Below are 111275 nucleotides of genomic sequence, written 5' to 3'. Positions count from 1 at the left end.
CGGATGCTTTCGGTGTAGTCGATGGCGAACGGAATGTCGTGCCCGCTGTCCGCCCCGAAAGTGTTGAACGTGGGTTCGTGATGGTTCCGGTAGGAGCCGGGGTGGATGGTCATGACCAGGCCGTCCGCCACTGACATCCGAGCCATCTGGTACATCATGTGCGCTTCGAAGTCCTCGCGGTCCGCGGCGCTGGCCTGGCCGGCCCTGGCGCGGTCAAACAGCCTGGCCGCGTCGGCGGCCTCGAGCTTGAGCGTGCGGGGCGTCCGCACGCCATGGTCTGCGGAGACGGCGCCGTGCTCAATGAAGTACTGCCGCCGGTTTTCCAGCGCGGTGAGGTAGCCCGCGTAGCCCGTGCCGCCGTCGCCCGCTGCTGCAATCAGGCGCTCCACGTTACCGGCCCACTCCGGGTGCGCGATGTTCAGGTACTGGTCCGGCCGGAAGGTCGGCAGGACGCGGCCGTGGAAGGTGGGGTCCCCGGCGATGGCCTTGTGGCTGGCCAGGTCATCCAGGGGGTCATCGGTGGTGGCGAGGACCTCGATGTTGAAGTCCTTGAAGAGCTGGCGGGGCCGGAAGCCGGGTTCCTGGAGCCGGGCGCTGATGGCGTCGAAGCTGGCATCCGGTTCGGTTGCGGAGGGCTCGCTGTGCAGGCCGAACACGCTCTGGAACTGGTTGCGCAGCCAGTAGCCGGACGCGGTCCCTTCGAACAGGGGCCAGGCCTTGCAGAACTCGCGCCATACGGTGCGGGAATCCGGGGCGGCGCCGGGGTTGCCGTGGCTGCCGGCCTGGGGCCGCAGGAGGTTCTGGTCCACGCCCGCGGAGTGGATCAGCCGGGTGACGTAGTGGTCCGGACTGACCAGCAGCACCGCAGGGTCCGGAAACGGCGTGTTGTGTTCAATGACCGCGGCATCAACGTGGCCGTGCGGGGAAATGATGGGCAGGTCCTTGACTCGCTGAAAAAGATCCCTGGCAATCCTGCGGGTTCCGGGATCGGCGGGCAGGAGCCTGTCCGGGTTGACGGCAATCGACTGTGACATAAGTCAATGGTCCAGGTCCGTCAGCCATCTTGTCAACCGGTTGCCAAAAGTTGCCATTGGCTGCTGACCCGCATTTATCAGCCCTGCCGCACGACCCGCCCGCTGGAGCCGCGCAGCACCAGCTCCGTCTCCACGCGGAGGGTGCCGGCGTCCCCGCCCTCGCCGACCAGCAGGTCCAGGAGCCGGGTGGTTGCGGCGGTGCCACACTCCCCCAGCGGCGACCGGACAGTGGTCAGCGGCGGCGTGGTGAAATCGGCACCGAAGATGTCATCGAAGCCCACAATGCTGATCCGGTCCGGTACGGCCATGCCGCCGGCCTGCAGTTCCTGCATCAGGCCGATGGCCAGGAGGTCGTTGTAGGTCATAACGGCGGTTGCCCCGCTGGCCAGGACGTCGCGCGCCACCTGCCGGCCGCCGTCGACCGTTGGCCTGCTGGATTCCAGCCGCACAGGAGTGACCCGCGACCATTCGCAGGCCGCCTGGACTCCTTCCCAGCGGCGCGCCGACATCCAGGACTGGGGCGGGCCCGCCACAAACGCCAGTTTGCGGTGGCCGTTGGCGGCCAGCGACCGGACTGCTTCGCTGATGCCCTTGCCGACGTCCGGGATGACGCAGGGCACGCCGTCGACCTCGCGGTTGATGACCACCACGGGCTTATCTGCTGCCAGTGCGCGAATGTCGTTGTCGTCCATGCGCGGGCTGGCCAGGATCAGGCCGTCGGCGGTGGCCATCATGCGCCGCGCGGCGGTGAGCTCGGTGACGCCGGATTCGGCGGACTCGGCCAGCACCAGGGTGTAGTCCCGCAGCGTCGCGGTGGCCTGGGCGCCGCGGATGATGTCGAAGAAGGTGGGGTTGGTGATATCGGCGACGATCAGGCCGATGGTGTTGGTCCGCCCGGTGGGCAGGGCCCGGGCAAACGGATTGACCTGGTAGCGCAGCTCCGCGGCGGCGTCCTCGATGAGTTTCTGCGTCTTGGCACTGACCCTGCCCGGCTTGCTGAGCGCCCGGGACACCGTGGAGGGGTTCACACCGGCCAACTTGGCGATGTCGTAGATGGTGGCATTCGACTTGCCGTCCCGCCCCGGCCTTTTGGCAGCATCAGGGATCGCGGCGGGGTCCTTGGGGTTGGGTTCAGTCACCGCTTCATCCTAACGACGCCCCTCCCAACTGACTCGCAGTTGTTGTCGTTTTGAGGGTCGAAAACGACAACAACTGCGAGTCAGTTGGGAGGGGGGCAGGATCAGCCCGGCAGCCTACAGGTGGACAGCCGGAGCGTCCGGCGCGGCGCCGCTGAACGTCTTCCGGTTGATGTCGATCAGCACCAGTGCGATGGGGGCGATCAGGATCGCCACGCCTGCAGCCCACCAGAAAACAGCTGCGTATCCGCTGGACAGCGCTGCCAGGGGTGCCCCGCCGGCCGTTGCCGTGGCAGCAGCGGCGATGGTGCTGAACAACGCGATTCCGAGGGAGCCGCCGATCTGCTGTGAGGCGTTGACCAGGGCACTTGCCACGCCGGCGTCGTCCTTGTCCACGCCAAAGAGCGCCAGGTTCTGCATGGGAACAAACACCATCCCCAGGCCGATGCCCAGCAGGATCAGCGCCGGCAGCATAACCACGGCGTAATTGCCGTCAGGAGTCACCTGCGTGAGCCACAGCATGGCGGCCGCCATAAACACCGGGCCCACTGCGGTGGGGATGCGGGCGCCAAGGGTGGGCAGGTTTTTGGCCACGATCGCAGCCGTGATGATGAGGACCACCGTCATGGGCAGCGAGGCCAACCCGGCAATAAACGGCGCGAAGCCCAGCACAATCTGGATGTAGAAGTTGATGAACAGGATGCCGCCGATCAGCACGGCACCGGCCAGGAAGGACGCCAGGAAGGCTGCCGCCCGGTTGCGTTCCGTGGCCACCCGCAACGGAAGCAGGGGGTGGGCCACACGCTTTTCGACGGCGATGAACAGCGCTATCAGCACCACGCCGGCCAGGATAAAGCCCCACGCGCCGGGGGTGGCCCAGCCGTGTTCGGCGTTGGTGAAGCCGTAAACCAGGGCGCCAAGGCCCAGGGCCGCAAGGACCACGCCGGGCCAGTCGTACCGGGGAACGCCGCCTGCCTTGCTTTCCGCAACCCGCTCCCAGACACCCAGCAGGGCGACGACGGCGATGGGCACGTTGACGAGGAAACACCAGCGCCACGAAACGTAGTCCGTCAGGAAGCCGCCCAGCAGCACCCCCACCGCGGCGCCCACGCCGCTGATGGAGCCGAACACCGCGAACGCCGTGCCGCGTTCCCGGCCACCCGGGAAGGACACTGTCAGCAGCGCCAGCGCGGCGGGTGCCAGCAAGGCTGCGAACAATCCCTGCAGGGCCCGGGCGCCGATCAGTTCCCACGGCGCCTGGGCCAGGCCGCCCAGCAGCGACGCCACGGCGAACCCCGTGGCCGCCGTCATAAACGCACGCTTGCGGCCCCAGAAATCCGCGATGCGGCCGCCCAGGAGGAGGAACGCGCCCAGCGCCAGGGCGTAGGCGGTGACCACCCACGCCCGGGTGGAGTCGCTGATGCCCATCTCGGCCTGCAGCCGGGGCAGGGCCAGGTTCACGATGGTGCCATCGAGGACCACCATGAACTGGGCGAGCGCCAGGAAAACCAGCGCCCACCATTCGCCTCTGCCGCCCGGGCTTTCCGCACGCTCCGCCGAAACCGCCGGGGTTGCTGTTTGTGTTGCCACCAAAAATCTCCGCTTCTTCAAAAGTAATACTTACATAAGTATAAGTATCTATCCGGCAGGCACCAAACGGGCCATGTTCAGGCTCAGGCGTCGGGTTCGTGGAGGATGGCGGCAAGCCGTTCCAATGCGGGCAGCGCCGCCGCGAGGCGCGCCAGGTCATCCGCGGTCAGCTTGTCGGTGGCCGTGGCGAGGGCACCGGCCCAGGCTCCTTCAAGCAGGGACTTGATCCGGCGCGACTCGGCGGTGGCGTGGAGTGCCACATAACGCTTGTCCGCCGCGTCCCGGGTGCGGGTGACCAGGCCCAGTGCCACCAGTTCCCGCAGTTGCGCGCTGACGTTGCTTAGTTGCCTGCCGAGCCTGGCTGCCACCTCGGCCACCGTGATCCCGGGATGCCGTTCGATGACGCGGATGACGTCCAGCACCCCGCTGGACAGCGGCAGCACACCCGTCCCCTCGTGGCTTTTCCGGCGCACTTCGAAGGAGATGTCCAGGACGGCCACGGCCAGGGGCCGATGGTTAAAGGGGCTGGCCACCGGAGGCAGTGCAGCTTCGCGGCGGGTCTTGGCAGGATCCATTCCCCAAGCATAGGAGAGCCGGGGGCCGGGCCCCGCGGCCTGTCCGGACGCTGCGGCTTATTCGGCGCCCGGGCTGCGGTAGGCAATTTCGCCGGCAGTCCGGAGGGCGTCCAGGGTTTCCTCGACCGTGAGCAGCACAGTTGTCTCAAACGAGGCCAGGGCCCCGCCGCCGCTGATGGCGAGCGCCACCGCGGCCATGGATACGTTGTCCGGCGCCTCCCACAGGTTGTAGCCGTCGTGGGCGCCGAATCCGTACCAGAATCCGTGCAGCTTTCCCCCCACCGATTCGATGTACTGCTGCGCCGCCTTGCGCCTGTCCTCCGGGTGGCTGATCAGCCTGGCCCAGGTTTCCGGCGTGTAGCTGAATTTTGAGAGATAGAGCGGCATTGACCTGTCCTGTCCGTCGCGGCCAAACTGCGGATAACCCCAGAATGGCACTGCGGGGCGCCGGCAGCAATGCCCGCGTGGCAAGCCCGGTGGGCGGAGGCAACGGAATGTCCCGCCGCCGTCGTCCGCTGCTGCTGCCGCTGCTAGGTAACCATCCGCCCCGCCTTCCGTAACGGCCAAGCGCCCCAGCCGACGGCGACATCCCGCAGCCTGGCCGCAGCTTCACCCAGGCGTCCGCCGTCAATGGGTCCAGGCTCACCGCATCCGCTTTCCGAGCCTGAACCATCGGCCGCGGCAAGAACGTACTCAAGCTGGTGTCGCCTGCCTACGGGGTAGCGTTCGGCGTACCCGCCCGCGGCCACGCCGAGAACGAGCATTTCCAGGCGGTCTGCCGTTGATTCCGACGTTTCGTCGCACGCGTCGCATCCGCAGGCCGGAAACGGGAAATCGTGCAGCACCCCGGCGTGGACGATGACGCCGGGAAAGCCCGTAAAGACGAAGGTGAGGGGCGCGGCCCCGGCGTGGTGCGGGGTAAGCCTGACGGCCCGCCGGACATCCGGGTGGGGCAGCAGGAGGTCCCCGGCCAGGGCCGGATCCTCCCGGACATCGATGGCGTAGGTTCTTTCCAGGTGGCTGATCAAAGCATCGGCAATGGCGTGGAGGCCGGCGAACCGGCCCGGATTGCTGACCACTTCATAGGCTTCCTGCGGCGGACCGCCGCCATCCCAACGCCCGCCGTACCGTCTGGCATCCGCACCGGAAAAGTAACGAACGTCCGGCAGGCTGGGACGGATGTAGACGGGGTGCCCCGAAGCCGGTACCGGCAGGGGCCCCGCGGGCCCGCCAAGGTCCTCCTGGGCCCATCCCCGCAGCTTGGCCGCAAACGCCTGTACCATTTCGTCGCCTGCGCCGCAGAGCCCCTCAACCACAGCCCGGACCACGAACCGCGCCTCATGGTTCCCCACCTCGGCGCCACCTGGGCCGACGGTCCACGATGCATCCGGCCGCAGGCCTGCAATGGTGTTACCTGTAAAAACCGCGGCGGCAGCCAGCCTGTCCGAATTGGCCCTGATGGTTGGCCCGTGCGCCTGGAGGAAGCCGGCGAGCGCAGCGGGATCAGCGGCCAGCTCCGCCGGGACGGCGCCCGCAGCTTCGCAGTACCGGGCGAACACGGCATAGCCGCCCACATGCCTGACCTGACCAGATTGCCCGTCCGTGAGCGGTCCGTACCTGGCCTGACCCAAGGACACGCCCGCGGGCAAGACACCTGGCGGTCCTACGAAAAGGTCTTCCACTCCATCACCTTGGATCCTGTGGTGCGGCATGCCTGGTTGGCCGCCGTCAGGCGTACCATTTTTGTTGCTACAACCGGTCGGTGCGGTCCTCACCCCTGTGCCCGGAACCGCGCAAATTGTCCTGGACCTTGCCGAACAGGTCCTTGATGGTGGACTCGGCGTTGGTGATCACGTCCACCTGCAGGTACACCTCATGGTTGGACGGAAGGTCGTACTCGTCCTTCAGGTGCGTCCCGCCGGCGACCCCGTCCAGGGACAGGTAGACCATGGCTTCGGTGCGCGCGATCCCCGCGATCCGGCCGAACACCACAGTGAATTCATTGGGCTGGAAACTGACCGTCTGGCCGATGTGGCTGCGGTCCAGCTCGCCTGCCGGGACGGCCCGCTCTGACTGCGCTCCGGTGTATTCCATGAACAGCTCCTTACGTCGCAGAAGATTGTCTCCGCAGTCTAACGCCCGGCTGTTCCGGCCGATACTGCCGTTGCCGGGCCCCTTTCCGGAACGGGTTCTTGGGCCCGGGCGCCGGGCCTGAAAGACTGGCCGGGCCAGCATTTCCCGGACCCAGGAGACCGCCATGAACCACCCGCGCACCGGCCAGGCCGGGACCGCCCGCCTTACGGACCTGCTGGAAATCGAGGCCCCCGTGGTCCTGGGACCCTTCGGCGGCGTCTCGTCGGTGGCGCTGACGGCAGCCGTGAGCGACGGCGGCGGGCTGGGTTCGTTCGGGCTGTACGGGTTCGATGCGGCTGCCATCGAAAAGACGGCAGCTGCCCTGCGGGCGGCCACCGCCCGGCCCTTTGCCCTGAACCTCTGGGTCCCCACGGGAACCGAGCCGACGGACCTGCCGGTGGCGGATTTCCAGCGCTATGTTGGGATCCTCAAGCCCTACTTTGACCAACTGGACCTGCCGCTGCCGGACATGCCGGACCGGTACCTACCGGACTATGGCGAGCAGGTGGCGGCAACCCTGGCGGCCCGTCCCGCCGTCGTGAGCTTTGTCTTCGGCGTCCCTGCGCCTGAGGTGGTGGAGGCGGCGCACCGGCTGGGCATCAAGGTCCTGGGGACCGCAACCACCGTGGCCGAAGCCGTGGCGCTGGAGGCCGGCGGCGTGGATGCCGTGGTGGCCAGCGGAATGGAGTCCGGCGGCCACCGGGTGTCCTTTTTGGCGCCGGCCGGCGAATCCCTGGTGGGCACGTTTGCGCTGGTGCCTCAGGTGGCGGACGCCATCCACATTCCGGTGATCGCTGCCGGCGGCATCGCGGACCGCCGCGGGGTGGCCGCCGCCTTCGCGCTGGGCGCCGACGGCGTGCAGGTGGGCACCGCGTTCCTGGCCACCGGGGAATCGGCTGCCGTGCCCGCCTACCGGTCATTGCTGCGCAGTCCTGCCGCCGGGACCACTGTCCTGACCCGGGCCATGAGCGGCCGGCTGGCGCGGGGCCTCCCCAACCGGGTCACGGCCGAACTCGAGGATGCGGCCCTCGTGGCCCCCTTCCCCATCCAGAACTGGCTGACCGGGAAATTCCGGCCCCAGGCTGCTGCTGCGGGCAACACGGACCTGATGTCCTTGTGGGCCGGACAGGCCGCCCCGCTGCTGCGCCACGGCACCGCCGCTGAGGTCCTCGCCGAACTGCTTGCCGGCGCACCCTGATCCGGCACGGCCGCCGCCCATCCGGGGCCAACCATGCCTCGAATCACGGGTAGAATCTAGACCGCCATGCGGGACCGGAAAGGAGGAGCTGTGCCAGCACACCCACACACTCCTTTCCACGTGCTCCGATCCTCGGCAGTGGCAACCGGCATCCTCGCGCTCGCAGCAGGGGCCCACCTTGCCGGTGGCGGCGAGCTTCCCGCGCCGGGCATCATGCTGGCGGTTCTGGCCCTGACCGTACTGGCCAGCACCACCGCCACACGCCTGCGCCTGGGCTTTCCCGCCATGGCCGCGCTGCTGGGCGGCGGGCAGGTGGTGCTCCACGGACTGTTCAACGCCTTCAGCGGCACCGTCACCGCGGCGGCAAACGTTGCGCCCGCTGGGCACCACCACGATCCTGCCGCGGAACTCCAGGCCTATGCCGGCCTGGCCCCGCTGGCCGGGCACCTGCACCAGCCCGGCGCCAGCGGTCCCCTGATGCTTGCCGCCCATGCGTTGGCCACCGTAGGCTGCGCGCTCCTGCTGGCCAGGGGCGAGGCTGCCTTGTGGGCCCTCGCCGGCTGGCTCCGGCCGCTGGCCGGCCTGCCCCGGGCCGCCGCCCTCCACACCGTTCCGTCGGTGCCGGCGGAAAGCCGGCCTGCCCGGCCTGCCCGGCAGCCGTGGCGGAACCTCCGGTGGGACAGCCGGCGCGGCCCGCCTACCGCCGTCGTGCATCCCGCCTGACCGGCGAACCGGACAATCCTTTCCGGCGCCGGGTCCCATACACCCTGCACCCCCTTGTTTGGGGTGCGCCAGAAAGGCAATCCCATGACCAGCACCCTCCTTCGCCGCACCCTCACCACCGCAGCTGCCACGGGCGGCGCAGCCGCGCTCCTGCTCTCCGGAGCCGTCGGCGCCTCCGCCCACGTGGGCGTCACCCCGGACAAAACGTCAGCCAACTCGTACGCGCTCCTGACCTTCGCCGTGCCGCATGGCTGCGAGGAGTCGAACACCACCAAGGTTGCCATCACGCTGCCGCAGGAACTCAACGACGCGCAGCCCACCGTCAACCCCAACTGGACCGTCGAAAAGGTCACCGAGCAGCTGGCCGAACCCCGGAAGCTGGCTGACGGCACCGCCATCACCAAGCGGACCAGCCAGATCGTGTACACCGCCAAGACCCCGCTGGAGCACGAACTCCGGGACACCCTGGTCCTGTCCGTGAAACTGCCGGACCTTGCCGGCACCACGCTGAACTTCCCCACCCTGCAGACCTGTGAAACCGGGCAGACTGACTGGTCCGAAATCGCCAAGGAAGGCCAGGACCCGCATTCCCTCGACGCCCCGGCTCCGTCGATCACCATCACTGACGTCGCCGCCGAGGGCCACGGGGACGGTCACGCCGAAACAGCGGCCACCGAGCAGGTGGCGGCAGTAACGGACAGCGGCGCCGACGCACGGAGCTGGGCCGGCCTGGTGGCGGGCGTCGGCGGCCTGGCCCTCGGCGCGGCGGCACTGGTACGCAGCGGCGCCCGGCGCAAGGCCGCAGCTGACGCGAAATAGCCTGCACAACTGACGCCCGGATCATCACGATCCGGGCATCAGTTGCCTTCCGGGCTGGTGGCTTTGTTGACGCGGGCAACCTCTGGCGTAAAGGTGGTGCGATGAGGTCTCAGCGAATTTCCCAGGCGTTTACCATTACGACGGCGGCCGCTGCGGCTGCCCTGCTGCTCACCGCGTGCGGTGGAGGCGATCCGCAGGCGGAACCCACGACGTCGGCGTCCAACTCCGGTTCAGCAACGTCGGCACCGGCCAGCGCATCGGCGTCGCCCACGCCCAGTGCGCCGGCCACCACGGCCCCCGCCACGTCGGCACCGGCTACCACACCGGCTGCCACCGCCCTCTGCAAGGCGTCGGGGCTCGTTGCGGAAACCGACCCTTCCGGTGGCGGTGCTGCCGGCAGCGTTTACATGAAGCTGAACCTCACCAACACCGGCACCGAGCCTTGCCTGCTCAAGGGTTACGCCGGCGTGTCGCTGACCGCCGATGCTGCCGGCGACCCCATCGGCGCCGCTGCCGCCCGGGACGTCACAACACCCGAAACGGAGGTCCTGCTTGCCCCAGGGGAGACCGGGACGGCGGTGCTGCGCTACGTCCAGGCCGGCAATTTCCCCGACTGCGCCCAGGTGCGGGCCGGCGGCTACCGCGTGTACCCGCCGGAGGACACCGCATCGCTTTTCCTGCCGGACCCCACCAACGCCTGCAGCAACGCCGGCATCAACCTGCTGAGCATCGGCGCTTTCCAACCATCGTAGGCCGCGGTCAGCTGTCCTGTCGGTGGGGTGCGGCATGATGGAGGCATGACGCAGGAACAGCCCGTCGCGGGCGCCAAGGATTCCGGTGCAGCGGCACCCATGGGCCAGTTCAGCCGGCCCACCCGCGACTGGTTCCTGGGTGCCTTCAGCGGCCCCACCCCTGCCCAGGCCGGGGCCTGGAACGCCATTTCCTCCGGCTCGCATGCCTTGGTGGTGGCCCCCACCGGCTCCGGAAAGACGCTGGCGGCCTTCCTCTGGGCCCTGGACCGGCTCCTGACCTCCACCCCCGGGCCCGATGCCGCGGATCCCGTCGCAGGCCAGGACACGCTCCCGGGGGTTGGGGCCGGATCCACGGGCAAGGTCACCGGCCAGGCCGCGGGCAAGGGCAGGCGCCCGCGCGCGCCCAAGCGGAAAACCCGGGTCCTCTACATCTCGCCCCTGAAGGCCCTGGGGGTGGACGTGGAACGGAACCTCCGCGCCCCGCTGATCGGCATCACCCAGACCGCCAAGCGCCTTGACCTGCCGGCGCCCTTGATCACCGTGGGTGTCCGGTCCGGGGACACCACCACCGCGGACCGCAGGTCTTTGCTGACCACTCCGCCCGATATCCTCATCACCACCCCGGAATCCCTGTTCCTGATGCTGACCTCGAAGGCCCGCGAGACCCTGGCGGAGGTGGACACCATCATCATCGATGAGGTCCATGCCGTGGCCGGGACCAAGCGCGGCGCCCACCTCGCCGTCTCGCTCGAACGGCTGGACGCCCTGCTGCCCAAGCCCGCCCAGCGGATCGGGCTCTCAGCCACCGTGGAGCCCAAGGAGCTGGTGGCCCAGTTTCTGGCCGGTTCGGCGCCGGTGGAGATCGTTGCCCCGCCGGCGTCCAAGACCTGGGACCTCACCGTTTCAGTGCCTGTGGAGGACATGTCGGACCTGCAGGGCGCGGCCGGCGCGTTCGACTCCGGCCCGGCCTCAGGGCTCCAGCCCCAGGCTTCCATCTGGCCGCATGTTGAGGAAAAGATCGTGGACCTGGTGCTGGCCAACCAGTCCACCATCGTCTTCGCCAATTCCCGGCGGCTTTCGGAGCGGCTCACGGCCCGGTTGAACGAAATCTACGCGGAGCGCCAGCTGGTTGCGGTGGGCGGCGGCTGGGACGGAACCCCGGCCGCGGAGGGGGACGGCGCACCTGGACCTGACCGCCGTCCGGGCGGGCCGGCGTCGGGCCTTCCCGCCTCAACCCCCGCCCAGATGATGGCGCAGGCCGGCAGTTCCGCCGGCGCGGACCCGGTGCTGGCGCGGGCGCACCACGGATCCGTGTCCAAGGACCAGCGCGCCCTGATCGAGGACGACCTCAAATCGGGACGGCTGCGGTGCGTGGTGGCCACGTCCTCGCTGGAACTGGGCATCGACATGGGCGCCGTAGATTTGGTGGTCCAGGTGGAATCGCCGCCGTCGGTGGCCAGCGGGCTGCAGCGCGTGGGCCGCGCCGGGCACCAGGTGGGCGAAGTCTCCCAGGGTGTCCTGTTCCCGAAACACCGTGCGGACCTGGTGCACACCGCCATCACCGTGGAACGGATGCTGGACGGCAAAATCGAGCGCCTGTACGTGCCGGCCAACCCGCTGGACATCCTGGCCCAGCAGACCGTCGCCGCCGCGGCCCTGGGCAGCATCGATGTGGAGGAGTGGTTTGCCACGGTCCGGCGCTCCGCCCCGTTCGCGTCGCTCCCCCGCTCGGCGTTCGAAGCCACTCTGGACCTGCTGGCCGGCCGGTACCCGTCGGACGAGTTCGCAGAGCTGCGCCCCCGGATCATCTGGGACCGCAACGCGGGGACCATCGAAGGCCGCCCCGGAGCGCAGCGCCTCGCCGTCACCTCCGGCGGCACCATCCCGGACCGCGGCCTGTTCGGCGTGTACATCATCGGCACCGAAACGGAAGGCTCTGCGTCCCCGGCTGCGGACGGAAAGCCCTCCCCCGCGCCCAAGGGCGGCCGGCGGGTGGGCGAACTGGACGAGGAAATGGTCTACGAATCCCGGGTGGGCGATGTGTTCGCGCTCGGCGCCACCAGCTGGAAGATCGAGGACATCACCCACGACCGCGTCCTGGTCTCGCCCGCGTTTGGCCAGCCCGGAAAGCTGCCGTTCTGGAAGGGCGACTCGCTGGGACGGCCAGTGGACCTGGGCCGGGCCCTGGGGGCGTTCGTCCGCGAACTGGCAGCGTCCGATTCCGGTCCCGCCCTGGAACGGTGCAAAGCCAGCGGTTTGGACGACTTCGCCGCCAACAACCTGATCCAGTACATCCGGGAACAAAAACAGGCCACCGAAGTGGTCCCCAGCGACACCACGCTGGTGGTGGAACGGTTCCACGACGAGCTGGGCGACTGGCGGGTGATCCTGCACAGCCCGTTCGGGATGCCGGTGCACGCCCCTTGGGCCCTGGCCGTGGGGCAACGGCTGCACCAGCGGTATGGGCTGGACGGCTCGGCGATGGCCGCTGACGACGGCATTGTGCTCCGGGTTCCCATGATGGAAGACGAACCACCGGGGGCGGAGCTGTTCCTGTTCGATCCGGAGGAACTGGAACAGATTGTCACCGCCGAAGTGGGCGGCAGCGCCCTGTTCGCCTCGCGGTTCCGTGAATGCGCGGCCCGCGCCCTGCTGCTCCCCCGCCAGACCCCCGGGAAACGCCAGCCGCTGTGGCAGCAGCGGCAGCGGTCAGCGCAGCTGCTGGACGTTGCCCGGAAGTACCCTACATTCCCCATCGTGCTGGAGACGGTGCGTGAATGCCTGCAGGATGTCTACGACCTTCCCGCGTTGAAAGACATTGCAGCGTCCGTGGAACGCCGCGAGCTGCGGGTGGTGGAAACCACCACCAGCCAGCCCTCACCGTTCGCCAAGTCCCTCCTGTTCGGCTATGTGGCCCAGTTCCTGTACGAGGGCGACTCACCGCTGGCCGAGCGCCGGGCCGCGGCGCTGGCCCTGGACTCCACACTCCTGAACGAGCTGCTGGGCCGGGTGGAACTGCGCGAACTCCTGGACCCCAAGGTCATCGAGTCCACCGAACGGGAACTGCAGCGGCTGCTGCCGGACCGCCGGGCCCGCGGCCTGGAAGGGACAGCGGACCTGCTCCGGCTGCTGGGACCGCTGACGCCGGACGAGGCCGCGGCGCGCCTCCAGGGCGAACCCGATCCCGAGCAGGACGCCGCCAGTGTGGCATCCGCCGCCGGCCACCTCCAGGCCCTGCAGCGGGCCAACCGCGCCATCAAAGTCAACATCGGCGGGGGGGAGCGGTTTGCCGCGGTGGAGGACGCCGCCAGGCTCCGGGACGCCATCGGGGTGCCGCTGCCCATGGGTGTGCCGCTGGCGTTCATTGAACCCGTGGCCGATCCGCTGGGCGACCTGGTATCCCGGTACGCCCGGACGCACGGGCCGTTCACGTCCGCGGAGGCCGCTGCCCGGCTGGGCCTGGGCGTGGCGGTGGTGGGCACGGCGCTGAAGCGGCTCGCCGCCGATGGCCGTGTGGTGGAGGGTGAGTTCCGCCCGCACGCCGGCGGCGACGCGGCGCAGTCGCCAACTCCCAACGGCAGCGGGCCGGACGAGGCCCTGCTGCCGGCCGGTCCGGACGACGATGACACCGATCCCGCGGACGTCGCAGAGCTGGACGACGATGGGAACGTGGCCGAGGACGCCGATCCGGAGGCGCAGGCTGCCAGGGCGGATGCCGCGGCGCGCGCCCAGGCTGCCGGCCCGGCCGGGGTGGCGGCTCCGCAGCCGGCAACCAGCGAATGGTGTGACGCCGAGGTCCTCCGCAAGCTGCGGCGCCGCTCGCTGGCAGCCCTGCGCGCCGAAGTCGAACCCGTGGACGCCTCCGCCTACGGGCGTTTCCTGCCGGCCTGGCAGCACGTCCGGGTCCCGGGCGGGGGCCGCGGGCAGCCGTCGCTCCGAGGGCTGGACGGCATCATCACCGCCGTGGACCAGCTCTCCGGCGTCCCCATCCCGGCCTCCGCCTGGGAGCCGCTCATCCTGGCCAGCCGGGTGTCCGACTACCGGCCGGCCATGCTCGACGAACTTATGGCCGCCGGTGAAGTCCTGTGGTCCGGTGCCGGCTCGCTCCCCGGCAACGACGGCTGGATCAGCCTGCACCTGGCCGATTCCGCGGAACTGACCCTGAATCCCGCCGTCGACTACGAACCCGGCGACGCCCAGCTGCGGCTCCTGGACCACCTGCGCACCAACGGCGGCGGGTACTTCTTCCGGCAGCTGACGGACATCGCCGGCGGCATGGACGCAGTCCTGGGCGACCAGGATGTGGTGTCCGCCCTGTGGGACCTTGTTTGGGCCGGCCGGATCACGGGCGATACCTTCGCGCCGGTGCGGTCGCTGATCGCGGGCGGCCACACCGCCCACCGGCAAGTGGCTCGGACCCCAAGGGCCCGGGCGCCCCGGCTGAGCAGGCTGGGCCGTTCCGGCAGCGGCCTGATCGGGGCGGCCGGTGGCGGCCGGTACGGCACCTCCGGCGCCGTCGCCACGCCGCCCATGGCTGCCGGGCGCTGGTCCGCGCTGCCCGCTCCCGAACTGGACGCCACCATCCACGCGCGGGCCACCGCGGAGCTTCTGCTGGACCGATACGGCGTGGTGACCCGCGGCTCGGTGATGGCCGAACAGATCCTGGGCGGCTTCGGGCTGATGTATAAGGTACTGGCCCGGCTGGAAGAGGCCGGCCGCTGCCGACGCGGGTATTTCATCGAACACCTCGGCGCGGCCCAGTTCGCCGTGCCGGCCACGGTGGACCGGTTGCGGTCCTTCTCCGAGGACTCCCAGCTGGCCAAACCCGAGCCCGTGGCCCTGGCGCTGGCCGCAACGGACCCCGCCAACCCCTACGGGGCGGCGCTGTCCTGGCCCGGCGTGAACGACGACGCCGGCACCGGTCACCGGCCGGGGCGGAAAGCCGGGGCCCTGGTGGTGCTGGTGGACGGCGCGCTGGTCCTTTATGTCGAGCGGGGTGGCAAGACCCTACTGGTTTTCAGCGCCGATGAAACCGTCCTGGCCGCGGCGGGAGCCGCCCTGGTGGGGGTGGTGACCCGGGGCGCGGTGGACAAACTCATCATGGAGAAGGTCAACGGGCATGGAATCCTGGACACACCCGTCGCTGCCGCGCTCAGTGCCGCTGGCGCCTATTCCACACCGAAGGGGTTGAGGATCCGTGCCTGAGGGTGATTCGGTGTTCCGGGCCACCGCGCAGCTGCATGCCGCCCTGGCAGGCCAGGTCCTCACGGCCTCCGACTTCCGCGTGCCGCGTTTTGCCACGCTCAACGTCACGGGCTGGACGGTCAGCGAGGTAGTGCCGCGCGGAAAACACCTGCTGATCCGGGTGGTCAGCCCGGAGGGGCGGGGACTGACCATCCACTCGCACCTGAAGATGGAAGGCAGTTGGCAGGTCTATCCTCCGGGCGGCCGCTGGCGGAAACCCGGCTTCACGGCCCGCTGCGTCCTGCGGACCGCCTCGGCTGATGCCGTGGGGTTCTCCCTGGGGGTGCTGGATGTGGTCAAAACCGAGGACGAGGACTCGGTGGTGGGGCACCTGGGCCCGGACCTGCTGGGGCCAGGGTGGGATCCGGACGAAGCCGAACGCCGCATCCTCAGCGCGCCGGATGTCCCCATCGGTGTTGCCCTTCTGGACCAGCGGAACCTGGCAGGCATCGGCAACATCTACCGCTGCGAAACTCTGTTCCTGGCCGGCGTGCATCCCACGGTCCGCGCCGGCGACGTGCCTGCCTTGGTCTCCCTGCGGGAAATGATGGCCAGCGCCAAAATCCTGCTGGAGGCCAACCTGGGCCCCGGCCGGCGCGTCACCATCCTCAACGCACGCGGCGTCCCGGTGGGCCGCGCCGCAGGCCGGCCCGGCTACTGGGTGTACCGGCGTGAGCACCAGCCCTGCCTCAAGTGCCGCACCCCCATCGAACACGCTGTCCTGGGCAAACTCAACGGCGACGAGGAACGGGACATCTACTTCTGCCCCAAGTGCCAGCCTGCGCCCGTTGCCGGCCCCGACCCGGGACCGGCAATACCCTGACCCTGGTTCACCCGTGCGCCTGGTGTGCCGTCGCCGGTGTGCCGGATCCGGGTTCGGCCGGGGGCAGCGCGCCGGGTGACGCTGCGGTATGCCCGGCAAGGGTCACACTCGCGGGTGTCTTTTCGGGAACGGTGAAGAACGGCATCATGAGTTGCACCAGCGGGCCGATGGCCAGCGCGTACACGGCAGTGCCCACACCTGCCGCGCCGCCCAGAAGCCAACCGGCGGCCAGGACCACCACTTCGATGAGGGTCCGGGACACACGCACGGACCACCCGGTCCGCCGGGCGAGGCCCGTCATCAGCCCGTCGCGGGCGCCGGGTCCGAAGCGGGCCCCGATGTAGCAGGCCGAGGCCACGGCATTCAGGAGAACCGCCCCGGCAAGCACCGCGGTCTGACCGCCGAGGTGGGAGAACTGCGGAACAAGGGCCAACCCGAGATCAGCGAAGACACCCACCAGGATGGCGTTGCACAGCGTACCAAAACCGGGCCACTGCTTGAGCGGGATCCACAGCAGCAGCACGGCAAAACTGACAATGATCACCACGGCTCCCAGGCTGAGCCCGGTCCTGGCGGCCAGGCCCTGATGCAGCACATCCCACGGCGCAGTGCCCAGGGCTGAGCGGATAAACAGGGCCAGAGAGAAGCCGTACATGGCCAGGCCGATAAAGAGTTGAAGGAGTCTGCGAATCATCATTGACCCATCCTCGCCTGGCACTGGCCTTGTATTCCATAGCCAGTCTGCGATACTGGCCTGATGCCAGGAGCCATGAATCCCGCCGCCCTTGCCCGGTTGATGGGCCCCTGGCAGAGCGCCGCCGGCCCCGCCTACCGCGAACTGGCGGACGTTGTCCGGCTGCTGGTCCTTGATGGCCGCCTGCCCCTGGACACACCCCTGCCCAGCGAACGCTCGCTGTCGGAGACCCTGGGCATGTCCCGCACCACCGTCACCGCCGCCTACGCCCTGCTGCGGGAGCAGGGGTTCCTCAGCAGCGGACAGGGCGCCAAGGGCCGCACCCGGCTGCCCCGGTCTGCCGCCGGGGTGGCAGCACCGGGCATGTCCGCCCCGGACGGTCTCCTGGACCTGGCCTACGCGTCGCTGCCGGCGAGCGGCGAAGTGGTACACAGGGCTTTTTCGGCCGCCTTAAACGACCTGCCCGCGCTGCTGCCCGGCTTCGGCTACGAGGTCCTGGGCCTGCCCGTCCTGCGCGAAGCAGTGGCAGCCCGGTACACCGCGGCCGGGGTACCCACCACAGCGGACCAGATCCTGATTACTTCCGGAGCGCAGCACGCGCTGAACATCATCCTCCGGGCTGAAGCCGGACCCCGGCATGGCAGGCCTGCCAAAGTCCTGGTGGAGCACCCCAGCTATCCGAACGCGCTGGACGCCATTGCCGGGTCGGGTGCGCGGGCGCTGCCCGTCGCCGTGGGCGGACCCGGCCAGCCGCATTGGGACCTGGACGCCGTGGAGGCAACGCTGCAGCAGCACCGTCCCGCCGTCGCCTACCTGGTGCCCGACTTCCACAACCCCACCGGCAAACTGATGCCGGATCCGCAGCGGCGCCGCCTGGTGCGGGCCGCTGCCGCCGCCGGAACCGTCCTGGTCATCGATGAAACGCTGCGCGATTTGAACCTCAACGGCCTGGACTCGCAGCATGTGGCAGCGTTCGGCTCCTGCGTATCCGTCGGTTCGCTCAGCAAGTCGCACTGGGCCGGCCTCCGGACAGGGTGGATCCGTGCCGGCAGGGAGCAGATCCGGCGGTACGCCGCCCAACGGACCACCCTGGACCTGGGCGGTCCCCTGACCGAGCAACTGGCCGCGGCGCATCTGATGGCGCATTTCGAGGAGCCACTGCCGGCCCGGCTGGCAGCACTCCGGGATCAGCGGGGCACGCTTCAGGAGCTGCTGGCGGAGCACCTGCCCACCTGGCAGGCTGCGGCGCCCGACGGCGGACTGACCCTTTGGTGCCGGCTGCCGGCACCCATCAGCACGGCTTTGACCGTCATTGCACCCGGGTTCGGCGTCCGCCTGGCCGCCGGACCACGCTTCGGAGTTGGCGGGGCCTTCGAACACTACGTCCGGATCCCTTACACACTTGACCCCGGAAGCCTCGAAACCGCTGTCCGGGCGCTGCGGTCAGCCCAGAACCGGTTGGAGGCTGCCCCGCAGCTGCGGCGGGCCCTGCCGGAGCCGCCCCGGGTGGCCATCGCCTAGTCCGGAGCGGCCAAGAGCGGACCTAGTGCCAGCCCGCAGCCACGTCTTTTCAGGCGCAAACCGTCGCCAGGAACTTGCCCCAAACCGCCGCGGTGGCCCCGGTGTCCGCGCTCCCGCTGAAGTCATGCACCGTCATGCCCACCGGGGCACCCCAGGCGTTGCGGCCGAAGAACCGGTACAACGCGTCGGACGTCCGCAGGCCCAGGAAATGCTTATTGGCAAAGTCCACCTCCGCAGAAAGCCGGCCGACGCCGTCGAGCTCCACGTCCACGCGCCCACCCGGTCCGGCGGCGTCCACTCCGAGCGCCGAGCGCAGCCGCTCAAAGCCGTCCGGGGTGATGGACTCCGCCGGGCCCTGGATGTCCGTGAACACCACGGCCCTGCCGTCGAAGTGCTGCAGGTACTGGCCCAGGGTGTGGAGGTAGAACTCCGTATGGCGGCTGGCGCCGTCATACTGCTCATCCCAGTTGTCGGCGAAGATGCCGCTGTGGACGTAGTGCAGGCTGGCGCGGCCGCCCGCCAGCGGCGCCAGGACGTGTTCCAGCTGGTTGAACCAGCCATCCGGCCCGTCCATGCGGGACACCAGTCGGGTGGGATGCTCCTCAACCGTTTTTACCGCCGGCCACTGCTCTGTGGGGAACATCCAAGCAGACGTCCCTGCGGTCACGGCTTCCCAGACCCGCTCCGGCGTGCCGGGAAGTTCAGTATCCTGGATAATTTCAAAGCTGCGGTCATCAGTCATTGTTCGGCTCCTTGCCTGGGTTTTCAGTTGTCTTGAGTGCCGGATGGAGGGCCACCACCAGCCGGTGCCGGCGCCCCCGCGGCGAGGTCCCGCCGTCGTGGTATTTGTCCACCAGCGCGGTGACCGCCACCCCGAGGTCCGCCGCGAAGGCGGCACGGTCGGCGGCGGACCGGAAGGTGATCTCGCCGTCGATCGCGAAGGTTGGCAGGGCCTGGCGGGCGGCGGCGGCGCCGGCGATCAGCTTGCCGGTCTCCTCAACCATCCGCCCGGCGAGCGCCAGGAGCCAGAACGCCGAGAAGTGGTCGGTGAAACGCCGCGGATCCGGGGCCACGGCGGCCAGCGCCTGGGGCGAGATCAGGTATGAGGCGGCCGTGGCCTGGAATACCCGCTCGGTCACATTGCCCTTGCGCCGCTCCGCCACGAGCTCCACCAGCCCGTGCCGCTCCAGGGCCTTGAGGTGGTAGTTGACCTTCTGCCGGGGCAGCCCCACCTTGCCGGCCAGCTGCGTGGCGGAGCCCGGCTCGGCCAGCTCATGGAGGATCCGCGTCCGGATGGGGTCCAGGGATACTTCGGCGGTTGCCGGGTCCTCGATCACTGCTATGTCCAACATGGTTCCAGCATGCCTTCCGACAACTTTTATTGTCAAGAACTTTTTTCTGTTCGGTAACGGCCTGGCCCACCGGTAGAATGGACAGGTGATGCAATCCCCCCTCCCCGTGCGCGATGGCGTCAACGCGACCCGCCTGCGCCTCCCGGACGGGGGCCCGTGGGAGACCGCCATGGACTACATGATGCACCGGTGGGGCCACATCGACCCGCAGGGCATCGAGGACAGGTTCGACGCCGGCGAGATCGTCGGCGAGGGCGGCGTTCCGCTGGACCGGACCACTCCGCTTCGGGACCACACCTTCATCTGGTACTACCGGACGCTCCCGCCGGAGACCCGGATTCCTGTGGAGCTGGACATCCTGCACCAGGACGGGCACCTGCTGGTGGTGGACAAGCCGCATTTCCTCCCCACCACTCCCGGCGGCACCTACATCCAGGAGTCGGCGCTGGTGCGCCTGCGGAACCAGCTGGACGTGCCGGACCTGATCCCCATGCACCGGCTGGACCGGATGACGGCCGGGGTGCTGCTCTTTTCCACCAACCCGGACACCCGCGGCAAGTACCAGGTCCTCTTCGAAAAGCGGCAGGTGCAGAAGGACTACGAGTGTGTGTCCGCGGCCCAGCCGGCGCCGGGCCATCCCGACGTCGGCTTTCCCGTGGTGGTCCGCAACCGGATGACCAAGTCCCGCAGCTACCTCCTGGCCGAGGTTGTTGACGGCGAACCGAACGCGGAAACCCGCATCGAAAAGCTGGAAACGTTCGACGGCGGCACCCCCGGAAGTGCGCCGCTGGCCAGATACCGGCTCGAGCCGCACACCGGAAAGACCCACCAGCTCCGGGTCCACATGGCCTCGCTGGGACTGGGCATCGTGAACGACTCCTTCTACCCTGACCTGCTGGACAAGGCACCGGATGACTACTCCCGGCCCCTGCAGCTCCTGGCCCGGGGCATCCGGTTCGTGGATCCCATCACCGCCAAAGCAGTGGAATACCGCAGCGGCCGCGAACTCAGCGAGGCAGTCCGCCAAAGTGCGGTACCTTGTGGCAATGGACTTCGGCAGCGCTGACAGCTGGGGGGCGGCGATCTACTTCTGGATCATCCCCGCGGTGCTTGGCGACGCCATCTTCCCTCCCATCCCTTCCGAGATGGTGGTGATCACCGCCGGTGCCCTCTCGGCTGACGGCCGCGCCAACTTCTTCCTGATTACCGCCCTGTCCGCCCTGGCATCCTGGGTGGGCGACATGGTGGTGTTCCAGCTGTTCCGCCGGCGGCTCAGCCACATCCTGGACCGCTGGAAGTGGGGCCGGAAGGTCCACCGCGGCATCCACCAGGGCCTGGCGAAAGCCGGCCGGTCCTCCACCTACGGCACCATCATCGGCGCCAGGTTCCTCCCTGGCGGCAGGCTGGCCACGTGCGCGGCGGCAGGCATCGCCAACGTGTCGCTGCGGGGCTTCAGCCTGTGCGCAGGCCTGGGCGCCATCGTGTGGGCGTTCTGGCTGGTGGGCCTGGGCTATTTCACGGGTTCGGCCACGCGCCTGCCGTTCTGGGCAAGTTCGCTGATCGGGGTCGCGCTGGGCCTGGTGATCGGCGCCGTCGTCGGCATCATTGTGACCCGGCGGCGCGGCGACCGCTCCCCCGTGGAGGAAACCGGCCCCTTGGCCTGATCCGGGCGGCGCGTCAGACGGGCGCCCAGCGGCCGCGGTTGCGCCGGAGCACCAGCAGCGCACCGGTCAGCGCCACGCGTTCGACGGCGTCGCGCATCATGGCGGCCGACTGCAGCGCCTGCTGGTTCTCGCCGCTGTATTCGGTGGGCTCCACCAGGAACCGCAGGTGCAGCTGCGGAACGCCTCCGGCCAATTGCAGCTGGTGCGATTCCACGTGGTGGCGGGTGCCCAGCGCCTCCACGGCGGCGTCCATCACGGACTCCGGCGGGTTCCCTGGCCGGAGCCCGGTGATCTTGAGGCGGGTCTGGAAGGAAGGCATGCCCCAACCCTATCCAACCCCCGTTGCGCTATCACCTACGGTCCCTATCCGACCCGGATGGGGACCATAGGTGATAGCGCAACGGGAGGGGAGGGGTGGGGGGTTAGCGTTAGCCCGTGTTGCGCAGGCCCGCTGCAACACCGTTGACGGTGATGAGCATGGCCCGCTGGAGGCGTTCGTCGATTTCCGCGCCGCTGATGGTGCCGGCTTCGGCCCGGACTCGGCGCAGCAGTTCCACCTGCAGGTAGCTGATGGGGTCCAGGTACTGGTCCCGGATCTCGAGGGAGCGCTTGAGCGTTGGCTGGGCGTCCAGGAGCAGGTGCTCGCCGGTGAGGATCTGGATCTCGGCCACCGTGAGCTCGTATTCCTCCCGGATGGTGCGGAAGATGTGGTGCAGCTCTTCCGGAACCAGGGTGGCCACGTAGTAGCCGGCGATGTCCAGGTCCGTCTTGGCCAGGGTCATCTCCACGTTCGACAGCACTGAACGGAAGAAGTGCCAGTGCTCCATCATTTCCACCAGGTGCCCGGCATTTCCTGCCTCCCGGGCAGCTTTGAGGCCGGAGCCCACCCCGAACCAGCCGGGCACAATCTGCCTGGACTGCGTCCAGCCGAACACCCACGGGATGGCGCGGAGGCCACCCAGGCCGGCGCCGGAGTCGGGCCGCTTGGACGGGCGGGAGCCGATGTTCAGGGAACCCAGCTGCTCCACGGGGGTGGAGGCCATGAAGTAGGCGGGCAGGTCCGGGTGGTCCACAAGCTTCCGGTACCGCTCGAACGCTGCGTCGGAGACGGTTTCCATCACCTGGCCGTAGCGTTCGCGTTGCCCGGCGGACGTCCGGGGATCCCGGTGCAGGGCCGAACCCTGGAGCACCGCGGCGAGGGACAGTTCCAGGTTTTCCCGGGCCAGCTCGGGCAGGGAGTATTTGTCCGCGATGACCTCACCCTGTTCGGTGAACTTGATTTCGCCTTCCAGGACGCCGTTGGGCTGGGCCAGGATGGCATCATAGGTGGGCCCGCCGCCGCGGCCCACTGATCCGCCGCGGCCGTGGAACAGGCGGACCCGCACCCCGTGCTTGGCGGCAATGTCGCGCAGCTTCCGCTGGGTCTTGTGGATCTCCCACTGGCTGGTCATGACGCCGGATTCCTTGTTGGAGTCCGAGTAGCCCAGCATGACTTCCTGCACGTCGCCGCGCAGCCGCACCAGGTCGCGGTAGGAGGGGACGGAGAGCAGCTGGTCGATGATCTCGGCGGAGGCCCGCAGTTCCTCAACGGTCTCCAGCAGCGGCGCGAAGCCGATCTTGGCGTACGGATTCTCCCCGAAAAGGTTCACCAGGCCGGCTTCCCGGGCCAGGACTGCGGCGGCCAGGACATCGTCAGCGCCCCGGGTCATGGAGATGATGTAGGTCTCGATGACGTCGGGCCCGTAGGTCTTCAGCGCGCGACGGACCTCGCGGAAGACGTCGTAGGTCCCGTCGGCGGCGCCGTCGAGCTTGATCGGGTGACCCGACAGCGGCCGGCGGGACGCCAGCTCGGAGCCGAGCACCTCGAACCGCTCTTCGCGGCTCAGTTCGGCGTACCGGACCCCGGGCCCGCCCAGCCGGTCCATCAGCTGGCCCACGGCGTCGTGGTGGTGGTCTGCGTGTTCGCGGATGTCCAGGGTGGCCAGGTGCAGGCCGAAGGAGGCAATGGCGCGGCGGACGCGGGCCAGGGCACCGTCAGCGGCAAGGGTGGCCGAGTGGTTCCGGAGCGAGAGTTCCAGCAGGTCAAGGTCCGCCAGGAGCTCGTCGGTACCGCTGTAGTCCCGGCCGTGTTCGTGGTTCGACCCGGCCGCAACCCGCTTGCCGGTGTTTATCAGCTTGGCTTTGATGCAGGTCAGCTTGAGCCGGTAAGGCTCCTGGGCGTTCAGTTCCAGGACCCGCTTGTCCAGGCCGGGCAGCTTCGCGAGGTCCGCGTCGATGGAATCCAGGAGTTCCTTGTCCGCCCCGGCCAGCGCCGTGGAGTTGGAAAGGATGGAGATCAGCTCGTCGATCATGCCGATGCTGATCCGGACCGCATGCTGGTTCTGGATCTGGAGGATTTCCCGGGTCACCCCGGCGGTGACGTTGGGGTTGCCGTCCCGGTCACCGCCAATCCAGGAGCCGAAGCGGATGGGGGCGTCCTTGGCGGCAAGGCTGACGCCGTGCTCGCCCAGCAGCTCCGAGAATTCGGTCAGCATTTCGGGCATGGCGTCCGTCAGGATGCTGCCCAGGTAATAGATGGCGTTGCGGGCTTCGTCCACGGGGGTGGGCCGGACCTGGCGGAGCTCATCGGTCTGCCACATCTGGTCGATCACCTCTGCCAGTTGGCGGTCCTGCCGCCGGCGTGCCGTGGTGCCCTCGGTGGTGTGCTCGGCCAGCACGTCCGACAGCTTGCGGATCTTGTCCAGGACCGAGCGCCGGGACGCTTCGGTGGGGTGGGCGGTGAAGATGGGGCGGACATCCAGCCCGTTCACCACGTCCTGCAGTACCTCCGGACCGGCCTGGCCGGCGATGTCATTGACGGCCTTGGCGAGCCAGCCGTCCTTTTCCGCCCGAGTCCGGAGGCCGCGGACGCGGTGGACCTGCTCGGCGGCGTTGGCCAGGTGGAAGTAGAACGCGAAGGCGCGCACCAGGTCGGTGGCCTGCTCAATGGGCAGCGAGCCCAGGAGTTCGCGGACCTGGGCCACCACGTCATGGGCGCTCCACGGGCCGGTGGCGTCGGCTCCGCCGCGGGCCGCTTCCTTGGATTCCTTGGTCAGCAGGCGGACCTGCTCCACGAGGTCGAGGAGCTCGGGGCCGTGCTGGCGGACCAGCGATTCGCCCAGGAGAGTGGACACCCGGCGGACGTCTGCCCTGAGTTCGGAGGCAAGATCGGATTCGGGATGTGCTGCAGTGTGAGCCATGGAAGCGTATCTTTCGAGGGTTCGGACTTGGCTCGTACACTGCGCTGGATACTGTGAGCCACGTTACTGCCTATAGATGCTACCCGCAGCGCGGCGGGACGTGGCAATCCGTCTCAGATAGTGTCGCTTCCAATAGGACCCCGCAGCCCGGGATGCCGGGTTCCCGGCGGGATGAAAACCCCGCCTGCCACCGTTGTACCGTGGCAGGCACCATCGGAAGGAACCATGGCCACCACCCCCGCCGCCAAACTGGAACGCTGGCAGCGTTTCCGCGCCAACCGCGACACAGCCCTCGCGGCCCCGCACGGCTGGCTCACCCTGACATCCTTCCAGTGGCTGGCGGACTCCCCCGCCGCCGTCGACCTGGCCCCGGGATTGTGGTCAGCGGACGGCACGACGGCGGAACTCACCGCGGTGCCCGCCGACGGGCTGTCGCTGGTGGATTCCGGTGAACCGGTGGCGGGGACCATCAGGGCAACGCTCGACGACGAGGAATCCCTCCTGTGGGTAAGGTCCGGGGGCGCTGACGGGGACCAGGTGGTGGTGGAGCTGGCGAAACGGGCAGGGAAGTACGCCATCCGCACCAGGGACGCGGCCTCCCCGGTTTTCACCGGCTTCCGCGGCGTTCCCACCTACGCCTACAACCCGGCCTGGGAAATCACCGCGACCTACCACCCCTACCCCGAGCCGGTGGATGTGCCGATCGCCACCGCCAACCCGCTGGTGGACGGGGTGCACCGGACTGCCGGCGAGGTGGTGTTCCGGGTTCCGGGCAGCGGCCACGAGTTCCGGCTGCAGGCTGAAGAGGAACAGCTTGGGGCGCTCACCCTGACGTTCCACGACGGCACCAACGGCGACACCACGGACGACTGGCGGAAACTGTCCGCACCCCGGCCACGGCCCGGGGCTGATGGCACAGCCACCGTGGTCCTGGACTTCAACCGGGCCATCAACTACCCCAGCGCCTTCAGCCCGTACGGCACCTGCCCCATGCCCGTCCGCAACAACAGCCTCGACGTCCGGGTGGAGGCCGGCGAGAAACTGCCGTTCCCGCCCGACACGGCACCAGCCGCAGCCGAACCGGAAGGCCAGGGCCGGGAAGCCTAAGGCCAGCGCCTCAGGCGATGGCGGACATCCCCGTCACCGCGCGGCCCACAATCAGGGTATTGATCTCGAAGGAGCCCTCGTAGGTGTAGATGGCTTCGGCGTCGGAAAAGATCCGGGCCATGCGGTAGTCCGTGACGATGCCGTTCCCGCCGAGGATGGACCGGCCCATCGCCACGGTTTCGCGCATCCGGGCACTGAGGTAGGACTTAGCCAGGGCCACCCGCGCCATGTCCGCGGCGCCGTCGTCCTGCAGCCGGGCCAGCCCTGCCATCATGGCCATGCTGGCCACGGCGTTGCCCAGCATGGTGACCAGCTGCTGCTGGATCAGCTGGAACTGTGCCAGCGGCCGGCCGAACTGGTGTCGGTCCACCGCGTATTGCCGGGCCTCGTCGAAGGCCGCCAGCTGCTGGCCCACGGCCTGCCAGGCCACCATGATGCGTGACCCGCGCAGCAGTTCCTTGGTGTCCTCGAAGGAGTTGATGCCGGCAAACCGGTCAGCTTCCGCCACCTGGACGTCCCGGAACACGATGTCGGCGTTCTGCACGGTGCGGAGGGCGATTTTGTTCTCGATCCGGGTGCGGCTGACACCCGGCAGGGTGGCGTCCACAATAAAGCCACGCACGGCCCCGTCGGCTTCATCCCGCGCCCACACCAGCATGTAGTCGCAGAACGTTCCGTTGCCGATCCAGCGCTTGGCGCCGTTGAGCACCCACGTGTCGCCGCCGCCGGCCGCTCCCTCCAGGGTTCCCGCCCCTGTCCCGGGCTGCGCCGGGACCCGCCGGGCCCGGGTTTCCATGCCACCGGCCACATCCGAACCGTGCTGTGGTTCGGTCAGGGCGAAGGCCCCGGTGATGCGCAGTTCCGACGCGGCCGCCAGGAAACGTTCCTTCTGTTCCGCCGAGCCGAAGGAGTACAGGGATTCCACAAAGAGGTCGTGGTGGACCAGGAAAAACGTGGCGATGGACGTGTCCACGCGGGTCATCTCGGCGATGACCAACCCGGCGAAGAGGTGGCTGTAGCCCCGCTGGGCAGGCGTGCTGAGCTCCAGTACTGCGAGTTTGGGCAGGATATGCGCCGGGAATTCCGCCTTGTTCCACCAGTCCCCCGCGTAGGGGGCGATTTCCGCGGCCAGGAAATCCCGAAGTTCGGCCAGCTTGGCCTGCTCGGGCCGGCTGAGCTGTGATTCGTAGCCGAAAAAGTCTGCCGTGGGCAGTTCGGGGGCCGGGCCGGTCACTTCGGTGCCATCCGGATGGCGCCGTCCAGGCGGATGGTTTCGCCGTTGAGCATGGCGTTGTCCACAATATGGGCCACCAGCTTGGCGTACTCATCCGGTTTACCCAGCCGGGAAGGGTGCGGAACCTGCGCCCCGAGGGAATCCTGCGCCTCCTGCGGCAACCCTGCCATCATGGGTGTTTCGAAGATGCCGGGGGCAATGGTGACCACACGGACCAGCGAGCGTGCCAGCTCCCGGGCCAGCGGCAGCGTCATGGCCGCCACAGCACCCTTCGAGGCGGCGTAGGCGGGCTGGCCGATCTGGCCGTCGAACGCGGCCACCGAAGCAGTGTTGATGATAACGCCACGCTCCGGCCCACCCAGCGGAGTTTCCGCCGGTTCGGTTTCCACCATGGCCGCGGCGGCCAGGCGGAGCACGTTGAATGTGCCGATCAGGTTGACCTGGATGACGCGGTTGAAGTCCGCCAGCGGGAGGACCCCCGTTCGCCCCAGCACCTTTCCGGGGGTGGCGATCCCGGCACAGTTGACCACGATCCGGAGCGGGCCCAGTCCCACGGCGGTGTCGACGGCGGCCTGCACCTGGGCCGCGTCCGTCACGTCAGCGGGGACAAAGACTGCGGACTGGCCTTCGGCGGTACCGGCAAGTTCCGCAGCAAACGCGGCCCCCGCGGAGGAGGGAAGGTCCACCAGCACCACGGAGGCGCCTGCCCGGAAGAGCTGGCGGGCGGTGGCGGCCCCCAGCCCGGAAGCGCCCCCGGTAATCAGGGCAACAGAGCCGTTGACGTCCATACATCCTCCTTGATGCGTGCTGCGGACCGCGGAAGGACAGCGGTTCATCAGTTAGTGAATGTTAACTGAAATTGCCGCCGCGTGCACCACCCGCACCGGTGCCGGTCTGCCCGCGGCGCCAAGCCCACGCCTAAGCTGGAGTCCATGACCACAGCGGACGATGCCTTGCCGGACTGGAACCAGCGCGCCACGCATGCGGCCCGTTCCGTCACCGCGCTGTTCGGCCGGCGGCTGCTGCACCTTCCGGGCACGCACCTCGCCGCGGTCAGCTGGTCCGGCCTGCCCGATTCAAGGGATACGGACGGAGCTGCGGCCCAGGACGGCGGGCCCGGCCAGGGCGCAGGATCCGGCTCCGGCGCCCTGTGGCGTGGCTTGTCCGGCCCCGCGCGCCGCCTCCGCGGCAGCCTGCTGGACCCCTGGCACTACTGGTGGCAGGCCCACTACCTTGACTGCCTGGTGGACGCCGGCCGCCAGGAGTTGGCGGACGGCGCCACCCCTGCGGCCCGCTTCAACGGCCCGGACCACGCCAGCGCCGGAAAGCTCGCCTCCCGGCTGCTCCGCGGCATCCGGCTCCGCAACACTTTTACGTTCGTCAACAACTACTACGACGACATGGCCTGGCTGGCCCTGGCCACCCTCAGGCTGGCCCGGCTGGCAGAAGACACCGGCAAGCCGGGGCGGCGACGTTACGCCGGGGTGCGGAAGTCCCTGTCCCGGCAGTTTGATGCCGCCTGCAGCGACGACCTGGGCGGCGGCGTCTTCTGGAGCAAGCAGCGGGACTTCAAAAACACCCCTGCCACGGCCCCCGTGGCACTCTTCTACGCCCGGACCGGCCAGCCCGCCAAAGCCCAGGCGCTGGTGGACTGGCTGGACGGCACCCTTTTCGACGCCGGCCAGAGCCTGTACCTGGACGGCGCCCGCCGGGGTGCGGACGGTGCGGTGCAGGTGGAGCGGAACATCTACACCTACAACCAGGGCCCCATCCTCGGTGCCTTGCTGGAATTGGGCGGCACCGCGAACCTGGCCCGCGCGGCCGCCCTGATAGCCGCCGTGGACCGGGTGCTGACCCGCACTCCGGCCGCACCCAGCGGGCCGGACGCGAACCACGGGACGAAAGTGCTGCGGTGCGACGGAGCGGGCGACGCCGGGCTCTTCACCGGAATCCTGTGCCGCTACCTGGCCCTCGCAGCCACGGACGGCAGGCTGCCCGGGGAAGCCCGGACCACCTCAGCCCGGCTCGTCACCGACACTGCGGCCGCGTTCTGGGCCGGCCGCAGCGCGGTGCCGGGCCACAGCACAGCAGGCCACAGCACAGCAGGCCACGACGCGGCCGGGCACCCGGGCGCCAGCGTCTTCTCCCAACATGCCGCGCAACCGGCAGCCGGGACGTATCCCCCGGGCACCGCCGTCGAACTTTCCACGCAACTGCAGGCCTGGATGGTCCTGGCGGCAGCGGCGGACGTGGCTGCGGGGAGCTGAGCCGGCGGCCGCGGCTGCGCGCAACACTCCGGCAAATACGTGTGAGCCTCATCACTTTAACCGTTTTCGCGACTGTTGGTTAGGATTGGCTGGCCTAAAGTTCCTCAGGTGGGCATCCCCGGCCCATAGGCAGCTCCCCCGCCTTACCCCAGAAAGCAGTTCCGCCATGAAGATCCGCACCCGCGCGCTGGCCGGCATCGCACTTGCCGCCACCGCAGCCCTCGGCCTGTCCGCCTGCGGCGGCAGTTCCGCCCCCACCACGTCCGGCTCCTCGGCCGCCGGCCAGCCGGTCTCCGGCGAAATCACGGTCTACAACGCCCAGCACGAGAGCCTGACCCAGGAATGGGTGGATGCCTTCACCGCCGAAACCGGCGTCAAGGTCACCCTGCGGCAGGGCTCGGACACCGAGCTGTCCAACCAGATCGTCCAGGAAGGCCAGGCCTCACCGGCGGACGTTTTCCTCACCGAAAACTCCCCGGCCATGGCGCAGGTGGAGAACGCAGGCCTCTTCGCCGACGTGGACAAAGCCACCCAGGAGCAGGTCCCCGAAGAATTCCGGCCCTCCACCGGCAAGTGGACCGGCATTGCCGCGCGCTCCACCGTGCTGGTTTATGACCAGAACAAGCTGTCCGCGGACCAGCTGCCCAAGTCCATGCTGGACCTGGCCAAGCCGGAGTGGAAGGGCAAGTGGGCAGCGTCGCCCACCGGCGCTGACTTCCAGGCCATCGTCTCAGCCCTCCTTGAGCTCAAGGGCGAGGACGCCACCAAGGAGTGGCTGGCCGGTATGAAGGAAAACTTCACCGCGTACAAGGGCAACAGCACAGCCATGAAAGCCGTCAATGCCGGCGAAGTGGACGCTGCCTTGATCTACCACTACTACTACTACGGCGACCAGGCCAAGACCGGCGAAAACTCCAAAAACGTCACGCCGTACTACTTCAAGAACCAGGACCCGGGCGCGTTTGTCTCCGTTTCGGGCGGCGGCGTGTTGAAGACCGCGAAGAACGCCGCAGCGGCACAGGCGTTCCTGAAGTTCGTCACCGGGGCAAAGGGCCAGGAAGTCCTCAAGGACGGCACCTCCTTCGAGTACGCCATCGCCTCCGACATCCCGGCCAACGAGAAGCTGGTCCCCCTCACGGACCTGCAGGCACCCACCGTTGATCCGGCCAAGCTCAACTCCGAAAAGGTCACCGAACTGATGACCGGGGCCGGACTCCTCTAATTTCCGTGACACCCGGACTTTCGGCCTCCCCCAAGGGACGCACGACGGCGGCGGGCCGGGGCAGCAGCCCCCGCCCGCCTTTCGGCGTTTCCGCGGTGTCCGTGCTGGCGGTCCTGATTGCGCTTTTCTCCCTGGTGCCGCTGGGGTACGTGCTTTACATGAGCGTGGCAACCGGGTGGGACACCGCCGTCGGGCTCATCTTCAGGCCCCGCGTGGCCGAGCTGCTGCTGAACACCGTCCTGCTGACCGTGATCACCGTTCCGCTCTGCCTGGTGCTGGGGGTGGCGGGCGCCTGGCTGGTGGAGCGCACGGCGCTGCGCGGGCGCAGGACGTGGGCGGTGCTCCTGGCAGCGCCGCTGGCCATCCCGGCGTTTGTCAACAGCTACGCGTGGGTGTCTGCCGTCCCGTCCCTGGCCGGCCTGGGCTCGGGCGTCCTGATCGCCACGCTCTCCTACTTTCCGCTGGTGTACATCCCGGCCGCTGCGGCGCTGAGCCGCCTGGACCCGGCGATCGAACAGTCGGCGGCGTCCCTGGGGCTGGGCGCCTGGCGCACCTTCTTCCGGGTGGTGCTGCCCCAGCTGCGGATCGCCCTCACTGGCGGCGGGCTGCTGGTTGCCCTGCACCTGCTGGCTGAATACGGCGCGTTCGCCATGATCCGGTTCGACACGTTCACCACCGCCATCATGGTCCAGTTCCAGTCCACCTTCAACGGTGCCGCCGGCAACATGCTGGCCAGCGTCCTGGTGTTCTTTTGCCTGCTCCTGCTGCTCGCGGAGGTCCGGACCCGGGGATCAGCCCGCTACGCGCGGATTGGTCCCGGTGCCCAGGCGCGGGCCCTGCGCCTGCCGCTGCGCGGGTACCAGCTGCCGGCCCAGCTTTTCCTGCTGGCGCTGACGGTGCTGGCGTTCGGCCTGCCGCTGTTCCTGGTGCTGCGCTGGGTGGCGGCCGGCGGCCCGGCCGTCTGGGCCGCCGCGGAATTTGTTCCGGCCCTTGCTGCCACGCTGGGCTACGGCCTGGCCGGCGCCGCGGCCACGATTGTGGTGGCCTTCCCCATGGCCTATCTCGCGGTGCGGCGCCCGGGCTGGTTCAGCAAGACCCTGGAGCTTTCCAACTACATCACCAGTTCCTTGCCCGGCATTGTGGTGGGGCTGGCCTTCGTCACCGTCAGCATCCGGCTGGTGCCGGGCGTGTACCAAAGCGCCGGGGTGCTGGTGGCGGCTTACGTCCTGCTGTTCTTGCCCCGCGCGCTGGTTAACCTCCGCGCCGGACTGGCCCAGGCCCCCAAGGAACTGGATGAGGCGGCGCAGGCCCTGGGAAAGCCGCCGCTGACGGCCTTTGTCCAGGTCACGCTGCGGCTGATGGCCCCTGCCGCCGCCGGTGGAGCCGCACTGGTGTTCCTGGCCATCACCAACGAGCTCACGGCAACCCTCCTGCTCTCGCCCAACGGCACGCGGACGCTCGCCACCGAATTCTGGAGCAAAAGCAGCGAAATCGATTACGCCGGCGCCGCCCCCTACGCGCTGCTGATGATCCTGCTCTCCGCCCCGATGACCTACCTGCTCTTCCAGCAGTCCAAGAAAGTAGCCGGACAGTGACAGAACAAGCCCCCTCCCGGTTGCCGGAACCGCGGATCGCATCGTCCGTCGCATCCAGCACCAACAGCCACCTGGTGGTGGCGGACGTGACCAAAAACTTCGGGTTCCAGGCGGTCCTGAAGGGCGTCAACCTATCGGTGGCCCGGGGCGGCACCACCGCGATTGTGGGACCCTCAGGATCTGGCAAGACCACTTTGCTGCGGTTGATCGCCGGCTTCGAACACCCCGCCACCGGCAGCATCACGCTGGCCGGCAGCCAGGTTGCCGGCGACGGGGTCTGGATTCCCGCGCACAAACGGCACGTGGGCTACGTGGCACAGGACGGTGCGCTCTTCCCGCACCTCAGCGTGGGCCGGAACGTGGCGTTCGGCCTTGACCCGGCCCGCCTGCAGGGCGGCCGGACCGCGGTGGCCGGAAGGGTCAGCGACCTCCTGGAGATGGTTTCCCTGGACCCGGCCATGGCCAAACGGCGCCCGCACCAGCTTTCCGGCGGCCAGCAGCAGCGAGTTGCCCTGGCCCGGGCGCTGGCCCGAGAACCCAGCCTGATGCTCCTGGACGAACCGTTCTCCGCGCTGGACGCGGGCCTCCGGGTGGCCACCCGCCGGGCCGTGGCCAAGGTGCTGGGCGACGCCGGCGTCACCACCATCCTGGTCACCCACGACCAGGCCGAGGCCCTGTCCTTCGCCGACCAGGTGGCGGTGATGCGCGGCGGGAAACTGGCGCAGATCGGGAACCCGTTTGTGGTCTATACCCGGCCCGCAGACCGGGCCACCGCCGAGTTCCTGGGCGACGCCGTGATCCTCGACGCCTGGCTGGAAGGCTCCCTGGCCACCTGCTCGCTCGGCGGGATCCCCGTCCGCAGGCCGCCGGCCCAGGGCCGGGTGCAGCTGATGCTGCGGCCGGAACAGATCCGCATCGCCGAGGACGGTCCCATCCGCGGCGTTGTGGTGGATACCGACTACTTCGGCCCAGAAACCACCGTCCGGCTGAAACTGGCCGTCCCGCCGGAGCTCGCAGGCACGTCCGACCACCGGTATCCCGGCGGCGGCGAAGTCATCACCATCCGGCACTGGAACGCGTCCATAGCCCGGCCCGGCATGGAACTGTGCCTGCGCGTTGTGGGCGAGGGCGTCGCGTTTCCGGCCGACACGTAAGCGACCGGGCGCCGTTCAGGCGTCGCCGGGGCGCTTCTTCTGCGGGTACGGCGCTTCGCTCCGGGCCAGCATCTCCACAAAACCAGCGATCTTCCGCTCGCGGGTGGCGGCCAGTTTAACGCTGTTGGTGCGGTTGATCAGGGCAAACCGGTTGGACCTGGTGAGGACGTCAAACATGGCCTGGGCGGCGGGAACGGCGGCGATCGCAGCGGCCAGGTCAGCCGGAACTTCCGCGGTTGCCTGCCCGGCATAGGCAGCGGCCCAGCGGCCGTCCGCTTTGGCGGCGTCGACGGCGGCCCTGCCTGCGCCCGTCATTTTGCCTTCCTCCTCCAGCCGGGCCACGTAGGTGACGTTCCGGGCGGACCAGACGCTGCGGCGGCCGCGGGGTGTCATCCGCTGGAACGAACTTTCGGCGTCACGCTTCCTGGCCTGGCCGTCAATCCAGCCGAAACACAGGGCTTCATCCAACGCCGCGGCGTAGTTGATCCCAGTCACCGTCCCGCCCTTTTTGTGCAGGACCAGCCACACCCCGGGACTGTCAGCGTGGTTCGCCTCGAGCCAGGACCGCCAGGCGGCAGCGTCGGGCACCAGCAGTTCCTCGAGTTCGATCGCCATGGCACCATTCTGCCGTGCAGACCATCGCTGCGACACCATCAACGCCACCCGCCGCAGCCACGTCCCGCCCGTGACAGGATGGCTTGGGGGCACCGGGAGCTTTGCCGCCCGGTCTCCGGCCCACCGCCCAGCCGGGCACGGCGTCCCGTCACCATCCGCCAGCACCCCAAGGATCCGCCATGCTCCGCGTCCGGCCCTTTCAGCACACCGCCAGGCTCCTGGAGTGGCAACGGTTGCTCGTTGCCCTGGGCATGGTCCCCGCCACGGGTAACGGCCGCACGTTCGACGCAGGATCCGGCAGGATCTCGCTGCAGCCTGCCCACCCTGCCCTCCCCGGCCTGGCCGGGCGGGCTGAGCTCGGCTTCGAGGTGCGCGTCCTGGCCGAGTTTGCCCGCCGCACCAACCTCGACGCCCAGGGCGACGGCCGGATCCCGGCAGTAATGTCCGGCGACGGCGCCAGCTGCGGCATCAGCGCCCCGGACGGCTTTTCCTTCCTGGCGGCGACCGCCAACCCTGCCGTACCCACAGTGGGCGCGGATCCGGCTCTGGCCGTTGTGGGACTCTGGTTCACGGAAGACCCATCCGCAGCGGCCCGGACCCTGGGCTGGATCGGTGCCCGGCCCAGGACCGGTCATGCCGCCGCCGACGCCTCTGCGTTCACGGCCAAAAACGGCGGCGTCATCCTGGTCAGGCCGGGACACGGCCCGGCCCGCTCCGGCCTTGGTTTTGAGTACGACGGCGACCTGGCCGCCCTGTGCGGGCGGCTCCAGGCCGCCGGCTTCGCCGCTGCCCTGGCCGGCCAGGGACCGGACGGACCGGGCAGCCTCCTGCGGGTTCCACACCCGGACGCCGGGCAGGACCCCGGGAAGGGCACCGTGCCTGGCGCCGGTGGGAACGCCGCGCCCGGGACGGATGCTACAGCCGGACAAGGGGCCGGCGAAAGTACGGCGGGCGGCGCCGTCGACGGAACCGCCACCCCTGCCCCCGGAGAGCTGTGGATCACCCGGCGCCCTCCCATGGGGTAGAACTTAACCATGAACGTGCGCACACCTGACCCGAATCCCGGCTGGCTTTCCGAAGAAGACCTTTTTGAGGCCCGCGGGCGGCTGCCCATGGTGTACGTCGAGGCGGTGCCCGTTCGGCTGGACCCGCTGGGCTTCGTCAACGAGGTGGGGACCCTCCTGCAGGCGGACGAGGACGGCACCATGGTCCGGTCGCTTGTATCGGGCCGCGTCATCTACCGCGAAACAATCCGCGCCGCCCTGCTCCGGCACATGGAAAAGGACCTCGGTCCGCTGGCCTTCCCGCAGCTGCCCATCAGCCCGGTGCCCTTCACCGTGGCCGAATACTTCCCCGCACCGTCGCAGACGGGGTTCACCGACGAACGCCAACACGCGGTGTCCCTGGCGTACGTCATCCCGGTCACGGGAGAGTGCGAACCGAGGCAGGACGCCCTGGAACTGACCTGGATGACCCCGGACGAGGTCCTCAGCCCCGGCGTGCAGCTGGAGTTCGTCGGCGGCCGCGGCGGGCTCATCCGGCAGGCCCTGGCCTTCGCCGGCGTGGGCTACTGACACCCGCACCCCACCCGCCGGGTCCCCGATTTCCGGTGCCCGCCTTTGTAGACTGTTGGGCGGACCGCACAAGAATTTAAGGACTTCCATGACCGAAACACCAGCCGCACGGCGCCACAGCGAACAGCAGGCTGGATCTCTGGGCAGCGGACACCACATCCTGCTGCCGGACGGCCGGGGGACCGCAGAAATCCATCAGATCGAGGTGGAGCGCGACGATTTCGGCGCGCCCGCCCTGGTCCTCGCCAGCCTTTCCGGCGGCGGCACCCTGCGCATCGCCGTGGGCACCACCGTCACCGTGGTGGACCAGCAGGCCGACGCCGTCACCCGCCTTCCCGAGGCGGCCGGACAACCAGCTGAAGCACGGCAGCACCAGCCCGCCGGAACTGCTGCGCCCGCCGCAGCGGCGCCCGCCGTCGTGGTTCCCCCGCTGCCGCCCGTACCACCGGCCATCAAGGGACCCAGCGACGAGGAACTCGCCCTGATCCCCACCGCCGCCGGTACCCCGGAGTCCGTTGTGGAAGCCGCGGCGGAGGCGCACCCGGATGCCATCGGCGTGATGCTGCTGGCGGACCGGCTGGCCAAGGGCGTGAACTTCAAGTCGGGCAGCTGCCTGAAGGACCTCAGCGACCTCGCCCAGGAACTGTTTGTGGCCCTGAAGGACGCCGAGAACGCGCTCCTCGTCGCGGACCTCATCACGGTCCTGCCTTTTGACGGCAACCCCGGCCGCTGGACGTCCGTGGAAGCGGCCCTCGCCCTGGCCAGCTACATCTGCCGGCAGGATGGCCAGGACCGCCGGGCCGCCGTCTACGAGCAGCTGATCCGGACTCCCGAGAACCAGGAAACCGACCCGTTCAAGGCCCGGATGGCGGCCAAGGTGCGGCAGCGTTCGCTCAATGAGCCCAACCTGTACGACAAGGAAATTTTCCGGGCCATCGACAATTCCAACCACGACGCCGAACGGGAATGGCGGCTGCTGCGGCTCGAATCACTGCTGTTCCTGCGCGCGCACGGCGGTTCGGAAACCATCGGCGGCAGCGAACTTAAGCGGCGCATCAGCAACGAACTTGAGGCCGTCCGCGCCTGAGGATCCACCCGGCCGGCGCGGGACAGCGCCGGCCGGCAACTGCCCCCTACCCGGGACGGGGCGGGAGTTGTACATTCGGGGCATGACCAACAATCTGAGCGTAGTGATCAACGCCGACGCGCCGCAGGTCTGGACCATGCTGCGCGAACCCGCCAAAGTTGCCCAGTGGCACGGCTGGCAGGCCGAGGACCTGGACGCCGAAATCAAAGAGATCTACTTCTCCGACGACGTGCAGGAAGCACCGGACCACACCAGCCTCACTGTTCACGGCGGGGACGTCTTTGAGCTCCACCCCGTGCCCACGGGGACCCGGGTCAGCGTGACCCGCGCCGCGCTGGACCACAACTCCGAATGGGCTGCCTGGGATGAGGACATCACCCAGGGCTGGCTCACGTTCCTCGAGCAGCTCCGGTTTGTGCTGGAGCGCCACCCCCGCGGCTCCCGCCACACACTGTTCCTGAACCTCCCGGGCGGTCCGGGCTCCGCCATCGAAAAGCTGGGCCTGGCCGACGTCCCGGCGCCGGGCGGGGACTACCGGCTCACGCTGGGAACCGGCGAGGAGATCTCCGGGAAGGTCTGGTACCGGTCCAACCACCAGGTGGGGCTCACGGTCCATGACTACGCCGACCACGGCGAGGGCCTCCTGGTGGTCACGGACCAGCCGGTCATCGAGGACATCCGGCCCGACGGCGGGTCCCTGGTGATTGCCTCAACGTACGGGCTGGGCGCCCACCGGCTGGAGTCGATCCGTACGGGGTGGGACAACTGGCGCGCTGAGAACTACCCCACATCGGAACCGGCCAGCTGACGGAGCGGCGGGGAATGCTGGCACACTGGTACGGTGCCAGCCAACCCCGCCCCTGCCCCGTCCCAGCAAGCCGCCACTGACGGTACGGCCGGGCAGCCTGCCGTCCAGGCCGAGTTCGGCTTCCGGGTGGGTACCCGGCTGTCGGACTCCTGCAGTCCTTCCGGCGCCCAGGTCTCGGAAAACGGCGGTGAATTCCTGGGCCGCACCGGCAGCATCTCCACCCCGCACGGTGAGATCCGCACGCCGGCGTTCATCGCCGTCGGAACCAAGGCGACGGTCAAAGCTGTCCTGCCCGAATCCATGGCGGACCTTGGGGCGCAGGCGCTCCTGGCCAACGCCTACCACCTCTACCTGCAACCGGGCGCTGACATCCTTGACGAAGCAGGCGGCCTCGGCGCGTTTATGAACTGGCCCGGCCCCACGTTCACCGATTCCGGCGGGTTCCAGGTCATGAGCCTGGGCTCTGGCTTCAAGAAGGTCATCGACATGAAGTCCGTTGATTCCTCCGGACCTGACGACGCCGTGGCGCCCGGCAAGGAACGCCTCGCCCATATCGACGACGACGGCGTCTGGTTCAAGAGCCACCTCAACGGCGACCGGCACCGGTTCTCCCCGGAAATCTCCATGCAGGTCCAGCACCGGATCGGGGCGGACATCATGTTCGCCTTCGACGAGCTCACCACCCTGCAGAACTCCCGTGGCTACCAGGTGGAGTCGCTGGAACGCACCCGGCTGTGGGCGCTGCGCTGCATCGAGGAGCACTTCCGGCTCACCTCCACCCGCGTCGGGAAACCGTACCAGGCGCTGTTCGGCGTCATCCAGGGCGCGCAGTACGAGGACCTCCGCCGCCAGGCCTGCCGCGACCTGGGCGCCATGCCCTTTGACGGGTTCGGCATCGGCGGGGCGCTGGAGAAGGAGAACCTGGGCACGATTGTCCGCTGGTGCAATGAGGAGCTGCCGGAGGACAAACCACGGCACCTGCTGGGGATCTCCGAGCCGGACGACATCTTCACGGCCATCGAGAACGGCGCGGACACCTTTGACTGCGTCTCGCCCACCCGGGTGGCCCGCAACTCCGCCTTCTACACACCGCAGGGCCGGTTCAACCTCTCCGGCGCAAAATACAAACGCGACTTCGGCCCGCTGCAGGACGGCTGCGACTGCTACACCTGCGTCAACTACTCCCGCGCGTACATCCACCACCTGTTCAAGGCCAAGGAAATGATCTCCGCAACCCTGATCTCCATCCACAACGAGCGCTTTGTGGTGAAGATGGTGGACGACGCCAGGCTGGCCATCGAGGCCGGCACCTTCTTCGACTTCAAAGACGAGACGCTGGGGCAGTACTACTCCTGAGCCCGACGCCGTCTTAATCGCCGGAACGGTGTGGGGACGCCGAACCGGGACAGCGTCCCCGCACCGTTCCAGCGTCCCGGTTGTTTTCCACATAACGACGGCGGAACCTGGCCCACGCGCGGAGCCCATCCGAAGCTGGGTGGATGACACAGCTCCCGCCGCTCCCCGCAGCAGGCAACCTTTGGCGGACCGGCCAGCTGCGGGCCGCGGGACTGAACTCCCGGGCCGTACGCCAGCTCGTCAGCAGCGGCGGACTGGTCCGGCTGCGGTACGGCTGCTACATCCGGGGCGCTCTATGGGAAAAGCAGTCCGCTTCGCTTCGCAGTGTGCAGCTGATCCATGCCCATGCTTACGGGACGTTGACGACGTCGACTGGCGGCTTCGTGTACAGCCACACCTCGGCTGCAAGGCTCCATGGCCTTTTCCTTTGGAATGTTGACGACCTGATCCACCTGCTGTTCCGGGTGCGGCCGTCCTGTGAGCGCCTCGGCAAGGACATCCGTGGCCACACCCGGCCGTATTCGGACGCAGAGGTCATGACCCGGGCCACGCTCCGCGTTACCACCCTTGAGCGCACAACGGTGGACTGCGCCTTGATGCTCAGCTACCGCCAGTCGCTGATCATTATGGACAACGCGCTGCGGCTCGGCGCGGATACCTCCCTCATGCAGGCAGCGGCGGACGGGCTGGCAGGGCAGCGCGGGATACGCAACCTCCGGGCGGCTTTGGCCAACGCAGATGCCAGCGCCGAGTCGGCCGGGGAAACGCTGACCCGCGAACTCATCACCCGCCTGCAGCTCCCCAAACCCGAGGCCCAGGTGGAGGTCCGGAGCCGCGCGGGCTGGCACCGGCTCGATTTCGCCTGGAAGGACAAGAAAGTGGCCCTCGAATTCGACGGAAAGGTCAAGTACTTCGACTACAAGCCCACTGCCGAAGTCCTGTTCCAGGAGCGGCGCCGCGAAAAGGCGCTCACCGAGGACGGCTGGTTCTTTGTCCGGGTGGAATGGAAGGACCTGTTCCGGGAGCAGGAGTTCAAACAACGCGTGCTCACAGCCCTAAGACGCTAGTCCTGTTTCCGTGCCCGGTCGGCCTCCCGGCGTCGAAATCGCTGGAACGGTGTGGGGACGCTGACCCGGAACAGCGTCCCCGCACCGTTCCAGCGTTTCGAGTGACATGGGCCTAGGCCGGGTAGCTGGGCTCACGTTTCTTGATCCAGCCGATCACCACGGCGGTGACCGGCACAAACAGGAATTCCACCAGGGTCTTGTAGACAAACCCCACCACCACGTAATTCACAAACATGCCGAAGTCCGTGATGCCGATGACCGAGGCCGCGATGCTGCAGAAGATCAGGGTGTCCACGAACTCGCCGGCGCCGGAGGAGCCCATCAGCCGGGCCCACAGCGACTTCTCGCCGGAGCGGGCCTTCATCCGGACCAGGATCCATGAGTTGATGGTCTGCCCGGCCAGGAACGCCAGCAGCGAGGCCAGCACGATCTGCGGGACGGGTCCCAGCGCGCCTTCCAGCGCAGCCTGCTTGGACGCGCCGAAGTCGTCGTCGAATCCCGGCAGCGCGATGATCACCCAGTAGCTCAACGATGCGAAGACGGACAGCGCGAAAGTGGTGAGGATGGCTTTGCGGGCCACTTTGAAGCCGTAGACCTCGCTGATCACGTCGCCCAGGATGTAGGCCAGCGGAAAAAGGAAAAAGCCGGCGTCGGTGATGATGGGGCCGAATGCCACGCCCTTGGACGCGCCAATGTTGGACAGGATCAGGATGACCGCCATGGCTGCGAGCAGGATCCCGAAGTACGGCGAGCCGATCGAAGCGAACCTGGCCGCCTCGCCTGGGGCTGCGCCGCGCGCGTGGGTGGGGAGGGCGTCAGGGCCCGGGGCAGAAGGCATGGGAGGTCCGTTCAAAGTGGTTCGCTCGGTCGCGGATGCTTCGCGGGCCGGCTGTATTAGCACTGTCGCCCAATTCTCCCATTGGCCGCGCCCGGCTGCCGCCCGTTGTAACGGTGAACACACACTGCCGGAGTGCCCTGTTCAGAAACACAAGGAAAACGGACGACGCCGGATGGCAGGATGGTGCCATGACTTCCGTTTCCGCTGACGCAACACAGCCCGCTGCCCCCGCAGTTGTCCTGACCATCGCAGGGTCCGAAGCCACCGGCGGCGCCGGCGCGCAGGCGGACCTGAAGACCTTCCAGGAACTGGGCGTCTTCGGCATCGCCAACCTGACCTGCATTGTCTCCTTCGATCCGACGGACAACTGGAACCACCGCTTTGTGCCCGTGGACCAGCAGGTGATTGCTGACCAACTGGAGGCGACGACGGCGGCGTACGGCCCGGCGTCGGGCGCGCCGTCTGTGCTGGACAGCGTGAAGATCGGCATGCTGGGCAGCCCGGCCACCATCGCCACGGTTGCCGGCGCCTTGAAGGCCAACGCTTTCCGCCAAGTGGTGCTGGACCCGGTGCTGATCTGCAAGGGCCAGGAGCCGGGACACGCGCTTGACACCGACCAGGCGCTGAAGGCCCATATCCTGCCGCTGGCCACGTTTGTGACGCCCAACCATTTCGAGGCGGAGTCGCTGTCCGGCCTGGTGATCACCGACGTCGAGTCCCTCAAGGCCGCCGCCATCCGCATCCACGAAATCAGCGGCGCAGCAGTCCTGGCCAAGGGCGGAGTGCGCCTGGCCGGTGCGGACGCCGTGGATGTCTTCTACGACGGGTCCACCCTCGAAGTGCTCAGCGCCCCCAAAGTCGGTGAGGTGGCGGTGTCCGGCGCCGGCTGCTCCCTGGCCGCAGCTGTCACCGCTGAACTCGCCAAGGGTGCCTCGCCCCTGGCAGCGGCTCGGACGGCCAAAGCCTTCGTCACGGCCGGCATCAAAAACCGGGTTGCCTCCGGAGCGCCGTTCGACGCGCTCTGGCAGGGCGGCGCCCGCTAGCCAGGCCGCACCGGCTGGAAACTCCAACGCCCCCGCACATCGGTGCGGGGGCGTTGGTATCTCCTCGACCAGGGAATGCGGGCCCTAGCGGCGCGGGATGTTCCTAAGGTTGCTCCGGGCCATGTTCACCGCTTCCCCGGCGCCGCGGTTCAGGACCACCTTGGACATGGCGGTGGCGAAGCCCAGCACCTGCGAGCCGGAGATCTTTGGCGGGATGGACAGCGCGTTCGGATCGGTGATGAGCTCCACCAACGCCGGGCCTGGGTGGGCAAAGGCTTCGCGGTAGGCGGACTCGATCCGGGCCGGGTCCGTGACCCGTTCGGAGTGGAACCCCAGGGCCCGGGCAACCTCTGCGTAGTTCGCATCGGGGACGTCCACACCGAAGTCCGGCAGCCCGTCCACCAGCATCTCCAGCTTGACCATGCCCAGGGTGGAGTTGTTGAACACCACCACCTTGACCGGCAGTTTGTGCGCCGCAACAGTGATGAGTTCACCCATCAGCATGGAGAGGCCGCCGTCGCCGGATACGGAGACGACCTGCCGTCCTGGGAACGCGGCCTGCGCGCCGATGGCGTGCGGGAGGGCGTTGGCCATGGAGCCGTGCAGGTACGAACCGATCAGCCGGCGGGTGCCCAGCGGGTTGATGTACCGGGCCGTCCACACGTTGCACATGCCGGTATCGGCCGTGAAGATGGCGTCCTCAGCGGCCAGCTGGTCCAGGAGCGATGCCGCGTATTCGGGGTGGATGGGCTGTTTTTTCTCCACCTTCCGGGTGTAGGCACCCACGGCTTTGTTCATCAGCCGGTCGTGCTTTTTCAGCATCTGGTCCAGGAAGCGGCGGCTCTTCTTCTGCTTCAGGAGTGGCAGGAGGGCAGCCAGGGTGGGCAGCACGTCGCCGTGCACGGCGATGTCGACGTCGGTCCTGCGGCCTATTTTGTGCGCTGCCCGGTCCACCTGCGCGGTCCGGGTACCGGGCAGGAACTGATCGTAGGGAAAGTCGGTGCCCAGGAGGACCAGCAGGTCCGCGTCGTCGATGCCTTCTGCCGCAGCGCCGTAGCCCAGCAGCCCGGTCATGCCGATGTCATAGGGGTTGTTGTACTGGACAAAGTCCTTGCCGCGGAGTGAGTGGCCGATGGGCGCATGCACACGCTCGGCAAGGGCGATCAGCTCGCTGTGGGCCCCCTCAACCCCCGCGCCGGCGAAAATGGCGACTTTCCCGGCGTCGTTAATGGCATCCGCGAGTTCCTGCACACTGGCCGGATCCGGCACCAGGCTGGCCCGCCGGAAAGTTGCCGGCAGCGGCGTGGGGGTGGTGGCTTCGAGCCCGGCCACGTCACCGGGCAAGGTGACGACGGCGACGCCGCCCAGGCCCACGGCATGCTGGATGGCGCTGTGCATTACGCGCGGTGCCTGTTCGGCGGTGCTGACCAGTTCCGAGTAGACGGAGCATTCATTGAACAGCCGGTCCGGGTGGGTCTCCTGGAAGAAGCTGCTGCCGATCTGCTTGCTGGGGATGTGCGAGGCGATGGCCAGGACGGGCGCGCCGGACCGGTTGGCATCGTAAAGGCCGTTGATCAGGTGCAGGTTTCCGGGGCCGCAGGAGCCGGCGCAAACGGCGAGTTTGCCGGTCAGTTGCGCTTCGGCCGCGGCTGCGAAAGCGGCGGCCTCCTCATGCCGCACATGGACCCAGTCGATGCCGCCCTGGCTGGCGCCCCCGGTCTTGCGGACAGCGTCCACGATGGGGTTCAGGCTGTCGCCCACAATCCCGTAAATCCGCTGCACTCCGGCAGCCTGCAGCTGTTCAATAAGTTGGGTGGCGATTTCCTTGGCCATGCGTGCACACTCCCGCAATCGAATTGATGGGCTGACAGGCCCAATATAGTCCGCCAGGCTGGGTACTTTCCCGTTGGCCCCTTAACGCCGCCGGCCCCCTTCCCGGGATAGGAAAGGGAGCCGGTGGTTACCGCAATGCCGTTCCGGGTGGCCCCGGACAGGCGGATCAGCCGATCAGTGCGGTGGCCGCTGAGTAGCGGGCCAGGGCAGTGTAGGCCGTTTTGGTGCCGGTCACGCGTATTTTGATGGCAGCTCCCTTGTCCGCTGCCACCAGTTTGTAAGTCGGTCCGGTGGCGCCGGTGATGGCAGTGCTGCCGCGGAACCACTGATACGCCAGCGTCACCGGCGCCGGACCCCACGTCCCGGAAACTGCGGTCAGGGTACTTCCCACGGTTTTGGTTCCCGAGATGGTGGGTACCGGACCTGACAGGGTTCCCACCGCGACAGCCGCCGTCGCAGCAGAAGTCTTCGCCGCCGTCGTAAACCCGGCCTTGGACCCCGTCACCCGAACCGTCATGGCCTTGCCCTGATCGGCAGCAGCCAGCGTATACGCCGACGACGTCGCACCCGTCACCGCAACCCCCGCCCGGAACCACTGATACGCCAGCGTCACCGGCGCCGGACCCCACGCACCCGGAACAGCCGTCAACACCGAACCAACCTTCGCCGTCCCGGACACCGTCGGCACCGGCGCAGACAGGGTTCCCACCGCGACAGCCGCCGTCGCAGCAGAAGTCTTCGCCGCCGTCGTAAACCCGGCCTTGGACCCCGTCACCCGAACCGTCATGGCCTTGCCCTGATCGGCAGCAGCCAGCGTATACGCCGACGACGTCGCACCCGTCACCGCAACCCCCGCCCGGAACCACTGATACGCCAGCGTCACCGGCGCCGGACCCCACGCACCCGGAACAGCAGTCAACACCGAACCAACCTTCGCCGTCCCGGACACCGTCGGCACCGGCGCAGACAAGGTTCCGGCAGCAACAGTGACGGACGCCTGGCCGTGGTACGGCTGGAGCGGCCAGTCATAAACGCTGAGCCGGGCGGTGACTTTTTTGCCGGCGTCTGAAGTCTGCAGAAGGAACGTCCGCTGATTGGACCTGTAGTCCTGGACGCCATTCACGAACCAGTCGTAGTAGGGACCGAAATCGGGGACGGGGCTGAGTGTTCCGTGGTTGACGGTCAGGGTGTTTCCCGCGCTGGGTGTGCCCGAAATGGTGAACGGGGCCGATGCAGTGACGGCCTCGGCGCCCGATGCACCGGCGTGCACGGTCTCGGAGTAGGACGAATACCCGGCCTTGGTCCCCGTGACCTTTGCCCAGATGTCATACCCGGCATCGGCGGCAGTGGGCACATACGTGGTGGCTGTGGCGCCGGCTATGTCCTGGAGCTGGGCACCTTCCTTGGAGCGCTGCCACTGGTAGGCCAGAGCCACCGGAGCGGGTCCCCATGCGCCGGGATCAACTGTGAGTGTCTGTCCTGCCTGCGCCGATCCGTAAACGTAGGGCCTGCCCGGAGCCATCGACAGGCCGTCCCGCTCCAGCTGGATTGCTGCGGGCACCCGCTGCCCGGCTGACGTTGCGGTCAGGATGGAAGCGGCTTCCATCGTGGCGACGTTGTTGTAGCACTCGGGCTTGTACCGGTACTCCCGGGGTGCGCCGCCGTAGACCGTGTCGGAAACGCAGAGCTTGTATTTTTTGCCCACGGTCATGCGCCAGTAGATCTTGCCGTTGGCGTCCGAGGTCAGTGGCCCCATCTGGGGGCCGTCCCAGGCGCCGGTTGCGTCGTTGTATACCCACGGGACGTAACCGACGTCGGCAATGGGTGCGCCGTCCGGGCCCGTAACGGTTGCTTCGATCAGCGTTTCATTGCTCATCACAAAATTGGCGTTGGTCCACTTAACCCCGGCAGGAACAGTGGCTGTGGTGTAGGTGTCCACGGCAGCGGTCCCGTTCCAGTACTTCTCCAGGTAAAGCCGCTGCCCGGACTCGTCCCTGACGCTGATGTAGGCCTTGTTGGGCGGGACCTTGCCAAGCGTGTAATACCCGTTGGCATCGGGTTTGGTGCTGCTGACCTGCCCACCGCCGGCGGGCGACGCCTCGACGGAAACGGCTGTCAGCGGCTGCCCTGCCTGGTTGGTGATCCGGCCGCTGATGGTGCCGTACGCCTCCAGCTGCGGGTTGAACGTGGTGGTGGGGGCAGCATCGGTCACGGCCACGGGCGTCGAGTTGTAGGAGCCCGACTCATTGTTGTTCCACTCGCTGGCGTAGGTTGCCGAGCAGGGCCCGCTGCTGCAGGTGGTCCACATCTTGTAGCTGCCGGCTGCCGGTACGGTGAAGCTGTAGGACCCGTCGGCCGCTGTCCACGCGCCGGCCACGGAGGAGGCCGCGGAGTTGTTGGTGTAGGCCCCCACCCACACATCCCCCAGCGGCGTGGCCGTTGCCGTGGCGCTCAGCTTCCCCTTAACAACGCCCTTGAAGGTATAGGTCGCGGCCGAGGCAGGAACGGCGCCGGCGAAGAGGCCGGCGGCCACCAGCACCACCGCCGCCAGGACAGCCCAGGGCCACGCCCACACCCCCTGCCATGGTCTTTGGATCGGATGGTCGGCGGCAGATCGCGGCAACGGCATGGGTAAGGTCCTTTTCCCCAAGAAAGTGACAGAAGGGACCGAGCGGTCCGCTGCCATCGTAGGCGCCGGTCCGCAGCAGCGCCATGGGGAGTTCTGCCCGGCGTCGCGGCAGCGTGGCGTGAACGGACGACGGCGGCGCGCACCCGGGAGTTCAGGTTCAGACTCCTGGGTGCGCGGCTTCCTTAGCCCTGGCATCAGTGAGCAGGGCACCGGCCATCAGCGTGGCCGTCCGCACAATCGCTGCCCGGCGCCGGACGGCCCGGTCCGGCGCGCTCCCGGCCAGGAGGGCGTCGATCTGTGGCAGCACCGGCCAGCCGTCGCACAGCGTGACAACGGTGATCAGCAGGTCCGCCGCGTCCTCGCGGTCCACGCCCGGCAAAACGTCCATCACCTGCCCCACCTTGATGGCGCAATGATCGGTGCGGGTGGCTCTGCTGACGGTTTCCCGCCCGCGTTCCAGCCCTTCCCAGAACACCAGCCGGGGCAGCGCGCCGTCCGTGGTGTGCCTGTCGAACAGCCGGCCCGCATAATCGCCAAAGGCTTCCGGGCCGGAGCCGCGGATGGGAACCTCGGTCATCACCCGGATCATTTCGGCGGCCAGGACGGCGTCGAACAGGTCATCCTTTTTGCCGAAGTATTGGTAGATGCGCTCCTTGTTGACGCCCGCGGCGGCGGCGATCCGGTCCACCCGGGCTCCGGCGAGTCCGTTGGCGCTGAATTCCGCGGTGGCGGCAGCCAGCAGCAGCTCTTTGGTGCGTTCGGTATTCCAGGCCATGGCACCCATCCTACGCAATTTCCAACCAAGTAGTTGCAATTGGCCGGACGTCCCCGTAGTGTCGCCATCAACATAAGCAACTAACCAGTTGGAGATTTCGATGACTGCCGTGCCACAGCCCGCCACCGACACCCCTCCCGCGGCTGCCCTGACGCCTCTGCCGCCCGCACCGCCGTCCATCCACACCCGCGCCGTCATGACCTGGCTGGCCATCTTTCCGCTCGTTTCCATCGGCATGCTGGTCCTCGGTCCGCTGATGGACAGCTGGCACCCGGTGCTCCGGGCCATGGGGCTGACCCTTCTGGTGGTTCCGTGCGCCGTTTACGTGGTGCTCCCCCGGTTCTTCCGGCTGCACGGGGCCCTGGCAAGTCGCCGCGCGGCACGCTGACAGCTGCCGTAAACGCCAAAGGTGCGGTGCCGTAAACGCCAAAGGTGCGGTGCCGGCGAAAGCCGGCACCGCACCTTTTCCTGCATCTTCCGCTTACCCCGGCTGGGGCAACCGGGCGTGAACTAGCGCCTTACCTCGAGGAGGTCGGCGCCGTCGTCGGACTTGGCAACGTCCCAGGCGTGGCCCTGTTCCTCATCCAGCTGGGTGGGCTTCTTGTTTTTCAGCGCGAAAATGTACACCAGCAGCGACAAGGCAATGGCCACCGTGACGTAGGTGAAGAAGAGCTCGATGTTGCCGGCCTTCTGCAGCGCCGCGCCAATCAGGGGAACCGTTCCACCAAACAGGGAGTTGGCGATGGCGTACCCCAGGCCCACGCCGAGGGCGCGGATGGAGGCCGGGAAGAGTTCGGCCTTCACCAGTGCGTTGATGGACGTGTAGCCGCCCACAATGACCAGGCCGCCGAGCATCAGCAGGAAGGCCGTGAAAGGATCCCGGGTCCCGCCCAGCGCGGACAGCAGCGGCCACGTAAACAGGACGCCGGTGATTCCGAACCACAGCAGCAGCGGCTTGCGGCCCACCTTGTCGGAGATGATGCCGTAGACCGGCTGCAGGCACATAAAGATCAGCAGCGCCCAGAAGTTGATCACGGACGTCTCGGTCTTGGCGATGCCGGAGGAATCGTTCATGAACTTCAGGATGAAGTTGGTGTACGTGTAGAAGGCAACGGTGCCGCCCAGCGTGATGCCGATGCAGATCAGCAATGGCTTGAGGTGCTTGGTCAGCAGGAGACGCATCGTTCCGGGCTGGGCCTCGCCGGCAACCTTCACGTGTGCGGCGCGCAGCTGGTCGGAGGACAGCGTCTCCTCCATGGAGCGCCGGAGCCAGAGAACCACCAGTGCCGCCACCCCGCCGATCGCGAACGGGATCCGCCAGCCCCATTCGGTAAGCACGGTGCCGCCCATGCTGTTCTGCAGGATGATCAGGACCAGCAGCGCCAGCATCTGGCCGCCCACCAGGGTCACGTACTGGAAGCTGGAGAAGAACCCACGACGGCGGGACGTTGCCGCTTCCGACATGTAGGTTGCGCTGGTGCCGTACTCGCCACCGACGGAGAAACCCTGTACCAGGCGGATGAACACGAGGATGATGAGCGCCCAGATCCCGATGACGTCCTTGGTGGGCAGGATGGCGATGGCGAACGAGCCGGCGGACATCATGGTCACGCTCAGGGTCAGGGCAGCCTTGCGTCCCTTCCGGTCGGCGTACCGGCCGAAGAACCAGGCTCCGATGGGCCGCATCAGGAAGGTCGTGGAAAACACCGCCATGGCCTCAAGGCCCGCCTGGAGGTCACTTTCGGAGCTGAAGAAGTGGGACTGGAAGTAGGCGGCGAAGACGGTGTAGACGTAGAGGTCGTACCATTCAACGAGGTTGCCGGCGGATCCTTTCAGGATGTTGCCCACGGCCCTCCGGGTCTGGGCCGCCTCGTTACGCGGCGTTGCGTGTTGGGTGCTCATCAGTGAACCTTCCTTGGCGTGGACAGTCTCCCGAACGGTTGGAGGACTTCCACCAAGTTAGGGGTGATGCGGCGCACAACCAACGCCGGGACGGCTTTCCTAACACTTCCTTAGGATTCGCCCAGCCGGGCCCCGCCCATGCCGCCGCAGGTATCCGGCAATGGCCCGCCCCGGGTAATTCCGGCCCGCACGCGATAGTCTCCAGTGACGCTTCCACCCGGCAGCGCAGAAAAGGACAGGCAATGGATGTGCTGATCGTCGAGGACGACGACGCCATGGCCGCTGCCCTGACCGCCGCGGTTGGCTCAGCCGGACTGCATACCACCCGGGTCTCCCGCGGAGCCGACGCCCTGCTCTTGCACCGGAACTTCCAGGTGATCCTCCTGGACCTGGGGCTGCCGGACATGGACGGGCTGGAGGTCCTGCGGAAGCTCCGCCAGGTCACGGACTGCCCCATCCTGATCCTGACCGCCCGCGATGATGAACGCAGTGTGGTCCTGGGCCTGCGCTCCGGCGCGGACGACTACCTGGTCAAACCCGTCAAGTTGGTGGAGTTGTTGGCCAGGATCGAGGCGGTGACTCGCCGGGCAGGGCGCGCCCGGGACAGCGCGCCGGCCACCATTTCCCTGGCCGGGCTGGAGATCGACGTGAACCGGCGGTCCGCCACCCGCGACGGCGCGGTCCTGCCGCTGACGGCCACGGAGTTCGACCTGCTGGCCCTGCTGGCCCGCCATGCCGGATCCGTGGTCACCCGGGAACAGATCCTGGACGCGCTGTGGGGCGATGCGTTCCTGGCCTCGTCCCGGTCGCTGGACGTGCACCTCACTGGGCTGCGGGCCAAGCTGCAGAAGCCCGGCTTCATCATCAACGTGCGCGGGGTGGGCTATCGGGTGGAGGCTGATCCGGCGTGAGGATCCGGGTCCTGGGCATCCTGAGCGTGCTGTGCCTGGCGGTGGTTTTTCTGGTCACCGGAACCATCCTGACCTCGGCGTCCCGGGAGCTGACCCAGGAACTGCAGATCAACCGCGCAGCCTCGCTGAACCGGCTGGCGCAGGTGGCCTTCGATGCCTCGTCCGACGGCGACACCGCCCGGCTGCAGCGCGACATGGACACGTACTCGGGGTTGTACGGGGAGGGCATTGTGGTCCGGGTACAGCAGTCAATGCTGCGGTCCGGCGGCCTGGACGGAGACCGGGCGGACGTCGCTGCTGCGTTGTCGCAGGCCAGGCTCAATGTAAACGGCACCTCGCTGGCGCCGATTGAGCCGTTCGGTGCCGGTTCCCAGCTCGTGTTCCGGCCCTTTGGAAGTGCCAGCCAAGTGCTGGGGGCTGTGGTCCTGGAAGTGGACCTGGACGCCGCCCGCCAAAAACTCCGGGAACGCTGGCTGCTGGTGGGAGCTGCCGCACTGGCGCTGGCAGCCGTCCTGCTGCTGGGGGCCGCACGGCTGACCGGCTGGGTCCTGCGGCCCGTCCTGCGGCTGGATTCCGCCGTGACCGAGCTGGAACGGACAGGCCGGGCAGGCAGGCTGCCGGAGGACGGCCCGCCGGAGCTCCGCCAGCTGGGCAGGTCCTTCACTGCCATGGCCGGTACGCTGACGGCCAGCCTCGACTCCCAACGCCAGCTGATCGCCGACACATCCCACCAGCTCCGGAATCCCGTGGGAGCCCTGCGGCTGCGGATGGACCTGCTCCAGCTGGAGTTGGCAACGGCCCGGGAACGCGGCGCCGCGGACAGTGTCATGGCGGAGCTGGAACGTGTGGAGGAAATCCTGGACGGCGTGCTTAAGCTTGCCGCCGCCGAGCACCGGTCATCCGAGGACGCCGCCCGGCCGTTCAGCGGTCCGGCCCGGCCGCCGGCCCAGACCATGGACCCGTACCCGGTCCTGCAGGGGGAAGTGGAGCGGGCCCTGCCGGCGGCGGAGCGGGCGGGCTGCCGCCTGGTGCTGGCCCCGCCGCCGGCGCCCAGCGCGTTGGTGGGCTGCCATCCGGCGGAACTCGCGCAGATGGTGGCTGAGTTGCTGAACAACGCCGTCAAGTATGCGCCGACTGCAACGGTCACAGCGAGCCTCCAAGTTGACCCCGGCACTGCAGTGGTGGAAATTTCCGACGACGGTCCCGGGCTTTCCGCGCCGGACCGGGCCGCCGCCGCCACCAGGTTCTGGCGGGCGGCGCAGCACTCCGCGGTCCGGGGGACGGGGCTGGGGATCACTATTGTGGGTGAGCTGGCGGCAGCCAACGGCGGCCGGTTGGTGCTGGCCGCGGTCGAACCCCATGGCCTGGCGGTGCGGCTGGAGTTCCCGGTGCTGCCGGATCAGCGGCTGGCCACGGACCCGGGAGCCAGGCGTGGCTGACGCCGGTGCGGGGCTTTCACGGCGGATGGTCCTGCGGGGCGGGCTTGCCGCAGGACTCGCCCTGGGACTGCCGGCTGCGCTGGCCGGCTGCACAGGTGCCGGCCGCCCTGATCTGGTCACCGTTGCCGGTGGTGAGCCTGGCGGCTTCTACCTTGAGTTCGCTGCCCTCCTGGCCGCTGCGCTGGAACGGCACGGGGTGGCCGGCAAAGCCACTGCCGTCCCCACCGGCGGCAGCCTGGACAACCTGGCGGAACTGCGGGCGGGCCGGGCCACGTTTGCCGTGGCCCTGGCGGACGCCTCGGGCACCGGAACGCCGGTTGAGGCCGGGACGGATCTTGCTGCCCTGGGCCGGGTTTATGAAAACTACGTTCATTGCGTGGTGCGGCGGGACAGCGACATCAGTGCACTCGGCCAGCTGGCCGGCCGCCGGATCGCCGTGGGCCAGCCGGGCTCCGGCACCTCCCTAACCACACCAAGGATCCTTGCGGCTGCCGGCCTGTCCGCCTCGCCGGAAGGTGCGGCATCGAAGGCGGGGACCGTCGTCGTCCTCAACCTGGGGCTCAACGAGGGACTGGCCGCCCTGCGGGCTGGCTCCGTGGACGCCTTGTTCTGGTCCGGCGGTGTGCCCACGGCGGCCATCGCCGTTGCGGGGCAGGACGTGGCGCTCGGGCTGCTGGACCTGTCCGCGGTGCTCCCGGAGCTCCGCCGGCAGCACGGGGCGGTGTACGACAGGGTGCTGATCCCCGCCGACAGCTACCCGGGCGTGCCGGCGGCGTGGACCGTGGGCGCCGCAAACCTGTTGCTGTGCCGGCCCGACCTGGACGCCGCAACAGTGCAGCGGACCGTGAAACTGCTGGTGGACAACGCCAGTGAGCTGATCCCGGAATCAAGCCTCGGGGTGCAGTTCCTCAGCCCGGAAAGCCTGATCAACACGGCCGGCATCACCCTGCATCCGGCGGCCGCTGCCGCGTACCGGGAGTTGCACGGCTAGGGCGTTTCTCGGTGTTTTCCACATACGTCCGATGGGTCGTGGCTGCCGGTTATCTTCGGGCCTAGCTTTGGAGCACAGCCTGTCAATGCTGACAGCGCAGGAGAGGAAACGATGGCCACGAAATCACGCAACGCGAGGGGTCAACGGCATCATGCCAGGTGTCAGCCGGGAAACCCCTTCGTCAACGCAGACCAACACGTGGTTCTGCCCTCGCCCGCTAATGTACGCGAACTGGAAGCCCTCACTCCGGCCTTTATCCGCTGGTTCCGGGCGGGCCCCGGTAATCCTGACGCGACGTTTGTCGTCGAGCATCTGGCCTTCTTCTTTCGCTTTTACCCGCGGGACGAAGAAACATCCTCCATCACTGCATTGCATCCGGAGGATGTGGCCGCGAAGATGGCTTCGCTCCTTCTGCATACAGTCCAGGAAGGAATTGTGGCCATGTACTGTTTGATGCACTTTGTGGAATTTCTCCGCGATTCCAGCCGGTGGACCGGCGACCAGGAATCGTTCCGGGCAGTCCACGGGCTCCTTACCGATTTCATCTGCATCGATCTCAGGGCGGCGCGCCAAAGCCTGGACAGGGCAGTACGCCGCGGCTAAGCCGGCTCAGCTTCCCGAATGCGCCTGCAGGAAGCTGTACACCTCGGTTTCGTCCACGCCGGGGAACGCGCCGGGCGGCATCGCGGCCAGCAGGTGCGAGTGGGCGCGGGCGGACGGCCAGGCGTTTCCCGCCCATTCGGACGCCAGCGCCGCCGGCGGCCGCTTGCAGCAGTTGGGGTCCGGGCACAGCGACTTTTCCCGTGCGGTGGTCTCCCGTCCGCGGAACCACTTCACGTGCTGGTACGGCACCCCGATGGACAGGGAGAACTCGCCGTTGGCGGAGCGCTCCGTCCGCGCTGTGCACCAGTACGTGCCGGACGGCGTGTCCGTGTACTGGCTGTAGGCACTGAACTTGTCGGGCACATCGAAGACGGCCCGCGACGTCCACGCCTTGCACGACGGTTGGCCCTCGATGGCGCCGGTATGGTCCTGCGGGAACGTCACGCCGTCGTTCTCATAGGCCTTGTAGATGATGCCGCTTTGGTGGGTCTTCTGGAAATGGGTGGTGATCCCCAGATGCCGGGTGGCGAGGTTGGTGAAACGGTGCGCGGCCGTCTCGTAGGAAACCGCAAACGCGTCCCGGATATCCTCAACAGCGATCTCCTTCGCCGCCTTGGCCTTCTGCAGGAAGTCCACCGTCGTCTGCTCAGGCAGGAGCAGCGCCGCCGCGAAATAGTTCGTGGCCACGCGCTGGGCCAGGAAATCACCGTAGTTTTTCGGCGTCTCGTGCCCCAGCACGTAGTGGCCCAAGGCCTGCAGCAGCACGGAACGGGGGTCATGGTCCTGCCGTTGGCTTTGCGTCAGGTAAATTCGGCGGTTCTTCAGGTCCGTCACCGACCGGGTGGAATGCGGCAGGTCCCCTACGTGGTGGAGGCTGAAACCCAGGTTCTCCGCGATGTCCGCGATGACGTGCTGGGACAACGGACCGGAGGTGTACCCCACGGCGGCCAGCACCTTCTTCGCCTCCGCCTCGTACTCCGGGAAGTAGTTGCCGCGCTCGCGCATCATGGCCCGCAATCCGCCGTTGGCCCGCCGGGCCTCCTCGGGGGTTGCCACCTGTTCGTTCAGCTTGCGTTCCAACTCGTGCAGCAGCCCCACCTGGGCTTCCAGCACATCCAGCGGAAGCCTTGAGCTGATGCGGATTTTGGGGATGTTCAAGGTCTCATACAAGGGCCCCCGCTGGTAGCGTTCCAGCTCGATCTCCAGGGCCGCCCGGCGACTTGGCGGTTCGGCCCCAAGCAGCTGTTCGATCCCCACCCCCAGCGCAGCGGCGAGCTGCTGCAGCATCCCGAGTTTGGGTTCCCGCTTGCCGTTCTCGATCAGGCTCAGCTGGCTTGGCGCAGTTCCCACCGCGGCACCCAGGCCGTCAAGGGTCAGGCCTGCCGCTTTCCGCAGATGCCGGACCCTGCGGCCCAGGCTGATGACGTCCAGTTCGGGGACGGCGGCGGGGACGGTGGACGGCGCAACGTTGCGGTTCCAGCTGGTAGGCGGCATTTATGCAGGATAAGCGAAGAAACGCATTTCTTTCCAGTCTTTTGATCTATTTTCCGGATTGCAACTACGGAAAAGTGTTGTTCACGGAAAAGATTTGCACCACCGTACCGGCCCGCCGGCAACCGCAGCGAAGCGGCCCGGCGGCCGGAACCCTGGCGCATAAACGAGGAGACAACGATGACTGCAGCTTTTGAGCCCGCCCAGCAGACGCCCGGCCAGCAGGCAGCGGCCCTGGAACTTGAGTGGGCTGCCAACCCCCGCTGGGAAGGCGTGACCCGCGACTACTCAGCCTCCGACGTCGTCAAGCTCCGCGGCCGGGTCACCGAAGAGCAGACCCTGGCCCGTCGCGGTTCGGAAAAGTTGTGGAAGCAGCTCACGGAAGAGCGCCAGACCGGCGGCTACACCAACGCCCTCGGCGCCCTCACCGGCAACCAGGCCGTGCAGCAGGTCAAGGCCGGGCTGCGCGCCATCTACCTCTCCGGCTGGCAGGTCGCCGCGGACGCCAACAACTCCGGGCACACCTACCCGGACCAGTCCCTGTACCCGGCCAACTCGGTCCCCACCGTGGTGCGCCGGATCAACAACGCCCTGCTCCGGGCGGACCAGATCGAGTTCTCCGAAGGCATCCAGACCGTCGAGGACTGGCTGGTGCCCATCGTGGCCGACGCCGAGGCAGGCTTCGGCGGGCCGCTGAACGCCTACGAACTCATGAAATCCATGATCCAGGCGGGCGCGGCCGGCGTGCACTGGGAAGACCAGCTCGCCTCTGAAAAGAAATGCGGCCACCTGGGCGGCAAGGTCTTGATCCCCAGCCAGCAGCACGTCCGCACCCTGAACGCTGCCCGGCTCGCCGCCGACGTCGCCGGCACCCCCACCGTGGTCATCGCCCGCACCGACGCCGAGGCCGCCACCCTCATCACCTCGGACGTCGACGAACGCGACCAGGAATTCATCACCGGCGAACGCACGGCCGAAGGCTTCTACAAGGTCCGCAACGGCATCGAACCCTGCATTGCCCGCGCCAAGGCCTACGCCCCCTACTCGGACCTGATCTGGATGGAAACCGGCACCCCGGACCTGGACCTGGCCCGCAAATTCGCCGAAGCCGTCAAAGCCGACTTCCCGGACCAGATGCTCTCCTACAACTGCTCGCCCTCCTTCAACTGGCGCAAGCACCTGGATGACGACACCATCGCCAAGTTCCAGCGTGAACTCGGCGCCATGGGTTTCACCTTCCAGTTCATCACCCTGGCCGGATTCCACGCCCTGAACTACTCGATGTTCGACCTTGCCCACGGTTACGCCCGGGACGGCATGAGCGCTTACGTCGAGCTCCAGGAAAAGGAATTCGCCTCCGAGTCCCGCGGCTACACCGCAACGAAACACCAGCGCGAAGTCGGCACCGGCTACTTCGACAGCATCGCCACCGCGCTCAACCCGAACGCGTCAACACTCGCCCTCGTGGGATCCACAGAAGAAGGCCAGTTCCACTAATCCCCAGCCGCCTTTCCCACCCACTTGCCCTATCACCTATGGTCCCTATCGACAGCTGTTGGGAGCCATAAGTGATAGGGCAACGGGGTGGACAGCCAAGGAGCAACTCCCATGAACACTTTCACCGACAACTTCAGCATCAACGGAATCACCCTGACCGCGCAGCCCGTGTGCCGGCAGGACGAGGTCCTCACCCCTGACGCGCTGGCGTTCCTCGCCAGGCTCCACCGGGCCACGGCGGGACGCCGCCAGGAACTGCTCCAGGCCCGCCGGGCACGCCGCGCCGGAATCGCAGCAGGACAGGACCCGAGGTTCCTCCGCGAAACCGAGGACATCCGCAACGACCCCACCTGGCGGGTGGCTCCCCCGGCCCCCGGCCTGGAGGACCGCCGCGTGGAAATCACCGGCCCGGTGGACAAAAAGATGACCATCAACGCCCTGAACTCAGGTGCCAAGGTCTGGCTGGCGGACATGGAGGACTCCTCCACCCCCACCTGGCGCAACGTCATCAAGGGCCAGCTGAACCTGACCGACGCCCTGGAGCGCCGCATCGACTTCACCTCGGAGGAAGGCAAGGAATACCGGCTCCGCCCCGCCACCGAGCTGCCCACCATGGTGGTCCGGCCACGGGGCTGGCACCTGCCGGAAAAGCACATGCTGGTCGACGGCACCCCCATCGCCGGCGGAATCGTGGACTTCGGGCTGTTCTTCTTCCACAACGCCCGCCGCCTGCTCGCCCAGGGCAAAGGCCCCTACTTCTACCTGCCCAAGATCGAGAACCACCTCGAGGCCCGGCTCTGGAACGACATCTTTATCCTGGCCCAGGACCTGCTGGGCATCCCGCAGGGCACCATCCGTGCCACCGTGCTGATCGAAACCATCACCGCCGCCTTCGAAATGGAGGAGATCCTCTATGAACTGCGGGACCACGCCGCCGGCCTGAACGCCGGCCGCTGGGACTACATCTTCTCCCTCATCAAGAACTTCCGCACCCGCGGCCCCCGGTTCGTCCTCCCGGACCGGGCCCAGGTGACCATGACGCAGCCGTTCATGCGGGCCTACACGGAGCAACTGGTCCGTGCCTGCCACAAGCGCGGCGCCATGGCCATCGGCGGAATGGCGGCAGCAGTGCCCAACCGCAAGGACGAGGCCGCCAACAGCATCACCTTCGAAAAGGTCCGTGCCGACAAGGCACGCGAAGCCGCTGACGGGTTCGACGGCTCCTGGGTGGCCCACCCGGACCTCGTTCCGGTCTGCCGCGAGGTCTTTGACGAAGCCCTCGGCAGCAAGCCCAACCAGCTGGACCGGCTCCGGGCGGACGTCACCCCCGATGACCGGGCCCTGATCAACGTGGCCGCCACGGAAGGGACCATCACCGAACACGGCATCAGGATCAACATCGAAGTGGGCATCCGCTACATCGAATCCTGGCTCCGCGGCAATGGCGCCGTGGCCATCCACAACCTCATGGAAGACGCCGCCACCGCCGAAATCTCCCGTTCCCAGCTGTGGCAGTGGATGTACGCCCACGCCATCACGGACCAGGGCGAGATCATCACCCAGCAGTGGGTGGAGGAACTCCTCGATGAGGAATTCGCCCGCCTGGAGCGCTTCGACGGTGACCGTTTCGAGGATGCCCGGGACATCTTCGAAGAGGTCACCCTGGCCCAGGATTTCCCGTCCTTCCTGACGCTGCCCGCCTACGCCCGCTACCTCACCGAGACCCGCGAAAAGGCCACCGTGGAGGAACTCGCCGCGGCCTGACATCCTTCCGTCCGCCGGCCCGGCACGCCCCTCGCAACAAGGCACCCCGAAATCCGGGGCGCCGGGCCGGCACGGAACCCCCGTCCCACCCCCTCTCTGAGTGGGTGGGACAATCCCGTTTTGCTGGCGGGCGTTCGGGGCCGCGTACGACGGCGGCACCCGGCTCAGCGGCCCCGCGGCACCTGGCGCACGGACAAGGTGGTGCCGGCGAAGAAGACCAGTACGGAACCAAGGATCAGCAGCAGGGGCAGGGTCCAGGAACCGGACGCGTCATGGACGAAGCCCACCATGGGCGGCGCGAGGGCCGCGAAGCAGTAGCCCAGGCCCTGCACCGTGGCGGACATCCGCCCGGCGGACGCCTGGTCCCGGGCCAGCCGGATGACGGCGATGAACACAACGGTGATGCCGCCGCCCTGGGCGATGCCGCCGGAAACGCTCCACAGCCACCAGAGCCCAGGCGCCAGCAGCAACCCGACAGGAACCGCGACCCACAGCACTCCCAGGGTGATGGCCACCGTTTTCATGCTCCAGTACTTGGCGGCAAACGGAACGCCCAGGCCGCCCACGATGGCCAGGATCTGGAAGATCGAGGAGGCCGCGCCGGCTCCGGACGCGGACATGCCGAGTTCGTCGTGCAGGTAGCTGGGCAGCCAGGCGGTCACCCCGTAATAAGAGAAAGCCTGGCCTGCAAAGCCGGCAGTCAGGCCTGCCGTGACCCAGCCCGCGCCCTTCACCGGCGGCAACAGCGCAACTGCAGGCACCTGGCCGGACACCAGGAAGGCGTTCCGCGGTCCCACCGCCAGCGTCCACCCCACGATGGCGAGGACGGCCAGGACCGCCACGGCCGCGAGCGCCGTCCGCCATCCTGCCGCGGCTGCCAGCGGGGCGGTCACCACGGACGTCAGAAAGGACCCCACGTTCAGGGCGGCCGTGTAGATGCCCATAGCGGTGCCTTGCCGGCCGGGAGCAAAATCACGCCGGATGATCAACGGCGCCGCAATGTTGCCCACCGTGATGGCCACGCCGATCAGCACGGTGCCGGCCACCACCAGCACCGGCCCCCCGGCGGACCGCAGCAGCACACCGGCCAGGACCCCCAGGATGGTCAGCGTCACCGCGAACTCGGCCCCGAATTTTCTGGCCGCGAGGGATGCCAGCGGCGCCGCGAGCGAGAAGCAGAGCACGGGGATGCTGGTCAGCAGCCCAAGCATCACCGGTGAGAACGCCAGTTCCGCCTGCATCAGGTCCACCACAGGCGCTACGGCCACAAACGGCCCGCGCTGGTTCAGCGCCAGCAGGCCAATGCATGCCAGCAGGATCCAGCCGGCAGGAATCCTGGCGGAAAGCCGGCCGGTCATGGGCGGCGGGCGGGTCGGGGCCGAAAAATCATCACCCCCATTGCTATCACGGCGCCCTTCCCCGCTTCAGAGTGTTGCCCCGTGAGGGCCTGCTTTACGATGAACATCACGCCATTCCGGGACAAAGGACACCGCCATGAAGCACCGCCTAGCCATCCTCGACGATTACCAGGACGTGGCCTCCGGTTTCGCCGACTGGGCCGCGCTCGAAGCCCAAGGCATCACGGTCACCACGTTCCGCAAGCCGTTCGCGTCCCCGGAGGCCCTGGTGTCGGCGCTGGCCGGCATAACAATTGTCATCGCCATGCGCGAGCGGACCGTATTCCCCCGCGAGGTCCTGGAACAGCTCCCGGCGCTGAAACTGCTGGTCACCACCGGCATGGCAAACGCCGCAATCGACACCGGGGCAGCAGCCGACCTCGGCATCACCGTGTGCGGGACGCCGGGCTCCCCTGCCGCCGCGCCGGAGCTGACCTGGGGGCTGCTGCTTGCCCTCGCCCGGCACCTGCCCGCGGAGGAGCGTTCACTCCGCGCCGGCACCTGGCAGTCCACGGTGGGCTTCGAACTCGCCGGCAAGACCCTGGGGATTGTGGGCCTGGGCAAGATTGGCCGCAGGATGGCCGGCTACGGCAAGGCCTTCGGCATGGACGTGGTGGCCTGGAGCCAGAACCTGACGGCAGAGGCTGCTGCGTCCGCCGGTGCCCGGCTGGTCAGCAAGGAGGAACTGTTCCGCGCCGCAGACGTGGCCACCCTGCACCTGAGGCTCTCGGCCCGTTCCGAGAACGTTGTGGACGAACCGGAACTGCGGCTCCTGGGGCCGGAAGGGCTCCTGGTCAACACCGCCAGGGGACCGCTGGTCAACCAGGACGCGCTGGTCAGGGCGCTGAACGGCGGCTGGATCCGCGGCGCCGCCCTGGACGTCTTCGACCAGGAACCCCTGCAGGCGGGCCACCCGCTCCTCACCGCACCCAACACCGTCCTCTCCCCGCACCTTGGCTACGTCACCACGGAAAGCTACCGCCAGTTTTACGGCGGCGCCTTCGAGGACGTCACCGCCTGGCTGGCCGGTTCGCCCGTCCGCACCATCACCGCCTGACAGGAAGACCCATGAGCCACCTCCTTCGGCAGGCAACAGCGGACGACGCCGGCGCGCTGGCGGAGCTGGCGGCCGTCACCTTTCCGTTGGCCTGCCCGCCGTCGTCGTCGGCTGTTGACATCGCCGCGCACCTCGCGGCGACCCTCAGCGAAGCCTGCTTCGACGACTACCTCGCGGACCCGGACATCACCATCACGGTGATTGACTCCGAGGGTGCGCTGGACGGCTACAGCCTCCTGGTGGCCCGGCCCGCCACCGACCCCGACGTGGCGGCCGCCCTGACCCTGCACCCTTCGGTGGAGCTGAGCAAGTGCTACGTCCATCCGGCCCAGCACGGGCTCGGCGCCGCCGCCGAACTGATGCGCGCCACGCTGGCCGCAGCCGCCGCTACCGGCGCTGCGGGCATCTGGCTGGGTGTCAACAACCAGAATGAGCGGGCGCTCCGGTTCTACACCAAGTCAGGTTTTCGGCAAGTGGGAACCAAGTCGTTCCGGCTGGGCACCACCGTGGAACACGACTTCGTCCTGGAGCGTGCCCTCACCCCTGAACCGCCGGTGTGGGATATCCAACAGCGGCAGGAGGAATAGCCGCCGCTGCCGTGCGGTTGTGCCCACCATGAAGGTAGAGATCTGGTCAGACGTTGCTTGTCCCTGGTGTTTTATTGGCAAGCGCCGCTTCGAGGCCGCGCTGGCCGAGTTCCCGCACCGTGCCGCGGTGGACGTCCAGTGGCGCAGCTACCAGCTGGATCCGGCACTGCCGGAACACTACGACGGCACCGAACAGGACTACCTGAGCACCCGCAAGGGTATGGCGCCGGACCAGGTACAGCAGATGTTCAGCCATGTCACCGAGGTGGCCAAGGGCGAAGGCCTGGCGTATGACTTCGACTCGGTGGTGGTGGCCAACAGCTTCACCGCCCACCGGCTCATCCATCTCGCCGCCACGCAGGGCGTCCAGGATGCCGCCAAGGAGCGCCTGCTCAGCGACCATTTCGAGCACGGCAGGGACATCGGCAACCAGGACTACCTGGCCGCACTGGGCCACGACCTTGGCCTGCCCCAGGCTGAGGTGGCGGAACTCTTCACCTCGGACAAGTACGCAGCGGACGTCCGCTTCGACTTCGAGGAAGCCCGGGCCCTGGGCATCAGCGGTGTGCCGTTCTTCGTGATCGACCGGAAGTTCGGACTGTCCGGCGCCCAGCCCGCGGCCACGTTCACGGAGGCGCTGACCCGCGCCTGGGAGGACGCCAACCCGCTGGTGCTGGTTGACGCTGCCAACGCCGGGGAAGCCTGCGGGCCGGACGGCTGCGCCACCAACTGACCGTTTTACTGACACATCGGGGTAAAGTGTCTGTATGCCACGGATTACAGCCGCCAGCAACGCAGACCAGCGCGCGGACACGCAGCGCCGGATCCAGACGGCGTTCGGTGAGCTCCTGTTTTCCCACGGCCTGCCCGGCCTGACCATGACGGATGTTGCCCGGCACGCCGGGGTTGGCCGCACCGCCGTGTACAACTATTACGCGGACATCGAGGAACTGCTGATCGCGTACGCGCTGGATGAGACGGAGAAGTTCCTCACCGAGCTCCGTGACTCGCTGGCCACGCTCGAGAACCCCGTGGACCGGCTGGCACTGTACGTGCGCGCCCAGGTGGTGGACCTCTCCCGCCGCCACCTCCCGCCGGGCCCTGCCATGGGCGCTGTGCTGTCGCCGTCGTCCTTTGCCAAACTGGCCCATCACGTGGGCGACCTCAGCGTGCTGCTGCAGGGCATCCTGCGCGACGGCATGGAGCAGGGCTTCCTGCCGGCCGCGGACATCAGCCAGCAGGCGCAGCTGATCCTGGGGACGCTGTCCTCCAGCGCGGCCCGCGGCAGCGACGAGGCCGCGGAACTGGAGGCACGCGTAGCCCGGACGGTGCGCTTCATCCAGCTCGGTGCCGGCGCCAGGTTTGACGACGGCGGCCGGCCCGTCCGCCAGGGGCTGGACCCCGCACCCCTCCCCTGACTTGCGCTATCAGATGTGGTCCCCATCGCCCCGGTTTAACGACCAGGACTGATAGCTCAACGCGAGGGCGGGGGCCTAGGGAGCGGCGGACGGGACGACGGGTGACTTATCGTCGTCGGCGATCCGGCGGCTGTCCCGCGGGCAGCTGAGCCGGCCGGGCGTCTGGTCCACAACCTCCGGCGCAGTCAGTGCGCTGTAGGCCTGGGACAGGATCACGTCCACGCTGCCATCGGTCCTGCCGTCCTGGAAGTAGTCCGAGCCCGGCAGGTTGCGCTGGATGCTGAAGGCCGAGGACTGGCCGGTGGGGCCGGAGACCACGGCGGCGATGCCCCGGTAGCCGGCGTCGATGTTGGCCACGGCGCCCACCACGAACTTCCGGGCCAGGAGCTCATCCGCCACGGCGCGGGCCAGGCCGGGGCGGCTGGTGGAGTTGTACACGTTGACGTTGATGGTCTCGTTGGGCGCGTAGTCAAAGGTGGCGGGAGGACAGGTGGCAGCAGTTTCCCTGGCTGCCTCGGCCGCCGGGATCTTGAGCTGTCCGTTCATGATGGCCATGGCGGTGATGATGGCTGCCGCGATCATGCCGACGAGGAGCACCAGCACTGCCCCGTGCACCGCGCGGCGACGCACCTTGGCGGTGCCGTCGTCGTCCCGGACCGCATCCAGCGCGGCACGAAGCTCCGGTCCGCTGACCACATGATGGCCGTGCAGGACCGTGGTGTCCTGCGGCTTTCTCCTAGCCATCGAGCACCAGGACCCTGGCGTGGATCGCGGTGCGCTGGTGCAGTGCCGTCCGGACGGCCCGGTGCAGGCCGTCCTCAAGGTAAAGGATCCCCTGGTACTGCACCACGTGCGGGAAAAGGTCGCCAAAGAACGTGGAGTCCTCGGCCAGCAGGGCTTCGAGGTCCAGGGTGCGTTTGGTGGTCACCAGCTCGTCCAGCCGGACCGGGCGGGGCGGAAGCGAAGCCCACTCCTTGGGCGTGGTGTAACCATGGTCGGGGTACGGGCGGCCCTCGCCCACAGCTTTGAATATCACCATGCCACCCTAGGCATCCTGCCAGCCCAGCGAAAGTCTCCAGCGCCGGCGGCGGGCAGGTTGTAGCCAAAAAGCAACCATTGGCCACGTCCCGGGCGGGCCCGTAACGGGGGCCTGCCCGGCGCCGCCGCCTGACAGAATGGGACCCATGACAGGTTTCCAGTCCCCCGCCGTGCCCACCGCCGAAGCCCACCACCCGGCAGCGCCGCCGCTGGCGCTTTTGCTCGACGTCGACGGGCCCGTGGCCAGCCCCGTCACGCGCTCGGTCAAACCGGAAATCATCAACGACCTGCTGGCGCTGGCCGCCGCGGGCATCCCCGTCATCTTCAACACGGGACGGTCGGACGCCTTTATCCGCGAGCAGGTTATGGACCCCATGATCCAGGCCGGCATCCCGGCCGGCACCCTGATCCATGCCATCTGCGAGAAGGGAGCCGTATGGTTCACGTACACGGCGGCCGGTGCGGGCCCCCTGCATGTGGACCACGAACTTGCCGTGCCTGCCGCCTACGGCAACGACGTCAGGACCCTGGTGGCTGACAAATACGCGGAACACATGTTCTTTGATGAAACAAAGCGGGCCATGGTGTCCGTGGAGCAGCACATCGGGGTGGCCAGCGCTGACTACCTGGCCGAGCAGAAGCTGTTCGACGCCGATGCCATGGATTTGATGACGAGCCATGGCCTGGGTGTGGTCCGGTTGGACCACCACGTCCCCGATTCCGATGATGCAGTGGACTACCGGGTGGACCCCACCATCATTTCCACCGACATCGAGTCGGTCCGGCTTGGGAAGGACCTGGGCGCCAGCCGGGCGGTGGAGCTGCTGGCCGCGCAGGGCATCACGCCGCAGGCCTGGCGGACAGTGGGCGATTCCCGCACGGACTACGCCATGGCCGACTGGCTGCACCACAACGGCCATGCCGTAAAACACGTTGATGTCCGCCCCGCGGATGGCGTCCCGGTCAAACCGTACACAGTGCTTACCGCGGCGGACCTGGGACTTGGCGAAGACGTCATCCACGACGACGCCGGCGGAGCATTCCTGCGCAGCTGGCGGGAGGAATCCAGCCGCTGAACCGGGTGGCCCCGGGCAGTCAGGATCGGTCCGGTAAACATTGCGTTAGCCCGGCAGGACTATCATGCAGGTAGGAACGCAACATATACCAGCATGGAGACAACCATTACAGAAGCAACGGTTCAGGACGAGGTCTACTACGGTGGACAGGCGTCGGCAGCAGAAGAATTCCATGCAGAGGTCACGTCGGCCGAGGCGCAGCAGCGCCTGAAGCACCGCCCCGATGTTGTCCGGCACAAGGGCCGCTACGCCCTGATCAACGACACCAGGACGCCTTATCAGGCCATGGTGGAGGATCTGGTCTTCCTGCGCAACGTGCTCACCGACGCTGGACTGGCCTATCTGCTGGTCCGTGGCAACAACCACCGCCCCGTCATCGCCCTGGACTGGAAAGACCGGAAGAAGCTGCGGGCGGCGCTGGTTGAATCCTGCCGGGACGAGCCGTTCTACTCCATGACTGTGGACGCCAAAAAGAAAACGTCGGTCCTGGTAGCTGACGGGGAACTGTCCTCCAACCGGCAGGCCCGGATCTTCCGCCTGTACCGGCCCCGGGTGGAACCCGTGGGCGGCTTCGAGTTCGGCGCTTCCGCGGGCGTCCAGATTGAGCTGTGGTCCTTCGAAGGGGAAGAGCTCACCCTGCCCATCGAGAACTCGCTCACCCGCCGCACCCTCCTGCGCCAGGACGCGGTCCGCGGCACGGTGGAGCGTTACGGCCACTCCTGGCCCACCATCGAGAACATGTTTGCCGACCACGCCAGCGACATCAGCTTCGACATTGACCTGGTGTTCTCCTGGGTGGACGGCAGTTCCCCCGAATACATCGCGGCGCGGCGCTCCCAGCAGAAGGACGTGGTGCTGGGCGAAGGCGACGATCACGAGGCCCGCTTCCGGCAGATCAACGAGCTCAAATACGCGCTGCGCTCGGTGTACATGTTTGCGCCCTGGATCCGCCGGATCTTCATCGCCACCGACTCCCCCGCGCCGTCATGGCTGGCGGAGGAGCACCCGGCAGTGACCATTGTCCGCAGTGAGGAGTTCTTCTCCGACCCGTCGGTCCTGCCCACGCACAATTCGCAGGCCGTGGAGTCCCAGCTGCACAATATCGATGGCTTGTCGGAGCACTTCCTGTACTCCAACGACGACATGTTCTTCGGCCGTGCCGTCAGCCCTGACCTCTTCTTCACGCCCGGCGGCATCACCAAGTTCATCGAAGCCGAAACCCGGATCGGCCTGGGCGACAACGCCGCCGAACGCAGCGGTTTCGAGAACGCCGCGAGGGTCAACAGGAAGCTCCTGTGGAACAGGTTCGGGCGGATCACCACCCGGCACCTGGAACACACCGCTGCTCCGCTGCGCCGCAGCGTAGTCTCCCGGATGGAGAAGGAGTTCCCGGACGAGTTCCGCAAAACAGCGGCCAGCCGGTTCCGGGCCGCCGACAACATCTCGGTCACCAACTCGTTTTACCACTATTACGCCCTGCTCACCGGGCGTGCGGTGACGCAGACCGCGGCGAAGGTCCGCTACGTGGACACCACCATGCGGAGCGGGCTGAACTACCTGCCCAAACTCCTGTCCAAGCGCAACATGGACTTCTTCTGCCTGAACGATGGCAGTTTCCCCGAAGTAAGCTCCGATGAGCGCGCGCAGCTGGTGACGGACTTCCTGGAGAAGTACTACCCCATCAAGGCACCGTGGGAGAAGTAACCGCTGGTCGTCCCTCCGTTTAACCCAAGAGGCCGGCACCTGGGTGCCGGCCTCTTTCTTCCAACCGGGACTGTCGCGCCGGACCTGCCGGAAACTACGTGAACCGGGATGGCTGGCCGAGTTTGGGGCCGACCGCCTGCTTGCGGGTCTCCGGGATCCGGACGCCCGCGGCGGCCAGCCGCCTGGCTGTCTCGGCCGCAGGAACGTATTCGCCCACCGTCGCGGCGCTGCCCAACGGCACCACCGAGTGCACAATGGTGTGCTCGTAGACATGGACCAGGTTGAAGGACTGCCCGTTGTCCTGGCCCCGGGTGCCGCCGACAGGGACATTCAGGTCCTGCGTGTAGCAGCTGGCCGATGCCACCGAAACCGGTACCCCGGCGAAGCTGGCGGTGGTGGAGTAGTGCAGGTGCCCGGCGAGGATGGTCCGGACGTCCGAGTTCCGCACCACGGCCGCCAGTGAGGCCTGGTCCCGCAACTCCACCAGCACCGACAGATCCAGGACCGACGGGACGGGCGGGTGATGCAACGCCAATATGGTCCCATCCGGTGCCGGCGTTTCCAGCTCCCGGGCCAACCAGTCCAGTTGATCGGGGCTTAGTTCTCCGTGATGGAAACCTGGCACCGTGGTGTCCATGGTGATGACCCGCAGGCCTTCGATGAAGTAGCTGTGATCAACCGGCTCATCCGTCCCGGGCTGGTCCAGCAGTCCGCGCCGGAAGTTAGCCCTGTTGTCATGGTTGCCCATGGCCCAGATGATCTTGGCGCCCAGTTCTTCACACGCGGGTTCAACGATGGCCCGCAACTTTGTATAGGCGTCAGGATCGCCTTTATCTGCAAGGTCACCGGTGAAGATGACCGCCTCCGGCCGCGCCCCTGATGCCTTGACCTCTTCAAAAAGTTGAATCAGCCTGGCTTCGCTGTCAACGACGCCATAAAGGGGGTCCGGTCCTCCCAACAAGTGGGGATCGCTCAGGTGGAGAAGGAAGTGGCGTGGCCGGGGATGTTCGGCCTCGATGTGCTCCATTGCTGCCTCTGTGGTCGGTGGGAAACGGCGTTTCCCTTCTACCTTCAGTAACGTTTATCCAACCAGACATCCGGCAAACTTTGGGCAAATCGCCGACGCCCATGTGGAAAAAGGTAAAAAAACTGCGCTTCTGCGCCGCAAATTCGCGGAACGCGCAGTTTTTCTTATCCCAAGGCCTTTTCGACGGCGTCAATGACCTCCGCCGAGTCCGGTTCCGTGGTGGGGGCGAACCTGTCCACAATCTCGCCGTCGCGGTTGACCAGGAACTTCTCAAAGTTCCACTTCACCATCCCCGGCAACAGGCCCTTCTTGAACGTGGTGAGCTCCGAGTAAAGCGGGTGCTGGCTCTTGCCGCGGACATCAGCCTTGACCGTCAGCGGGAAGGTGACGCCGAAGTTGCGCTCGCAAAACTCGGCGATCTCGCTGTCCGATCCGGGCTCTTGTCCGGCGAACTGGTTGCAGGGGACGCCCAGGATCTCGAAGCCGCGGTCCTGGAACTTCCCATAGAGCGCCTCAAGGCCAGCGTACTGGGGGGTGAAGCCGCAGTTCGAGGCCACATTGACCACCATCACCACGTTGCCTTTGAACCTGCCGAATTCGGTCTCGGTTCCGTCGTTAAGGGTCAGCGGGATCGGGTACAAAGATGCCACGGGTCTCGTCCTCACAAAGTTGTCCATACAGGGTGTTCGTTACCAAAGACCCAACGTACTGGTGGGTGCTGGTGGTTTCCTGTACGCGGAATTCGGTGCGGCGAAGGACCGTTGCGGGAGGCGGGGCAGCAGGGGCGCAGTTACCCAAGCGTGGGACGTAGCGTCGGCGTCAGTGTTGGCCCCGGCGTTGCAGCTGGTTCAGTTTCCGAGCGGGCAGGGGCCGACGACGGCGTGACGGCCTGTTTCAGCGCGGCAGGTGGCGTTGTGGTCGGCGTAGTCGTGGCCGTGGCAGTTGCCGGCGGGGTTGGGGCCGGCAACGTCGCCGGCACCGCCGCCTTCGTTGGAGTGGGGGTTGTCGTTGGTATTGGCGTGGGGGTCGGCGTTGCCGTGGATGAAGGCGTAGGTGAAGACGTGGAAGTAGCGCTTGGCGCCGGAGTTGCAGTGGGCGACGGCGACGGCGTTGTCGGGGTCGGCGTAGGAGTCGGCGACGGCTTTGTCGGCGTTGGCGTCGGTGAAGGGCTGGGCGACGGTGTAACTGTCGGCGACGGTGAAGGGCTGGGCGACGGTGTAACTGTCGGCGTTGGCCTTGGTGAGGGGCTGGGCGACGGTGTAACTGTCGGCGACGGCGAGGGGCTGGGCGTCGGAATGACTATCGGCGACGGCGAAGTGCTGCCCGACGGCCCGGTCACGTCTTCGTCGCCGGGTTCCTCACTTGTGGACGGAATCGCGGCAGCCTGCCCGCCGGGAATGGTCCAGATGATGGATCCGCCGGTGGCTGGACCGCTGCCGGGAAGATACGACTGCGCCGGGGTGGAGTCGCCGCCCGTCACCGCACTCAGCGGAACCAGGCCCCACGTCTGCGGATTCACGTATTTTCCGTTGACGATCGTTTCGAAATGCAGGTGGCATCCGGTGGACCAGCCGGTGGAACCAACGTGTGCGATGGCCTGGCCCATCCGGACCGGATCTCCGGCGCGAACCGAGATGGACTGCAGATGGTTGTACGTGGTGACGAGCCCGTTGCCGTGGTCGATCTCCACGCGGTTGCCGCCGCCCCACGGGTGCCAGCCGGCAGCGCGGACCACACCCTGGTCGGCCGCGTACACCGGGGTTCCGCAGGCCGCGGCGTAGTCCTGGCCCAGGTGGAAATCGCCGCCTCCGCCGGTGAGCGGACTGACCCTGAAGCCGAAGGGCGAACTGGGGCTAAGCGCCGCAAGCGGAGCCATCAGGAAACCCGCTGGAGGGCGTCCGACTCCGCTCGTGCCGATGGCCGAAGGCAAGATGCCGGCGGTGCTTTGGCCGGTGATCGGCGATCTGGTGAAGGGTACTGCCGCAGTGGGATCCGAAAAAATGACCGGCGCAAGCGCACCCGCGCCCACGGTGCCGGAGGCGGGCTGGCCGGAGTCACCGGTTGCAGCGCCGGAGCCGAGAGAACCAAAAGCGCCCGTAGCGGCTCCATTGAAACTCGCGGCCGGGTCGACGGACCCGCGGGACAGGGCCGCCGCGTCACGAAGGTTGGTGCCGCCGGCAGGGGCGCCCGACTGGCTGACCACACACACCACAGCGGCCAACACGGCAGAACCTGCGGCAGCACGACTGGCAGCGCGGAAGGAACGTCGACGTTCCTGGCCGTTTCCGGCGCCCCAATGCTTGCCCAATAGATCGACTCCGATGGTGATCCAGCGCATGTTGCCCTTGCGCGTTCTCCCATGGGAACACACCTCCGGCGGCGTGTGAACCCTGCTGGGCTGCGGTGTGGCAATAATTGTGGAAATACGCCACCCCCGCCGGTTCCATGCGGACCAACACCACCCTGTCCTGGGTCCAACCGCCGCATTCGCCCGCGGCTGGGCAACAATGGGGCATGCGGAATTTCTTCAGCGAATGGCGTGACGAAGTCCGGAAAACCTTCTCGGGCAAGTCCGGGGCGCCACCGGAATGGACGCTGCGCCTGGCCGACGGCGATGATCCGGGCTACCACCTGCCGGGGTCGGCAGTCTGGGCAGTACATGGTTCCATGTCCCCCATTGTCGGGGGCATCCGGACGCTGCTGATGCAGTCCCTGCATCCTGGCGCGCTGGCCGGCGTCCACGAGCACTCAAATTTCAGGGAAGACCCGCTGGGCCGGCTGGCAAACACCATCCGATGGATCTTCACGGTCACCTACGGGTCGCAGGCAGCCGCCCGGGAAGCGTCCCGACGAGTACGGCGCCTGCATGAACCGGTGCAGGGCAGCTACCAGGACAACCAAGGTGCCAGCCAAAGCTACAGCGCCAACGATCCGGATCTTGCCAACTGGATCCACATCGCCTTCACGGACGGATTCCTCGCGGCCCACAAGCTCTGGGGCGGCCCCATCCCTGGCGGCGCCGACGCCTACGTCCGGGAGTGGTCACAGGCAGGAACGCTGATGGGAGTGGAACATCCGCCCCGCACAGAAGCCGACATGCGGCGTCAACTCGACACATGGCACCGTAACGGCGACCTCCGCGCGGATGCCAGGGTCCGGGAAACTGTTGCCTTCATCCGTGATGCACCACTGCATCCCATGCTCCGGCCCGGATACCGGATTCTGTTTGCCGGCGCGGTCTACAGCCTGGAGCCCGAATACCGCCGGATGCTGGGCCTGACTGTTCCCCGGCTAGGCCCGTTCCCCCTGCCGGTAAAGCTGGCCACCAAAGCCGTTCTCGGCGTCGTCCGCCTTGCCCTGGGACCCATGGGTCCCAGCGAAGTCTCTGCCCGGCAGCGGCTGCGCCGGCTGGGCTCCCCGGCGGCGGACCGGCCGTAATGGGCCCCGGAAGCACCGGGGGTATCTCCGGCCGGCCCTTCCGTTCATTTGCCTACATACACGTTCTGGTGAACCCGCTTCAAGCCTTCAGATTCGAGTTGGGCGGCGTCCGCGTTGTCCCGCACCAGGACGGCCGGTCTCCTGTCTGCCCCGGTCACGGTCACGATCTTGTTGCTGGAGCTGCCGGCTGCAGCTGCGCATCCCGCGTAATCGGTGACGTGCCCATCGGCATTGACCACCGCCAGGCATGCCTGGGCGCCATCGGTACTCTGCGCTGCAAAGAACTGCCGGCCGTCATCTTCGACCAGGAACCGCAGGGTTGTGGCATCAATGTGTTCAGGAAACTGAAAGTGCGCATCGCTTGGGAGTTCGTCTTCAGGTCCGGCGGGAGTTGTCAGGGCAGCAATACCGTAGCCGTCGCCGACGCAGCCTCCGAGCAGCAGTGGAACCGTCAGTATTGCCATCGCTGCCGCTGGTTTGAGCTTCATCGCCTGTCTCCCCCGTTAGTTACCGTGCCAAGGATGCTAGCGCACGGCTATCGGCAGGTCTTGTCATACGCGGGAAGGCCTGAGCGGCCAAGCCGCATGGACCTCGTAAGCCGCGGGGCGGTTAGACCAGGAAATCCGGCCCCATCATGATGGGACCGGATTTCCGTTCGGCGGAGAATGGGGGATTTGAACCCCCGAGGGCGTTAACCCAACACGCGTTCCAGGCGTGCGCCATAGGCCGCTAGGCGAATTCTCCAACTGCTTCTGAATCAAAAGCAGATACTAGATTACCTGAACTTTTCCCCATCGCCCAATTGGCGCCTTTTCCGGTTTGCGTACGGGGCCTGGCAGTGTCCGGAGGGCCGGCGCTTAAAACCGAAATGGACGCCCCCAATGCGCCCATTCCCGTGTGCCACCGTTGAGCTGCCGGGTCCGGCCCCGTTCTCCCAGGCCCCGCAGCTCACAACCTTGAGATTGCCCCAATCGGTGTACATACCCATGATCGGGGGTGGCGGGGGGATAAGCAATCAAATTCGCTGATTGGCCGGACTCAGCAGCCGCCACCGGGGCCCGCGCCCGCCGATTCGAGTCACGCCGGATGTTCGGGTAAAGTAACTGGCGGCCCCTCATGTGGCGTCATCCTGTTGAACTCCCCCAGGACCGGAAGGTAGCAAGGGTAAATGGGCTCTGGCGGGTGCATGGGGGGTCTTTACTTTTCCCCCACAGGGCGGCAGGTTGTCGGCCCGGATTGGTAGGGTTTTCTCTGTGACAGTTACTACCGCCCTCTACCGCAGATACCGTCCGGATTCCTTTGCAGACGTTATCGGGCAGGAACACGTCACGGAGCCGCTCATGACGGCCCTGCGTAAGAACCGCGTCAATCACGCCTACCTTTTCTCCGGCCCCCGCGGCTGCGGCAAGACCACCTCTGCGCGCATCCTGGCCCGCTGCCTCAACTGCGCCAAAGGCCCCACGGACACCCCCTGTGGCACCTGCCCCAGCTGCGTCGAACTGGCCCGGGGCGGCTCCGGATCGCTTGATGTCATCGAAATCGATGCGGCGAGCCATGGTGGCGTTGACGATGCGCGCGATCTTCGCGAGCGGGCCACCTACGCCCCGGTCCGCGACCGCTACAAGATTTTCATCATTGACGAGGCCCACATGGTCACGTCGGCCGGCTTCAACGCGCTGCTGAAAATCGTCGAAGAGCCGCCGGAACACATCAAGTTCATCTTCGCCACCACGGAACCGGACAAGGTGATCGGCACCATCCGGTCACGGACCCACCACTATCCGTTCCGCCTGGTTCCGCCAGAACCGCTGATGGCCTACCTTGAACTGCTCTGCAACCAGGAGAACGTGCCCGTGGCCCCCGGCGTCCTCTCTCTGGTGATCAGGGCCGGTGGCGGCTCCGTCAGGGACTCGCTGTCCGTCCTGGACCAGCTAATGGCCGGGGCCGGCCCCAACGGCCTGGACTACGAACTGGCTGTTGCCTTGCTGGGTTACACCCACGCATCGCTGCTTGACGACGTTGTGGAAGCGGTGGCGGCATCTGACTCAGCTACCGTCTTCCGCGCAGTGGACCGGGTCATCCAGACCGGGCACGACCCCCGCCGTTTCGTTGAGGACCTGCTGGAGCGCTTCCGCGACCTCATCATTGTCCAGGCCATGCCCGAAAGTGCGCAGACCATTCTTCGGGGAATGCCTGCGGACCAGATTGCCCGGCTGCAGAACCAGGCCCACAACCTGGGTGCAGCTGAACTGTCCCGCGCGGCTGACGTCACCAACACCGCCCTGACCGAAATGACCGGGGCCACGTCCCCGCGCCTGCACCTCGAACTGCTATGCGCCCGGATCCTTCTGCCCAGTTCCGAACAGAACGAACGCGGCATGGCCGCGCGGATCGACAGGGTGGAACGCCGCCTCAATTACGCCGGGAACGACGTCGGGGCTGCCGTCACCGCGGGTCCGGACGGCACCGCAACTGCCCCTGCCGCGGGCCCGAGCGGCTCTGCCCCGGCAGCGGCAGCGCCCAGGGCTGCAGCCGCCACGGCTCCGCCCGCGACTCCGGGTCCGGCCCCGTCTTCCACCTCCCTGGCAGGCCCGTCCGCCAACTCCACCCCGCGGGCCACGCCGCCGGCAGCAACCGCGCCGTCGGCCCAGACTGGGCAGTCCGCAGCCCAAGCTGGGCAGCCGGCAGCCCCGGACACCAACGCCGGGACGGCCGCCCCGGAACCTTCGTCCGCCAACCCGGATGAGGCTGAAGGTGCAACCCGGCAGCCGCTGACACCACCCCGGGTCAGCACCGCCGACTGGCCCGTCGAGGACGCCGCTGGCCGCCGGCCCCAGCCCGCCGAGGCATCCCCCGCATCCCCGTCCACCAATGGCACCAGCGCAGGCAGCACCCGCGACGCCGATGTGCCGGCTGGCAGCGGCGGCGCCGGCAGCGGGGATTCGGCGCCCACCGTGTCCCGCAGTGCGCCCTCTGGATTGGGCGACGTCGAAGTGCTGCGCCGGGCCTGGCCCGAAGTCCTTCAGGCACTGTCGAAGATCAAGCGCAGCACGTGGGCGCTGGTCGAACCCAACGCACAGGTCAGCGCCTTCGATGGCACCATCCTGACGCTCTCGTTCTCCACGCAGGGACTGGCCGGCGCCTTCGGGCGTGCGGACCACGCGGAAAACCTGCGCCAGGCCATTCACAAGACCTTGGGCATCGACTGCCAGATCACCGCTGTTGCCGGCGGCGGACAGTCGAGCTCTGACCCAAACCCAAAAGCACCGGCCAAGGCAACGCCCCCGGCCACCCCCAGTACCCCGGCGGCCGCCAGCTCGGCTGACGTCGCCTGGGGCCTGGCACCTGCGCCCGCACCGGGCGCGGAACCCGCTCCAACTGCAGCGGAGGTGTCGGCGGCTGCGCCTGTATCTACGTCTGCGGCTGCCCCTGTGGAGGAGCCGGCCACAGCGGGACCTGACCAGGCACCTGCAACTGCAGCTGACCACACCGGGCCTACCGGCGCGGCAGCAACGGGACCTGCCGCGCCGGCAGATTCACCCGCGGCGGGAGGCAGCGCAGGTTCAGCGAGCGGCCTGTCAGGCTGGCCAGTCACCAGCCAGGATCTTTCACGCCCCGATGACACCGCTTCCACCAATCAGCCGACACCTGCGGATCCTACGGTAACGACTGGGGCCACTGCTGCCACGGCAACTGCTGCCCCGGAAGGTCCTGCCGGGACAGCGGCGGCCGCTCAGGAGCTGCCAACCGGACGCACCGCGGCTGCAGCGACCCCTGTTCCGGAATCGCCTCAGCCGGTGCAACAGGACACCCACGGCGTGGCAGGCGACTATTCGTACTCCGACGACGACTGGGGACCGCCCCGGGATGAGGACGCTCCCCCGCTGGAGGAGGAGCCGCCCATGGACTGGGCGCCGCCGCGCCAGTCCACGCCCCCGGCGTCCGCTGCTGCCGCCAGCTCCGGCTCAGGTACCGGTCGCGGCAGGGCACCGATCGCGGATGCTCCGGATCGCTCACAGAACAAATCTTCGGCACAGCAGTCCGCCCAGGCTGACAGCGGGACAGACCCCTTGGCCCGCGACCCCTGGGCCCGCGCCGTGGAGCAGGCCCCCGGAGTCTGGGTGGTGGGCGACACCAGTAATGTGGGCGCCACCGCGGAAACCTCCGAACCGGGAAGTCCGGGATCGGGTACTTCGGAATCCGGCGCTTCGGCACCGGGCACTTGGGCATCGGGCACCTCGGACCCGCAGCCGCACTACGAGCCTGCAACCGCTTCTGTTCCACCCTCAATTCCAGCTGGCCTGCCGGGAACATCATCAGGGCCGGAATGGGGCGCTGTCACGGGCTCTGACCCGGCGCCGGGTCAGGCGCCGGCGCCTGCGCCGGCCACTGAACCGGCGAGCGCTTCGGCGCGTGCGTCTGCGTCCGCTCCGGAGGCAGAGCCTGCACCCATACCTCCTGCCGCGCCGTCCGCTGCCGCCGCTCCAGCCGTGTCCGAGCGGCGCGAACCCGCCTACGCAATGGCCGCGGCAGCTGCGGCCCCGACTTCGACTGCAACTGCGGCCCAGGCCCAGTCACCGGCCGCCGTCGAAACCCGGCAAAGCCTCTACCAGCGGCTGTCCAACAGTCCGGAAGCCGAGGCCGGCCGGGCCAAGGCGCCGGCACGCGCAGTGGCCACCGCCACCTACGTCCAGGATGTCCCCAGCGCAGATGATGAGACCATCGAAGAGTCCGGGGTATTTGGCCGGGCCGCAGTGGAACGCATCCTGGGCGGCAAACTCATTGAAGAGCGCTCAGCCGATGGCAGCCCCATCGCACCAAGATACTGACCCCGCACGGTTTGGCCGCGGGCCGGCTGACCACAATCCACACCAAGTTAAGAGGAAATCGTGTACGAAGGTGCTGTCCAGGAGCTGATCGATGAGCTCGGACGCCTTCCCGGCGTGGGCCCCAAATCCGCGCAGCGGCTGGCCTTCCACATCCTTGAAGCCGACCCGCAGGACATGAAACGGCTGGTGGAGGCGATCACAACGGTGAAGGAACGGGTCAAGTTCTGCACAGTGTGCGGCAACGTCACGGAGCAGGAACTTTGCAACATCTGCAGGGACCCCCGCCGGGACCCCGCGATGATCTGCGTGGTTGAGGAATCCAAGGACGTCCTCGCCGTGGAGCGCACGCGTTCCTTCCGGGGCCGGTACCACGTCCTGGGCGGGGCCATCAACCCCATCGCCGGCGTAGGCCCGGAACAGCTGCGGATCCGGGAACTGCTGACCCGGCTCAACGATGGCGCCATCCAGGAAGTCATCATCGCCACGGACCCCAATCTGGAAGGCGAGGCCACCGCCACCTACCTTGCCAGGATGCTGAAAACCATCGGTATCGCCGTAACGCGGCTGGCATCTGGCCTGCCGGTGGGCGGCGACCTGGAGTACGCCGATGAGGTCACGCTGGGACGCGCCTTCGAGGGCCGCCGGAACGCCCTGACGTAGCAACACCTGGTTGGCGAAGCACAGGACTGAGCCGGTTCCTCAGACCGGAAGCTTCCGGCTGCGTCCCGCCGCCCGCTGGCCGGCCGCCAGCACGACACCTGCGGCGGCCAACTGCGTCCCAAACCCCACCGGAGCCAGGGGCACCCCGCTACCGGCCTCCTCGCCGTCGTTCCCCGCCACGCACGGAACCTGCGTGCCCTCCGCGGCGGCCTGCAACTCCCCCGGCACCCAGTTGATGGCATCCACGCGAGGATCGGTTTCCCCTGCCAGCAGTGCCAGGAGCACCACCGGGTGGCTTGTGGCCAGCCACATTATCCGTTCCGTATGGTCAACCACGCTGGTGCCGCTTACCTCGGAAGAGCAGCTGTACGACGTGACCCGCCCCAGCTCATCCCGCTGGATATTGATGGTCACCAGGACCAATTCCTCCGCCCGGACCGTGGGCAACAACGCCACAACCGCTCCGACGTTTCCGACCAGGAGCAGTCCCGCCATCCCCCAGGCTAAGGCCCGGCCCCGCCAGTCCTCGAACCAGCACGCGGCGCCGGCACCAATACCGGCGAAAACCACTGCTTCCACCACCATCAGTCCAAACGAAACTGCGGCGACGGCAGGGCCGGAGCCCGTCAAGGCCGCAAACACTGCAAGGAGCAGCCCGGCGGCTGCAGCAAACACCGTTCCTTTGGCCGTTGCCTGGGCCCAGCCCCGCCAAGGACCATCGGCCCGGCCTTCGGGCGTCCCGGGTAGCACCGGAACCGCACCCCATCTGATGGCCAGCATGCAGCACGCCACCACCAGGGCTGCGGCGGTCAGGATGTAGGTCCAGCCGTGGGAATCCGGTGGCAGGCCACCGATGGCAACTGCGGCGCTCACCAGCAAGGCGCCCGCGCAGCAGCACACGGCGATGACGGCCGCGCTCCACCCCCAAAACCAGCGCGAACGGGTGCCCTTGAGTCCGGCAGCGAAACCACGACGCAGGAGGAACCAGATATGGGATGCCGCGGGCGACGGCGGCCCGCCGCTGACGTCGTCAGCGTCACCAACGCCGGGACTGCCATCCCCGATCGGCTCGTACCGGGGCTCATTGGCAGCCGGGTTGTCACCGTCAGTCATGGTGCCCCTCCCTCCCGGTTGGACAGGCCCAACCCACTTGCAGATGGCTGTCCCACTGGCTGTTCCAATCGTGATCCGCTGTGGTGTCCGTGTCCAGTACCGGCAGATGCCATACCGGCCGGGCGGACCACAGCGGGTCCTGGCGCGCCCTGGCGGCATGTGAGAATGGGCGTGGCCAGCGGATGGAAGGAGCACCGGCAGTGGATGTACCTTCGGAATCTTCGTCCGTGGCCCAAGGCCTTCGGATCGTCCGCATGGTGGCGGATCGGGAAAAACGGGGCAGGCGGCTGCTGGGCGTTTCCCAGCTCGCCGCGGAGCTTCACATGGAGCCAAGCCGCGTCTCCCGGCTGGCCCGGGAACTATGTGAACTGGGGCTGCTGGAACGCGTAAAGAGAGGACCATTCCGGACGGGGCCGCGGTTCTTCACGCTGGCAGCCTCGCTCAACACCGGTTGGATTCGCGGAGCCCGGACCGAGCTGGAGGCCCTCGTGGCCATGTCCGGGCTCAGGTTCAGAATTTCCGTGCGTGATGGCTACCGCGTGGTTCTGCTGCGGACGTCCAGCAACGATGCGCTGCCCGGAAGCTTTGTGAAGCCGGGCATGGTGACACCCGTCTGGTGTACCGGAGCGGGCCGGGCACTGCTCTGGGACCACGGACAGGCAGCGGTTGAGGACCTGCTCCGCGGGGTGAACTTCATCGGCATCGGCGGTCCGGGTGCGGCGCATTCGCCGGTCGACATCTGGGGACTGATGGAACGTGACAGGCCCCGCGGCTTCGTTACGGCTGCCGAAGAATTCGAGCACGGCATCCATGAACTGGCAGTTCCCGTCCGGAATCCTAAGGGCATCATCCTTGCCTCGCTCAGCGTCCTCGGCAGCGGTCCCGCGCTCCACGACAGCACCAGCCGCCTCGCCGGCGCCCTGCTGGTGGCCGCCGAACGGCTGGGATCCGGTGCCAGCCCTACCCTGGACGGCGCCAGCCCGGCGTCTGGCTGAACCGGGTTCCTTGCCCGGCGCGCGCGGGCATCCACCAGCGCACGGGTCATCCCCCGGCGCTGATCATTGTGCTTCGGCCTGCTCCGGCATCACATGGCCAAGCGCAGACTCAAGCCACTTTCCCCACGGGATCAGAGCCGCCGCGCAGGCCTCCCGCCGCGGCTCAAGCCGTGATTTGGACCCCACGATCTGCAGCGCAGCCACCACCTCGCCCTTGAAATCCCGGATCGGGACAGCCAGGGAATAGAGGCCTGGCTCGGCTTCTTCGTCAACCACGGCGTACCCCCGGGCCCGCGCTTCCCGCAGCCGGCTGAGGAAATCCTCGACGTCCACGGGTGTGTTGGGGCCGTGCCGGACGAAGTCGGCGGCTGCGAGCACGGTCCGGACCTCCGTATCCGACGCTTCCCACAGCAAAGCCTGGCCCGCGTCGCTGCAGTAGGCGGGGTACGGCCGGCCCAGCCAGGAGCCCACCATGTTGCTGCTTGCCGGAACATTTTCGCCGATGGTCACGGTGCTGTCCCCATGCAGCACTCCCAGGAAACATCCTTCATCCGTCTCCCGGGCCAGGCCTTCCAAGGCGATGGCACCGTCCGTCTGCAGCCGCTGTTCAGTCAGCAGTTGGGCGTCGGTGAAAAGCGACCAGTCCAAGGCGTAGGACCGTTGATCCCGGCGCTCCAGGAAGCCTTCCTGCTGCGCACCGCGCAGGCTCCGGGAGACCTGGCTTCGATCCTTGCCCAGATCCGCGGCTATGCCGGCGACCGTTCCGCCGGCAAAGCCCTTGGCGGCGCGGGCACCGACCGCCAGGACGGCCATGATCCCGCGTCCCATGCTGGATGTCGTAGGCATGGCTCCGATTCTAGCCCCGCACTGCGCCGCCGGAATGCCCTCGCGCCCGGGCCGGAATCCGGCGCTTCCGTGACCGCTGAAAGGCCCGATGGCCGGGATGCGGTCACAATTGTCCGCCGCGTTGCGCGCGGCGATAAACTGTCGGAGGAAGTCGCGCCATGCCGGCGTCAGGCTGCCAGGCCTCCAGAATTCCAACTGATCCAGTGAAGGTATGCGCATGAGTACGCCCACTACCGAAGTGCACAACGCAACCGAGCAGCAAGTGCTGCCCACCGGCCGTGCTGTGACCAAACAGCTCATCGTGCAGAAATTCGGTGGCTCCTCAGTCTCCGACGCAGCCGGCGTGAAGCGCGTGGCCAAACGCGTGGTGGACGCCCAGGCCGCCGGCAACGAGGTTGTGGTGGTGGTCTCCGCGATGGGCGACACCACTGACGAGCTCCTGGACCTCGCCTCACAGGTCACCGATTCCGCTCCCGCCCGCGAAATGGACATGCTCCTTTCTGCCGGCGAACGGATCTCCATGGCGCTGCTGGCCATGGCCATCAACAAACTCGGCGCCTCTGCCCAGTCGTTCACCGGTTCGCAGGCGGGCATGATCACCGACGGCATCCACGGCAAGGCCCGGATCATCGACGTCGATCCGCACCGCATCCGGACCGCCCTGGACAAGGGCAACATCGCCATCGTCGCCGGTTTCCAGGGCATGAGCCGCACCACCAACGAAATCACCACCCTGGGCCGCGGCGGCTCCGACACCACGGCTGTGGCCTTGGCCGCAGCACTGGAAGCCGATGTCTGCGAGATCTACACCGACGTCGACGGCATCTACACCGCCGATCCCCGCGTGGTTCCCTCCGCCCAGAAAATCGACACCATCTCCAGCGAGGAGATGCTGGAACTGGCAGCGTCAGGCGCCAAGATCCTGCACCTGCGGTGTGTTGAGTACGCACGCCGGTTCGGCGTTCCGCTGCACGTCCGTTCCTCATTCAGCCAGCACGAAGGCACCTGGGTCATTCCCAGCGCCGAAGACAAGATCACCACTCAAGAGGGAGTTGCCTTGGAGCAGCCAATCATCTCCGGCGTTGCACATGACCGTTCCGAAGCCAAGGTCACCGTTGTTGGCGTCCCGGACATCCCCGGCAAGGCCGCAGCGATCTTCCAGGTCATCGCCGACGCACACTCGAACATCGACATGATTGTGCAGAACGTGTCCACCCACGGCACCGGCCGGACGGACATCTCCTTCACGCTGCCCATCGTGGAAGGCGCCGACGCGCTGGCTGCGCTGCATGCGGCGCACGACCAGATCGGCTTCGAGACCATCGAGTACAACGAGCAGATCGGCAAGCTGTCCCTGATCGGCGCCGGCATGCGCTCACACCCCGGCGTTTCAGCGACGTTCTTCAAGGCGCTCTCCGACGCCGGGATCAACATCAACATGATCTCAACGTCGGAGATCCGCATCTCCGTGGTGACCCACGCGGACCTGCTGGATGAGGCCGTGCGCGTCATCCACAACGCCTTCGACCTGGACAGCGACAGCGAAGCCACCGTTTACGGCGGCACCGGACGCTGACGCTGCGGCTTTGACCCGTTGGCGGCCCGGCAACCGGGCAGTCAGCGGGTCCCGCCGGTGTCCTCGCGCCGGACGGCGTAGTGATGTCCGGTTGAATCTGATTCCACTACAAAATGCGACAGGTCCTCTTCCGAGGCCTGCTCGAATTCGTCGTGCCGGTGCACCACCGGTGTATCGGCGTCGAGCCTGGTGGCGGGACCGAAGACGAACCGGAGCCTGTCGGTGAGGCCCATAAACCCCTTGAGTGCGTGTGCCACTGTTTCCACCCCCTTCCTGCAGGGTAGGACTCGAGGCCGCCGTCATGGGCGAGCCAGTGACCCCATTTTACGCTTGGACCAGCGAAAAGGACCGGGCTTCCCCCGGCCGGAAGACGCCGGGAGGGGGGACCTCAGGCTGTCACCGGAGGGATTTGTCGTCCGGGTTCCGGGGTACCACGTAGGTGCTGCCGTCCGGCCGGGTCAGCGTTTCCCACTGCTGGCTCTCCGCCTGGCGTTCGGCCAGCAGCTTCCGGTTGTCCTCCGTCATGGCGTGGCCCAGCGACGAACGGTTTGCCGGGCCGAACACGGCCCGGAGCTTTCCGGTGGCCCGCATGAACCGCTGCGAGGCGTTTTCCCTGCCTTCGGGGCTGGACTTACCCATGGACCTGGATTCCTTTCATCCACCGACTACCTGATCCCAGTGTAGGCTAATAATTAGTGCACTAACAATTGGAGGTCTGATGACCAACCGCGCCGACGCCCCGGCTGAGGATGACCTGCTCCTGGAACAGCAATTGTGCTTCGCGCTGACAGTTGCCGCCCGGAGTGTGGTGGGGGCCTATAAACCCGTGCTGGAGAAACTGAACCTCACCCACCCGCAGTACCTGGTGATGCTGTGCCTGTGGGAGGCCAGTCCGCGTACGGTCAGGAACATCAGCGACGCCCTGGCCCAGGAACCCGCCACCATTTCACCGCTCCTGCGGCGGCTTGAGGCCGCCGGCCTGATCACCCGACGCCGCGCCGACGGCAATGAACGTGCCCTGGCCGTCGACCTCACGCCCGCGGGCGCGGACCTCCGGACCGAAGCGCTCAAGGTCCCGGGCACCATGATGGACAGGCTGGGCCTGACCCGCAGCGAGGTGGCAGGCCTGCACGCGTCCATGATGGGCCTCATCGCCGCCACGGCCGGTTCGCCGGAGGCGCGCACCGCTAGAATTGAACAATGACGGAAGTACCTGCAGATGCGTAGCGCGCGGTGGCACCTGGCACTCTTGGTGCTGGCGGCGGGCCTGCTGGCGTCCTGCTCCGGCGCTCCTGGCACGGTCGCCCCATCGTCAGCTCCTGCCGCCTCAGCCTCAGCCTCAGCCTCAGCCTCAGCAGACCCTGACCCGCTGCCTGATCCCGGGAGCACAGTACCTGCACCCTCGCCGGAAGCCAGCCCGCCGCCGTCGGCCGGCCCAGGGCAGGGCGACGCGGAACTTGCCATTTCCGTGGTTCCTGACGTGGGCCAGGAACCCGTGAACTACACCCTGGTGTGCCGGGCGGGAGTTCCGGCCGCCGAGAGCAGCCATCCCACTGCCCAGGCCGCCTGCGCCGCGTTGAAGGCCAACGCGGCGCTGCTCAGTCCGCCGAAACCCACGGCCGCGGTGGGCTGCACCCAAGAGTATGGCGGCCCCCAGAAGGCCACCGTGACCGGGGTGGTGGACGGCGTGCCCGTTGACACCGCTTTCAGCCGCAACGACGGCTGCGCCATTGGCGCCTGGAACGCCGCCCGCAGCATCCTGGGTCCAGCCGGTGGAGCAGTTTAGCGTCCTGGCGCCGGACCAATGGCAGGCGCTGGAGCGCGCCCACCAGGACCGCGTCAGCCGCTACGCCGATCCCTACCTTGCCCGCCGGTCCGCGGGCCGGAAGCATCCCGTGGAGGACTTCCTTTTCACTTATTACACCCAGAAGCCGGGCCAGCTGCGCCGCTGGCATCCCGGCGCGGGCACCGTGCTGCTCGGCTCACCGGCTGCTGCCCGCAGCAGCTGGAAGCATTACCGGACGCTTGACAACGGCGAACTCGCCGGGCTGGGGCTTGCCGCCGGAACCAGCGCTGTCACCATGGACCGGGCCGCCTTCCTGGCCGACCGCAGGGACGCTGTGGTGTTCGCGGACGTCATCCTGCGGGGCACCGCTGCCCGGCCCGCCCAGTTCGGCTGCTTCGGCCTGCATGAATGGGCGATGGTGTACCACCAGGACAGGTTTGACCTGCGCCACGAGTACCTGCAGCTCCGGCTCGGCTCCAAAGGTACGGACAAGGTGGTGGAGGACAACCGGATCCGCTGCACGCACTTTGACGCGTTCCGGTTCTACACCCCTGATGCCACGCCGCTCAACGAGCTCGAACCGACCCGGGAAAACCAGCGGCAGCTGGAACAGCCCGGCTGCTTGCACGCCAACATGGACCTCTACAAATGGGCGTACAAGCTGGCGCCGGCCTTGCCCAGCGAGCTGGTCATGGACTGCTTCGAACTGTCTTGGCGGGTGCGGGCCATGGACATGAAGGCTTCCCCATACGATCTGGCCGAGTGGGGCTACCCGCCCATCCGGATCGAAACACCTGACGGCAAGGCGGACTACGTGGCCCGGCAACGCGCTTTCGCCCAGGAGGCAGCCGTCCTCCGCAGCAGGCTCGCTGCCGCCCTGCACACGGCAACGGCCGTCGGGGAAAGGGACGTTGACCATGCCCGCACCGCTTGAGCTCCGTTTGGCCATCCGCCTCAGTGACACACCGGATGGCCCGCACCATGAATTCTCCCTGGTGGCCAGCCAGGGAGTGCTGGCCGACGGCTCCACCGTTCCGGATCCGCAGGCAGCCCTCGCGGCGGTGCTCCGGTACGGCGAAGGCATCTTCTTTCCCAAGCCGGGACCGCCCAGGATCTGCACCCAGCAGTACGGCGGGCCGCAGCGGGCCGTTATCACCGGCACGTTCGGGGGCCGGCCGGTCCACACCGAGCTCTCCCTGACGGACGGCTGCGAAATTGCGCGGTGGCGTGCACTGGCGCCCCTGCTGGGCGGGACCGCCACCTAGCCCCCCCGCTGGATCTCCCCGCCTTGGGGGAACAGCAACGGCGCACCGCTTGGAAAATGCGGCGCGCCGTTGGTGTTCACTGGCGAAGCTGGGGAATTTCAGCGGTCAGTGCCGCCTACACCCCCAGGTCTGCGTTGCCGGAATTCTCCGGCAGCTCCTGCTTCTTCTTCTCCTTTTTGACCTTGTCCTTTTTGTCCTTCTTGGACGGGTCCGTCTGCTCGTCGTCAGGGACGACAACCGGTGCACCCGGGGTAACCACCACGGAAACGAAGGTGGGCTGGGCGCCGCCGGAGTAGTTCACGCGGCCGATGTAGGAACCCGGTGCCAGGTTCTTCCAGTCCAGCGTCACCTCACCGGCGGAACCGTTGGCCAGCCGGAGCGGGTTGGGGCTCACCGTTGCGTTACCCACGTTGGCGCCCAGCACCGCAGCGTCCAGGGAAGCCTTGGTGGGCTGCCCGTTGGGGCTTGCATAGAGATTGGCGAACATGGTGTAGACACCTGCCGGCGGGTTGACGACGGACACGGACTCGCTGGCGGACACCGTCTGGGCGGCAAGCTGCCGTCCGTCCGGGGCGAAGACCAGCAGGTCGAAGTCAGCGGTCTCGTCCGATGAGAATACGGAGAACTTGGCCAGCGGAGACCCTGCAGCCACAGTAACCTGCTTCACGGCGTTGGCCGGGTTGTTGGCCAGGGCCAGCGGGCCGGGGACCAGTTCAATGGCGGTGGAGTCCGCCTTGGACAGCCCATCCACGGTCATGCTGATCGGCGCGTTGGTGCCGGACACCACGGGGATCTTTCCCTGTCCATTGCCACCCACCGAGCTGAAGGCGGCGTTGGCCGGGGCCACTGCCGACTGCGGCCGGACGGCCACCGGGGATGCGACGTTCTTGCCGGCGCCCTGCCACACCAGGCTGCCCATGGCGAACTGGCCGGTGGGTGCTGACGTGTTTTCGAACTTGACCTTGAACGTCCGCTTTTCGCCGGCAGCGCTGAAGTTCAGGATCGACGGCGTGACGGTCACCTTGACGCCCGGCACATTGGCCTGCGCCCGGTAGAGGCCCGGGGTCAGGGCGGTGACGGTCCGGGTCACTTCGGTTTTGCCGGTCAGTGCGCCGAGGGCGAAGGATGCCACGTTCATGTCCCGCGGAGCGGTGCTCCCCAGGTCCGGGATGCCCAGGTCGAGGCCTGTGCCCTGGATGAACTTGAGGTAGTCGTTTTCGTTGGCGTCGTACACCAGGCCCGGATCGAGGACCTTGGCCACGGAGACCTGGCCGGCGCCGGTGGCGAAGACGTCAGTGTTTTTGCTGCCGTCCGCGTTCTTGACGTCAGCGGCCGTGGTCATCATTGCCGACTTCACGGTGGCCGGTGACCAGGTGGGGTTTTTGGCCAGGACCAGGGCACCGAAACCGGCCACATGCGGGGCGGCCATTGAGGTGCCGGACATCATGCCAAACTGGGCGCCGCCTTCGGCGATGGGTGAAACGCCAGCCAGGACAGCGACGCCGGGAGCGGCAACGTCAGGCTTGAGCAGATCCGAACCGGTGGCCAGCAGCGGTCCGCGGGAGGAGAACCCGGCGATCTGCGGCTGGGGTGCCTGCGGCAGTCCGGTGGTGTCCTTATTAACCAGGGCCGCCGTGATCTCCGGATTGGCCGCCAGCTTGTCCTTGATCTGCTGGGTTGCCGGCGGGTTCACGTGCACGGTGGGTACTGCGTGCTGGTCCACGTCCTCGGAGGATGCAGTGACGTTGACCAGGATCATGCCCACACCACCCGCACGCTTGACCTCGGAGCTCTTGGCGACGCGGTCCACTACCCCGCGGTCGCAGACCACAATCCGGCCCGTCGCTTTGGCGGGGTCCAGGGTGTTGGGTCCGCACAGTTCCGGGCTGGCTGCGCCTGCGGCAGCAGCGTTGGCGGCCAGGACCAGCCGGCTGGCCGGGACGTTGTTGGCCATCAGGCTGGCGCCGCGGAACTTGGTGCCGTCGGCGAATTCGACGGTTCCCTGCAGCTCAGTGGAGAAGGAGCTTGCGGCGACTGTGGTGAGCCACGGAGCACCGTGGTTCACGGTGCTGGCCGTGGGGCCGGAGTTGCCTGCGGAGGCAGAGACGAACACGCCGGCCGAGGCTGCCGAGAGGAACGCCAGCGCCACCGGGTCGGTGGTTGTGGAGGTGCTGCCGGAGATGGAGTAGTTCAATACATCCACGCCGTCCAGGATCGCCTGGTTGATGGCGGCCACGGAAGCGGAGCTGTAGCAGCCGCCCGTGTTGGGATCCGTGTCTTCCCAGCAGACCTTGTAGATGGACAGCTTGGCGGCAGGGGCCACGCCGCCGGTGATGCCCATGTCGCGGGCTCCCAGGTTGGCCCGGACATTGGCGTTGCCGGCCGCAGTGCTGGCGGTGTGGGTGCCGTGGCTTCCCACGTCAACGGGCGACAGGACTTCTTCAGGTGCTCGGTCCTCGACCGGGACGTAGGCCTTGAAGTCGTCAGCGAAGTAGCGGGCGCTCAGGACCTTGGAGTTGCAGGCGCTGCCGTCAAAGTCAGCGCCGGTGCCCTCACCCTTTTGGCACTCGCCAACGAACGTGTCGCCGTCGGACTTCAGCATGGCGATGTTGCCGTCGCCGTTGCGGTAGGGAACCCCGACGACGGGTGCGCCCTCGAGCGGCTTGACGTCAGCGCCCGCGAAGAAGGGGTTGGAGGGCGTGTAGCCGGAATCGATGACACCGACCACCACGCCCTTGCCGGCGTTCTCCGTACCGCCGAATGACGTGTTCCAGATGCCCTGCGGACCGGACAACTGGAGGAAGTCGGTGGTGGAGTAGTCAGGGGCGTTTTCGGTGTCCGGTGCCACCATCAGGACTTTGGGGTCCTTGGCCAGGTTCAGCGCCTGATCCGCGGACAGGTCGGCGGTGAACCCGTTGATGGCCGCGGTGAACGTGCGCTTGATCTGGACGCTTTCGTCCTTGGCCACTTCCTTCTGCCGGGTTTCCAGGTGCTGCTGGTACCGCTGGACCTCGGGCTTGGAAGCGTCCAGCTTTTTGCCGGTCTGGGGCTTGGTTGCGCTGAGCCCGTCGGTGCCGCCATCGTAGGTGGCCGCCGGCTTTTCGGCCAGCACTACGATGTACCGGCCCGCCTGGTAGTCCTTCGGGTCAACGTTTTTCTGCTGGACGGACGGGACCTGTCCCGCGGCGGGGGCCGCGGTGGCCGGCATGACGGCTACTGATGTGAGGAGTAATGGAATGCCGATGGAGAGCGCCGCCGCCCTCCGGACCCCTGGGCTTCGAAGGAAGCTCTTGCCTGCTGATTTCACGGGTGGTTTGAACCTTTCCTAAAGGAACGCTCCCGGCGGTGCCGGGCACACGAAGCCAGCCTGACGATGTGACAGATTTTGTCGGCCTTTTCCCGAGGCTGGCCGAACTCACACTACAGACTGAGAGCTAAATATGACATAGGTAACACGCAAGATTCATACGGTGTCACGTGAATTTACACAGCCTTTACACAGCCGGTGGGCGTAGTCTCCTGCGGCGGGCCCGGGCACGGTTGCAGGCCGGAGAGGGGTCAGGGCTTGCGTAAGCGGCCGCCGGCATACGCCGGGCAGGCCGCGGCCAGCCGGTCCTCAGCGTGCCGTGAAGGCGGGGCCGGGGCCTGATTGCCGGAAGGTGCCTTAGCGCGGAGTGCGCACCACGTCGCTGATCCATTGGCGGGTCTTCTCGTCAACGGGGCCAGCCAGCTTGCTGTCCCGGGACAGACGGTCCGCTTTGACCTTCTGCAGCACCATCCGTCCCAGCCCGGCAAACACGGCTGCTGCCATCACGGGCAGGAGGAGCGACTTCGATTTCTCGGCCATCCAGCCATCCTAATGAAGGCCCTGCAACAACTCCAGACCCAACAGCCGCTGCGCCGGAAACGAGGCGGCCGTCACGGGCCGGCCGGCGGAAGCAGCCGGATGCGGAACGGGGCGCTGCGGCCGGTAGAATAGGTACGCAAGCTCGCGGAGCGCCCGTCCTCACTGTCCATTGCCGGCAGATCCCACCTTCGGAACGGCGTGAGACGGCATCACTCCGCTGCGCCCTTACCCAAGCTCACGCACAGGAGTTGCCGGATGCCCCGGATCGTTGTTGACGTCATGCCCAAGCCCGAGATTCTGGACCCGCAGGGGAAGGCAATCGTAGGCGCCCTCCCCCGGCTGGGCTTCACCAGCTTCAGCTCTGTCCGCCAGGGCAAGCGGTTCGAACTGACGGTGGACGGCGAGGTGACCGAGGAGATCCTGGCCCAGGCACGCGATGCCGCCGCGACGCTGCTCTCCAACCCCGTTATTGAGGACGTTGTCAACGTCGAGGTCGTCGAGGCCTGACATGACTGAACTTCCCCTCATCGGCGAAGCCGTCGCCGTCGCAGCGGTGCCGCGCCTGGCAGGCGCCCGGATCGGCGTCGTCACGTTCCCCGGCACCCTTGATGACCGCGATGCCGCCCGCGCCGTCCGGCTGGCCGGCGGAACCGCCGTCCCGCTGTGGCATGCCGACACCGCCCTCGGTGACGTGGACGCCGTCGTGATTCCCGGCGGCTTCTCCTACGGCGATTACCTGCGCGCCGGTGCGATCGCCCGGTTCGCGCCGCTGATGTCAAAGATCATCGACGCCGCCAACTCCGATGCGAAGCTCCCCGTCCTGGGCATCTGCAACGGCTTCCAGATCCTGACCGAGTCGCACCTGCTGCCCGGTTCCATGATCAAGAACGACCACCTGAAGTTCCTCTGCCGCGACCAGGTGCTGCGGGTCGAAAACAGCAACACCGCCTGGACGCTTGACTACCAGGCGGGCCAGGAAATCACCGTTCCGCTGAAGAACCAGGACGGCCAGTACCTCGCCGACGAAAAGACGCTGGACGCCCTGGAGGCCGAAAACCGCGTGGTGTTCCGCTACGTGGGTTTCAACCCGAACGGCTCCCGCCGGGACATCGCCGGCATCTCCAACGCGGCCGGCAACGTGGTGGGCCTGATGCCGCACCCGGAGCACGCAGTGGAAACCGGCTTCGGCCCCGAGTCGCTGGACGGCATCGGCGGCGCGGACACGGACGGGCTGGGCTTCTTTACCTCCGTTTTGACCAAGATTGTGGGAGGCGACAAGTGAGCACCGAAACCACCAAGAAGTTCAACATCGACACGGTGGCGAACGCCGAAAAGACGCCGGACACCGAGCTGCCCTGGGCCGAGCTGGGCCTGAAGCAGAACGAGTTCGATGACATCCTCAAGGTCCTGGGCCGCCGCCCCACCGGCGCGGAACTGGCCATGTACTCGGTCATGTGGAGCGAGCACTGCTCCTACAAATCCTCCAAGAACCACCTGCGCCAGTTCGGCGAGAAGGTGACCCCGGAGATGAAGAAGGACATGCTGGTGGGTATCGGCGAGAACGCCGGCGTGACCAACCTCGGGGACGGCTGGGCCGTGACCTTCAAGATCGAATCGCACAACTCGCCGTCGTTCGTGGAGCCCTACCAGGGCGCCGCAACCGGCATCGGCGGGATTGTCCGCGACATCATCTCGATGGGCGCCCGGCCCGTTGCCGTGATGGATCCGCTGCGCTTCGGCGCCATCGACCACCCGGACACCGCACGCGTTATGCACGGCGCCGTGGCCGGCATCGGCGGCTACGGCAACTCCCTGGGCCTGCCAAACATCGGCGGCGAAATGGTGTTCGACGCCGTTTACCAGGGCAACCCGCTGGTCAATGCCCTCGCCGTGGGCGTGATGCGCCACGAGGACATCCGCCTGGCCAACGCGTCCGGCAAGGGCAACAAGGTGGTCCTGTTCGGTGCACGCACCGGCGGCGACGGCATTGGCGGCGCCTCGGTGCTGGCCTCCGAGTCCTTCGACGACACCAAACCCTCCAAGCGGCCCGCCGTGCAGGTGGGCGACCCGTTCGCGGAGAAGGTCCTCATCGAGTGCTGCCTTGAACTTTTCAAGGGCTCCCTCGTGGAAGGCATCCAGGACCTGGGCGCAGCCGGCATCTCCTGCGCCACCTCGGAACTGGCCTCCAACGGCGATGGCGGCATGGCCGTCGAGCTGACATCGGTGCTGCTCCGCGACCCCACGCTGACCCCGGGCGAAATCCTGATGTCAGAGTCGCAGGAACGCATGATGGCAGTGGTCACCCCGGAGAACGTCGCGGCCTTCGAAGCCGTGATGGACAAGTGGGCCGTGGAATACGCCTGGCTGGGTGAAGTGACCGACAGCGGCCGCCTCATCATCACGTGGGAGGGCGAGGTGATTGTCGACGTCGACCCCCGCACCGTGGCGCACGACGGCCCGGTCTACGACCGCCCGTTTGCCCGTCCCGACTGGCAGGACGCCGTCCAGGCTGACCTGTTCACCGGGTCCGTGCAGGACGCCGGGCGGCCCGCCGCCCCGGCCCAGCTTGCGGCGGCAGTCACCGAACTGGTGGCGTCCCCCAACATGTGTTCCAAGGCCTGGATCACCAACCAGTACGACCGGTACGTGGGCGGCAACACCGCCATGGCGTTCCCGGACGATGCAGGCGTGGTCCGCGTGGACGAGGAATCCGGCCTGGGCGTTGCCCTGGCCACGGACGCCAACGGCCGCTACACCTACCTCGATCCGTACCACGGCGCACAGCTGGCCCTGGCCGAGGCCTACCGCAACGTCGCCACCTCCGGCGCCGTCCCCATGGCCGTCAGCGACTGCCTGAACTTCGGGTCCCCGGAGGACCCGGACGTGATGTGGCAGCTTGCCGAAGCCATCCGCGGCCTGTCCGACGCCTGCATGGTGCTGGGCATCCCGGTCACCGGCGGCAACGTTTCGCTGTACAACCAGACCGGCACCACGCCGATCCACCCCTCACCGGTGGTGGCTGTGCTGGGCAAGCTCGACGACGTCGCCCGCCGCACGCCGTCGGGCTGGCGGGAAGACGGCCAGGCCATCTACCTGCTGGGCACCACGGCCGCGGAGCTGGACGGTTCGGAATGGGCCAACATGCGCGGCCACCTGGGCGGCCTGCCGCCCAAGGTTGACCTCGACGCCGAACGGGCGCTGGGCGAGATCCTGATCAACGCCTCCCGCGACGGCATGGTCGACTCCGCGCACGACCTCTCCGAAGGTGGCCTCGCAGCCGCCCTGGTGGAGTCCTCGCTGCGTTACGGCGTGGGCGCCCGCATCGCCCTGCAGGATGTTATGGACCGGGACGGCGTGGACCTGTTCACGGCGCTCTTCTCCGAAACCCAGGGCCGCGCCGTGGTGGGCGTCCCCCGCTCCGAGGAAGTCCGCTTCACGGACATGTGCACCGCCCGCGGTTTCGCGCACACCCGGATCGGCGTGGTGGACGCGGACAGCGGAACCCTTGCCATCAACGGCGTGGACGAACTGGCGCTCGACGCACTCCGCGAAGCCCACGAAGGGACCCTGCCGAAGTACTTCGGCTGAACCGTAACACCGCCAGCGCGGTGTCGCCTCCGGCCCACCGGTCCTTCGGGACCGGGCCGGAGGTGGCCCCGCGCTGCTGTTACGGGCGGGGACTCAGTCCTCACTGTGCAGATCCCGCCGGCGGACCCCCAGCACCTCAATCTCCGGGCGGTACGCCACAAAACGTTCGACGGCGTCAAGCACCGCCACGAGGTGCGCCCGGTCAGCCGCCACCAGCCCGGCCCCGACGCGGGAGCGCCGGTACTGGTCGTGGTCCCCGACTTCCGCAACCGACACCTCGAAACGTCGTTTGGTCTCGGCCAGCAGCGGCCTGATCACGGAGCGTTTTTCCTTCAGGCTGTGAACATCGCCCAGGAGAATGTCGAACTCGATCCAGCCGATCCACATGCCTCATCGTAACGGCCGCCTGATCCGGCGGAGCGGCTCAGATGCTGAGTTCGCCCATGGTGTCCCAGCCCTCGCCGTCAACCTGGCGGCTGATGATCCGCGGCGTTTCCACCAGGGCCTGGCGCATGTCCACCATGGCCTGCTGGAAGTGGGCGCTGTTGACGTGGTCGCCGGCGGCGTCGTCCTTGAAGGCCTCCACCAGGACAAACTCGTTGGCGTCCGAGGTGCTGCGGGACCAGTCGAACCAGAGGTTGCCGGGTTCCTGGCGGGTTGCCGTGGTGAAGCCGTCCACCAGGTCGAGCCAGCGGTCCGACCAGTCGGGCTTGACCTTGAACTTGACGACAATGAATATCACTGGGGTGTTCCTTCCGTGGCGAGTGCTTTTGCCCCTTCAATGTACCGGGCGGTCACGTACCGCTGGGCAGCGCCGGCCACCACTGCACCTGCGGTATAGAACCAGTTGGCGGGCTTGCTGAAGGCCCGGATCCGCAGGTGCACGGCCCCGGCGGCGTCGATCAGCACCTCGAAGGACTCCTCGCCGCGCTCCGGATGGCCCGGCAGGGTCCCGTAGCCGAATCCGGCCGACTGCGGGGAGCCGCCCGGCACGGCTTCGCGGACCCACACCACCTCGCACGGCGCGTTGATGCGGAAGGGCCCGACGCCGAATCCGCTCACCACCCGTGCGCCCGGCCGGACGGTTGGGACGTCGGCCCGGACCCGGAGTCCGGCCCGCCGCTGCAGCTCCCAGGAAAGGATTCCCGCGGCAACGTGCCGGTACAGGTCCTGGCCGCTGCCCAGCCTTACTTCCTTCAGGACCTGATGGTAGCCGGCAGGCGCAACACCATGTTCAGTCCCGCCGACGCCCGGATAGTCCAGCGTGCCGCGCTTACTCATTGCCACCTGCAAGTCCGGCCCAGCCCAGCTGTTCCCGCTGCTTCCGGTTGAACCGCGCCACCACCAGGTCGTACGAATCCTCCACCATGTCCTTGACCATGCCGTCCGGCAGGGCGCCGTCCAGCCGGACCCCGTTCCAGTGGGTTTTGTTCATGTGCCAGGCACCGGTGATTTCCGGGTGGGCAGCGCGCAACTGCTCTGCCAGCGCCGGCTCGCATTTCAGGTTCACGTAAAAGTCGGCCGCATGGAGGGAAGACAGCGCAAAAAGCCGCGACTCGTGGGTTGCGCCACCGGCAATGTGGGCCCGGACTTTGAACACCGCCGTCTCCGGCCCGAAGGGGTAGTCCTCGTAGCTCCCCGGGAACGCCAGGCAGATTTTCCGTAAGTAGGCTGGATCCATACCTAGACCCTACAAAGCCGGACCGGGCGGTGCTAGTCTGCGGACATGGCACACGATCCGGGAGCCATCCCCGTTCTGGACCTCACCACAGCCCGGCTGCCCGGCGGGACGTTCAATCCGAAATTCATTGAACAGCTCCGGCACGCCACCCACGACATCGGCTTCTTCCAGGTCACCGGCTACGGCGCCGCCCCCGGCCAGGCCGAACACCTGCTGTCCGTCATCCGGGACTTCTTCAACCTCCCGCTGGCGGAACGGATGAAACTGGATAACCGGTTGTCCCCCCATTTCCGCGGGTATACCAGGATGGGCACTGAAGTGACCCAGGGCAGGGCGGACGCGCGGGAGCAGATCGACTACTCCCCCGAGCGGGAACCGGCCACCGGGCACCCCGCCGATGAACCGTACTGGCTGCTGCAGGGCCCTAACCTCTGGCCGGACCAGGGCTTTCCCGGCCTGAAACCGGCTGCCATGGCCTGGGCGGAGCTGATGTCGTCCGTGGGCATGGACCTGCTGCGCGCCATCGCTGTGTCCCTGCACCAGCCGGAGGACTACTTCGACGAACCGTTCCACGGGACCCCGGCCTGGATGGGGAAGCTGGTCCACTACGTGGGCGGGGTGGTGACGGCCGCGGGAAACCAGGGGGTGGGCTCGCACGCTGACTACGGGTTTGTCACCCTTCTGCTCCAGGACGATGTGGGCGGGCTCGAAGTGCTGCCGCCCGGCACGGCGGAATGGCTCCCCGTGGAGCCCCTGCCCGGGGCGCTGGTGGTGAACCTCGGCGAGATGCTGGAAGTGGCTACCGAAGGGTATCTGGCGGCCACCATCCACCGGGTGCAGGCCCCGCCGCCGGGCGTGGACCGCTACTCCGTCCCGTTTTTCTGGTCGCCAAGGCTGGACGCTGTCATCGGGCCCGTACCCCTTCCGCCGGAGCTGAAGGCCGCGGCGCGGGGCATCACGGACAATCCCGACAATCCCCTGCTGTCCTCGTTCGGCCGCAACATGCTCAAGGGCCGGATGCGGGCCCACCCGGACGTGACGGAGCGCCACTACCCGGAGCTGCGGGCGGGCTGAGACGCTTCGGCAGCACGACGCCGGGACCCGGGTTTCAGAGGTCGAATTTCCACGCCTGCTGAGCAGGGCAGGTATTCATCACCACATCCAGGCCCGCGTCCTTGGCGCGCTGCGCCGCTGCCTCGTCAATAACGCCCAGTTGCAGCCACACGGCCTTTGCGCCCACAGCGATGGCCTGGTCAACCACGGCGCCGACCTTTTCCGAATTGACGAAACAGTCCACCACGTCGATGGGCTGCTTGTCCGCAGGAATGCCGGCCAGGGTGCTGTACCCGGTTTCGCCGTGCACCGGATCCCCCGGCACGTTGACGGGGATGATCTCCATTCCCAGCCTGTCCCGGATAAACAACGAAGTTTCATAAGCTGCCCGCCATTCATTGGTGGTGAGGCCCACGATGGCCCACCGCCCCTTGGTCCTCATGAGGCGCTCAATCACTGCGGGGTCGTTGGTGTGGCTCATTCCCCCAGCCTACGCCGGTGGGCGCGTACGCCTGCGGACCCGGCTTAGCCGCGCGGACCGCCGGGCCCCGGCTTGTCCTTGCCGGCAGGGGCTTGGAGCCTCTCACTGTCTTTTTGTTTGACCCGGCGCTGGTCCCTGGGGTGGGTGCCGTCGGCTTTCCGGGCGGCGCCTGGCGACTCTGCGGATTTCGGGGAGTCCCCCGGTGGGGACGCGGCGGCAGGCGGGGACGCGGCTGGCGCTGCCCGGGGTGGTGCCGCCGGGGCCGGCAGCGCCGGGGCGGCGGGTTCACGCGCTTCGGTTCCGGCCGCACCGGGGCCGTTGCCCTGGACGGCGTCCGGCAGCCCCAGGCTGCCAGCTCCCGCCGCTGCAGCCGCCGGGGCCGGCACCGCGGCACCGGAATCTGCACCAGCATCAGCGACGGCAGGCGGAACCGGGGACGGCGCAGGCACGGACCCGGGAGTTGATGCGGATTGCCGGGTGCTGTCCCCGCCTGACGGGCCGCCTGGTTCACCGGCCGTCACGTGCCCGGGCTGCGGCGCAGACGCAGGCACGGGCGCAGCATCAGGCACGGACGCGGGATCAGGAATGGGTGCAGGGGCAGGGTTAGCCGGGCCTGTCACCCACGGACCCAGCAGCTGCTGGACGGAGAAGCTGCCTGTTCCTGCGTGTCCGCCGGTGCTGGCGGCCACGCCTGTGGCGCCGAGTCCCATGCCGGCGATGACGGCCAGGCCAACGATCGTTGATTTGCCGCGGCCCAGCCTGCGGTGGCGGGCCACTTCGTCCGGGACGTCGGAAAGAAGGGCTGCCAGGCCAGGCCCGGGGGCCGGAGCCGGCGTGTGGGCCAGCCCGCCCAGGGACATCAGGGCAGCCTCGAGGGCCTCATTGTCCTGCTGGCCCGAGTCGTCCAGCAGTTCCGCCACGGTGCGGCGAAGGTTTCCGTCGTGGGCGCTCATGGCTTGAGGTACTCCTTCACGTCAGTGGTTTCCCGCAGTTTAAGGAGCGCCCGCCGCTGCAGTTGCTTCACTGCGCCGGCGGACCTGCCCATCACTTCGGCGGCCTGGTCCACGGAAAGTCCGGCCACCAGGCGCAGTGCCAGCACTTCACGCTGGTCTGCCGGCAGCACGTTGAGCAGTGCCACAACCTCGCGGGGCGCCATGCGGTCCAGGGCGGCAGCTTCAGCGGAGGCGGTGGACCGCTGGTCCAGGTCCGCGTCGAACGGCAGGGTGACGGGCGCCCGGCTTTGCCGCCGGTGGTCATCCACCATGCGGGCGTGCGCCACGGAGAAGATGAAAGTCCGCAGCCCGGCCGCCCCGCCGTGCACCGATTCCAGCCGGGGCAGCACCGCCAGGAAGACTTCCTGCATGACCGCCTCCGGGTCCTCCACACCGCGGGCCACCAGGTATCCCAGCACCTGCGGGGCGTAGGTCCGGTAAACCAGGCTGAAGGCATTGGTCCCGCCGGCGCTCTCCGGGAGCAGCTCATCGGTCAGGGCATCAGTCACGGACGCAGCGCTTTCGGTCAGGAGGGCTTTTTCCGTGCCTACTTTACCCGCCGGTAACCATGGTTCCGGGACAGGGAAGAGCCGGTCCGGAACGTGATGGGGGACAAGTTCCGGGCCGGCTCTACAAAGGGGTAATCGTCCAGGGGCTTCCCGGGGTTACGCAGACGCTGGAAAAACTTTCAGGCTCAGCGGCCCGCTGCCACAATCCAGCGCGGTTTCCGGGCCGGTGCGCCCGGTCCCAGCGCCACCCGGAACACGTGGCCCCGGAGGGCGCGGGCAGTGTCGACGGCAGCGCGCGGCGCTTCGACCGGCAGGGCCGGGACCTGCGGGGCGGTTGGCCGGCGGCTCAGGTCCGTCACGAGGCCGGTGCCGGCGCACTCACGGACCGCGGCTATGCCGGCAGCTACGGCTGGTTTGTCAGCAAATGCTCCGGAGACCGCCATCACCGTCCCGTCAGCAGCCAGCAGCCGGAACCTGTACATCGACTCTGGATCAACAAAAACCTCGAAATTGCCCGCCATCACAAATCCTCCCGGCATCCTTGCCCCTCAACTGGTCCTCCAACCCTCCCCGACGCGGAAGACACCAACAAGAGCCGCGCGGTTAACCCTGTGTAAATTGCATGTCAACAGCGGGCCGGCGGCCTTGGCAGACGGCCTGGGCAGACGGCGGCGGCCCACCCAAAGGTGAGCCGCCGTCGTCCCCACCCGCTCCCCAGCCTCGCAAGCTCAGCCAGGGAACCCTGCGGGCGTGGGCCCAGGTATTAGTCGTTGATGAGGTCGTTCACCACGATGGTCTGGTCCCGGTCCGGACCCACGCCGATGGCGGAGAACCGGGTGCCGGAAAGCTTCTCCAGGGCCAGCACGTAGTTGCGGGCGTTCTCCGGCAGGTCGCTGAGCGTCCGTGCGCCGGTGATGTCCTCGGTCCAGCCTTCGAAGTACTCGAAGATGGGCTTGGCGTGGTGGAACTCGGTCTGCGTCATGGGCATTTCGTCGTGGCGCACACCGTCAACGTCGTAGGCCACGCAGACGGGGATCTGCTCGATGCCGGTCAGGACGTCCAGCTTGGTGACGAAGTAGTCCGTGAAACCGTTGACGCGGGAGGCGTGGCGGGCCAGGACGGCGTCGTACCAGCCGCAACGGCGGGGCCGGCCGGTGTTGACGCCGAATTCGCCGCCGGTCTTCTGCAGGTACATGCCCATGTCATCGAAGAGTTCGGTGGGGAACGGACCTGCGCCCACGCGGGTGGTGTACGCCTTGATGATGCCGATGGAGCGTGAGATCCGGGTGGGGCCGATGCCGGAACCCACCGACGCCCCGCCAGCGGTGGGGTTGGATGAGGTGACGAACGGGTAGGTGCCGTGGTCCACGTCCAGGAACGTGGCCTGGCCGCCTTCCATCAGCACAACCTTGCCCTCGTCCAGGGCGGTGTTCAGCACCAGGGTGCTGTCAATGACCAGGGGGCGCAGCCGGTCGGCGAAGGACAGGAAGTATTCCACGATCTCGTCCACCACCACGCTGCGGCGGTTGTAAATCTTGACCAGGAGTTCGTTCTTCTGGCGCAGGGAGCCTTCCACCTTCTGGCGGAGGATGGACTCGTCAAAAACGTCCTGGACGCGGATGCCCAGCCGGGCCACCTTGTCCATGTAGGCGGGGCCGATCCCGCGGCCGGTGGTGCCGATCGCGCGGCTGCCGAGGAAACGCTCGGTGACTTTGTCCAGGACCTGGTGGTACGGCGCCACGAGGTGTGCGTTCGCCGAGACCCGCAGTTTGGAGGTGTCGGCGCCACGGGCCTGGAGGCCTTCGATTTCCTGGAAGAGCGCCTCGAGGTTGACCACGCAGCCATTGCCGATGATGGGGATGGCGTTGGGGCTGAGAATGCCTGCCGGCAGGAGCTTGAGCTCGTACTTTTCACCGCCTACGACGACGGTGTGCCCGGCGTTGTTGCCGCCGTTGGGCTTGACGACGTAGTCAACGCGGCCGCCCAGAAGGTCGGTCGCTTTGCCTTTTCCTTCGTCGCCCCACTGGGCTCCTACGATCACGATTGCTGGCATGGGATCCTCCCCCATTCGTTCGGGCAGCCCCGTGCCGCCACAAGGTGGCGGTCCCGGCGCGGCGCCGTTCATGAGAACGCCCCGGATGGACAGGTGCCGGCGGCACGCCGGCGCAAGAGTTCCGGGGCTCTTACCACCCAAGTTTAGCCGATCGGGGCGTTTGTCCACTCGCTGGCTGACCTGCGGGGCAATACGGGTGCGGGCCCCGGCAGATTGCCCACAACCCACCGGCGTTTCGTTTCTCCGGGCTTGGTAGACTGGACAGGATCGGCCAGGAGCCGGTCCACCCCATTTCAACCGCTTCCGGCGTGTGCGCTTCCCTGCGCCCGCGCCGGCTGGCGGCAGCAACGCCAATCCCTGCAGGAGATCCAGCCCTTTATGACAGCCCTGGCCCCCGAATCATTCCACGAACAGCTCCTGAGCCGCCGCTACGAACCCAACGTGGCGGTTGTCAACGAACTGTGCGACACCCTGCAGGCGGCCAAGCCCGGCACCATGGTCCCCTACGTGGATCCCATGCACGATGTGGACGAGTGCCGCATCATCAGCCTTTACTCCAACATCGGCGAGGCTGACGGGACGGGTTTCATCACCCCCGGCGACAGTGACGCCGCCACCCGCATGCTGGGCATCCAGTGGAAGCTGGGCCTGCGCCCCGAGTTCGTGATGCCGTGGAACGTCCACCCGTGGCACACGGCGGGCGAGCCCAACGGCAAGTTCACCCCGGACCAGATCTCGGCGGGCCTGAAGCCGCTGCTGAAGTTCCTGGCCCTGGTTCCCCGCGCCTCCGTGATCGTGGCGCATGGCACCGAAGCCAACCGGCTGGCCAACCTGCTGCTGAAGACCGAAGTGCCCATGATCTGGCGCCGCGGCCTGAAGACCTACAAGGTCCGATCCCTGTCCGGCCGCGCGTTTGCCGGGTCCCCGGTCCGCCAGGAGGAGTTCCTAGAAGACATGCGTGTTGCTTACGCGGACGCCATGGCGCGCACGGGACTGGCCAAGGCCTAGTCCCACCCGCCGCTTCGGCTGGCAGTTTCGAACGCACGACGGCGGGCGGTGACCTTGATTTCCAAAGGTCACCGCCCGCCGTCGTACTCTTTAACGCCAAAACGCGGAGCCCCTGAGGGCTCCGCGCCTGGTTTTTGCTTACTTGCCCTCGATGGCAGCCTTCGCTGTGGGGTCCGAGTCCGTCAGGAACTTCTCGATCCGCTCCGGCTCTTCGGCTTCGCCGATGGCAGCCGAGGCCCGGCCCAGTGAGTGCAGGGCCCGCAGGAAACCGCGGTTGGGCTCGTGCTCCCACGGGATGGGGCCCACCCCGCGCCAGCCGTTGCGGCGCAGCGTGTCCAGCCCGCGGTGGTAGCCCACCCGCGAGTAGGCGTAGGAGTCGATGGTGCGCCCTTCGGCCCACGCCTCCTCGGCCAGGACGGCCCACAGCAGCGACGACGTGGGGTGCTGCGCCACCAGGTCCAGCGCTTCGTGGCCGGCCGCCAGCTGCTCGTTGACCTCGGTCTCGGCAGGCAGCAGCGTGGGCTCGGGGCCCATCAGGTTGCGGCGGAACTCATCCGACATTTAGAAGGTCTTCCCGGCCGAACCGAGCTGCTTGGTCGCTTCGACCACGCGGGCAGCGAGGCCGGCTTCGGCGGCAGCGCCCCAGACGCGGGGGTCGTAGGTCTTTTTGTTGCCGACTTCGCCGTCGACCTTCAGGACGCCGTCGTAGTTGCTGAGCATGTGGCCCGCCACGGGACGCGTGAAGGCGTACTGGGTGTCCGTGTCGATGTTCATCTTGATGGTGCCGTAGGAGACGGCGTCCGCGATTTCCTGGTCCGAGGAGCCGGAACCGCCGTGGAACACCAGGTCGAACGGGTTTTCCTTGCCGATCCGTGCACCCACCTGGGCCTGGATGTCCTTGAGGATCTCCGGGCGCAGCTTTACGCCACCGGGCTTGTAGACGCCATGGACGTTGCCGAACGTCAGGGCGGTGATGTAGCGGCCATGCTCGCCGGCGCCCAGCGCCTCAACGGTGGCCAGTGCGTCCTCAACCGTGGTGTAGAGCTTTTCGTTGATCTCGTTCTCCACACCGTCTTCCTCGCCACCAACAGTGCCGATTTCAACTTCGAGGATCATCTTCGCTGCAGCGGTGCGCTCCAGCAGTTCGCGTGCGATCCGCAGGTTTTCCTGCAGGGTTTCAGCGGAGCCGTCCCACATATGGGAGTTGAACAGCGGGTTCCGGCCGGCCTTGACCTCGGCTTCGGAAGCAGCCAGCAGCGGCAGCACAAAGCCGTCCAGCTTGTCCTTGGGGCAGTGGTCGGTGTGCAGGGCCACGTTGACGCCGTAGTTCTTGGCCACTTCGCGGGCGAACGCCGCAAAGCCCAGGGAACCGGCAACCATGTCCTTGGTGGAAGCGCCGGACCAGTACGCGGCACCGCCGGTGGAGACCTGGATGATGCCATCAGACTCGGCGTCAGCGAAGCCGCGGAGGGCGGCGTTCAGCGTCTGCGAGGACGTCACGTTGACGGCGGGGAACGCGAAGCCGCCCGCCTTTGCACGGTCGATCATCTCGGAATAGATCTCTGGGGTTGCAATGGGCATGCTGACTCCTATGCTGTGATTCGTCTATGGGCCGATGGCCCTGGAGTAGACCGCTTACGGCTAGGCACCATCCTAGCGATATCCGCTCCGGCGCAACGTTTCGGGTCCGGCTCCGGTAACACTCCCTCGCGAGATGGCACTTCGCGGCAGTCGCGGCGTCAGGGACTGCCGTTAACTGCCATCTCGCGCCCAGCCGCGGCTTTGGAGCGCACGCCGGACCAAGGGAACGACGGCGGGACGTTCGCCTTCAAGGTGGTGGCGCCCCACACGGACTTCGATCCAGCCCAAGGCAACCGTCCGATCGTGCCGGACCAGGTCCCGCAGGTACTGTTCCCGGCCGGCGTGGTGTGAGCCGTCATACTGCAGGGCGATACCCCACTCCGGGTAGGCAGCGTCCGGCCACACCTCGGGCGCGCCCCGCGGACCCCAGAGGACGTGATTCAGGGTCGGCTCAGGAAGCCCGGCCTCCACCAGGGCCAGCCGCATCCTGGTTTCCGCCGCGGAGTCGGCGCCCACCCGCACCATGTCCAGCGCCGCCCGGGCAGTCTTGATGCCCCGCATCCCCGGGTGCCGGGCGGCGATGGCGCGCAGGTCCTCGGCGCTGCAGATGGCGTCCCGGGGTACGGGGAAGCTTTTCCCGTGGGCACACACAAGGAAATCGCCCACGGCCACAAGGTCTTCCAGCGACAGCAGGGCAGCCAGGTCAAGCCAGGTCCTGGCAGGCGAGGTGAGGCGGACGCCGTCGTACTCCACCACTTCCCCGGGCAGGAACGTCAGCACGTGTCCCACCACGTTGACCCGCCGCGGAAAACTGAAGCCACGGCGCCGGGCAAGATGGATGCGCCAATCAGCACCGCAGCCGGGCGGGAGCGGCGCACCCCACACGTGCGCTGCGGAAAGAGAGACGAGGATCGAGGTGTCGTCCAGGTCCGTGTAGGCGCGCAGTGCTGCCGCTCCGGCCGCTGCCGAAAGCAACGGAACCCGGACGCCCCGGGAAACGGTCACCAAGTCTCCCGCAGCCGTACGCGTGCGGGTCACTCCAGCCTTGTCCGAAGCCCGCAGTGAAAAGGAACCTGTGGTCAGATGGGCTGGAAGCGGGACCCTGCGCATACCTCATTCTGGTCCGCTCAAAGCACGGCTCCTGAGTTATCCACAGCCCAAGCCGTCGCCAGCACCGCGAGATGGCACTTCGCGGCAGTCCCGGGAGCTGCGACTGCCGCGAAGTGCCATCTCGCGGGGATCGGTTGTCAGGTGGGCTGGCCAAACACGTGCCGGCGGACCCACGCGTGCATGGCGATGGCGGCCGCCGAGGCCGCGTTGATGGACCGGGTGGAACCGAACTGTTCGATCGAAAGGGTGGCGACGGCGGCCTCGTGAACTTCGGGGGTCAGGCCCGGGCCCTCCTGGCCGAAGACCAGCACGCAGTCGCGCGGCAGCTCGTAGGTTTCCAGCGGCACGGAGTCCGGAAAAATGTCCACGCCGATGATGGCCAGGCCCTCGCCCTGCGCCCAGGCCACAAAGTCGTCAACGGTGGGGTGGTGCCGGACGTGCTGGTACCGGTCGGTGACCATGGCGCCCCGCCGGTTCCACCGGCGCCGCCCGATGATGTGCACTTCCTTGGCCAGGAACGCGTTCGCGGTGCGCACCACGGTCCCGATGTTCAGGTCGTGCTGCCAGTTCTCGATGGCCACGTGGAAGTTGTGGCGCCGGGAGTCCAGCTCCGCCACAATGGCCTCGTGCTTCCAGTACCGGTACTTGTCCAGGACGTTGCGGCGGTCGCCGTCCGCCAGGAGGTCAGGGTCCCAGTGGTCCCCGTCGGGCAGCTCACCTTCCCAGGGCCCGACGCCGACCTCCGCCTTGGCCTCGTGCGTGTCCTCTGGTTCGGGCTGGGGTCCGCCGGTGGTACCGGGCATTTGATTCACCCCTCAACACTAGACTGGACCTTTCGGGGTTCCATCACATTCGGAGGTTAGGCATGGCAGAAGCGGACGAGGTCAAGGGATCACCGGCGGTGTATCGCAACGGCCTGGAAATCGAGTGCTGGCTCACGGACATGGACGGGGTGCTGGTGCACGAGAACCAGGCGGTTCCGGGGGCCGCCGAGCTGATCCAGCGCTGGGTGGACACGTCCAAGCGCTTCCTGGTGCTGACCAACAACTCCATTTTTACGCCCCGCGACCTGGCGGCACGGCTGCACGCGTCGGGGCTGCACGTCCCTGAGGAAAACATCTGGACCTCGGCCCTGGCCACCGCCCAGTTCCTCAAGGACCAGGTCCAGGGTTCCGGGTCCGGCAACCGCGCCTACACGATCGGTGAGGCAGGGCTGACGACGGCGCTGCATGAGGCAGGCTTTATCCTCACCGACCAGGACCCGGACTTTGTGGTCCTCGGCGAGACGCGCACGTATTCCTTCGAGGCCATCACCATGGCCATCCGCCTGATCCTGGCCGGGGCGCGCTTCATCGCCACCAACCCCGATGCCACCGGTCCGTCCAAGGACGGTCCCATGCCGGCCACCGGGGCGATCGCAGCCCTCATCACCAAGGCCACGGGGCGGGAGCCCTATGTGGTGGGCAAGCCCAACCCCATGATGTTCCGGTCCGCCATGAACCAGATCGACGCCCACTCCGAGACCACAGCCATGATCGGGGACCGGATGGACACGGACATCATCGCCGGGATGGAAGCCGGCCTGCACACGGTCCTGGTGCTCAGCGGCATCACCCAGCGCGACGAAATCGCCGCCTACCCCTTCCGGCCCAACCAGGTCCTCAATTCCGTGGCGGACCTGAAGGACCAGATCTAGAACACGGAGACGCGTCCGCCGCCCCGCGGCAGCGGAAAGTTGCTGTCCAGCAGCTCCGTGATGAGGGGGCGGTAGATGTTGGGGTTCCACCCCGGGCTGGCGTGGGCGGGGGCTGCGCCCACCGTCTGCAGGCCGGACGAAACCATGTTGTCCCGGAACACCGAAGCCCAACCGGCCACCGCGGTCTGGTAGCGAACGGTCCGGTCGCCCGGGCTGCCGATGAAGGCCATCTTCGCGGTGCCCAGCTTCCCGGCGAACCTGGTGCCGTCGAAGTGGTAGATGTACGCCGATTCGGTCTGCACCAGGACGCTGGAGGGTGCGATCGGCGACAGCTGCTCCAGCGTCTGGTCCAGGATCTGGCGCCAGCTCCGTTCGTTCTTGTGGATGACCCGCTCCCCCAGCTCGTAGCTGCCGCGCAGGGCCGACGGGAACCGGAAGCCGTGCTCGTAGAGGTACACAACGCCGTCGAACCAGCTTTGGTCCAGCACGTCCGTCCGGTTAAAGGGGCTGGAGTCCAGCAGGATGAACTCCACCTGCACACCGTGGATCTCCAGCAGCCGGGCCGCCACCTGAGTGGCCACCATGCCGCCGAAGCTGTGCCCGTAGAAGAAAAGCTTGGTCAGTTTCCGGGCCCGGACGTATTCGATGACGGCGATGACCACGTCGTTGATGTCCAGCCCGACGTTCGAATAGCCGACGGCGGCCAGCCGGGCCCGTTTATTCAACGCTCCCCGGAGGACATTGAGGATCCACTGGGCTTCCTCCCAGCTGGTTTTGTAGCCGGGAAAGAGGAACCAGCCGGCATCCGGATAGTAGGCGTCCGCAAAGTCGTCTGGAACATCCAGGATCTTGTTGACGCGGCGCTGGGACTGGACCTGCCTGGTGAAGAGCATGTCCGCCGCCAGCACGCCGGAGGCGCCGGCGCCGGCGAAAAACCCGCGCCGGGAGAAGCGTTTCAGGGCAGCGGCCTCCGCCAGGTAGCGGGCCGCTGCGGACCCACGCCTGTCCTGCGGATTGACCTCCCCCTCATACGGCACACTTCTACCGTAGTCACACCCTGCGATGCCGACGCCATAGGGAGGGCTATCAGGCCGCGGCGTGCGGGTCAGCTGGCGCTTTGGCTCTCCACGGCCGGGACCCGGGAATCGTGGTCTTCCTGCCGCCGCTGCAGCTCCGCGCAGATGTCGTCGTATCTGCCCAGCAGGTCGGAGCCGGAAAACGCCTGCGGGACGTCCAGCAGTGCGAAAAGGGAATCGCTGGCGGCCAGCAGCTCGTCGTTCGAATATTCCGCCAAATTCCGGCCGTACAGCCCTTCCAACCGCTCGACGGGGACCCTGAAGGCGCCCGAAAAGTCCGGCCCGTCCGTGGGGGTGGGGACGTCGTCGTCCACCACGGTCAGGGGCGTCCTGTGCTGTCCGCCGGTCCAGTCCTCGGCGGCTGGGGTGAGATGCAAAGCCACACCTGAGCCGGCGGTCCCCGTCAAGGCGTTGGACTCCAGCGAGTTGAGGTCGCTGCGGAGTCCGGCCAGGGCCGAGGACTCCACGATGATGGCACGGGAAAGGTCCACGCGGATGTGCGAGCGGATACCCATGCGGCGGACCCGCCGGATCATGTGGACAAGGTCGGCGCGGGAATCCTGGTTGAGGCTGCCGCATATCTCGATGCGGACGAGGTCAGCGGGGACGTCCAGATTAACGAGGGCGTCGAGGGAACGGTCCATAGGTACTCCAAAAAAGGGTGTCTATGGCCGACGGCTCAACCTAGGTAAGCGTAACCCTCCGGCGGAGCCGGGCACAACCTCACAGGTCAGGCCGGCTGGTCCGCCTGCAGGCCCGGCTCCTGGAAGTGGGTGCGCGTCCCCATGCCACCCACGGAGTCCACCAGGGACCGGGCGATGTCCCGCAGCTTGGTGTTGCTGTTGCTGGCCGCCTCGGTGAGGATGGTGACCGCTGCTTTCTGGCTGCAGCGGTTCTGGGCCATCACGATGCCAACGGCGATGTCGATGATGGTCCGCGATTCCAGGGTGGCCCGGAGGTTCGCGGCGCTGTCCGTGTGCAGCGAGAAGCGGACGGCCAGCCGCAGCGCCTGGGAGATTTCCCGGGTGAAGCCGCGGGCCTTGGCGGTGGCTTTTTCATCAAACTTGTTGGGCACGTCGGAGTACAGGTTCAGGGCTGCCTTGGCTTCGCCCTGCAGGTTGAACGGCACGGACAGGACGGAACGCAGCCCGTGGGAGGCCACCGCCGTGGCGTAATCGGGGCCCCAGCGGTTTTCGCGGTGGAGGTCGGGGACGTGGACTTCGCGTTCCTCCTTGGCCGCCGTGAGGCACGGGCCCTGGGAAAGGGAGTACTGGATTTCGTCCACTTCGCGTGCGGAATCGCTGCTCCAGCCGATGGTGGCGGCTTTGCGGTCCCGGAGCAGGGTGATGCCGCACAGTGCGTCGTCGCCGGTGCCGGCTACCTGGTGTGCTGAAAAGCGTGCCAGTTCGTTGAGGAAGTCCTCAAAATCCGCGCTGTCCAGGATGAGGTTCTGAACCTGGTCATTGGCAGTCAAAGGCTGTTGGGGGCTGGGCATGGTCACGTTCTCCAAGGGCTACGCACGGGTAAAGCACATGATAAATCAGCGGGCAGCCCCAGGCCAACCCCGCCGGCCGGGCAACGTAGTGCCCGGCCGGCGCCGGCTAGGAAAGTCCCAGCTCGTCCTTGCCGAACGCGAACAGGTAAGGGACGCCGGTTTCGGCTTCGATCTTTTCCTTGGCGCCGGTGTCCCGGTCCACGATGACGGCGACTGCCACCACGCTGCCGCCGGCCTTCCGCACACCCTCGACGGCGGCCAGCGCCGACCCGCCGGTGGTGGAGGTGTCCTCAAGTACCAGCACGTTCCGGCCTTCCACGGAGGGGCCTTCCACCTGCCGGCCCATGCCGTAGGACTTCTGCGCCTTGCGGACCACAAACGCGTCGACGGTGCGTCCCGCGTCAACGGCGGAGTGCATCACGGCGGTGCCCACGGGGTCGGCGCCCATGGTCAGGCCACCGGCGCACTCGAAGCTGATGCCGGCGTCGTCCACCAGGCCCAGCATGACCTGGCCCACCAGCTTGGCGGCCTCGTGGTGCAGGGTAATCCGGCGCAGGTCGATGTAGTAGTCGGCTTCGGCGCCGCTGGAGAGGATCACCTTGCCGCGGACCACGGCCAGTTCCTTGATCAGTTCGAGGAGGCGGGTACGGGCGGCGGCAGCGTCTGGGGCAGTGTCACGGGGTGAAGTCATGGGCTCCAGTTTAGTCGGGGCCGGCCGGTGCAGGAGGTTGGGTGCTGTTGACATTGCTGGCTAGGCTGGGTGGCATGCGCGAACTCCAGGCCACCATCATCGAAGAAATGGGCGTGCTGCCCCGGATTGATCCCGCCGGGGAGGTGCGCCGGCGCGTGACGTTCCTGAAGGAATACCTCCGCGCCACCTCCACCAAGGGCTTTGTGCTCGGCATTTCCGGCGGGCTGGACTCGTCGCTGGCGGGCCGGCTGGCGCAGTTGGCCGTCCAGGAACTTGAGGCCGAGGGCCTGGAAGCCAATTTTGTGGCGGTCAGGCTCCCCTACGGTGTCCAGCATGACGAGGCGGACGCGCAGGCTGCGTTGGACTTCATCAAGGCCAAAACGGAGTGGACCTTCAACATTTCCGCGGCCGTGGACGGCTTCGAGGATGAGTTCGAAAAGACGGTGGGAAGTGGAATTTCCGACTTCCACAAGGGCAACACCAAGGCCCGGACCCGGATGATCGCCCAGTATGCCCTGGCCGGTGAGCACAACTACCTGGTGATCGGCACTGACCACGGCGCCGAGTCCGTCACCGGGTTCTTCACCAAGTACGGCGACGGCGGGGCTGACATCCTGCCGCTGTTCGGCCTGAACAAACGGCAGAACCGGGCGCTGCTGGCCGAGCTCGGCGCCCCGGCGCGGGTCTGGGAAAAGGTGCCCACCGCGGACCTGCTGGACGGCACTCCCGGCCGTACCGACGAGGACGAACTGGGCCTGACCTATGACCAGATCGATGACTACCTTGAGGGCCGGGAGATTCCGGAAGCGGCGGCGGAGGCCATCGAGCAGAAGTACCTGCGGACCCGCCACAAGCGCACCGTTCCGGTGACCATCTTCGACTCCTGGTGGAAGCAGTAGGCCAGGGCTGACTTGCCGCTGGATTCCCCATCTTTGGTGCCCGACGGCGGCGGGTTGGCCCGATAAGCCGGCACGCCGCCGTCGGGGGCCGGCAAAGCCGGGGATACTCAGCGGGGCGGCTGGCCGGGGTCCCCGCCGGCGAGCTGCTGGCTGATCCGGTGCGCCTCCGCCATCAACAGTCCGCCCAGTTCCTCCTGGCGCCCGCTGCGGAAACGCTGCTCAATGCCGGTCAGGGATAACGCCCACGCAGGCTGGCCGGACCTGTCGAAGACGGCCGCTCCCATGCCCCAGCTGCCTTCCAGGACCAGCCCGGGATTGACCGCATAGCCGGCCTGCCGGGTCCTGGCCAGGTTGTCCCGGACCACCGCCGGAGTGTGGTGGTCCGCGAACGTTCCTGCGTGGGCTGGCCAGTTTCCCAGCAGCTCCGCCTGCTCGGATTCGGGGAGGAAGGCCATGATCGCCGTCCCGGCCGATGCCACCCCCAACGGGAACCGGACGCCCTCATGCAGCACAAAGGAGCGGACCGGGAAGCTGCCTTCCTCCCGCAGCAGGCACACAGTTTCCGTGCCCCGCCGGATGGAGAAGAACGCACTCTCCCCCGTGGCCTCGGCCAGCCGGCGCAGGCCGGGGCGGGCCAGGTCCTCCAACGGGAATCGGGTCGCAGCCACCGAACCCATCAGCAGGATTTCCGGCCCCAGCGTCCAGTTGCCGGTGGCGGGGTCGTGGTCCAGCAGCCCTTCGGCGGCCAGCGAGGACAGCAGCCGGTGCACGGTTGGCCGGGTCAGCCCGGATTCCCGGACCATACCGGCGAGGGACATGCCCCCCGCACTGCGTCCGGCCAGCCGGAGCAGTCCGGCGACCCGGCCGACAACCTGAGCTCCCTGCACGGGTCCGTTACTCATAAATCCAACTTTCTGTCCACAATATGGATAGTTGTCAGTGTAGCGTCCACACTGTAAAAACTGGCTCTGAATAGGCTTCTGGCATCCTTGACAGCGCTTCAGCCCGGCCCGTAGCGTCCATCTCCAGACAAAGTGTCCATAAAATGGATACCCATTCTCAATGAGGAGACGCCATGAAACTTCAAACATCCGCCGCCGCTGCCCTGGCGGGGGTCCTGCAGGACGGGATCACCGTGGCCGTGGGCGGGTTTGGGCTCAGCGGTATTCCCGCTGACCTGATTGAGGCCGTCAGGGATTCCGGCGTCCGGGACCTGACGGTGGTGTCCAACAACATGGGCGTGGACGGGAAGGGGCTGGGTATCCTGATCGAATCCGGCCAGGTCCGGAAGGTTATTGCCTCCTACGTGGGCGAAAACAAGCTTTTCGCCGAGCAGTACCTGGCCGGCCGCCTCGAGGTGGAGTTCACCCCGCAGGGAACCCTCGCGGAGCGGCTGCGCGCCGGCGGCGCGGGCATCCCGGCGTTTTACACCCGGACCGGCGTGGGCACGCTTGTGGCCGAGGGCAAACCGCTGGAGGATTTCGACGGCGCCACCTATGTCCGCGAGCTCGCCATCCGGGCGGACGTGGCCCTGGTCCACGCGCACACCGCGGACACCGACGGCAACCTCGTGTACCGCTACACGGCCCGGAACTTCAACCCCGTGGTGGCCACAGCAGGGCTGGTGACCATCGCAGAGGCGGAAGTGGTGGTGGAACCGGGCGCCCTCGATCCCAACCACGTTGTGACGCCCGGCGTTTTTGTCCAGCACCTGGTGCAGGCCGCCAACCGGGTCAAGGACATCGAGCAGCGCACCGTCAGGACACGCGCCGCCGCAGCCGTCCCCGCCTGAACAACACCCGCTTCCACCCACACAAAAGGAGACCCCATGGCCTGGACCAGGGATGAGATGGCTGCGATTGCGGCCGAAGAATTGAACGACGGCGACTACGTGAACCTGGGCATAGGCATCCCCACGCTGGTGGCCAACAACCTGCCCGAGGGCGTGCGGGTGGTCCTGCAAAGTGAAAACGGCCTGCTGGGCATGGGCCCGTTCCCGTTCGAGGGCGAGGAGGACGCGGACCTCATCAACGCCGGCAAGCAGACGGTGACGGTGCTCCCGGGCGGCAGCATCTTCGACTCCGCCACCTCCTTCGGCATGATCCGGGGCGGCCACGTGAAGGTCGCCATCCTCGGGGCCATGCAGGTCTCCGCCGCCGGGGACCTGGCCAACTGGACCATCCCCGGCAAGATGGTCAAAGGCATGGGCGGGGCCATGGACCTGGTCGCCGGGACGCCGCGCGTGGTGGTCCTGACCGAACACAACGCCAAGGACGGTACCGCCAAGATCGTGCCGGAATGCACCCTGCCGCTGACCGGGCTGGCGTGCGTGGACCGGATCATCAGCGACCTCGCCGTCTTTGACCTGCCGGCAGCGGACGACGGCGGCGGGCGGCTCCTCACGCTCACCCGGCTGGCGCCGGGGGTCACCGTGGCCGGGATCCGGGAAAAGACGGGGGCGGACTTCGCCGTGGCGCTGGACAGTGAAGGAGTCCCGGCATGAGCCTGCAGGAACAGTTCGGCAAGGACGTCCTCCTCACCGGGTGGGGCCACAGCCAGTTCGGCAAACTCACCGACCAGACGCTTGAGTCCCTCATCGTCCAGGTGGCCACCGAGGCGATCACCACTGCAGGCATCGAGCCCGGCCGGATCGATGAGATCTACCTGGGCCAGTTCAACTCCGGCATGATGCCGCTGGCGTTCCCGTCCTCGCTGGCCCTGCAGGTTTCGGACCAGCTGGCCAACGTTCCCGCCACCCGGGTGGAAAACGCATGCGCCTCGGGCTCGGCGGCGTTCCAGCAGGGCACCAAGTCCCTGCTGGCCGGAACGGCGAAGACGGTGCTGGTGATCGGCGCTGAAAAGATGACCCATGCCGGCGCTGACGTGGTGGGCGCGGCCCTCCTCGGCGCGGACTATGACATGGCAGGTAAGGCTTCCAGCACGGGCTTCACCGGCTTGTTTGCAGAGGTGGCCAAGCACTACGGGAAGCGTTACCGCGAGGCAGGCAACCTGGGTGACGTCCTGGGTTCCATCGCCGCGAAGAACCACCGCAACGGTGTGGACAACCCTTACGCGCAGCTCCGGAAGGACCTCGGCGAGGAGTTCTGCCGCACCGTCTCGGACCGCAACCCCATGGTGGCCGATCCGCTGCGCCGCACCGACTGCTCCCCCGTCTCGGACGGTGCCGCCGCCGTGGTCCTGTCCACGGCACCCACGGGAGGAGCCACGGTCCCTGTCCGGCTGGCAGGCTTCGGCCAGGCCAACGACTTCTTCCCTGCCGACCGCCGCGACCCCACGGCTTTCGAAGCGACCCGGATGTCCTGGCAGCGCGCCCTGGGGATGGCCGGCGTCGGACTTGAGGACCTGGATTTCGCCGAAGTCCACGACTGCTTCACCATCGCCGAGCTCATCATGTACGAGGCCATGGGCCTCACCGAACCCGGCCAGGGCGCCCGCGCCGTCCGGGAGGGCTGGGTCCACAAAGACGGCAAACTGCCCATCAACGTCTCCGGCGGGCTGAAGGCGAAGGGCCATCCGGTGGGCGCCACCGGCGTGTCCCAGCACGTCATCGCCGCCATGCAGCTCACCGGGACGGCCGGCGGCATGCAGCTGGCGACCCCTCGCCGGGCTGCCGTGCAGAACATGGGCGGGGTTGGCATCGCCAACTACGTCAGCGTCCTCGAAGCCACCTGAGCGTCCGCACCTGCCACTGGACTTCCCCACCTTGGGAGCACGACGGCGGCGCGCCGCCTTCAAAAGGCGGCGCACCGCCGTCGTGGGCCGGCAAAGATGGGTAACGTCAGCGGGGCGGGCGGCTGCTAGGAAGCCGGCCGGAGCAGGGCTGCAATCTGCCCAAAGCCCAGCCGCTCGGCGTTCTGCAGGGCGGTGCGGCCTTCCGGATCCCGGATGTTGGGGTCGGCGCCTGCCGCGAGGAGCAGCCGCACCACTTCCTGCTGGTTGGGGCCGCCGGAGTTGAGCAGGATCGCTTCCTGCATGGCGGTCCAGCCCAGGTTGTTCACATGGTTGACGGGGACCCCGGCGGCGAGCAGAAGTTGCACCGTCTCCACATGGCCGTGCTCGCTGGCCGGGATCAGGGCTGTGCCGCCGTACCTGTTGGTGCTGGCCACATCGGCCCCTGCCGCAAGGGTCAGCTGGAGCACCTCGTTGAACCCCTCGGCGCCGGCGTAGAGGAACGCCGAATCCGAGATGTCATCCTTGGCATTGACGTTTCCTCCTCGGCCGATGAGTTCCTGCACCAGGGGCGCGTTGTTGGCCTTGGCCGCTGTAATCAGGTCCCGGTCCAGCTGCGCCTGGGCGTCGGGCGAGCGCACCGGCGCAGTGGTGACGGGTGCAGCCGCAGTGCCGGAATCAGCCGCTGAGGGGGCCGGTACTGCTGGAACCGGG

106 protein-coding genes, 1 tRNA gene and 1 other RNA gene (2 of these 108 only partly in view) are annotated in these 111275 nt (G+C 67.6%); 54 read left to right on the top strand and 54 right to left on the bottom strand.

From position 1 onward, the window contains the following. The 7 genes from uxaC to ACRB8A_RS03230 all read right to left on the bottom strand — a co-directional run. Positions 1 to 1034: the 5' portion of a glucuronate isomerase gene (uxaC, locus tag ACRB8A_RS03260; RefSeq protein WP_432245575.1), read on the bottom strand. It extends 391 nt beyond the left edge of the window; 1034 of the gene's 1425 nt are visible here — the first part of the coding sequence; the start codon lies at positions 1032 to 1034; its stop codon lies off the left edge, out of view. Positions 1035 to 1111: 77 nt separating this feature from the next. Next, positions 1112 to 2173, bottom strand: a complete 1062-nt coding sequence (locus ACRB8A_RS03255; RefSeq protein WP_056598101.1) for a LacI family DNA-binding transcriptional regulator — start codon at positions 2171 to 2173, stop codon at positions 1112 to 1114. Positions 2174 to 2287: 114 nt separating this feature from the next. Further along, positions 2288 to 3760 carry an MFS transporter gene (locus tag ACRB8A_RS03250; protein WP_432245574.1) on the bottom strand — a complete coding sequence of 491 codons (1473 nt, stop codon included), beginning with the start codon at positions 3758 to 3760 and terminating at the stop codon, positions 2288 to 2290. 83 nt (positions 3761 to 3843) lie between these two features. Next, on the bottom strand, positions 3844 to 4335 hold the full coding sequence (locus ACRB8A_RS03245) for a MarR family winged helix-turn-helix transcriptional regulator (protein WP_050684509.1): 492 nt from the start codon (positions 4333 to 4335) through the stop codon (positions 3844 to 3846). Between the two features lie 57 nt (positions 4336 to 4392). Next, entirely contained in the window at positions 4393 to 4722 is a 330-nt protein-coding gene (locus ACRB8A_RS03240) for a GYD domain-containing protein (RefSeq protein WP_050684508.1), read from the bottom strand. Between the two features lie 143 nt (positions 4723 to 4865). Continuing rightward, entirely contained in the window at positions 4866 to 5909 is a 1044-nt protein-coding gene (locus ACRB8A_RS03235) for a DUF6226 family protein (protein ID WP_432245573.1), read from the bottom strand. 175 nt (positions 5910 to 6084) lie between these two features. Continuing rightward, entirely contained in the window at positions 6085 to 6429 is a 345-nt protein-coding gene (locus ACRB8A_RS03230; RefSeq protein WP_056598103.1) for a hypothetical protein, read from the bottom strand. Positions 6430 to 6592: 163 nt separating this feature from the next. On the opposite strand from ACRB8A_RS03230, the gene ACRB8A_RS03225 reads away from it, so the two are divergent. The 6 genes from ACRB8A_RS03225 (at position 6593) to ACRB8A_RS03200 (ending at position 16027) form a co-directional block, all read left to right on the top strand. Further along, complete coding sequence (locus tag ACRB8A_RS03225; RefSeq protein WP_050684505.1) at positions 6593 to 7666, top strand: NAD(P)H-dependent flavin oxidoreductase; 1074 nt, start codon at positions 6593 to 6595, stop codon at positions 7664 to 7666. Positions 7667 to 7756: 90 nt separating this feature from the next. Next, positions 7757 to 8389 carry a hypothetical protein gene (locus ACRB8A_RS03220; RefSeq protein WP_432245572.1) on the top strand — a complete coding sequence of 211 codons (633 nt, stop codon included), beginning with the start codon at positions 7757 to 7759 and terminating at the stop codon, positions 8387 to 8389. Positions 8390 to 8473: 84 nt separating this feature from the next. Continuing rightward, positions 8474 to 9208, top strand: coding sequence for a YcnI family copper-binding membrane protein (locus ACRB8A_RS03215; RefSeq protein ID WP_050684503.1), 735 nt, complete (start codon positions 8474 to 8476; stop codon positions 9206 to 9208). Positions 9209 to 9309: 101 nt separating this feature from the next. Further along, entirely contained in the window at positions 9310 to 9960 is a 651-nt protein-coding gene (locus ACRB8A_RS03210) for a DUF4232 domain-containing protein (protein ID WP_082178198.1), read from the top strand. Positions 9961 to 10005: 45 nt separating this feature from the next. Further along, positions 10006 to 15165, top strand: coding sequence for an ATP-dependent helicase (locus tag ACRB8A_RS03205; RefSeq protein WP_432245571.1), 5160 nt, complete (start codon positions 10006 to 10008; stop codon positions 15163 to 15165). Next, positions 15158 to 16027, top strand: a complete 870-nt coding sequence (locus ACRB8A_RS03200; RefSeq protein WP_056598108.1) for an Fpg/Nei family DNA glycosylase — start codon at positions 15158 to 15160, stop codon at positions 16025 to 16027. Before ACRB8A_RS03205 ends, ACRB8A_RS03200 begins: the two co-directional genes overlap by 8 nt. 7 nt (positions 16028 to 16034) lie before the next feature. Here the strand turns inward: ACRB8A_RS03200 and ACRB8A_RS03195 are convergent, their stop codons facing one another. Then, positions 16035 to 16724 carry a YczE/YyaS/YitT family protein gene (locus ACRB8A_RS03195; RefSeq protein ID WP_082178197.1) on the bottom strand — a complete coding sequence of 230 codons (690 nt, stop codon included), beginning with the start codon at positions 16722 to 16724 and terminating at the stop codon, positions 16035 to 16037. A 60-nt stretch (positions 16725 to 16784) separates the two neighbouring features. Between ACRB8A_RS03195 and ACRB8A_RS03190 the strand changes: the two genes are divergently transcribed. After that, positions 16785 to 18242, top strand: coding sequence for a PLP-dependent aminotransferase family protein (locus tag ACRB8A_RS03190; protein WP_432245570.1), 1458 nt, complete (start codon positions 16785 to 16787; stop codon positions 18240 to 18242). A 49-nt stretch (positions 18243 to 18291) separates the two neighbouring features. Here the strand turns inward: ACRB8A_RS03190 and ACRB8A_RS03185 are convergent, their stop codons facing one another. Both ACRB8A_RS03185 and ACRB8A_RS03180 read right to left on the bottom strand, forming a co-directional pair. After that, a complete protein-coding gene (locus ACRB8A_RS03185) occupies positions 18292 to 18984 on the bottom strand; it encodes an SRPBCC family protein (RefSeq protein WP_432245569.1) in 693 nt (230 codons plus the stop codon). Then, positions 18977 to 19594 (bottom strand): ArsR/SmtB family transcription factor, encoded by a 618-nt coding sequence (locus tag ACRB8A_RS03180; protein WP_050684496.1) that lies wholly within the window; start codon positions 19592 to 19594, stop codon positions 18977 to 18979. Before ACRB8A_RS03180 ends, ACRB8A_RS03185 begins: the two co-directional genes overlap by 8 nt. Before the next feature lie 88 nt (positions 19595 to 19682). On the opposite strand from ACRB8A_RS03180, the gene ACRB8A_RS03175 reads away from it, so the two are divergent. Both ACRB8A_RS03175 and ACRB8A_RS03170 read left to right on the top strand, forming a co-directional pair. Continuing rightward, on the top strand, positions 19683 to 20660 hold the full coding sequence (locus ACRB8A_RS03175) for an RluA family pseudouridine synthase (protein ID WP_432246008.1): 978 nt from the start codon (positions 19683 to 19685) through the stop codon (positions 20658 to 20660). After that, the gene (locus ACRB8A_RS03170; RefSeq protein ID WP_056598114.1) at positions 20641 to 21258 is read left to right on the top strand and encodes a DedA family protein; all 618 of its coding nucleotides are present in this window, start codon (positions 20641 to 20643) and stop codon (positions 21256 to 21258) included. The genes ACRB8A_RS03175 and ACRB8A_RS03170 overlap by 20 nt, the downstream gene beginning before the upstream one ends. A gap of 13 nt (positions 21259 to 21271) precedes the next feature. On the opposite strand, the gene ACRB8A_RS03165 is transcribed toward ACRB8A_RS03170, so the two are convergent. Both ACRB8A_RS03165 and ppc read right to left on the bottom strand, forming a co-directional pair. After that, entirely contained in the window at positions 21272 to 21577 is a 306-nt protein-coding gene (locus tag ACRB8A_RS03165; RefSeq protein WP_050684493.1) for a hypothetical protein, read from the bottom strand. 109 nt (positions 21578 to 21686) lie between these two features. Continuing rightward, on the bottom strand, positions 21687 to 24497 hold the full coding sequence (gene ppc, locus ACRB8A_RS03160) for a phosphoenolpyruvate carboxylase (RefSeq protein ID WP_050684492.1): 2811 nt from the start codon (positions 24495 to 24497) through the stop codon (positions 21687 to 21689). A 225-nt stretch (positions 24498 to 24722) separates the two neighbouring features. Here ppc and ACRB8A_RS03155 point away from each other — a divergent pair, with 225 nt between their 5' ends. Continuing rightward, entirely contained in the window at positions 24723 to 25604 is an 882-nt protein-coding gene (locus ACRB8A_RS03155) for a DUF1684 domain-containing protein (RefSeq protein WP_432245568.1), read from the top strand. Between the two features lie 10 nt (positions 25605 to 25614). On the opposite strand, the gene ACRB8A_RS03150 is transcribed toward ACRB8A_RS03155, so the two are convergent. Both ACRB8A_RS03150 and ACRB8A_RS03145 read right to left on the bottom strand, forming a co-directional pair. Beyond that, entirely contained in the window at positions 25615 to 26838 is a 1224-nt protein-coding gene (locus ACRB8A_RS03150; RefSeq protein WP_432245567.1) for an acyl-CoA dehydrogenase family protein, read from the bottom strand. Then, entirely contained in the window at positions 26835 to 27626 is a 792-nt protein-coding gene (locus ACRB8A_RS03145; RefSeq protein ID WP_050684490.1) for an SDR family NAD(P)-dependent oxidoreductase, read from the bottom strand. The genes ACRB8A_RS03150 and ACRB8A_RS03145 overlap by 4 nt, the downstream gene beginning before the upstream one ends. A gap of 144 nt (positions 27627 to 27770) precedes the next feature. Between ACRB8A_RS03145 and ACRB8A_RS03140 the strand changes: the two genes are divergently transcribed. From ACRB8A_RS03140 to ACRB8A_RS03125, 4 genes are all read left to right on the top strand, one after another. After that, entirely contained in the window at positions 27771 to 29105 is a 1335-nt protein-coding gene (locus ACRB8A_RS03140; RefSeq protein WP_432245566.1) for a glycoside hydrolase family 76 protein, read from the top strand. 166 nt (positions 29106 to 29271) lie between these two features. Beyond that, positions 29272 to 30327 (top strand): iron ABC transporter substrate-binding protein, encoded by a 1056-nt coding sequence (locus ACRB8A_RS03135; protein ID WP_050684488.1) that lies wholly within the window; start codon positions 29272 to 29274, stop codon positions 30325 to 30327. A 5-nt stretch (positions 30328 to 30332) separates the two neighbouring features. Then, complete coding sequence (locus ACRB8A_RS03130; protein ID WP_432245565.1) at positions 30333 to 31922, top strand: ABC transporter permease; 1590 nt, start codon at positions 30333 to 30335, stop codon at positions 31920 to 31922. Beyond that, entirely contained in the window at positions 31919 to 33076 is a 1158-nt protein-coding gene (locus tag ACRB8A_RS03125; RefSeq protein WP_432245564.1) for an ABC transporter ATP-binding protein, read from the top strand. Before ACRB8A_RS03130 ends, ACRB8A_RS03125 begins: the two co-directional genes overlap by 4 nt. 15 nt (positions 33077 to 33091) lie before the next feature. Here ACRB8A_RS03125 and ACRB8A_RS03120 read toward each other — a convergent pair whose 3' ends face one another. Further along, positions 33092 to 33691, bottom strand: coding sequence for a YdeI/OmpD-associated family protein (locus tag ACRB8A_RS03120; RefSeq protein ID WP_050684487.1), 600 nt, complete (start codon positions 33689 to 33691; stop codon positions 33092 to 33094). 179 nt (positions 33692 to 33870) lie between these two features. On the opposite strand from ACRB8A_RS03120, the gene ACRB8A_RS03115 reads away from it, so the two are divergent. The 6 genes from ACRB8A_RS03115 (at position 33871) to ACRB8A_RS03090 (ending at position 39583) form a co-directional block, all read left to right on the top strand. Next, positions 33871 to 34716, top strand: coding sequence for a VOC family protein (locus ACRB8A_RS03115; RefSeq protein ID WP_200933636.1), 846 nt, complete (start codon positions 33871 to 33873; stop codon positions 34714 to 34716). A 9-nt stretch (positions 34717 to 34725) separates the two neighbouring features. Further along, positions 34726 to 35265: an NUDIX hydrolase family protein gene (locus ACRB8A_RS03110; RefSeq protein ID WP_050684486.1), complete on the top strand. Its 540-nt coding sequence runs from the start codon at positions 34726 to 34728 to the stop codon at positions 35263 to 35265. Between the two features lie 88 nt (positions 35266 to 35353). Next, the gene (locus ACRB8A_RS03105; RefSeq protein WP_432245563.1) at positions 35354 to 36352 is read left to right on the top strand and encodes a DUF6707 family protein; all 999 of its coding nucleotides are present in this window, start codon (positions 35354 to 35356) and stop codon (positions 36350 to 36352) included. Between the two features lie 82 nt (positions 36353 to 36434). Next, positions 36435 to 37160, top strand: a complete 726-nt coding sequence (locus ACRB8A_RS03100; RefSeq protein ID WP_050684484.1) for an SRPBCC family protein — start codon at positions 36435 to 36437, stop codon at positions 37158 to 37160. Between the two features lie 33 nt (positions 37161 to 37193). Next, the gene (gene tgt, locus ACRB8A_RS03095; protein ID WP_432245562.1) at positions 37194 to 38516 is read left to right on the top strand and encodes a tRNA guanosine(34) transglycosylase Tgt; all 1323 of its coding nucleotides are present in this window, start codon (positions 37194 to 37196) and stop codon (positions 38514 to 38516) included. 143 nt (positions 38517 to 38659) lie between these two features. Further along, positions 38660 to 39583: a type IV toxin-antitoxin system AbiEi family antitoxin domain-containing protein gene (locus ACRB8A_RS03090; protein ID WP_432245561.1), complete on the top strand. Its 924-nt coding sequence runs from the start codon at positions 38660 to 38662 to the stop codon at positions 39581 to 39583. A gap of 112 nt (positions 39584 to 39695) precedes the next feature. Here ACRB8A_RS03090 and ACRB8A_RS03085 read toward each other — a convergent pair whose 3' ends face one another. Further along, a complete protein-coding gene (locus tag ACRB8A_RS03085) occupies positions 39696 to 40421 on the bottom strand; it encodes a queuosine precursor transporter (protein WP_082178195.1) in 726 nt (241 codons plus the stop codon). A 188-nt stretch (positions 40422 to 40609) separates the two neighbouring features. On the opposite strand from ACRB8A_RS03085, the gene ACRB8A_RS03080 reads away from it, so the two are divergent. Continuing rightward, positions 40610 to 41464, top strand: a complete 855-nt coding sequence (locus ACRB8A_RS03080) for a hydroxymethylpyrimidine/phosphomethylpyrimidine kinase (RefSeq protein ID WP_432245560.1) — start codon at positions 40610 to 40612, stop codon at positions 41462 to 41464. 84 nt (positions 41465 to 41548) lie between these two features. On the opposite strand, the gene ACRB8A_RS03075 is transcribed toward ACRB8A_RS03080, so the two are convergent. The 3 genes from ACRB8A_RS03075 to ACRB8A_RS03065 form a co-directional block, all read right to left on the bottom strand. After that, on the bottom strand, positions 41549 to 43297 hold the full coding sequence (locus ACRB8A_RS03075; protein WP_432245559.1) for a pyruvate dehydrogenase: 1749 nt from the start codon (positions 43295 to 43297) through the stop codon (positions 41549 to 41551). 166 nt (positions 43298 to 43463) lie between these two features. Next, positions 43464 to 45926, bottom strand: a complete 2463-nt coding sequence (locus tag ACRB8A_RS03070; protein WP_432245558.1) for a carboxypeptidase regulatory-like domain-containing protein — start codon at positions 45924 to 45926, stop codon at positions 43464 to 43466. Positions 45927 to 46083: 157 nt separating this feature from the next. Beyond that, entirely contained in the window at positions 46084 to 46701 is a 618-nt protein-coding gene (locus ACRB8A_RS03065; protein ID WP_432245557.1) for a TetR/AcrR family transcriptional regulator, read from the bottom strand. Between the two features lie 100 nt (positions 46702 to 46801). On the opposite strand from ACRB8A_RS03065, the gene ACRB8A_RS03060 reads away from it, so the two are divergent. Further along, a complete protein-coding gene (locus ACRB8A_RS03060; RefSeq protein ID WP_056595404.1) occupies positions 46802 to 47089 on the top strand; it encodes a hypothetical protein in 288 nt (95 codons plus the stop codon). Positions 47090 to 47211: 122 nt separating this feature from the next. Here ACRB8A_RS03060 and ACRB8A_RS03055 read toward each other — a convergent pair whose 3' ends face one another. Next, a complete protein-coding gene (locus ACRB8A_RS03055; protein ID WP_432245556.1) occupies positions 47212 to 48603 on the bottom strand; it encodes an MFS transporter in 1392 nt (463 codons plus the stop codon). A gap of 242 nt (positions 48604 to 48845) precedes the next feature. Here ACRB8A_RS03055 and ACRB8A_RS03050 point away from each other — a divergent pair, with 242 nt between their 5' ends. From ACRB8A_RS03050 to ACRB8A_RS03035, 4 genes are all read left to right on the top strand, one after another. Next, entirely contained in the window at positions 48846 to 49514 is a 669-nt protein-coding gene (locus tag ACRB8A_RS03050; protein ID WP_285240211.1) for a response regulator transcription factor, read from the top strand. Further along, complete coding sequence (locus ACRB8A_RS03045) at positions 49511 to 50953, top strand: sensor histidine kinase (protein ID WP_432245555.1); 1443 nt, start codon at positions 49511 to 49513, stop codon at positions 50951 to 50953. The genes ACRB8A_RS03050 and ACRB8A_RS03045 overlap by 4 nt, the downstream gene beginning before the upstream one ends. A 25-nt stretch (positions 50954 to 50978) precedes the next feature. Beyond that, on the top strand, positions 50979 to 51944 hold the full coding sequence (locus tag ACRB8A_RS03040; protein ID WP_432246007.1) for a TAXI family TRAP transporter solute-binding subunit: 966 nt from the start codon (positions 50979 to 50981) through the stop codon (positions 51942 to 51944). A gap of 111 nt (positions 51945 to 52055) precedes the next feature. After that, positions 52056 to 52547 (top strand): hypothetical protein, encoded by a 492-nt coding sequence (locus ACRB8A_RS03035; protein ID WP_157407730.1) that lies wholly within the window; start codon positions 52056 to 52058, stop codon positions 52545 to 52547. Positions 52548 to 52553: 6 nt separating this feature from the next. On the opposite strand, the gene ACRB8A_RS03030 is transcribed toward ACRB8A_RS03035, so the two are convergent. Then, the gene (locus ACRB8A_RS03030; RefSeq protein WP_050686675.1) at positions 52554 to 54041 is read right to left on the bottom strand and encodes an XRE family transcriptional regulator; all 1488 of its coding nucleotides are present in this window, start codon (positions 54039 to 54041) and stop codon (positions 52554 to 52556) included. Positions 54042 to 54218: 177 nt separating this feature from the next. Here ACRB8A_RS03030 and aceA point away from each other — a divergent pair, with 177 nt between their 5' ends. After that, entirely contained in the window at positions 54219 to 55535 is a 1317-nt protein-coding gene (aceA, locus tag ACRB8A_RS03025) for an isocitrate lyase (RefSeq protein WP_056595414.1), read from the top strand. A gap of 111 nt (positions 55536 to 55646) precedes the next feature. Then, on the top strand, positions 55647 to 57299 hold the full coding sequence (aceB, locus tag ACRB8A_RS03020) for a malate synthase A (RefSeq protein ID WP_050686678.1): 1653 nt from the start codon (positions 55647 to 55649) through the stop codon (positions 57297 to 57299). 164 nt (positions 57300 to 57463) lie between these two features. Here the strand turns inward: aceB and ACRB8A_RS03015 are convergent, their stop codons facing one another. Further along, positions 57464 to 58657: a CynX/NimT family MFS transporter gene (locus ACRB8A_RS03015; RefSeq protein ID WP_432245554.1), complete on the bottom strand. Its 1194-nt coding sequence runs from the start codon at positions 58655 to 58657 to the stop codon at positions 57464 to 57466. Positions 58658 to 58793: 136 nt separating this feature from the next. Here ACRB8A_RS03015 and ACRB8A_RS03010 point away from each other — a divergent pair, with 136 nt between their 5' ends. Genes ACRB8A_RS03010 through ACRB8A_RS02995 form a run of 4 tightly spaced genes read left to right on the top strand, consistent with a single transcriptional unit; the run spans position 58794 to position 61758 of the window. After that, a complete protein-coding gene (locus ACRB8A_RS03010) occupies positions 58794 to 59753 on the top strand; it encodes a D-2-hydroxyacid dehydrogenase family protein (protein ID WP_432245553.1) in 960 nt (319 codons plus the stop codon). An 11-nt stretch (positions 59754 to 59764) separates the two neighbouring features. Further along, positions 59765 to 60340: a GNAT family N-acetyltransferase gene (locus ACRB8A_RS03005; protein ID WP_050686683.1), complete on the top strand. Its 576-nt coding sequence runs from the start codon at positions 59765 to 59767 to the stop codon at positions 60338 to 60340. A gap of 28 nt (positions 60341 to 60368) precedes the next feature. Then, on the top strand, positions 60369 to 61073 hold the full coding sequence (locus ACRB8A_RS03000) for a DsbA family oxidoreductase (RefSeq protein ID WP_050686724.1): 705 nt from the start codon (positions 60369 to 60371) through the stop codon (positions 61071 to 61073). A gap of 34 nt (positions 61074 to 61107) precedes the next feature. Next, positions 61108 to 61758: a TetR/AcrR family transcriptional regulator gene (locus tag ACRB8A_RS02995; RefSeq protein WP_050686685.1), complete on the top strand. Its 651-nt coding sequence runs from the start codon at positions 61108 to 61110 to the stop codon at positions 61756 to 61758. Between the two features lie 75 nt (positions 61759 to 61833). Here ACRB8A_RS02995 and ACRB8A_RS02990 read toward each other — a convergent pair whose 3' ends face one another. Both ACRB8A_RS02990 and ACRB8A_RS02985 read right to left on the bottom strand, forming a co-directional pair. Next, positions 61834 to 62502: a LytR C-terminal domain-containing protein gene (locus ACRB8A_RS02990; protein ID WP_050686686.1), complete on the bottom strand. Its 669-nt coding sequence runs from the start codon at positions 62500 to 62502 to the stop codon at positions 61834 to 61836. Next, positions 62495 to 62794 (bottom strand): type II toxin-antitoxin system VapB family antitoxin, encoded by a 300-nt coding sequence (locus tag ACRB8A_RS02985; RefSeq protein ID WP_197273594.1) that lies wholly within the window; start codon positions 62792 to 62794, stop codon positions 62495 to 62497. Before ACRB8A_RS02985 ends, ACRB8A_RS02990 begins: the two co-directional genes overlap by 8 nt. Before the next feature lie 148 nt (positions 62795 to 62942). Here ACRB8A_RS02985 and ACRB8A_RS02980 point away from each other — a divergent pair, with 148 nt between their 5' ends. After that, complete coding sequence (locus ACRB8A_RS02980) at positions 62943 to 63872, top strand: hypothetical protein (RefSeq protein WP_050686690.1); 930 nt, start codon at positions 62943 to 62945, stop codon at positions 63870 to 63872. A gap of 93 nt (positions 63873 to 63965) precedes the next feature. Then, complete coding sequence (locus tag ACRB8A_RS02975; protein WP_082178353.1) at positions 63966 to 65576, top strand: stealth family protein; 1611 nt, start codon at positions 63966 to 63968, stop codon at positions 65574 to 65576. A 94-nt stretch (positions 65577 to 65670) separates the two neighbouring features. Here ACRB8A_RS02975 and ACRB8A_RS02970 read toward each other — a convergent pair whose 3' ends face one another. The 3 genes from ACRB8A_RS02970 to ACRB8A_RS02960 form a co-directional block, all read right to left on the bottom strand. Further along, a complete protein-coding gene (locus ACRB8A_RS02970) occupies positions 65671 to 66603 on the bottom strand; it encodes a phosphodiesterase (RefSeq protein ID WP_050686691.1) in 933 nt (310 codons plus the stop codon). A 164-nt stretch (positions 66604 to 66767) separates the two neighbouring features. After that, positions 66768 to 67253 carry a glutathione peroxidase gene (locus ACRB8A_RS02965; protein ID WP_050686694.1) on the bottom strand — a complete coding sequence of 162 codons (486 nt, stop codon included), beginning with the start codon at positions 67251 to 67253 and terminating at the stop codon, positions 66768 to 66770. Positions 67254 to 67393: 140 nt separating this feature from the next. Beyond that, entirely contained in the window at positions 67394 to 68479 is a 1086-nt protein-coding gene (locus ACRB8A_RS02960) for a M23 family metallopeptidase (protein ID WP_231686098.1), read from the bottom strand. 638 nt (positions 68480 to 69117) lie between these two features. Here ACRB8A_RS02960 and ACRB8A_RS02955 point away from each other — a divergent pair. Further along, the gene (locus tag ACRB8A_RS02955) at positions 69118 to 70041 is read left to right on the top strand and encodes an oxygenase MpaB family protein (protein ID WP_432245552.1); all 924 of its coding nucleotides are present in this window, start codon (positions 69118 to 69120) and stop codon (positions 70039 to 70041) included. 44 nt (positions 70042 to 70085) lie between these two features. On the opposite strand, the gene ACRB8A_RS02950 is transcribed toward ACRB8A_RS02955, so the two are convergent. Together ACRB8A_RS02950 and ACRB8A_RS02945 are read right to left on the bottom strand one after the other, a co-directional pair. Beyond that, positions 70086 to 70529: a hypothetical protein gene (locus tag ACRB8A_RS02950; protein ID WP_432245551.1), complete on the bottom strand. Its 444-nt coding sequence runs from the start codon at positions 70527 to 70529 to the stop codon at positions 70086 to 70088. A gap of 171 nt (positions 70530 to 70700) precedes the next feature. Further along, positions 70701 to 70785: transfer RNA gene (locus tag ACRB8A_RS02945), tRNA-Ser, on the bottom strand. A gap of 361 nt (positions 70786 to 71146) precedes the next feature. Between ACRB8A_RS02945 and ffs the strand changes: the two genes are divergently transcribed. From ffs to recR, 3 genes are all read left to right on the top strand, one after another. Continuing rightward, positions 71147 to 71243, top strand: an RNA gene (gene ffs / locus ACRB8A_RS02940) — signal recognition particle sRNA small type. A gap of 51 nt (positions 71244 to 71294) precedes the next feature. Next, on the top strand, positions 71295 to 74870 hold the full coding sequence (locus tag ACRB8A_RS02935; RefSeq protein WP_432245550.1) for a DNA polymerase III subunit gamma and tau: 3576 nt from the start codon (positions 71295 to 71297) through the stop codon (positions 74868 to 74870). 60 nt (positions 74871 to 74930) lie between these two features. Next, positions 74931 to 75530, top strand: coding sequence for a recombination mediator RecR (gene recR, locus ACRB8A_RS02930; RefSeq protein WP_050686699.1), 600 nt, complete (start codon positions 74931 to 74933; stop codon positions 75528 to 75530). Positions 75531 to 75569: 39 nt separating this feature from the next. Here recR and ACRB8A_RS02925 read toward each other — a convergent pair whose 3' ends face one another. Continuing rightward, positions 75570 to 76643, bottom strand: coding sequence for a hypothetical protein (locus tag ACRB8A_RS02925; RefSeq protein ID WP_432245549.1), 1074 nt, complete (start codon positions 76641 to 76643; stop codon positions 75570 to 75572). Between the two features lie 200 nt (positions 76644 to 76843). Between ACRB8A_RS02925 and ACRB8A_RS02920 the strand changes: the two genes are divergently transcribed. Beyond that, on the top strand, positions 76844 to 77638 hold the full coding sequence (locus ACRB8A_RS02920) for an IclR family transcriptional regulator (protein ID WP_432245548.1): 795 nt from the start codon (positions 76844 to 76846) through the stop codon (positions 77636 to 77638). A gap of 63 nt (positions 77639 to 77701) precedes the next feature. Here the strand turns inward: ACRB8A_RS02920 and ACRB8A_RS02915 are convergent, their stop codons facing one another. Further along, positions 77702 to 78484: an IclR family transcriptional regulator gene (locus ACRB8A_RS02915; RefSeq protein ID WP_432245547.1), complete on the bottom strand. Its 783-nt coding sequence runs from the start codon at positions 78482 to 78484 to the stop codon at positions 77702 to 77704. Positions 78485 to 78701: 217 nt separating this feature from the next. Between ACRB8A_RS02915 and ACRB8A_RS02910 the strand changes: the two genes are divergently transcribed. Next, on the top strand, positions 78702 to 80060 hold the full coding sequence (locus ACRB8A_RS02910; protein ID WP_050686704.1) for an aspartate kinase: 1359 nt from the start codon (positions 78702 to 78704) through the stop codon (positions 80058 to 80060). Positions 80061 to 80101: 41 nt separating this feature from the next. Here ACRB8A_RS02910 and ACRB8A_RS02905 read toward each other — a convergent pair whose 3' ends face one another. Then, positions 80102 to 80317, bottom strand: coding sequence for a hypothetical protein (locus tag ACRB8A_RS02905; RefSeq protein WP_050686730.1), 216 nt, complete (start codon positions 80315 to 80317; stop codon positions 80102 to 80104). Positions 80318 to 80456: 139 nt separating this feature from the next. Further along, positions 80457 to 80699 (bottom strand): hypothetical protein, encoded by a 243-nt coding sequence (locus ACRB8A_RS02900; RefSeq protein WP_050686706.1) that lies wholly within the window; start codon positions 80697 to 80699, stop codon positions 80457 to 80459. A gap of 79 nt (positions 80700 to 80778) precedes the next feature. Here ACRB8A_RS02900 and ACRB8A_RS02895 point away from each other — a divergent pair, with 79 nt between their 5' ends. From ACRB8A_RS02895 to ACRB8A_RS02880, 4 genes are read left to right on the top strand one after another with little or no spacing between them, the layout of a single operon-like run. Further along, a complete protein-coding gene (locus tag ACRB8A_RS02895) occupies positions 80779 to 81264 on the top strand; it encodes a MarR family winged helix-turn-helix transcriptional regulator (RefSeq protein WP_056595454.1) in 486 nt (161 codons plus the stop codon). 15 nt (positions 81265 to 81279) lie between these two features. Then, on the top strand, positions 81280 to 81846 hold the full coding sequence (locus tag ACRB8A_RS02890; protein ID WP_432245546.1) for an SSI family serine proteinase inhibitor: 567 nt from the start codon (positions 81280 to 81282) through the stop codon (positions 81844 to 81846). Further along, positions 81833 to 82780, top strand: coding sequence for a 3-methyladenine DNA glycosylase (locus ACRB8A_RS02885; protein ID WP_432245545.1), 948 nt, complete (start codon positions 81833 to 81835; stop codon positions 82778 to 82780). The genes ACRB8A_RS02890 and ACRB8A_RS02885 overlap by 14 nt, the downstream gene beginning before the upstream one ends. Next, positions 82764 to 83111, top strand: a complete 348-nt coding sequence (locus ACRB8A_RS02880; protein WP_432245544.1) for a serine protease inhibitor — start codon at positions 82764 to 82766, stop codon at positions 83109 to 83111. Before ACRB8A_RS02885 ends, ACRB8A_RS02880 begins: the two co-directional genes overlap by 17 nt. Positions 83112 to 83226: 115 nt before the next feature. On the opposite strand, the gene ACRB8A_RS02875 is transcribed toward ACRB8A_RS02880, so the two are convergent. After that, on the bottom strand, positions 83227 to 86418 hold the full coding sequence (locus ACRB8A_RS02875) for a S8 family serine peptidase (RefSeq protein WP_432245543.1): 3192 nt from the start codon (positions 86416 to 86418) through the stop codon (positions 83227 to 83229). A gap of 357 nt (positions 86419 to 86775) precedes the next feature. Continuing rightward, positions 86776 to 86958, bottom strand: a complete 183-nt coding sequence (locus tag ACRB8A_RS02870; protein ID WP_050686714.1) for a hypothetical protein — start codon at positions 86956 to 86958, stop codon at positions 86776 to 86778. Positions 86959 to 87213: 255 nt separating this feature from the next. Between ACRB8A_RS02870 and purS the strand changes: the two genes are divergently transcribed. Genes purS through purL form a run of 3 tightly spaced genes read left to right on the top strand, consistent with a single transcriptional unit; the run spans position 87214 to position 90546 of the window. Further along, positions 87214 to 87465, top strand: a complete 252-nt coding sequence (purS, locus tag ACRB8A_RS02865; protein ID WP_050686715.1) for a phosphoribosylformylglycinamidine synthase subunit PurS — start codon at positions 87214 to 87216, stop codon at positions 87463 to 87465. A gap of 1 nt (position 87466) precedes the next feature. Then, positions 87467 to 88240 carry a phosphoribosylformylglycinamidine synthase subunit PurQ gene (gene purQ / locus ACRB8A_RS02860; protein WP_050686717.1) on the top strand — a complete coding sequence of 258 codons (774 nt, stop codon included), beginning with the start codon at positions 87467 to 87469 and terminating at the stop codon, positions 88238 to 88240. After that, on the top strand, positions 88237 to 90546 hold the full coding sequence (purL, locus tag ACRB8A_RS02855; RefSeq protein WP_432245542.1) for a phosphoribosylformylglycinamidine synthase subunit PurL: 2310 nt from the start codon (positions 88237 to 88239) through the stop codon (positions 90544 to 90546). Before purQ ends, purL begins: the two co-directional genes overlap by 4 nt. A 93-nt stretch (positions 90547 to 90639) precedes the next feature. Here the strand turns inward: purL and ACRB8A_RS02850 are convergent, their stop codons facing one another. Genes ACRB8A_RS02850 through ACRB8A_RS02835 form a run of 4 tightly spaced genes read right to left on the bottom strand, consistent with a single transcriptional unit; the run spans position 90640 to position 92227 of the window. Next, on the bottom strand, positions 90640 to 90933 hold the full coding sequence (locus ACRB8A_RS02850) for a DUF503 domain-containing protein (RefSeq protein ID WP_432245541.1): 294 nt from the start codon (positions 90931 to 90933) through the stop codon (positions 90640 to 90642). 37 nt (positions 90934 to 90970) lie between these two features. Then, a complete protein-coding gene (locus ACRB8A_RS02845; protein WP_050687937.1) occupies positions 90971 to 91288 on the bottom strand; it encodes a putative quinol monooxygenase in 318 nt (105 codons plus the stop codon). Beyond that, complete coding sequence (locus tag ACRB8A_RS02840; protein ID WP_285240193.1) at positions 91285 to 91827, bottom strand: DUF1990 family protein; 543 nt, start codon at positions 91825 to 91827, stop codon at positions 91285 to 91287. Before ACRB8A_RS02840 ends, ACRB8A_RS02845 begins: the two co-directional genes overlap by 4 nt. After that, the gene (locus tag ACRB8A_RS02835; protein WP_432245540.1) at positions 91820 to 92227 is read right to left on the bottom strand and encodes an MmcQ/YjbR family DNA-binding protein; all 408 of its coding nucleotides are present in this window, start codon (positions 92225 to 92227) and stop codon (positions 91820 to 91822) included. Before ACRB8A_RS02835 ends, ACRB8A_RS02840 begins: the two co-directional genes overlap by 8 nt. Before the next feature lie 45 nt (positions 92228 to 92272). Between ACRB8A_RS02835 and ACRB8A_RS02830 the strand changes: the two genes are divergently transcribed. Next, positions 92273 to 93301 (top strand): isopenicillin N synthase family dioxygenase, encoded by a 1029-nt coding sequence (locus ACRB8A_RS02830; RefSeq protein WP_432245539.1) that lies wholly within the window; start codon positions 92273 to 92275, stop codon positions 93299 to 93301. 34 nt (positions 93302 to 93335) lie between these two features. Here ACRB8A_RS02830 and ACRB8A_RS02825 read toward each other — a convergent pair whose 3' ends face one another. The 5 genes from ACRB8A_RS02825 to ACRB8A_RS02805 all read right to left on the bottom strand — a co-directional run bounded on the left by ACRB8A_RS02825 (position 93336) and on the right by ACRB8A_RS02805 (position 97315). Further along, positions 93336 to 93761 (bottom strand): CoA-binding protein, encoded by a 426-nt coding sequence (locus ACRB8A_RS02825; protein WP_050687933.1) that lies wholly within the window; start codon positions 93759 to 93761, stop codon positions 93336 to 93338. Positions 93762 to 93805: 44 nt separating this feature from the next. Continuing rightward, complete coding sequence (locus ACRB8A_RS02820; RefSeq protein WP_432245538.1) at positions 93806 to 94714, bottom strand: hypothetical protein; 909 nt, start codon at positions 94712 to 94714, stop codon at positions 93806 to 93808. Beyond that, positions 94711 to 95262: an RNA polymerase sigma factor gene (locus ACRB8A_RS02815; protein ID WP_432245537.1), complete on the bottom strand. Its 552-nt coding sequence runs from the start codon at positions 95260 to 95262 to the stop codon at positions 94711 to 94713. The genes ACRB8A_RS02820 and ACRB8A_RS02815 overlap by 4 nt, the downstream gene beginning before the upstream one ends. A gap of 185 nt (positions 95263 to 95447) precedes the next feature. Then, complete coding sequence (locus ACRB8A_RS02810; protein ID WP_432245536.1) at positions 95448 to 95783, bottom strand: YegP family protein; 336 nt, start codon at positions 95781 to 95783, stop codon at positions 95448 to 95450. A 242-nt stretch (positions 95784 to 96025) separates the two neighbouring features. Beyond that, positions 96026 to 97315, bottom strand: coding sequence for an adenylosuccinate synthase (locus tag ACRB8A_RS02805; RefSeq protein ID WP_050687929.1), 1290 nt, complete (start codon positions 97313 to 97315; stop codon positions 96026 to 96028). Positions 97316 to 97693: 378 nt separating this feature from the next. On the opposite strand from ACRB8A_RS02805, the gene ACRB8A_RS02800 reads away from it, so the two are divergent. Continuing rightward, positions 97694 to 98323: a uracil-DNA glycosylase gene (locus ACRB8A_RS02800; protein WP_050687928.1), complete on the top strand. Its 630-nt coding sequence runs from the start codon at positions 97694 to 97696 to the stop codon at positions 98321 to 98323. A gap of 138 nt (positions 98324 to 98461) precedes the next feature. On the opposite strand, the gene ACRB8A_RS02795 is transcribed toward ACRB8A_RS02800, so the two are convergent. The 4 genes from ACRB8A_RS02795 to ACRB8A_RS02780 all read right to left on the bottom strand — a co-directional run bounded on the left by ACRB8A_RS02795 (position 98462) and on the right by ACRB8A_RS02780 (position 101817). Continuing rightward, positions 98462 to 98884: a DUF3151 domain-containing protein gene (locus ACRB8A_RS02795; RefSeq protein WP_050687836.1), complete on the bottom strand. Its 423-nt coding sequence runs from the start codon at positions 98882 to 98884 to the stop codon at positions 98462 to 98464. After that, positions 98885 to 99904, bottom strand: a complete 1020-nt coding sequence (fbaA, locus tag ACRB8A_RS02790; protein WP_050687837.1) for a class II fructose-bisphosphate aldolase — start codon at positions 99902 to 99904, stop codon at positions 98885 to 98887. A gap of 171 nt (positions 99905 to 100075) precedes the next feature. After that, on the bottom strand, positions 100076 to 100909 hold the full coding sequence (locus tag ACRB8A_RS02785; protein ID WP_432245535.1) for a hypothetical protein: 834 nt from the start codon (positions 100907 to 100909) through the stop codon (positions 100076 to 100078). 242 nt (positions 100910 to 101151) lie between these two features. Further along, a complete protein-coding gene (locus ACRB8A_RS02780; RefSeq protein ID WP_050687839.1) occupies positions 101152 to 101817 on the bottom strand; it encodes a TrmH family RNA methyltransferase in 666 nt (221 codons plus the stop codon). Positions 101818 to 101879: 62 nt separating this feature from the next. On the opposite strand from ACRB8A_RS02780, the gene ACRB8A_RS02775 reads away from it, so the two are divergent. Continuing rightward, a complete protein-coding gene (locus tag ACRB8A_RS02775) occupies positions 101880 to 102710 on the top strand; it encodes an HAD-IIA family hydrolase (protein ID WP_050687840.1) in 831 nt (276 codons plus the stop codon). On the opposite strand, the gene ACRB8A_RS02770 is transcribed toward ACRB8A_RS02775, so the two are convergent. From ACRB8A_RS02770 to pyrE, 4 genes are all read right to left on the bottom strand, one after another. Beyond that, positions 102707 to 103747: an alpha/beta fold hydrolase gene (locus ACRB8A_RS02770; protein ID WP_432245534.1), complete on the bottom strand. Its 1041-nt coding sequence runs from the start codon at positions 103745 to 103747 to the stop codon at positions 102707 to 102709. The two genes, ACRB8A_RS02775 and ACRB8A_RS02770, sit on opposite strands and share 4 nt — an antisense overlap. Positions 103748 to 103815: 68 nt before the next feature. Beyond that, a complete protein-coding gene (locus ACRB8A_RS02765) occupies positions 103816 to 104430 on the bottom strand; it encodes a hypothetical protein (RefSeq protein WP_285240186.1) in 615 nt (204 codons plus the stop codon). Between the two features lie 86 nt (positions 104431 to 104516). Further along, on the bottom strand, positions 104517 to 105281 hold the full coding sequence (locus ACRB8A_RS02760) for a GAF and ANTAR domain-containing protein (protein ID WP_050687843.1): 765 nt from the start codon (positions 105279 to 105281) through the stop codon (positions 104517 to 104519). A 106-nt stretch (positions 105282 to 105387) separates the two neighbouring features. Then, positions 105388 to 105972, bottom strand: a complete 585-nt coding sequence (gene pyrE / locus ACRB8A_RS02755) for an orotate phosphoribosyltransferase (protein ID WP_432245533.1) — start codon at positions 105970 to 105972, stop codon at positions 105388 to 105390. A 74-nt stretch (positions 105973 to 106046) separates the two neighbouring features. Here pyrE and nadE point away from each other — a divergent pair, with 74 nt between their 5' ends. Further along, on the top strand, positions 106047 to 106871 hold the full coding sequence (nadE, locus tag ACRB8A_RS02750; RefSeq protein WP_050687845.1) for an ammonia-dependent NAD(+) synthetase: 825 nt from the start codon (positions 106047 to 106049) through the stop codon (positions 106869 to 106871). Positions 106872 to 106978: 107 nt separating this feature from the next. Here nadE and ACRB8A_RS02745 read toward each other — a convergent pair whose 3' ends face one another. Next, entirely contained in the window at positions 106979 to 107773 is a 795-nt protein-coding gene (locus ACRB8A_RS02745; RefSeq protein ID WP_432245532.1) for an IclR family transcriptional regulator, read from the bottom strand. A 173-nt stretch (positions 107774 to 107946) separates the two neighbouring features. On the opposite strand from ACRB8A_RS02745, the gene ACRB8A_RS02740 reads away from it, so the two are divergent. The 3 genes from ACRB8A_RS02740 to ACRB8A_RS02730 are packed head-to-tail and all read left to right on the top strand — an operon-like array spanning position 107947 to position 110564. Beyond that, on the top strand, positions 107947 to 108663 hold the full coding sequence (locus tag ACRB8A_RS02740) for a CoA transferase subunit A (protein ID WP_050687847.1): 717 nt from the start codon (positions 107947 to 107949) through the stop codon (positions 108661 to 108663). 36 nt (positions 108664 to 108699) lie between these two features. Next, positions 108700 to 109374, top strand: coding sequence for a 3-oxoacid CoA-transferase subunit B (locus ACRB8A_RS02735; protein ID WP_050687848.1), 675 nt, complete (start codon positions 108700 to 108702; stop codon positions 109372 to 109374). Then, entirely contained in the window at positions 109371 to 110564 is a 1194-nt protein-coding gene (locus tag ACRB8A_RS02730; protein WP_432245531.1) for an acetyl-CoA acetyltransferase, read from the top strand. Before ACRB8A_RS02735 ends, ACRB8A_RS02730 begins: the two co-directional genes overlap by 4 nt. A 125-nt stretch (positions 110565 to 110689) precedes the next feature. Here ACRB8A_RS02730 and ACRB8A_RS02725 read toward each other — a convergent pair whose 3' ends face one another. Then, positions 110690 to 111275, bottom strand: partial view of an ankyrin repeat domain-containing protein gene (locus ACRB8A_RS02725; protein ID WP_050684920.1) — the 3' portion only. The gene runs 155 nt beyond the window's last position; only the last 586 of its 741 coding nucleotides appear in the window; the start codon falls outside the window, past its right edge; its stop codon occupies positions 110690 to 110692.

Origin of the sequence: Arthrobacter sp. G.S.26 (genome assembly GCF_050847375.1) — a bacterium.
Taxonomy (GTDB): domain Bacteria; phylum Actinomycetota; class Actinomycetes; order Actinomycetales; family Micrococcaceae; genus Arthrobacter.
This window is presented reverse-complemented; position numbering and strand designations above follow the sequence as displayed.

What these genes read in the sequence shown, in the direction of transcription:
- ACRB8A_RS03105 (WP_432245563.1), top strand. Translation starts at nt 35,354, where the DNA reads ATGACCGAAACACCAGCCGCACGGCGCCACAGCGAACAGCAGGCTGGA.
- ACRB8A_RS02760 (WP_050687843.1), bottom strand. Translation starts at nt 105,281, where the DNA reads ATGCCCAGCCCCCAACAGCCTTTGACTGCCAATGACCAGGTTCAGAAC.
- ACRB8A_RS02735 (WP_050687848.1), top strand. Translation starts at nt 108,700, where the DNA reads ATGGCCTGGACCAGGGATGAGATGGCTGCGATTGCGGCCGAAGAATTG.
- aceA (WP_056595414.1), top strand. Translation starts at nt 54,219, where the DNA reads ATGACTGCAGCTTTTGAGCCCGCCCAGCAGACGCCCGGCCAGCAGGCA.
- ACRB8A_RS02795 (WP_050687836.1), bottom strand. Translation starts at nt 98,884, where the DNA reads ATGTCGGATGAGTTCCGCCGCAACCTGATGGGCCCCGAGCCCACGCTG.
- ACRB8A_RS02900 (WP_050686706.1), bottom strand. Translation starts at nt 80,699, where the DNA reads ATGGGTAAGTCCAGCCCCGAAGGCAGGGAAAACGCCTCGCAGCGGTTC.
- ACRB8A_RS02975 (WP_082178353.1), top strand. Translation starts at nt 63,966, where the DNA reads ATGGAGACAACCATTACAGAAGCAACGGTTCAGGACGAGGTCTACTAC.
- ACRB8A_RS03245 (WP_050684509.1), bottom strand. Translation starts at nt 4,335, where the DNA reads ATGGATCCTGCCAAGACCCGCCGCGAAGCTGCACTGCCTCCGGTGGCC.
- ACRB8A_RS02810 (WP_432245536.1), bottom strand. Translation starts at nt 95,783, where the DNA reads ATGGCGGGCAATTTCGAGGTTTTTGTTGATCCAGAGTCGATGTACAGG.
- ppc (WP_050684492.1), bottom strand. Translation starts at nt 24,497, where the DNA reads ATGGCTCACACTGCAGCACATCCCGAATCCGATCTTGCCTCCGAACTC.
- ACRB8A_RS02805 (WP_050687929.1), bottom strand. Translation starts at nt 97,315, where the DNA reads ATGCCAGCAATCGTGATCGTAGGAGCCCAGTGGGGCGACGAAGGAAAA.
- ACRB8A_RS02745 (WP_432245532.1), bottom strand. Translation starts at nt 107,773, where the DNA reads ATGAGTAACGGACCCGTGCAGGGAGCTCAGGTTGTCGGCCGGGTCGCC.
- nadE (WP_050687845.1), top strand. Translation starts at nt 106,047, where the DNA reads ATGCGCGAACTCCAGGCCACCATCATCGAAGAAATGGGCGTGCTGCCC.
- ACRB8A_RS02800 (WP_050687928.1), top strand. Translation starts at nt 97,694, where the DNA reads ATGACAGCCCTGGCCCCCGAATCATTCCACGAACAGCTCCTGAGCCGC.
- ACRB8A_RS03040 (WP_432246007.1), top strand. Translation starts at nt 50,979, where the DNA reads ATGGTCCTGCGGGGCGGGCTTGCCGCAGGACTCGCCCTGGGACTGCCG.
- ACRB8A_RS02960 (WP_231686098.1), bottom strand. Translation starts at nt 68,479, where the DNA reads ATGGCTCCGCTTGCGGCGCTTAGCCCCAGTTCGCCCTTCGGCTTCAGG.
- ACRB8A_RS03090 (WP_432245561.1), top strand. Translation starts at nt 38,660, where the DNA reads ATGACACAGCTCCCGCCGCTCCCCGCAGCAGGCAACCTTTGGCGGACC.
- fbaA (WP_050687837.1), bottom strand. Translation starts at nt 99,904, where the DNA reads ATGCCCATTGCAACCCCAGAGATCTATTCCGAGATGATCGACCGTGCA.
- ACRB8A_RS03055 (WP_432245556.1), bottom strand. Translation starts at nt 48,603, where the DNA reads ATGAGCACCCAACACGCAACGCCGCGTAACGAGGCGGCCCAGACCCGG.
- ACRB8A_RS02910 (WP_050686704.1), top strand. Translation starts at nt 78,702, where the DNA reads ATGAGTACGCCCACTACCGAAGTGCACAACGCAACCGAGCAGCAAGTG.
- ACRB8A_RS02820 (WP_432245538.1), bottom strand. Translation starts at nt 94,714, where the DNA reads ATGAGCGCCCACGACGGAAACCTTCGCCGCACCGTGGCGGAACTGCTG.
- ACRB8A_RS03155 (WP_432245568.1), top strand. Translation starts at nt 24,723, where the DNA reads ATGGCCACCACCCCCGCCGCCAAACTGGAACGCTGGCAGCGTTTCCGC.
- ACRB8A_RS03210 (WP_082178198.1), top strand. Translation starts at nt 9,310, where the DNA reads ATGAGGTCTCAGCGAATTTCCCAGGCGTTTACCATTACGACGGCGGCC.
- ACRB8A_RS03000 (WP_050686724.1), top strand. Translation starts at nt 60,369, where the DNA reads ATGAAGGTAGAGATCTGGTCAGACGTTGCTTGTCCCTGGTGTTTTATT.
- ACRB8A_RS03005 (WP_050686683.1), top strand. Translation starts at nt 59,765, where the DNA reads ATGAGCCACCTCCTTCGGCAGGCAACAGCGGACGACGCCGGCGCGCTG.
- ACRB8A_RS02775 (WP_050687840.1), top strand. Translation starts at nt 101,880, where the DNA reads ATGGCAGAAGCGGACGAGGTCAAGGGATCACCGGCGGTGTATCGCAAC.
- ACRB8A_RS03140 (WP_432245566.1), top strand. Translation starts at nt 27,771, where the DNA reads ATGACCACAGCGGACGATGCCTTGCCGGACTGGAACCAGCGCGCCACG.
- ACRB8A_RS03065 (WP_432245557.1), bottom strand. Translation starts at nt 46,701, where the DNA reads ATGGCCTGGAATACCGAACGCACCAAAGAGCTGCTGCTGGCTGCCGCC.
- ACRB8A_RS02830 (WP_432245539.1), top strand. Translation starts at nt 92,273, where the DNA reads ATGGCACACGATCCGGGAGCCATCCCCGTTCTGGACCTCACCACAGCC.
- ACRB8A_RS02970 (WP_050686691.1), bottom strand. Translation starts at nt 66,603, where the DNA reads ATGGAGCACATCGAGGCCGAACATCCCCGGCCACGCCACTTCCTTCTC.
- ACRB8A_RS02835 (WP_432245540.1), bottom strand. Translation starts at nt 92,227, where the DNA reads ATGGATCCAGCCTACTTACGGAAAATCTGCCTGGCGTTCCCGGGGAGC.
- ACRB8A_RS02915 (WP_432245547.1), bottom strand. Translation starts at nt 78,484, where the DNA reads ATGCCTACGACATCCAGCATGGGACGCGGGATCATGGCCGTCCTGGCG.
- ACRB8A_RS02955 (WP_432245552.1), top strand. Translation starts at nt 69,118, where the DNA reads ATGCGGAATTTCTTCAGCGAATGGCGTGACGAAGTCCGGAAAACCTTC.
- ACRB8A_RS03060 (WP_056595404.1), top strand. Translation starts at nt 46,802, where the DNA reads ATGACTGCCGTGCCACAGCCCGCCACCGACACCCCTCCCGCGGCTGCC.
- ACRB8A_RS03120 (WP_050684487.1), bottom strand. Translation starts at nt 33,691, where the DNA reads ATGGCGATCGAACTCGAGGAACTGCTGGTGCCCGACGCTGCCGCCTGG.
- ACRB8A_RS02780 (WP_050687839.1), bottom strand. Translation starts at nt 101,817, where the DNA reads ATGCCCGGTACCACCGGCGGACCCCAGCCCGAACCAGAGGACACGCAC.
- ACRB8A_RS03205 (WP_432245571.1), top strand. Translation starts at nt 10,006, where the DNA reads ATGACGCAGGAACAGCCCGTCGCGGGCGCCAAGGATTCCGGTGCAGCG.
- ACRB8A_RS03080 (WP_432245560.1), top strand. Translation starts at nt 40,610, where the DNA reads ATGACTTCCGTTTCCGCTGACGCAACACAGCCCGCTGCCCCCGCAGTT.
- ACRB8A_RS03135 (WP_050684488.1), top strand. Translation starts at nt 29,272, where the DNA reads ATGAAGATCCGCACCCGCGCGCTGGCCGGCATCGCACTTGCCGCCACC.
- aceB (WP_050686678.1), top strand. Translation starts at nt 55,647, where the DNA reads ATGAACACTTTCACCGACAACTTCAGCATCAACGGAATCACCCTGACC.
- ACRB8A_RS03010 (WP_432245553.1), top strand. Translation starts at nt 58,794, where the DNA reads ATGAAGCACCGCCTAGCCATCCTCGACGATTACCAGGACGTGGCCTCC.
- ACRB8A_RS03015 (WP_432245554.1), bottom strand. Translation starts at nt 58,657, where the DNA reads ATGACCGGCCGGCTTTCCGCCAGGATTCCTGCCGGCTGGATCCTGCTG.
- ACRB8A_RS02765 (WP_285240186.1), bottom strand. Translation starts at nt 104,430, where the DNA reads ATGGACCGTTCCCTCGACGCCCTCGTTAATCTGGACGTCCCCGCTGAC.
- ACRB8A_RS03070 (WP_432245558.1), bottom strand. Translation starts at nt 45,926, where the DNA reads ATGCCGTTGCCGCGATCTGCCGCCGACCATCCGATCCAAAGACCATGG.
- ACRB8A_RS02850 (WP_432245541.1), bottom strand. Translation starts at nt 90,933, where the DNA reads ATGTGGATCGGCTGGATCGAGTTCGACATTCTCCTGGGCGATGTTCAC.
- ACRB8A_RS03230 (WP_056598103.1), bottom strand. Translation starts at nt 6,429, where the DNA reads ATGGAATACACCGGAGCGCAGTCAGAGCGGGCCGTCCCGGCAGGCGAG.
- ACRB8A_RS03195 (WP_082178197.1), bottom strand. Translation starts at nt 16,724, where the DNA reads ATGATGATTCGCAGACTCCTTCAACTCTTTATCGGCCTGGCCATGTAC.
- ACRB8A_RS03030 (WP_050686675.1), bottom strand. Translation starts at nt 54,041, where the DNA reads ATGCCGCCTACCAGCTGGAACCGCAACGTTGCGCCGTCCACCGTCCCC.
- ACRB8A_RS02730 (WP_432245531.1), top strand. Translation starts at nt 109,371, where the DNA reads ATGAGCCTGCAGGAACAGTTCGGCAAGGACGTCCTCCTCACCGGGTGG.
- ACRB8A_RS03170 (WP_056598114.1), top strand. Translation starts at nt 20,641, where the DNA reads ATGGACTTCGGCAGCGCTGACAGCTGGGGGGCGGCGATCTACTTCTGG.
- ACRB8A_RS02870 (WP_050686714.1), bottom strand. Translation starts at nt 86,958, where the DNA reads ATGGCCGAGAAATCGAAGTCGCTCCTCCTGCCCGTGATGGCAGCAGCC.
- ACRB8A_RS03180 (WP_050684496.1), bottom strand. Translation starts at nt 19,594, where the DNA reads ATGTTGGACATAGCAGTGATCGAGGACCCGGCAACCGCCGAAGTATCC.
- ACRB8A_RS03050 (WP_285240211.1), top strand. Translation starts at nt 48,846, where the DNA reads ATGGATGTGCTGATCGTCGAGGACGACGACGCCATGGCCGCTGCCCTG.
- ACRB8A_RS03145 (WP_050684490.1), bottom strand. Translation starts at nt 27,626, where the DNA reads ATGGACGTCAACGGCTCTGTTGCCCTGATTACCGGGGGCGCTTCCGGG.
- ACRB8A_RS03190 (WP_432245570.1), top strand. Translation starts at nt 16,785, where the DNA reads ATGCCAGGAGCCATGAATCCCGCCGCCCTTGCCCGGTTGATGGGCCCC.
- ACRB8A_RS02990 (WP_050686686.1), bottom strand. Translation starts at nt 62,502, where the DNA reads ATGGCTAGGAGAAAGCCGCAGGACACCACGGTCCTGCACGGCCATCAT.
- ACRB8A_RS02840 (WP_285240193.1), bottom strand. Translation starts at nt 91,827, where the DNA reads ATGAGTAAGCGCGGCACGCTGGACTATCCGGGCGTCGGCGGGACTGAA.
- purQ (WP_050686717.1), top strand. Translation starts at nt 87,467, where the DNA reads ATGACTGAACTTCCCCTCATCGGCGAAGCCGTCGCCGTCGCAGCGGTG.
- ACRB8A_RS03115 (WP_200933636.1), top strand. Translation starts at nt 33,871, where the DNA reads ATGCTCCGCGTCCGGCCCTTTCAGCACACCGCCAGGCTCCTGGAGTGG.
- ACRB8A_RS03100 (WP_050684484.1), top strand. Translation starts at nt 36,435, where the DNA reads ATGACCAACAATCTGAGCGTAGTGATCAACGCCGACGCGCCGCAGGTC.
- ACRB8A_RS03085 (WP_082178195.1), bottom strand. Translation starts at nt 40,421, where the DNA reads ATGCCTTCTGCCCCGGGCCCTGACGCCCTCCCCACCCACGCGCGCGGC.
- ACRB8A_RS03075 (WP_432245559.1), bottom strand. Translation starts at nt 43,297, where the DNA reads ATGGCCAAGGAAATCGCCACCCAACTTATTGAACAGCTGCAGGCTGCC.
- ACRB8A_RS03165 (WP_050684493.1), bottom strand. Translation starts at nt 21,577, where the DNA reads ATGCCTTCCTTCCAGACCCGCCTCAAGATCACCGGGCTCCGGCCAGGG.
- ACRB8A_RS02995 (WP_050686685.1), top strand. Translation starts at nt 61,108, where the DNA reads ATGCCACGGATTACAGCCGCCAGCAACGCAGACCAGCGCGCGGACACG.
- ACRB8A_RS02925 (WP_432245549.1), bottom strand. Translation starts at nt 76,643, where the DNA reads ATGACTGACGGTGACAACCCGGCTGCCAATGAGCCCCGGTACGAGCCG.
- ACRB8A_RS03215 (WP_050684503.1), top strand. Translation starts at nt 8,474, where the DNA reads ATGACCAGCACCCTCCTTCGCCGCACCCTCACCACCGCAGCTGCCACG.
- ACRB8A_RS02890 (WP_432245546.1), top strand. Translation starts at nt 81,280, where the DNA reads ATGCGTAGCGCGCGGTGGCACCTGGCACTCTTGGTGCTGGCGGCGGGC.
- ACRB8A_RS03225 (WP_050684505.1), top strand. Translation starts at nt 6,593, where the DNA reads ATGAACCACCCGCGCACCGGCCAGGCCGGGACCGCCCGCCTTACGGAC.
- ACRB8A_RS02980 (WP_050686690.1), top strand. Translation starts at nt 62,943, where the DNA reads ATGACAGGTTTCCAGTCCCCCGCCGTGCCCACCGCCGAAGCCCACCAC.
- ACRB8A_RS03240 (WP_050684508.1), bottom strand. Translation starts at nt 4,722, where the DNA reads ATGCCGCTCTATCTCTCAAAATTCAGCTACACGCCGGAAACCTGGGCC.
- ACRB8A_RS02950 (WP_432245551.1), bottom strand. Translation starts at nt 70,529, where the DNA reads ATGAAGCTCAAACCAGCGGCAGCGATGGCAATACTGACGGTTCCACTG.
- ACRB8A_RS03035 (WP_157407730.1), top strand. Translation starts at nt 52,056, where the DNA reads ATGGCCACGAAATCACGCAACGCGAGGGGTCAACGGCATCATGCCAGG.
- ACRB8A_RS03175 (WP_432246008.1), top strand. Translation starts at nt 19,683, where the DNA reads ATGCAATCCCCCCTCCCCGTGCGCGATGGCGTCAACGCGACCCGCCTG.
- ACRB8A_RS02880 (WP_432245544.1), top strand. Translation starts at nt 82,764, where the DNA reads ATGCCCGCACCGCTTGAGCTCCGTTTGGCCATCCGCCTCAGTGACACA.
- ACRB8A_RS03185 (WP_432245569.1), bottom strand. Translation starts at nt 18,984, where the DNA reads ATGACTGATGACCGCAGCTTTGAAATTATCCAGGATACTGAACTTCCC.
- ACRB8A_RS03110 (WP_050684486.1), top strand. Translation starts at nt 34,726, where the DNA reads ATGAACGTGCGCACACCTGACCCGAATCCCGGCTGGCTTTCCGAAGAA.
- pyrE (WP_432245533.1), bottom strand. Translation starts at nt 105,972, where the DNA reads ATGACTTCACCCCGTGACACTGCCCCAGACGCTGCCGCCGCCCGTACC.
- ACRB8A_RS02895 (WP_056595454.1), top strand. Translation starts at nt 80,779, where the DNA reads ATGACCAACCGCGCCGACGCCCCGGCTGAGGATGACCTGCTCCTGGAA.
- purS (WP_050686715.1), top strand. Translation starts at nt 87,214, where the DNA reads ATGCCCCGGATCGTTGTTGACGTCATGCCCAAGCCCGAGATTCTGGAC.
- ACRB8A_RS02740 (WP_050687847.1), top strand. Translation starts at nt 107,947, where the DNA reads ATGAAACTTCAAACATCCGCCGCCGCTGCCCTGGCGGGGGTCCTGCAG.
- ACRB8A_RS02825 (WP_050687933.1), bottom strand. Translation starts at nt 93,761, where the DNA reads ATGAGCCACACCAACGACCCCGCAGTGATTGAGCGCCTCATGAGGACC.